The 103,942-nt window shown below is 69.2% G+C and carries 81 protein-coding genes and 2 pseudogenes; 40 read left to right on the plus strand and 43 right to left on the minus strand.

Annotation, left to right across the window (positions count from 1 at the left end; all coding sequences use genetic code 11):
* Positions 1-165: 165 nt before the first annotated feature.
* Positions 166-1,845, plus strand: a complete 1,680-nt coding sequence (locus D7Y13_RS00005; RefSeq protein ID WP_120581866.1) for a serine hydrolase domain-containing protein — start codon at positions 166-168, stop codon at positions 1,843-1,845.
* An 89-nt stretch (positions 1,846-1,934) separates the two neighbouring features.
* Here D7Y13_RS00005 and D7Y13_RS00010 read toward each other — a convergent pair whose 3' ends face one another.
* On the minus strand, positions 1,935-2,864 hold the full coding sequence (locus D7Y13_RS00010; protein WP_120581865.1) for a hypothetical protein: 930 nt from the start codon (positions 2,862-2,864) through the stop codon (positions 1,935-1,937).
* Between the two features lie 616 nt (positions 2,865-3,480).
* On the opposite strand from D7Y13_RS00010, the gene D7Y13_RS00015 reads away from it, so the two are divergent.
* From D7Y13_RS00015 to D7Y13_RS00025, 3 genes are all read left to right on the plus strand, one after another.
* Entirely contained in the window at positions 3,481-4,482 is a 1,002-nt protein-coding gene (locus D7Y13_RS00015; protein ID WP_233595213.1) for a hypothetical protein, read from the plus strand.
* A gap of 178 nt (positions 4,483-4,660) precedes the next feature.
* A complete protein-coding gene (locus tag D7Y13_RS00020) occupies positions 4,661-5,533 on the plus strand; it encodes a YihY/virulence factor BrkB family protein (protein ID WP_120537272.1) in 873 nt (290 codons plus the stop codon).
* 51 nt (positions 5,534-5,584) lie between these two features.
* Entirely contained in the window at positions 5,585-6,964 is a 1,380-nt protein-coding gene (locus D7Y13_RS00025; protein WP_120537274.1) for a pyridoxal phosphate-dependent decarboxylase family protein, read from the plus strand.
* A 42-nt stretch (positions 6,965-7,006) separates the two neighbouring features.
* Here D7Y13_RS00025 and D7Y13_RS00030 read toward each other — a convergent pair whose 3' ends face one another.
* Positions 7,007-7,753 carry an NADPH-dependent F420 reductase gene (locus D7Y13_RS00030; RefSeq protein WP_120581864.1) on the minus strand — a complete coding sequence of 249 codons (747 nt, stop codon included), beginning with the start codon at positions 7,751-7,753 and terminating at the stop codon, positions 7,007-7,009.
* Between the two features lie 28 nt (positions 7,754-7,781).
* Positions 7,782-8,213 carry a MarR family winged helix-turn-helix transcriptional regulator gene (locus tag D7Y13_RS47600; protein ID WP_120581863.1) on the minus strand — a complete coding sequence of 144 codons (432 nt, stop codon included), beginning with the start codon at positions 8,211-8,213 and terminating at the stop codon, positions 7,782-7,784.
* 330 nt (positions 8,214-8,543) lie between these two features.
* Here D7Y13_RS47600 and D7Y13_RS00040 point away from each other — a divergent pair, with 330 nt between their 5' ends.
* The 5 genes from D7Y13_RS00040 (at position 8,544) to D7Y13_RS00060 (ending at position 17,100) form a co-directional block, all read left to right on the plus strand.
* The gene (locus tag D7Y13_RS00040) at positions 8,544-10,646 is read left to right on the plus strand and encodes an Ig-like domain-containing domain (protein ID WP_120630609.1); all 2,103 of its coding nucleotides are present in this window, start codon (positions 8,544-8,546) and stop codon (positions 10,644-10,646) included.
* Between the two features lie 73 nt (positions 10,647-10,719).
* Complete coding sequence (locus D7Y13_RS00045; RefSeq protein WP_147444129.1) at positions 10,720-11,814, plus strand: hypothetical protein; 1,095 nt, start codon at positions 10,720-10,722, stop codon at positions 11,812-11,814.
* 114 nt (positions 11,815-11,928) lie between these two features.
* Positions 11,929-12,723 carry a hypothetical protein gene (locus tag D7Y13_RS00050; protein WP_120581860.1) on the plus strand — a complete coding sequence of 265 codons (795 nt, stop codon included), beginning with the start codon at positions 11,929-11,931 and terminating at the stop codon, positions 12,721-12,723.
* 167 nt (positions 12,724-12,890) lie between these two features.
* A complete protein-coding gene (xopAJ, locus tag D7Y13_RS00055; protein ID WP_120630610.1) occupies positions 12,891-16,718 on the plus strand; it encodes a XopAJ/AvrRxo1 family type III secretion system effector zeta toxin in 3,828 nt (1,275 codons plus the stop codon).
* A gap of 88 nt (positions 16,719-16,806) precedes the next feature.
* Complete coding sequence (locus tag D7Y13_RS00060; RefSeq protein WP_120530824.1) at positions 16,807-17,100, plus strand: hypothetical protein; 294 nt, start codon at positions 16,807-16,809, stop codon at positions 17,098-17,100.
* Positions 17,101-17,121: 21 nt separating this feature from the next.
* On the opposite strand, the gene D7Y13_RS00065 is transcribed toward D7Y13_RS00060, so the two are convergent.
* From D7Y13_RS00065 to D7Y13_RS00075, 3 genes are all read right to left on the minus strand, one after another.
* On the minus strand, positions 17,122-17,739 hold the full coding sequence (locus tag D7Y13_RS00065) for a glutathione S-transferase family protein (protein ID WP_120581858.1): 618 nt from the start codon (positions 17,737-17,739) through the stop codon (positions 17,122-17,124).
* Positions 17,739-18,692 (minus strand): RNA polymerase sigma factor, encoded by a 954-nt coding sequence (locus D7Y13_RS00070; protein ID WP_233595212.1) that lies wholly within the window; start codon positions 18,690-18,692, stop codon positions 17,739-17,741. The genes D7Y13_RS00065 and D7Y13_RS00070 overlap by 1 nt, the downstream gene beginning before the upstream one ends.
* A 157-nt stretch (positions 18,693-18,849) precedes the next feature.
* Positions 18,850-20,118 carry a cytochrome P450 gene (locus D7Y13_RS00075; RefSeq protein ID WP_147444127.1) on the minus strand — a complete coding sequence of 423 codons (1,269 nt, stop codon included), beginning with the start codon at positions 20,116-20,118 and terminating at the stop codon, positions 18,850-18,852.
* Positions 20,119-20,239: 121 nt separating this feature from the next.
* Between D7Y13_RS00075 and D7Y13_RS00080 the strand changes: the two genes are divergently transcribed.
* A complete protein-coding gene (locus D7Y13_RS00080; RefSeq protein WP_120581855.1) occupies positions 20,240-20,881 on the plus strand; it encodes an HAD hydrolase-like protein in 642 nt (213 codons plus the stop codon).
* A 29-nt stretch (positions 20,882-20,910) separates the two neighbouring features.
* Here the strand turns inward: D7Y13_RS00080 and D7Y13_RS00085 are convergent, their stop codons facing one another.
* Positions 20,911-22,362, minus strand: a complete 1,452-nt coding sequence (locus D7Y13_RS00085) for a M20 family peptidase (RefSeq protein WP_120581854.1) — start codon at positions 22,360-22,362, stop codon at positions 20,911-20,913.
* A 171-nt stretch (positions 22,363-22,533) separates the two neighbouring features.
* Here D7Y13_RS00085 and D7Y13_RS00090 point away from each other — a divergent pair, with 171 nt between their 5' ends.
* From D7Y13_RS00090 to D7Y13_RS00115, 6 genes are all read left to right on the plus strand, one after another.
* The gene (locus D7Y13_RS00090; protein ID WP_233595211.1) at positions 22,534-23,643 is read left to right on the plus strand and encodes a serine hydrolase domain-containing protein; all 1,110 of its coding nucleotides are present in this window, start codon (positions 22,534-22,536) and stop codon (positions 23,641-23,643) included.
* 193 nt (positions 23,644-23,836) lie between these two features.
* Positions 23,837-24,703, plus strand: coding sequence for a hypothetical protein (locus D7Y13_RS00095; RefSeq protein ID WP_120581853.1), 867 nt, complete (start codon positions 23,837-23,839; stop codon positions 24,701-24,703).
* 44 nt (positions 24,704-24,747) lie between these two features.
* On the plus strand, positions 24,748-25,647 hold the full coding sequence (locus D7Y13_RS00100; RefSeq protein ID WP_120581852.1) for a hypothetical protein: 900 nt from the start codon (positions 24,748-24,750) through the stop codon (positions 25,645-25,647).
* A gap of 154 nt (positions 25,648-25,801) precedes the next feature.
* Positions 25,802-26,704 carry a GNAT family N-acetyltransferase gene (locus tag D7Y13_RS00105; RefSeq protein WP_233595210.1) on the plus strand — a complete coding sequence of 301 codons (903 nt, stop codon included), beginning with the start codon at positions 25,802-25,804 and terminating at the stop codon, positions 26,702-26,704.
* A gap of 187 nt (positions 26,705-26,891) precedes the next feature.
* The gene (locus D7Y13_RS00110) at positions 26,892-27,941 is read left to right on the plus strand and encodes an acyltransferase family protein (RefSeq protein WP_120530834.1); all 1,050 of its coding nucleotides are present in this window, start codon (positions 26,892-26,894) and stop codon (positions 27,939-27,941) included.
* 116 nt (positions 27,942-28,057) lie between these two features.
* A complete protein-coding gene (locus D7Y13_RS00115) occupies positions 28,058-29,017 on the plus strand; it encodes a GNAT family N-acetyltransferase (RefSeq protein WP_233595209.1) in 960 nt (319 codons plus the stop codon).
* An 18-nt stretch (positions 29,018-29,035) separates the two neighbouring features.
* Here D7Y13_RS00115 and D7Y13_RS00120 read toward each other — a convergent pair whose 3' ends face one another.
* The gene (locus tag D7Y13_RS00120) at positions 29,036-29,395 is read right to left on the minus strand and encodes a VOC family protein (RefSeq protein WP_120581850.1); all 360 of its coding nucleotides are present in this window, start codon (positions 29,393-29,395) and stop codon (positions 29,036-29,038) included.
* A gap of 127 nt (positions 29,396-29,522) precedes the next feature.
* Between D7Y13_RS00120 and D7Y13_RS00125 the strand changes: the two genes are divergently transcribed.
* Positions 29,523-30,029, plus strand: coding sequence for an Lrp/AsnC family transcriptional regulator (locus D7Y13_RS00125; RefSeq protein WP_120530836.1), 507 nt, complete (start codon positions 29,523-29,525; stop codon positions 30,027-30,029).
* Positions 30,030-30,057: 28 nt separating this feature from the next.
* On the opposite strand, the gene D7Y13_RS00130 is transcribed toward D7Y13_RS00125, so the two are convergent.
* Complete coding sequence (locus D7Y13_RS00130) at positions 30,058-30,570, minus strand: Ig-like domain-containing protein (protein WP_147444126.1); 513 nt, start codon at positions 30,568-30,570, stop codon at positions 30,058-30,060.
* 58 nt (positions 30,571-30,628) lie between these two features.
* Here D7Y13_RS00130 and D7Y13_RS00135 point away from each other — a divergent pair, with 58 nt between their 5' ends.
* Entirely contained in the window at positions 30,629-31,144 is a 516-nt protein-coding gene (locus D7Y13_RS00135; protein ID WP_120530838.1) for an OmpA family protein, read from the plus strand.
* Between the two features lie 3 nt (positions 31,145-31,147).
* Here the strand turns inward: D7Y13_RS00135 and D7Y13_RS00140 are convergent, their stop codons facing one another.
* Entirely contained in the window at positions 31,148-32,452 is a 1,305-nt protein-coding gene (locus D7Y13_RS00140) for a glycosyltransferase (protein ID WP_120581848.1), read from the minus strand.
* 325 nt (positions 32,453-32,777) lie between these two features.
* Here D7Y13_RS00140 and D7Y13_RS00145 point away from each other — a divergent pair, with 325 nt between their 5' ends.
* Both D7Y13_RS00145 and D7Y13_RS00150 read left to right on the plus strand, forming a co-directional pair.
* On the plus strand, positions 32,778-33,041 hold the full coding sequence (locus tag D7Y13_RS00145; RefSeq protein ID WP_120530840.1) for a hypothetical protein: 264 nt from the start codon (positions 32,778-32,780) through the stop codon (positions 33,039-33,041).
* Between the two features lie 169 nt (positions 33,042-33,210).
* The gene (locus D7Y13_RS00150) at positions 33,211-33,648 is read left to right on the plus strand and encodes a hypothetical protein (RefSeq protein ID WP_120581847.1); all 438 of its coding nucleotides are present in this window, start codon (positions 33,211-33,213) and stop codon (positions 33,646-33,648) included.
* A 25-nt stretch (positions 33,649-33,673) separates the two neighbouring features.
* On the opposite strand, the gene D7Y13_RS00155 is transcribed toward D7Y13_RS00150, so the two are convergent.
* The 6 genes from D7Y13_RS00155 to phnD all read right to left on the minus strand — a co-directional run bounded on the left by D7Y13_RS00155 (position 33,674) and on the right by phnD (position 43,330).
* Entirely contained in the window at positions 33,674-34,759 is a 1,086-nt protein-coding gene (locus tag D7Y13_RS00155) for an esterase/lipase family protein (RefSeq protein ID WP_158620236.1), read from the minus strand.
* A 148-nt stretch (positions 34,760-34,907) separates the two neighbouring features.
* Positions 34,908-38,291: a peptidoglycan-binding protein gene (locus D7Y13_RS00160; RefSeq protein ID WP_233595208.1), complete on the minus strand. Its 3,384-nt coding sequence runs from the start codon at positions 38,289-38,291 to the stop codon at positions 34,908-34,910.
* A 376-nt stretch (positions 38,292-38,667) separates the two neighbouring features.
* Positions 38,668-39,075 (minus strand): hypothetical protein, encoded by a 408-nt coding sequence (locus D7Y13_RS00165; RefSeq protein ID WP_147444125.1) that lies wholly within the window; start codon positions 39,073-39,075, stop codon positions 38,668-38,670.
* 325 nt (positions 39,076-39,400) lie between these two features.
* Positions 39,401-41,023 carry a methyl-accepting chemotaxis protein gene (locus D7Y13_RS00170; RefSeq protein WP_120530845.1) on the minus strand — a complete coding sequence of 541 codons (1,623 nt, stop codon included), beginning with the start codon at positions 41,021-41,023 and terminating at the stop codon, positions 39,401-39,403.
* A complete protein-coding gene (locus D7Y13_RS00175) occupies positions 41,020-42,291 on the minus strand; it encodes an ABC transporter substrate-binding protein (protein ID WP_120530846.1) in 1,272 nt (423 codons plus the stop codon). The genes D7Y13_RS00170 and D7Y13_RS00175 overlap by 4 nt, the downstream gene beginning before the upstream one ends.
* A 46-nt stretch (positions 42,292-42,337) precedes the next feature.
* Positions 42,338-43,330 (minus strand): phosphate/phosphite/phosphonate ABC transporter substrate-binding protein, encoded by a 993-nt coding sequence (gene phnD / locus D7Y13_RS00180; protein ID WP_120530847.1) that lies wholly within the window; start codon positions 43,328-43,330, stop codon positions 42,338-42,340.
* Between the two features lie 476 nt (positions 43,331-43,806).
* Between phnD and mtgA the strand changes: the two genes are divergently transcribed.
* Positions 43,807-44,706, plus strand: a complete 900-nt coding sequence (mtgA, locus tag D7Y13_RS00185) for a monofunctional biosynthetic peptidoglycan transglycosylase (RefSeq protein WP_120530848.1) — start codon at positions 43,807-43,809, stop codon at positions 44,704-44,706.
* Between the two features lie 81 nt (positions 44,707-44,787).
* Here mtgA and D7Y13_RS00190 read toward each other — a convergent pair whose 3' ends face one another.
* Positions 44,788-46,341, minus strand: a complete 1,554-nt coding sequence (locus D7Y13_RS00190; RefSeq protein WP_120581844.1) for a hypothetical protein — start codon at positions 46,339-46,341, stop codon at positions 44,788-44,790.
* 279 nt (positions 46,342-46,620) lie between these two features.
* On the opposite strand from D7Y13_RS00190, the gene D7Y13_RS00195 reads away from it, so the two are divergent.
* Positions 46,621-48,972: a CBM96 family carbohydrate-binding protein gene (locus tag D7Y13_RS00195; RefSeq protein WP_120581843.1), complete on the plus strand. Its 2,352-nt coding sequence runs from the start codon at positions 46,621-46,623 to the stop codon at positions 48,970-48,972.
* 96 nt (positions 48,973-49,068) lie between these two features.
* A complete protein-coding gene (locus tag D7Y13_RS00200; protein ID WP_233595207.1) occupies positions 49,069-49,623 on the plus strand; it encodes a latent transforming growth factor beta-binding protein in 555 nt (184 codons plus the stop codon).
* Positions 49,624-49,667: 44 nt separating this feature from the next.
* Here the strand turns inward: D7Y13_RS00200 and D7Y13_RS00205 are convergent, their stop codons facing one another.
* A complete protein-coding gene (locus tag D7Y13_RS00205; protein ID WP_120530851.1) occupies positions 49,668-50,477 on the minus strand; it encodes a transglycosylase SLT domain-containing protein in 810 nt (269 codons plus the stop codon).
* A 578-nt stretch (positions 50,478-51,055) separates the two neighbouring features.
* Here D7Y13_RS00205 and D7Y13_RS00210 point away from each other — a divergent pair.
* The 5 genes from D7Y13_RS00210 to D7Y13_RS00230 all read left to right on the plus strand — a co-directional run bounded on the left by D7Y13_RS00210 (position 51,056) and on the right by D7Y13_RS00230 (position 59,562).
* Positions 51,056-53,128: a YncE family protein gene (locus tag D7Y13_RS00210; RefSeq protein ID WP_120581842.1), complete on the plus strand. Its 2,073-nt coding sequence runs from the start codon at positions 51,056-51,058 to the stop codon at positions 53,126-53,128.
* 240 nt (positions 53,129-53,368) lie between these two features.
* On the plus strand, positions 53,369-55,003 hold the full coding sequence (locus D7Y13_RS00215; protein ID WP_120581841.1) for an invertase recombinase-like protein: 1,635 nt from the start codon (positions 53,369-53,371) through the stop codon (positions 55,001-55,003).
* Positions 55,004-55,154: 151 nt separating this feature from the next.
* Entirely contained in the window at positions 55,155-55,784 is a 630-nt protein-coding gene (locus D7Y13_RS00220; protein WP_120581840.1) for a GNAT family N-acetyltransferase, read from the plus strand.
* An 81-nt stretch (positions 55,785-55,865) separates the two neighbouring features.
* On the plus strand, positions 55,866-58,637 hold the full coding sequence (locus D7Y13_RS00225) for a TonB-dependent receptor (RefSeq protein ID WP_233595206.1): 2,772 nt from the start codon (positions 55,866-55,868) through the stop codon (positions 58,635-58,637).
* A gap of 1 nt (position 58,638) precedes the next feature.
* On the plus strand, positions 58,639-59,562 hold the full coding sequence (locus tag D7Y13_RS00230) for a hypothetical protein (RefSeq protein ID WP_120581838.1): 924 nt from the start codon (positions 58,639-58,641) through the stop codon (positions 59,560-59,562).
* A 30-nt stretch (positions 59,563-59,592) separates the two neighbouring features.
* Here D7Y13_RS00230 and D7Y13_RS00235 read toward each other — a convergent pair whose 3' ends face one another.
* Positions 59,593-60,018, minus strand: coding sequence for an immunoglobulin-like domain-containing protein (locus D7Y13_RS00235; RefSeq protein WP_147444124.1), 426 nt, complete (start codon positions 60,016-60,018; stop codon positions 59,593-59,595).
* A gap of 308 nt (positions 60,019-60,326) precedes the next feature.
* On the opposite strand from D7Y13_RS00235, the gene D7Y13_RS00240 reads away from it, so the two are divergent.
* On the plus strand, positions 60,327-62,195 hold the full coding sequence (locus D7Y13_RS00240; protein WP_158620234.1) for a M23 family metallopeptidase: 1,869 nt from the start codon (positions 60,327-60,329) through the stop codon (positions 62,193-62,195).
* A gap of 80 nt (positions 62,196-62,275) precedes the next feature.
* On the opposite strand, the gene D7Y13_RS00245 is transcribed toward D7Y13_RS00240, so the two are convergent.
* The 6 genes from D7Y13_RS00245 to D7Y13_RS00270 form a co-directional block, all read right to left on the minus strand.
* Positions 62,276-64,420, minus strand: coding sequence for a DUF4082 domain-containing protein (locus tag D7Y13_RS00245; RefSeq protein WP_233595205.1), 2,145 nt, complete (start codon positions 64,418-64,420; stop codon positions 62,276-62,278).
* 142 nt (positions 64,421-64,562) lie between these two features.
* Positions 64,563-65,555 (minus strand): WD40 repeat domain-containing protein, encoded by a 993-nt coding sequence (locus tag D7Y13_RS00250; protein ID WP_120581835.1) that lies wholly within the window; start codon positions 65,553-65,555, stop codon positions 64,563-64,565.
* 10 nt (positions 65,556-65,565) lie between these two features.
* Entirely contained in the window at positions 65,566-66,405 is an 840-nt protein-coding gene (locus D7Y13_RS00255) for a hypothetical protein (RefSeq protein ID WP_120530862.1), read from the minus strand.
* Between the two features lie 90 nt (positions 66,406-66,495).
* On the minus strand, positions 66,496-68,868 hold the full coding sequence (locus tag D7Y13_RS00260) for a hypothetical protein (RefSeq protein ID WP_120581834.1): 2,373 nt from the start codon (positions 68,866-68,868) through the stop codon (positions 66,496-66,498).
* Between the two features lie 8 nt (positions 68,869-68,876).
* Positions 68,877-70,391, minus strand: coding sequence for a hypothetical protein (locus D7Y13_RS00265; protein WP_120581833.1), 1,515 nt, complete (start codon positions 70,389-70,391; stop codon positions 68,877-68,879).
* 32 nt (positions 70,392-70,423) lie between these two features.
* Positions 70,424-71,377, minus strand: a complete 954-nt coding sequence (locus D7Y13_RS00270; RefSeq protein WP_120581832.1) for a hypothetical protein — start codon at positions 71,375-71,377, stop codon at positions 70,424-70,426.
* Between the two features lie 246 nt (positions 71,378-71,623).
* Between D7Y13_RS00270 and D7Y13_RS00275 the strand changes: the two genes are divergently transcribed.
* The gene (locus D7Y13_RS00275) at positions 71,624-73,801 is read left to right on the plus strand and encodes a methyl-accepting chemotaxis protein (RefSeq protein ID WP_120581831.1); all 2,178 of its coding nucleotides are present in this window, start codon (positions 71,624-71,626) and stop codon (positions 73,799-73,801) included.
* A 61-nt stretch (positions 73,802-73,862) separates the two neighbouring features.
* Positions 73,863-74,903, plus strand: a complete 1,041-nt coding sequence (locus D7Y13_RS00280; RefSeq protein WP_120581830.1) for a hypothetical protein — start codon at positions 73,863-73,865, stop codon at positions 74,901-74,903.
* Between the two features lie 65 nt (positions 74,904-74,968).
* Here D7Y13_RS00280 and D7Y13_RS00285 read toward each other — a convergent pair whose 3' ends face one another.
* Positions 74,969-76,573, minus strand: a complete 1,605-nt coding sequence (locus D7Y13_RS00285; RefSeq protein ID WP_120581829.1) for a PKD domain-containing protein — start codon at positions 76,571-76,573, stop codon at positions 74,969-74,971.
* Between the two features lie 112 nt (positions 76,574-76,685).
* Complete coding sequence (locus tag D7Y13_RS00290; protein ID WP_244222302.1) at positions 76,686-78,386, minus strand: phosphatidylinositol-specific phospholipase C domain-containing protein; 1,701 nt, start codon at positions 78,384-78,386, stop codon at positions 76,686-76,688.
* A 101-nt stretch (positions 78,387-78,487) separates the two neighbouring features.
* Between D7Y13_RS00290 and catB the strand changes: the two genes are divergently transcribed.
* Both catB and D7Y13_RS00300 read left to right on the plus strand, forming a co-directional pair.
* Positions 78,488-79,126 carry a type B chloramphenicol O-acetyltransferase gene (gene catB, locus D7Y13_RS00295; RefSeq protein ID WP_120530870.1) on the plus strand — a complete coding sequence of 213 codons (639 nt, stop codon included), beginning with the start codon at positions 78,488-78,490 and terminating at the stop codon, positions 79,124-79,126.
* A 74-nt stretch (positions 79,127-79,200) separates the two neighbouring features.
* Positions 79,201-82,374 (plus strand): Kelch repeat-containing protein, encoded by a 3,174-nt coding sequence (locus tag D7Y13_RS00300; RefSeq protein WP_120581827.1) that lies wholly within the window; start codon positions 79,201-79,203, stop codon positions 82,372-82,374.
* An 82-nt stretch (positions 82,375-82,456) separates the two neighbouring features.
* Here D7Y13_RS00300 and D7Y13_RS00305 read toward each other — a convergent pair whose 3' ends face one another.
* Entirely contained in the window at positions 82,457-83,344 is an 888-nt protein-coding gene (locus tag D7Y13_RS00305) for a LysR family transcriptional regulator (protein WP_120581826.1), read from the minus strand.
* A gap of 120 nt (positions 83,345-83,464) precedes the next feature.
* Between D7Y13_RS00305 and D7Y13_RS00310 the strand changes: the two genes are divergently transcribed.
* Positions 83,465-84,277: an oxidoreductase gene (locus tag D7Y13_RS00310; protein WP_120530873.1), complete on the plus strand. Its 813-nt coding sequence runs from the start codon at positions 83,465-83,467 to the stop codon at positions 84,275-84,277.
* Between the two features lie 238 nt (positions 84,278-84,515).
* Here the strand turns inward: D7Y13_RS00310 and D7Y13_RS00315 are convergent, their stop codons facing one another.
* The 3 genes from D7Y13_RS00315 to D7Y13_RS00325 form a co-directional block, all read right to left on the minus strand.
* Positions 84,516-85,541, minus strand: a complete 1,026-nt coding sequence (locus D7Y13_RS00315; RefSeq protein WP_158620233.1) for an AlbA family DNA-binding domain-containing protein — start codon at positions 85,539-85,541, stop codon at positions 84,516-84,518.
* Positions 85,542-85,643: 102 nt separating this feature from the next.
* A complete protein-coding gene (locus tag D7Y13_RS00320; protein ID WP_120530875.1) occupies positions 85,644-86,579 on the minus strand; it encodes a bestrophin family protein in 936 nt (311 codons plus the stop codon).
* A gap of 160 nt (positions 86,580-86,739) precedes the next feature.
* Positions 86,740-87,747, minus strand: a complete 1,008-nt coding sequence (locus tag D7Y13_RS00325) for a GlxA family transcriptional regulator (protein WP_120581825.1) — start codon at positions 87,745-87,747, stop codon at positions 86,740-86,742.
* A 52-nt stretch (positions 87,748-87,799) separates the two neighbouring features.
* Between D7Y13_RS00325 and D7Y13_RS00330 the strand changes: the two genes are divergently transcribed.
* The gene (locus D7Y13_RS00330; RefSeq protein ID WP_120530877.1) at positions 87,800-88,549 is read left to right on the plus strand and encodes an SDR family oxidoreductase; all 750 of its coding nucleotides are present in this window, start codon (positions 87,800-87,802) and stop codon (positions 88,547-88,549) included.
* Positions 88,550-88,585: 36 nt separating this feature from the next.
* Here D7Y13_RS00330 and D7Y13_RS00335 read toward each other — a convergent pair whose 3' ends face one another.
* The 5 genes and pseudogenes from D7Y13_RS00335 to D7Y13_RS00365 all read right to left on the minus strand — a co-directional run.
* Complete coding sequence (locus D7Y13_RS00335) at positions 88,586-89,242, minus strand: hypothetical protein (protein ID WP_120530878.1); 657 nt, start codon at positions 89,240-89,242, stop codon at positions 88,586-88,588.
* Positions 89,243-89,522: 280 nt separating this feature from the next.
* Positions 89,523-90,065 carry a biotin transporter BioY gene (locus D7Y13_RS00340; protein ID WP_233595204.1) on the minus strand — a complete coding sequence of 181 codons (543 nt, stop codon included), beginning with the start codon at positions 90,063-90,065 and terminating at the stop codon, positions 89,523-89,525.
* A 205-nt stretch (positions 90,066-90,270) separates the two neighbouring features.
* Positions 90,271-90,489, minus strand: coding sequence for a hypothetical protein (locus tag D7Y13_RS00345; protein ID WP_120530880.1), 219 nt, complete (start codon positions 90,487-90,489; stop codon positions 90,271-90,273).
* Positions 90,490-90,703: 214 nt separating this feature from the next.
* The gene (locus tag D7Y13_RS47605; RefSeq protein ID WP_233595203.1) at positions 90,704-90,967 is read right to left on the minus strand and encodes a hypothetical protein; all 264 of its coding nucleotides are present in this window, start codon (positions 90,965-90,967) and stop codon (positions 90,704-90,706) included.
* 607 nt (positions 90,968-91,574) lie between these two features.
* Positions 91,575-92,072, minus strand: a pseudogene (locus tag D7Y13_RS00365) (efflux RND transporter permease subunit); the annotation flags it as partial.
* Here D7Y13_RS00365 and tnpB point away from each other — a divergent pair.
* From tnpB to D7Y13_RS00380, 3 genes are all read left to right on the plus strand, one after another.
* Positions 92,041-92,349, plus strand: a complete 309-nt coding sequence (gene tnpB, locus D7Y13_RS00370) for an IS66 family insertion sequence element accessory protein TnpB (protein ID WP_120530882.1) — start codon at positions 92,041-92,043, stop codon at positions 92,347-92,349. The pseudogene D7Y13_RS00365 and the gene tnpB overlap by 32 nt on opposite strands.
* Positions 92,350-92,367: 18 nt before the next feature.
* On the plus strand, positions 92,368-93,507 hold the full coding sequence (gene tnpC / locus D7Y13_RS00375) for an IS66 family transposase (RefSeq protein WP_120630613.1): 1,140 nt from the start codon (positions 92,368-92,370) through the stop codon (positions 93,505-93,507).
* 121 nt (positions 93,508-93,628) lie between these two features.
* A complete protein-coding gene (locus tag D7Y13_RS00380) occupies positions 93,629-94,618 on the plus strand; it encodes an alpha/beta fold hydrolase (protein WP_233595202.1) in 990 nt (329 codons plus the stop codon).
* A gap of 353 nt (positions 94,619-94,971) precedes the next feature.
* Here D7Y13_RS00380 and D7Y13_RS00385 read toward each other — a convergent pair.
* Both D7Y13_RS00385 and D7Y13_RS00390 read right to left on the minus strand, forming a co-directional pair.
* Positions 94,972-96,175, minus strand: a pseudogene (locus D7Y13_RS00385) (efflux RND transporter permease subunit); the annotation flags it as partial.
* Positions 96,176-96,191: 16 nt separating this feature from the next.
* Positions 96,192-97,235 (minus strand): NAD(P)-dependent alcohol dehydrogenase, encoded by a 1,044-nt coding sequence (locus D7Y13_RS00390; RefSeq protein ID WP_120581823.1) that lies wholly within the window; start codon positions 97,233-97,235, stop codon positions 96,192-96,194.
* Positions 97,236-97,437: 202 nt separating this feature from the next.
* On the opposite strand from D7Y13_RS00390, the gene D7Y13_RS00395 reads away from it, so the two are divergent.
* Positions 97,438-98,343: a LysR family transcriptional regulator gene (locus D7Y13_RS00395; protein ID WP_120581822.1), complete on the plus strand. Its 906-nt coding sequence runs from the start codon at positions 97,438-97,440 to the stop codon at positions 98,341-98,343.
* Positions 98,344-98,346: 3 nt separating this feature from the next.
* On the opposite strand, the gene D7Y13_RS00400 is transcribed toward D7Y13_RS00395, so the two are convergent.
* Positions 98,347-98,871, minus strand: a complete 525-nt coding sequence (locus D7Y13_RS00400; protein ID WP_120581821.1) for a (R)-mandelonitrile lyase — start codon at positions 98,869-98,871, stop codon at positions 98,347-98,349.
* Positions 98,872-99,217: 346 nt separating this feature from the next.
* Between D7Y13_RS00400 and D7Y13_RS00405 the strand changes: the two genes are divergently transcribed.
* On the plus strand, positions 99,218-100,030 hold the full coding sequence (locus D7Y13_RS00405) for a hypothetical protein (protein WP_120581820.1): 813 nt from the start codon (positions 99,218-99,220) through the stop codon (positions 100,028-100,030).
* An 88-nt stretch (positions 100,031-100,118) separates the two neighbouring features.
* Here the strand turns inward: D7Y13_RS00405 and D7Y13_RS00410 are convergent, their stop codons facing one another.
* The 4 genes from D7Y13_RS00410 to D7Y13_RS00430 all read right to left on the minus strand — a co-directional run bounded on the left by D7Y13_RS00410 (position 100,119) and on the right by D7Y13_RS00430 (position 103,846).
* Complete coding sequence (locus D7Y13_RS00410; RefSeq protein WP_120581819.1) at positions 100,119-100,298, minus strand: hypothetical protein; 180 nt, start codon at positions 100,296-100,298, stop codon at positions 100,119-100,121.
* 77 nt (positions 100,299-100,375) lie between these two features.
* The gene (locus D7Y13_RS45580; protein WP_158620231.1) at positions 100,376-101,938 is read right to left on the minus strand and encodes a Kelch repeat-containing protein; all 1,563 of its coding nucleotides are present in this window, start codon (positions 101,936-101,938) and stop codon (positions 100,376-100,378) included.
* Between the two features lie 80 nt (positions 101,939-102,018).
* Entirely contained in the window at positions 102,019-103,350 is a 1,332-nt protein-coding gene (locus D7Y13_RS47070) for a glycoside hydrolase family 16 protein (protein ID WP_199732632.1), read from the minus strand.
* Positions 103,351-103,420: 70 nt separating this feature from the next.
* Complete coding sequence (locus tag D7Y13_RS00430; RefSeq protein ID WP_120581818.1) at positions 103,421-103,846, minus strand: DUF4326 domain-containing protein; 426 nt, start codon at positions 103,844-103,846, stop codon at positions 103,421-103,423.
* Between the last annotated feature and the right edge of the window lie 96 nt (positions 103,847-103,942).

The raw sequence follows: 103,942 nt of genomic DNA on the forward strand, positions 1-103,942 counted from the left end.
GTGGGGCAGGGCAGGGGTTCAAGCCCCTGGGCTGGCGGGCGGCCCGTTCGCCGCACGGTGGGGCCCGTTCGCCGCATGCGCGTTCCCACCGGCTGAACACTCTCCCCGCGCGGTGCTCGCGCGGGCACCGTGCTTCCCGCAACCCCCTTGCTCCGAAGGCACTCCATGCTGCGCAAGACGTTCCTGTTCCTGGGTCTCCTGCTCGCTCCCGCCATCGCCGCCGCGGGCAAAGGCCCCGACCGCCACCGGCAGGTGGATGCCCTCTTCGCTCCATGGAGCGGCAAGACCACGCCTGGCTGCGCCGTGGGGATCTCTCGCGATGGCGTGCTGGATTACGCGCGGGGCTACGGCATGGCGAACCTGGAGCACGACGTTCCCATCACGCCGCGGTCGAGCTTCCTCATTGCCTCCATCTCCAAGCAGTTCACCGCCTTCTCGATCGGGCTGCTGGCGCAGGAGGGCAAGCTGTCGCTGGATGATGACATCCGCAAGCACCTGCCGGAGATGCCCGACCACGGCAAGACGATCACCGTCGCGCACCTGCTCCACCACACCAACGGTCTGCGTGAACAGGGCCAGCTGCTGAACCTGGCCGGCTGGCGGGGCGATGACGTGTACACCGAAGCAGACATCCTCTGGGCGCTGACCCGGCAACGCGGTGTGAACTTCGAACCGGGCGCGGAGGTCGTGTACGGCAATGCCGCGTACACGCTGCTGGGGGTCATCGTGCGGCGCGTGTCCGGCAGGTCGCTGCGAGCGTTCGCTGACGAGCGGATCTTCAAGCCGCTCGGTATGACGGACACCCGCTTCCGCGACGACCACACCGAGCTCGTGCCCCGGCGCGCATGGGCCTACAGCGCCCGCGAAGGCGGCGGCTGGCGGAGCAGCGTCCCCAATGTCGACCACTACGGAGCGACGGGCCTGTTCACCACGGTCGGTGACCTGCTGAAGTGGGAGCAGAACCTGATCGACGCGCGCGTCGGTGGGCAGGCGCTGAACGCGATGTTGCAGACCTCCGGCAGCCTGAATGACGGCACCGCCACGGGTTATGGCGGCGGCCTGCGGCTGGGGGATTATCGCGGCCTGCGCACGGTGGGTCACGACGGCATGGACGGTGGCTACCGCACGGAGGCCCTCCTCTTTCCGGACCAGCGGCTGGCGATCGTCGCGTTGTGCAACGGCTCCACGCTCGTGCCCGCCGACCTCACGCGGAAGGTGGCCGAGGTCTATCTGGGCGACCGCATGAAGACCGTGATGCCCCCCGCCGTGAAGCTGCCGGAGGCGGAGCTGTCAGTGCTGGCCGGCAACTACTGGAGTCCCTTGACGGATGAAGTGGTGCGGCTGGAGGTCAAGGACGGAGCGCTGCGCCAGGTCGGCGTGCCCACGGCCTTCGTGCCCATCGGCGATGGCGCGTTCCGCCCGGGCGAGTCGATGCACGTGTGGCGCTTCTCGGCGCCGACGGCCGGGTCCCCGCGCACGTTGAGCATCAAGGATGCCTGGCCGACGTTTCGGGACTTCACCCCCGTGACCGCGCCCCTGCCCGTGACCTCGGTGTTGGCCACGTTCGCTGGGCTGTACCGCAGCGACGAGGTCGACGCGACCTACACGGTGCGCGTCGCGGACGGCAAGCTGGCGATCCGCTGGCCACGCCGGGACGAGGTCGTGCTGGATGCCGTCGGCGGGGACCGCTTCGTCGGCTCGCTCGGCGCGGTGACCTTCACGCGGGCGGCGTCCGGGGGAATCGACGGGTTGACGATCAGCAGTCGTCGCCTGCGCCGTCTGCGCGCGGAGAGGCTCGGCGTCGCGGAGGCACCGAAAGCGACCGCGACCGTGGACCCGAGATGACGGGCGCCACCTTCAAAGGCACCCACCGCGAGCGCATCCAGCGTGCCCGGTTCTGACCGGGATGCACTGAAGCGCTCGGGCGCGGACGGTCAGGCGAGCAGGACCTGGAGCCCGCGAAGCAGGTGCAGCGCGGCGTCGCGCGAGGGCAGCCCGGCCTGTTCGACAAGCACGGCCTCGGGCTCCTCGCTCGCGACCCTGTGCTCCAGCTCTTGGAACGCGGCGAGACGCGCGTCCCGGACCCGCTGGCGCGCCTCGGGCGTGAGGCGCTCGGTCGCCCAGGCCTCCACGGCCCAGGACAGCTCGGCATGGCGCAGCTCATCCTCGGCGATCTGGCTCAGCGCCTCCCGCACCTGCTCATCGCGCGCCGTGCGTGCCTGCCACCCGGCCACCATCGCGCCATAGGTCTCCCCGACACAACCTTCCTGCGCGTTCTCCAACAGCAGGGCCTCCAGCGAGCGCGACGTGAACGGGGCGACCTCCACCGCGGGCACGGTGGCGCCGTGGCGTCGGGCCAGCGCCGCCGCGGCCCGCGTGTGGCGGACCTCCTCTCCGGCCGAGCGCCGGGCCGCGCGGATCAGCTCCCGGGGCGCTCCGTGGGCCTTCAGCTCCTCCGCGAGTCGGAGAAAGGCAGGCACGGAGGCCGCCTCCAACCAGGCCATCCGCGCGAAGTGGGTGCCCAGCGCGCACCGCGCTTCCGCACGCGTCGCCTGGAGTCCCTCGGGCCGACGTCCGTCGGAAGCGCATCCCGCGGCCACGGTGAAGTAGCACGCGGTGTGGGGCGGGTAGGGCTCACCGCCGTCCGGAGGCGCCGTGGGCGCGGGGGAGGCCACGCAGCGATGGGCGTCCAGCCTCTGGCACACCAACATGCAGTCCGCGCTCGTGGGGGCGCCCCCATCCGGCAGCTTTTCGCGGCTGTCATAGCGCTCCTCACGCGCGTCAAACGGGATGCATCTCCCTTCCTCTTCGCCTTCGCAGGCAATGACCGACAGGACGGGCGCCGCGAACAGCAGGCGGGCCACGGTCTGTCGAAGCAGCGGATGGGGGGCGAACGCGTTGCGCTTGTCGCTGGCCAGGGGATGTCTCCAGGTCGCAGGGGTGTGGGGACGGCGGCCGACCAGTATGACAGAGCGTTACAGCGGGTGGCGGAGAGGGTGCGACCCGGTCGGCCATGTGGGCGTCTTCATCTTCGCTTCGGACCCTGCGTCAAAAACCGGTGATGAACACTTCATCTGTCCAAAGCTCCACGGCACGGCGCGGGGGGCCGGCCACGGGGGGCACGCAGGAGTCCTGTCCTGGAAGCGCGTCTGTTCCCTGAGGGGCGTTGGGACGGTCCCGGGGCGCCCCTACCCTCCATGGGCACGTCGAACCGACCAAAGGCTGCCCCCGATGTCATACCCCCGACGCCCATGCCCCTCTCGTTTCGTCAGGCCCCCGCTCATCTTCCTCTCACTGCTGCTGTGCGGCGCCTGTGAGCCCGTAGGCAGGATCGAGGACCCCGAAGAGCGGGCCCTTCCCGGGGAGCCGTCTGCTCCGTCCGAGGAAGAGCTGCCTCCCGCGGTTCCGACCTCGTCTCCGCCTCCCCCCGCGCTCCCTCCGGCCCCCGCCGGGCTTCGCTCCGTCGCGGCCTGGGAGCGGATGTTCGTGGATGAGTGGGGCCGTGCGCACACCCGGGACTTCCTGCCCTGGAGCAACTCACGCAACAGCTGGAATTTCTACAACCTCGCCTACGGCCTCGACGCGAACACCGCGATGTTCCGGGCCACCGGGAAGAAGGCGTACCTCGACCGGGCCCTGCTCTACGTGAACAACCTGGTGGCCTCCGCCGCGCGCTCCTCGGCGCTCCCCCATAGCCAGTACAAGGACGGGTATTGGGGCTGGGCCTCAACGGTCTCAGCGCCAGCGGGGCAGGAGGTGCCGCTGTATGAGAGCTATTGCTGGCGCTATGTGACGCGGCTGTTGCGCGTCATCCGTGAGACGCCCGAACTCTACGCCGCCGACGTCTACCGCTCGCAGTACGAGCGCCTGCTGACGTTCTCGGAGAAGAACATCTTCGAGAAGTGGTTCGTGCGTGGGGCGAACGACAACCTCTATCGCAATCGCACGCACATGGCCGCTCACTGGGCCTTCATCGCCATGGACCTGTCGCGGATGACCACGGACCCGGAGCGGAAGGCCCGCTACCTGGAGGTCTTCGACAACATCAACCAGGGCCTGCCGAACTTCCCGTCGTCCCTTCGCGGGCAGATGGAGCCCAACCCCGACCACCCGACCGCCTACTTCTGGAATGACAGGTGGGGCCTGAACTCGCAGCCCGGTCAGGATGTGGCCCATGCGAACGGCGTGGTGGCCTTCATCGTCGAGGCCTACGAGGCGGACATGACGTGGACGGCGAATGACGTCCGCAGGCTCACCGTGACGCTGAACACCGTCATCTGGCCCGCGCCCCAGGCGTATGCGGAGTACGTGGATGGCACAGGGGAGGGGGATGGCTGGTTCAACGACGGGCTGATGAAGCTGGGCCGTTACGACATCAACCTCCAGCGCCGCCTGGAGGCGCATACCGTCGGGCGGAACAGCCAGTTCTTCGCCAACGGCGCGCTCAACGTGCGGCTGCTGTCCGAACAGGCCGTGCAGTAGGCCGCGCGGCGTGGTTCGGGGCACGCAGGACGAGGCCCCCCCTCCTTCGCGAATCGCGAAGGAGGGGGGGCCTTGGTGAACACCTGGCGGGGCGTGTCCCCACGCAAGGTACTTGCGGGACGCCGGTGCGGCCTAAGCTCTCCCTGCGCGCATGCCGCCGCGCAGGAGCGAGGGGTCGATGAGGCCGCACCACGTCTGGCCACTGCTGAAGCAGACCCTCACCGAGTGGATGGACGACAACGTGCCCGCGCAGGCGGCGGCGCTCGCCTACTACACGCTGTTCTCCGTGGCGCCGATGCTCATCATCGCCATCGCCGTGGCGGGTCTCGCGTTCGGGCAGGAGGCGGCGCATGGGGAGATCCGGAACCAGCTGCAGAGCCTCATCGGCGACGCGGGCGCGAAGGTCGTCGAGGATCTGGTGGCCAGCGCGAGCAAGCCCAGCTCGGGCATCGTCGCCACCCTGATTGGCGTCCTCGTGAGCGCCTTCGCCGCGACCGGTGTCTTCGTCCAGCTCCAGGACTCGCTCAACACCATCTGGAAGGTGAAGAAGAAGCCGATGAACGGGCTGCTCGCCTTCGTGCGCCAACGCCTGCTCTCCTTCGCGATGGTGCTGGGCATCGGCTTCCTGTTGCTCGTTTCGCTCGTGGTGAGCGCGGCGCTGGCGGCCGCCGGCACCTTCCTCAAGAACTTGATGCCCGGCTGGGAGGCGGTGATGCAGCTCGTGAACCTGGCCATCGCCTTCTCCGTGACCACGGTGCTCTTCGCGATGATCTACAAGGTCATGCCCGACACGCACGTCGCCTGGAGGGACGTGTGGCTCGGCGCGGCGGTGACAAGCTTCCTCTTCAGCCTCGGCAAGCTCGGGATTGGCATGTACCTGGGCAAGAGCAGCGTGTCCTCCTCGTACGGGGCCGCCGGCTCCTTCGCGGTGCTGCTGCTGTGGGTCTACTACTCCTCGCAGCTGCTCTTTCTTGGCGCGGAGTTCACCCAGGTCTACTCGCGCTGGCACGGCAGCCGGCGCGCGGAGCGCCCTGCAGCGCAGGTGACGTAGGATGCGCGGTCCCCGGTCCTCATTCTGGAGGGAGCGGGGACCCTGGTGACCATGAGCGACCTCCTCACCCGCGACCTCTCCCGGCTCCCGGACCTGCTCGAACAGGCCCGTGCGAGCGCCATCGAGTTCCTCACCGCCCTGCCCGAGCGCCCCGCGGGCATTCGCCCTGAACCGCCCGAGCCGCTCGGGCTGCCTGACGCGGGCCTCGGCGCGGAGGACGCGCTCGCGCTCTTCCGCCGCCGCTACGAGGCCGGGCTCTCCGGTTCCGCGGGGCCGCGCTACCTCGGCTTCGTCACCGGGGGCACCACGCCCGCGGCGCTCGTGGGCGACTGGCTTGTCTCCGCGTACGACCAGAACCTGAGCAACGGTGGCGACTCGCTGGCCACCAGCGTGGAGCGCGAGGCGCTGGGACTCTTGCGCTCCCTCTTCGGCCTCCCCGAGGCCTTCGAGGGCGCCTTCGTGAGTGGCGCGACGGCGGCGAACCTCGTCTCGCTGGCCACCGCGCGGCAGTGGGCGATGGAGCGGCTTGGCCACGACGTGAGTGAGGAGGGGCTGTGGGGGCTGCCGCGTGTCGCGGTGCTGGGCGGCGCGCCGCACGCGAGCGTGCTCAAGGCGCTCTCCATCCTCGGCATGGGACGACGCTCGGTGCAGGAGGTCCCCTGCCTCCCGGGCCGGCCCGTCATGGATCCGAAGGCGCTCGAGGCGCGGCTTGAGGCGCTCGGCGGCGCTCCGGCCATCGTGCTCGCGAGCGCGGGGGAGGTGAACACCGGGGACTTCGATGACCTCGAGGCGGTGGGGGCGCTGTGCCGCCGCCACGGAGCCTGGCTTCACGTGGATGGCGCCTTCGGCATCTTCGCCGCGTGCAGTCCCGCGCACGCGCACCTGCTGCGGGGGCTCGCCCACGCGGACTCGGTCGCGGCGGACGGTCACAAGTGGCTCAACGTGCCCTACGACTCCGGCATCGTCTTCACGCGCCACCTCGCGCAGCAGGAGCGTGTCTTCCGCGCGGTGGCCGCCTACCTCGGGATGGGGCCGGACCTGCTGCACCGCACGCCGGAGAACTCGCGCCGCTTCCGGGCGCTGCCCGCGTGGATGACGCTCATGGCCTACGGCCGTGAAGGGCACCGCGCCCTCGTCGAGCAGAGCTGCGCGCTCGCCCGCGGCCTGGCGGAGGGACTCGCAACGTCGCCGCACTACGCGCTGCTGGCTCCGGTGTCGCTGAACATCGTCTGCTTCGCGCTGAGAACAGGGGACGCCGCGCGACGCGACCGCCTCCTCGCGGCGCTGCAATCCGACGGGCGCGCGCACTTCACCCCCACGCAGTACGCCGGCCGCCCCGGCCTGCGCGCGGCCTTCTCCAACTGGCGCACGGGGGAGGCGGACCTCCCCATCATCCTCGCGGCGCTGGAGGCCGCAGCCTCCGAAGTCTAGGTCCCTGGACGTGGCCCGCCCAGGGGAAGCCGGGGCAATAACTCACATGCACAACGCACGATTCAGACGAACGGCCCAGTCCGCATCCGGGTTCGTCGTGCCGTCTCCGAACCGTTCCATGATGGCCGCAACCGCCAGGTCGCGCCGCTTGGGCAATCGCGCCGCATCGGCTGCCGCCAGCGCGGCCGGCATCTCCTCGCGGGTGAGGTCCGTGCAGTAGCTGGGCGCGCCAGGCTGCTGCCGCCAGGACTCCGCGAGTGTCCCCGCATCGAATGCGTCGAGCCCGGTGTCCTCGACGAGTGCCATTGCCACTTTGCGATCCGTCTCGCGATCGGCCGCAACGGGGATGGCGATGCGGTCCGGACTCCCCACGGGCTTTGCCTTCTTCGCGAAGGAGTCGGAGCCGATGGCGTTCCATGCCTTCACGACCGGCCGGCCCAACTGTTCGGCCACCCACAGGCTCTCGACCTGACCGGCTTCGAGGGTGTCGATCCTGCCGTCGCGCGCCGGATAGTAGTTCGAGGTGTCGATGACGACCGTATCGGCCGGCACCTTGGCGATCAGCGGCGCGATCTGGGGGAGACGGTTCAGGGGAATCGAGAGGATCACTGCGTCGACGTCCGCCACGGCGTCCGCCGCGGAGACCGCGCGCCCGCCGAAGGCCAGCACGTCGGCTCCGATCGTCTCCGGGCCACGGGAGTTGGCCACCTTCACGTCATGTCCGGCCGCGCTCAACCTTTGGACCAAGGTCTTCCCGATGTGTCCAACGCCCATGATGCCGATCTTCATTGGAGGTCTCCTGGTTGCACTGAAGGGGTTATTCGATCGCCGGGTGCGCCAGCGCTTCCAGCGTGCGACGAAGCTTGTCGAGGTCCTGGTCGGTGAGCTGGCAGGCCGACTTGATCTTGTCGGTGATGCCTCGGACCTCGGCTTCGAGGGAGCGGCTGCGGGGGGACAGGTCGACCAGCACGCGGCGTTCGTCGGCGGGATCGCGTTTTCGCGTGACCATGCCAGCAAGAGCTAGGCGTTTGACCAGGGGCGTAATTGTCCCCGTGTCCATGTCGAGGCGGGCACCGAGTGCGCCGACGGAAAGTGGCGCGCCATTCAACAGCTCCAGGATCACGAGATACTGCGGGAAGGTCAGGCCCAGCGGCTCAAGGAATGGCTTGTGCATTCGCGCCATCCGGTTCGCCGCGCCATAAAGCGCGAAGGAAAGCTGTGTGCCGACGCTTTGTCGTTTCGAAGCCATACTCTCCAGTTCGCAAGTATCTAGTGCTCTAGATAATGGGCTGTGCTGACTTGTCAAGGCTCAGCATCCAACTTGATGCCACGCAGGTGTCCATGCGCCTCGACGGCCTCGACGTGATGTACGTCCGGCGGTCGAGCAAGAGGGGGCCTGACGCGCGGCAAGCGGCAATGCGGACAAGCGGCGGCCTGGTTTTCAAGGAGGATGGATGTGCCTCGGCACCTGCCCGGATATTGCGCGGGAACGACCTGACTCAAGGGCTGCGGACAGATGCGCCCCTGGGGTATGTCGGGGGCCACTGGACGGGACGTGCCCAGGCTGGGGGGAGTGCGAATGCGTGGGTTGCTCGGCGTGCTGGTGGTCTTCTTGCTGGTGGGATGTTCACCCTCCGAGGGGCCCTCTTCAGAGGACGGCGGTGGGCCACTCCGGGACGCTGGGAGCACGGCGGACGCGAGCGTCGGTGAGCCGCCTCCCGACGCGGGCGCGCTGTTCGACGCGGGTGGCGATGCGGGCGAAACGCTCGACGCGGGCACCGAGCCCGATGCGGGCCTGGAGCCCGACGCCGGGGTCGAACCGGATGCGGGTACCGACCCGGATGCGGGCACCGAGCCCGACGCGGGCAGCGGCCCTGACGCTGGCACCGAGCCCGACGCGGGTGATCCTGTCGTCATGTCCGTCCGGCTCATCATGCCCGGGGACTCGCATCAGCAGGATCCGGTTGAAGTGACCTATGTGAACGCCCACCTGCGCCCCTATCTTGAGATTGGCGGTCCGCGACTGCCCGACCGCGTGGACCTGCTCCTGGACGGCGTGCTCCTCACCTCGCTGCCGGGGGGCGTCAACGCCTTCGACTGGGACACCCGGACCGTCGAGGAGGGCGAACACGCCCTGTCCGCGCGGGCGCACGTGGGGACCCGGTCCTTCCTGAGCAGCTCGCGGCGGGTGGTGGTGGACCGGACGCCGCCCCATCTCGCGCTGCGCACCCCCGAGACCGGCACGCGCGATGTCTCGGAGGACGCACCCATCCAGGCCGTCTTCTCCGAGCCCATCGTTCCCGAAACCCTCGAGTCGAGCCTGTGGATGACCCGCAACTACAAGCTCATCACGCCGGAGCGCACCCTGTCCCCGGACGGGACGGTGCTCACCCTGAAGCCGCTCCCCCAGCCCTCTCCCAGCTACGTCCGCACGATCCGCTACGCGGTCGACTTCCTCTCCTTCGCCCCCGTCACGGACCGGGCGGGCAACCCGCTCTCGTGGCGCAGCGGAGAGTGGAGCTGGGAGACCCTCCGGCTGATTCCGCTGGAGGCCCCCCTCGACGCGAACAGCGGGTACGCCAACTTCGATCCGTCGCTCCAACTGGACGCGAAGGGCCTGCCGACGGTGGCCTGGAGCGAGGGCTCCCAGTTCGGTGACTCCTCCATCTACGTCTGGCGCTTCACGGGGCAGTCGTGGGTTCCCGTGGGCCCCCCGCTGTGGGCCTCCCTGGACTGGACGCCCGCGCGAGACCCGTCGCTCCAGCTCGACGCCACGGATCATCCCGTCGTTGCGTGGAGCGAGCTGGTGGGCGAGGGCGGGCCGGTTTGCATCCACGTGCAGCGGTGGTCCGGCGAGACATGGACGAAGGTGCTGGCCCCGCTGTGTCCGACGAACGGAGCCGCCTACGGACCGTCGTTGCGACTCGATGCGGAGGGCCGGCCGGTGGTGGCCTGGGAAGAAGGCGTCGGCTCGCTCCCGCAGGGGATCCGGGTCGCGCGGTGGACGGAAGCCGGCTGGGCCTCCCTGGGCGAACCCCTCAGCGCTGAAGCCGGGGACACCGATGCCGTCTGGGCCTCGCTCCAGCTCGCGGCGGACGGCACCCCGTTCGTGGCCTGGACCGAGTCCACCGAAACCCCGGAGGGAACCCTCGGGCCGCGCCGGGTCCACGTGCGGCGCTGGTCCGACGACAGTTGGGAGCCCGTGGGCGGACCGCTCGACGCGCTCGACGGGGAGACGTCCGCGAGCAAGGCCTCGCTCGCGCTCGATGCGCAAGGAAACCCGGTGGTGGCGTGGGCGGAGTACCAGCCCGAGGGGGGGCTCGTGTCCCGGCTCTACGTCCGGCGCTGGACCGGGAGCACCTGGGAGCCATTGGGAGACGCGCTGGGCACCCAGGAGCCCGCGACCCACCTGCGCAACACGACGCTGCGGCTCGACACCTCCGGCAACCCGGTGGTGGCCTGGGACGAGGATGGCCCCGGCGATGTGGCCGACGTCTACCTCCAGCGGTGGACTGGCAGCACCTGGGGCGCGCCCGTCCGCGTGTCCTCCGCGACGCGGTCGGCCTTGCATCCCTCCTTCCAGCTCAACGCCCAGGGGCAGGTGACCATCGCCTGGGGCGAGTTCGCCGACCTCCCGACGGGCACCCCGCAGATCGTCAACTTCGTCCGTTTCCTTCCATAGGACACGACCCCGGTCCCCTGGGCGGCGCGCCGCATTGCCAGCTAAAGCAAGACTTTTCCCCAGGAGACCCCCAGTGCGTTTCAGCTCCAAGCTCCCCATATTGCCCCGGGCGCCCGCGCCCACCCGCGCCAACTCCACCCCCAATGCGGCGGACGCTCCCCGGACGCGCGCATCTCCAGACACGAAATCGCTCGTCCCCCGGGATGACCTCGCGGGGCTGACGAAGGCGTACACGAAATCGCTGCGCGACCAGCGCCCCGACGCGACCGGCACGCCCGCGGGCTTCAATGCCTTTCTCAAGGAGAAGGGCATGCGCCTCAACGTCAAGGACGAGGGGCAGGTGAAGATGCTGCTGGCCCGCGACAACAGGCCTGCCCAGTACCTGCAGGACGTCAAGACGCGGCGGCAGGACGCCTTCGATGCCCGGCGCAGGCCCGGCATCGACGCCCCCGCGCCGCAGACCCCGCCGCCCTCGGCCGGCAACCCGAACGCCATCAAGCAGATCTCCGAGGAGGAGATCCAGCAGCTCCCCAACCGCGTCCTCCAGGACTTCGCGCGGCTGGGCTACGGCAACTCCGCCCAGCTCCTGGCGAAGAGCCCCACGGCCCTGAAGCGCCTGGAGGAGACGTCCGACGCGGACGTCCGCGTCGCGGCGGGCAGCAGCAATGGTCGCTCGATGACCTCGCGCACCACGTCGGGCAACAAGGTCACCGTGTACATGGACGACGTGCTCAAGAGCGGGAACCACCAGGCGGCGGCGGGCACCTTCTTGTTCGAGATGAACAACGCGCACCGCTGGGACCGGTTCGAGACCCTGAACACCAGCGCCAAACAGAAGGTCGGCACCGCGCCCGAGTACGCGCAGAAGAAGATGGAGGTGGAGGTCGAAGGCATGCTGCACACCGGCAAATGCGCCAATGAGCTGCTGGTGGGCAAACACGCGAAGATGGAGGACATGATGACGGGCTGGTATCTGGGCGACTACATCTCCTACGACAAGAAGGTGAAGGACCTGCCCGAGAGCCTCACCAAGGATGAGCGGCGGGTGGCCATCAGCGACCTGCGCTCGGCCATCGCGCTGGAGCGGCTGGATGTGCGCCATGGCACCGGGCCCAGGTCCACGTCACACCGGGAGGTGTACGAGCGGCAGTTCAACACCGCGCGCTGAGCGGGGCCGCCCCAGCGGAGGCCCCGAAAGGGCTAACATCCCGCCCCCATGAAAGTCCTCGATCGAGGCAGTGCTCCCCATGCGCCGCTGCGACTCAGCCCTCTTGTCGGGAGCGTGCAACGCATCCGCGTCCGCACCGAGAGCCATGGCGCCATCAAGGACGCGGGCCAGAAATCGCCGCTCCCTCCCGTCCCGGGCGTCCAGATGGTGCTCGCCGCGGAGGTGCTCGGCGTGTCCACTTCGGGGGAGGTGCGCTTCCACTTCGCGCTCGAAAGCGCGGCGCTCCTCATCCAGCCCGGCACTCCGCCCCAGGCCGTGGAGAAGCTCCACGCGCAGCTGGAACCCCTGCCCGGACTGAAGGGCGAAGGCCGCGTGAGCGCGGACGGGCGCGCCCAGGGCTTCACGCTGAAGCTGCCCGCGGACATGGCCCCCCCGCTGCGCGAGCAGCTCCAGCAGGTGACGTCCACCCTCGGGGGCCTGGGGCGCATCCTCCCCACCGAAGCCGTGGGCCTGGGCGCCCGCTGGTCCCCTCCCTTGCCGGGCAAGGGGCCCCTCGCCGGTGCTCGCACCACCCTGGAGCTCAAGACGCGGGAGGCCACGGGCTTCGGCTTGAGGCTGGAGCTGGAGTCCACCTCGAAGCCCCAGCCCGCGCCGGAGAACCTCCGCACGACCCGGGGCGGCGAGTCCCTGCGAACCTATGTGCAGGGCCAGGGCGGCTGCACCTTCAGTCTGGACCGCTTGTGGCCCACGCGCTTCGAGCTGGAAGTCGAAACGCGTCTGGCATTGCGCGCGGAGGACAAGGACTCACCACGTCGCATGGACAGCTTCGCGACCCTCCAGATGCGCCTGCGTGAGCTGTCATTCAGCCCGCCCCAGGCCCGCGTCGCCAACAGCACCGCCCGGCGCTGATGGGGGAGGGGGTGGCGTCCAACCCCCTGGAATTCCAGGGCCCACGTCCGACCGCGGCAAGGGACGCAACCGCGAGGGTGCATTCTTTGATAATCGCTTGAGGGGTTCGGGTGGGCCCGACGTGAGCGGCCCTCCTCATTCTTGCTGCGCCGTACTGGGGGATGCGCATGGGTATCGACGGAACTGGCAACAATCGTCCTCGCGAGCCGCTGACGGCGCGTCGCCCCACGGTGGCTCCGCCGCCGGAGGCCCCGCCCGCGCCCGCGAATGTCGCGCCCAAGCCCGCGGCGAACGCTGTCCCGAGCAACGCGCAATCCACCTTCGACCGGACCACGCCCCGGGAAGGCCCCCAACTGGCCCCGCCGGCCAGCTCGCTGCTGACGGAGAATGCCCGGGACGCCCAGGCCAACTGCCTGGACAAGGCGGCGGACTGGGTGGACAAGGCGACCCCCGCGCTCAGGGCCCGCTCCGAACTGGTGTTCCTCAAGGACACGCGTCCCGGCCAGGAAGGGCAGTCCGGCCACGTCGTCGTCCGGCAGGGTGAGCGCGTCGTCGACCCCTCCAGCGGCAAGAGCTACGACAACCTCCAGGCCTTCCTGAAGGATCAGCCACAATACCGGCAGTCGGGGACGCTGTCCGCGAACTCGGCTCACAAGATCTTCTCCGCGGCCCCGGGCTCGGCGGAGCGTCAGAAGGCCATCACGGACGCGAAGGTCGCTCCGGAACTCCAGCGGATGATGGTCGCGGATTCGCCTCCGGGCACGACGACCGCCAGCGCCCCGCAGAAGCCCGCCACGCCCCCGTACACCGCCGAGCAGGCCAGCAAGGATGCCACCGCGCTCTACGAGGCCACGGACGGTGGCGTCTTCGGAGCCGGCACCGACGAGGACAAGATCTTCCAGACGCTCGAGGGAAAGACCCCCGAGCAGATCAACCTCATCCGCCAGTCCTACAAGGACCACTACAACAAGGACCTGGACGCCAAGCTCGAGGACGAGCTGGGCGGGGATGACTGGAAGCGCGCCCAGGCGCTGCTGAGCGCGGATGCTCCCAAGAACGACGCGGTCGTCATCCAGTCCGAACTGGACGGCGTGTTCGGCTCCTCGGAAGAGGTCCTCAAGACGCTGGAGAAGCGCTCGCCCGACGAGCGCAAGGCCATTGCCCAGAAGTTCGCGGAGCTGAACGGCGGCGCCCCCGCGGGTCAGTCCGCCGAGGACTTCATGCTGTCCAAGCTCGGCAAGGAGCTGGACACGGACGAGATGTCGCGCGCCCGGAGCCTGCTCGGCGCCAGCCAGGCCCAGACGCCCCAGCAGAAGCTGGAGCTGGAGACCCAGGCCCTCAAGGACGGCCTGAAGCGGGACATGGACGGCCTGGGCACCGACGAGGATCGCATCTTCGAGCGCCTGGAGAAGGCGACGCCCGAACAGCGCGCCCTGCTGGCCCAGGACCCCGCCGTCGCCAGCCGCCTCAAGGACGAGCTGGGCGGCGAGGACTATGACCGCGCCATGGGCCTGCTCCAGGGCAACCCCGGGCAGGCGGACGCGGCGCGCATCCGCGAGTCCATGAGCGGCTGGACGGGCGCGGACGAAAAAGGCGTGCGCAAGGTGCTGGAGGGCAAGACGCCGGATCAGCTCACCGCCATCAAGGCCGAGTACGAGAAGCAGACGGGCAAGTCGCTGGAGAGCGAGATCCGCGGCTGGGGCGGCGCGGACGCGGACGTGACGCTGCGGCTGCTCAACCCTCCCGCGCCGGGCGACAAGAAGGCCCAGGCGGAGGCCGCCGCGGAGAAGCTCCAGCTCGCCATGGATGGCGCGGGCACCGACGAGGAGGCCATCCGCCAGACGCTGGAGGGCAAGTCCAAGCCCGAGCTCGACGACATCGCCGCGGCCTACAAGCAGAAGTACGGCAAGGACCTGCGCGCGGAGCTGGACTCGGAGCTGGATGGCCGCGACCAGTTGGAGCTGCTGAACCAGAACTACGACCTGGGCGCGGTGGATCCCAATGATCCCAACGCGGCGCAGGAGCGCGTGCGCCGCCTGCGCGAACAGCAGGCGAACGAGTCGGGCTTTGGCACCTGGGTGCTCGATGGCGTCCAGCGGACCTTCAAGGGCGAGTCCGACAACGACCGCATCAACCGCGACCTGACACGGGCGGACACCGCCATCAAGAGCGGCGACACGCAGCGGGCCAACACGCTCACCGGCTATGCCGCGGACGACGTGAAGTCGCTCCAGACGAGCAAGGACTCGCTGGCGGATGGCGCCGCCAGCGCCGCCGTCGTCGTGGTCACCACCGCGGCCGTCATCGGCACGGGCGGCGCGGCCACACCGCTGGCCATCGCGGGCTATGCGGCCCTGGGCGCGGCGACGCGCGTGGGAACCTACGCGGCCCTCCAGGGTGACGCGGCCGGAGGCCAGGAGCTGCTGCGCCAGGCCGGCATTGGCGCGGTGGAGGGCGGAACGGCCGTGCTGCCCGTGGGCAAGGGCGCGGGTGCCGTGACGGCCGGTGCCCGCACGGGCGCCACCACGGCGGCGAAGGAGGTCGCCACCACCGCGGTGCGCGAAACGGTGGAGACGTCCGTCAAGGCCGCGGTCGTCCAGGGCGCGAAGGAAGGCGCCGTGGGCGGCGCCGCGGGTGGCGCCTTCGACGCGGCCACGCGCAGCGAGACGTGGGAGAACGGCGTCGGCGATGGCCTGGTCCAGGTGGGCAAGCGGGCTGTCATCGACGGCACCGTGGGGGCCGTGACGGGTGGCGTGGTGGGCGCGGGCACGGCCAAGGCCGGGCAGCTCTTCCGCGAGGTGCGGGGCAAGGGCGGGGCGCTCCAGACCGACGGCCCCAACATCCGCTTCACGACCTCCGAGGGTCGCGTCTTCGAAGGCACGGTGACGCCGGAGAACGCCAAGGACGTCCTCAAGATCGTCAAGGCCGCGGACCTGCGCACGGGGAAGACGACCGGCAGCTACGAGGTCCGTCAGGCCATCCTGGAGCGCTCGGGCGGCAAGGTGGGCACCTTCGAGGCCTTCACCGTCGGAGAGCCCCCCAAGGACGGCTCGCTGTGGAAGTGGCTGGAGGAGCCCAAGAACTGGGTCCCCGAACGGCGTGAGTTCCAGCAGAAGCTGCTCAACACCGAGCTGGACAAGGCGCAGACGCTGTCTGATCGCCTGGAGCCCAACACCGTCTACGCCCTGCGCGGCAACACCGCCGCAGGCAAGACGACGGCCGTGAAGAACGACCCGCACCTCAAGAGCAAGGTCCTGGACGACCAGGGCGAGCTGAGCGGCGCCCTCAACCCGGACCCCATCAAGGCGCAGATCGCCGAACAGCACGGCGGGAAGATCTCCACGTCCCAGGCGCACGTGGAGGGCTCCATCATCTCGCAGCGGGTGGAGACGGAGATGCTCTCCCGGCCGAACAGCTCGGTCGTCTACGACAAGCGCTTCGCTGGTGAGAGCGACATCCCGCGCATGTTGAAGGCCGTGGAAGGCCGCAACGTGAAGATCGTCGACCTGGAGGTCCCGCTGGAGACGTCCAGCGTCCGGGTGCTCATGCGCAACCCGGGCACCGCGGACCCGCTCGTGCCGTTCGACGCCGTGGAGGGCGGCTTCAAGGGCGTGCGCCAGAATCGCGCCGAGCTGCTCGCCGGGCGGCCCGGCGAGTTCAAGGGCGTCATCGAGAACGAGAAGATCACCGACTACAAGCTCCTGGTGACGGACAGCAGCGGCAAGCAGGTGCTGGTGGCGGAGAAGCGCGGCGGCACGTGGTTCGGGCCGGACACGCCGGAGAAGCAGGCCCTCTTCAACAAGGCCGTCACGGAGAACCCCGCCGCCGAGGCCGACCGCGTGAAGAACACCATCATCGACGACGCCTTCATCGACCGGCAGGTGGGCGGCATCACCAACCCCGACTTCGCGCAGAAGATGCGGGCCCGCCTCACCGAGTACAAGGGCAAGACGCTGGGAGAGGCGCTGGAACAGCACTCGAAGAAGACAGCGTGAGCGCAGCGGGTGCCCGCTTCATCCATGGGTTGAAGCGGGCCGCTCGCGGCCTTAGCCTGAATGAGTGTTGCACCCTCGAGGAACGCGCATGCCGACATCAGCCGAAGACACCCTGAAGCAACTCCGCGACGCGCTCCAGCAGCGCAAGGAGACCGAGCGGGAGCAGGTGACGAAGGCCCGGGCCACGTCCGGCAAGGAGCCCTTCGACATCGAGAAGTTCCGCGCCGTCTACAACGTCGCGTGGGACCGCGGAGACGCGCCGCTCACGCCCTCCGCCATCGAGGACTACGAGCGACGGTACTACCTGGAATCGCCCCAGGTGAAGACGCTCCAGCAGTTCGCGGAGCGCCTGGCCTGGCTGCGCGACAACGACGCGACCTGAAGCACTTCCCCGGGAGGGCACCTACTTCACGGGGAAGAGGTGCAGGTAGGGCTTCGCCTCCTCGAAGACGCGCGCGACCGAGGGCCTGGCGAGGAGCCGCTCGAAGTACGCGGTGAGGTGCGGGTGCTGGAGCGGCTCGACGCGGGCCGCGTAGAAGAGCGCGGGCGCCGCGGCGCAGTCTGCGAGGGTGAACGCATCGCCGACCGCCCAGGCCCTGCCTCGCAGGCGCGCGTCGAGGACGTCGTACGCGGTGCGCAGCGTGCCGCGCGCGCGTTCGACCCCGAGCCTGTCGTGCTCACCGTCGGGCCGCAGCAGGTCGGTGACGACCTTGCCCACCGGCTCGTTCACGTGCAGGTCGAACACCCGGTCGAGGAACCTGCACTCCAGGGCCGACTCCCGGTCGGAGGGGATGAGCCCCGGGTCCAGGTGCTCGATGATGATGCTCGACTCGGCGACGACGCGGCCGCCGTCCTCGAGCACCGGGAAGCGGCAGAACGGCCAGAGCCGCGCGAGCGCCTCTCTGTCGGTGGCCGCGCCGAGGTCCACGAAGCGCCGCTCGAACGGCAGCCCGAGTTCATAGAGCGCGATGAGCACCTTCTGGCAGAACGAGGAGAGCGGGTGGAAGTGGAGCGTGCGCATCAGCAGCAGCCCTCGATCCAGAAGTGGTGGCCGTTGGAGCGGAAGGGCACGCCGAGCTCCGTGCACACCTCCGCGAGAAGGTCCGGGCTGAAGAAGGCATTGGCCAGGTGCGCGACGCGGCCCTCCTCGAAGCGCACACGGGTGAGCGCGCGCACGGCGTCTCCGTCCACGTGCGAGTACCAGTGCAGGAGGATCCAACCGCCGCGGTGCTCGCGGGCCTCCACCCGTGGCGCGACGGCGCGCACGCCCTGGATGAAGCGCGGCTCGATGCCGCCGCGCCGCTCGGCGTCCACCATCCGCTCGACGCCGAAGAGCATGCCGTACAGCACGGTGCGCCGCGCCGCCTCCGGGCCGTACTGCGTCGTCGCCCCCACCACCTCGACGATGGCGCTGTCCAGCAGGAGCCCCGTGAGCGCGTCCAGGTCGCCCGCGTTGAAGGCGGCGCAGAAGGCATCGAGGGCGCCCGGGGCAGGCGCGCGCGCTGACGCCGCCTCGGGGTCCGAGAGCTTGCCACGCCCCCGGTGCAACGCCGCCTTCACCGCGCCGGTCGTCGTCGAGAGCGTCTCGGCGATGTCCTCGAGCGAGAGGTCGAAGACGTCCTTGAGCACCACCGCCGCGCGCTCCTGCGGCGCGAGCCGCACGAGCAGCGTCCCGGCCGCCTCACGGGTGGGGCGCGGGTCGGCTTGAACGGGCGCGGCCTCCGTGGGGGCCTCCTCCGGCCGTGCCCGGCGCGCGCGGTCGATCCACAGGTTCGAGGCGACGCGCAGAAGCCACGCGCGGGGGTTGGGCGGAGAGGCGCCCAGTTGGCCCAGCGTGACGAAGGCGCGCGCGAGGGCGTCCTGGGTCAGGTCCTCGGCATCCCACGGGCTGCGGGTGAGGTAGCGGCTGTAGCGGTAGAGCTCCGAGCGGTGCGGCTCGTAGACGTCGAGGAAGCGCTGCCACGAGCTGCGCAATGTCGTCGGGAGTGGGTCTGGCGGTGGGGTCATGCCGGGAGAACGGATGGGGACGCCGGAAGGATACGTCCCCCTCTCTTTTCCAACGGCGCGAGGAACCTCCCCACCTTGGCCTACGTGGTGTACCCCCTGGTCCGGGCCACATGGCGTCCCGGCTTCAGGCCGGGATGAGCTCCACGGGGAGCGTCCGGGGCCCGTGGATGGTGAGCCCCGGGAGCCACTCGATGTCCTGGGAGCGCAGCCGCAGGGCGCGGATGCGCGGGACGAGTGCCTCCAGCGCGAGCCGGGCCTCCAGCCGCGCGAGCTGCGCGCCCAGGCAGAAGTGGATGCCGTGGCCGAAAGAGAGGTGCTGGCTTGCCTTGTCCCGGCCGGGAAGAAAGGCGTCCGGCTGCTCGAAGACGCGCTCGTCGCGGTTGGCGCTTCCCACCAGCCCCATGACGAGGCTGCCCGCCGGAATGGGCGTCCCGGACAGCTCCACGTCCGACGTCGCGACGCGGAAGGCGAACTGCGCGGGGGGCTCGTAGCGGAGCACCTCCTCCAGGAAGCGGGGGATGTGCGCGCGGTCCGCCCGGGCCTGCTCCAGGTGCTCGGGGAAGCGGGCGAGGAGGATGGCCGCGTTGCCGATGAGCTGCGCCGTCGTCTCCATGCCCGCGGGCAGCAGCAGGAAGAGGAAGGAGAGGACCTCCGCGTCGGTGAGCCGCTGTCCCTCCACCTCGGCCCGGAGCAGGTCGCTCACCATGTCCTCCCCTGGCTGGCGGCGGCGCGCGGCGATGACGTCCCCCAGGTAGTCCTCCATCTCCTTCACGGTGTCGCGGATGTCCTGGTGCTGCGCGGGCAACGCGGAGGTGATGAGGCCCATGTTCACCGACCAGCGCTTGAACCCGGTGAAGGTGGACGGCTCCAACCCGAGCATCCGGCCAATGATGTTGCGTGGCAGCACGAAGGAGAAGGCATCCACCAGGTCCACCTCGCGCTGGTGGACGGCGGCCTCGGCCAGTGTCTGGGCCTCGTGGCGCACCTGGGCCTCCAGCCGCGCCATGCCGGTAGGGCCGAAGGCGCGGCTGAGCAGCGCGCGAAGCTGTGTGTGGCGCGGCGGATCCCGGGTGACGAGCGAGCGGGCCACCGGGTTCGGGCCCAGCCAGGGCGGCTCCGCCGTCGTCGCGAGCGCCTCGGAGGAGAAGCGCTGCGCGTCCTTCTGCAAGGTGCGCACATCGTCATAGCGGGCGGCGGCGTAGGCGCCGAAGGGGGCGATGCGGCAGAGCCCGGGCTCCGCACGCATGCGCGCATACCGGGCGTGGCGCTCGGCCTCGGTGGTGGGGGCGAACAGGTCGTACGTCTGCACCGGCATCTCCGTGGGGGTGGTCGCCGCGACGAGTCCTCTCGCGGCGGAGGTGCCCCGGTGGCCCGGAAGGGCAGGGGGCTCCACGAAGGGATACGGACGATGCCCTCGGGGCTGGCTGTGCGGGCGCGGAACCGCGATCCCCTGGCGCCGACTTATGCTTGCATGTCGCGCGCACCCGCGAAGGTCCGCGGCGCATAAGGCACCCATGGGATACAGGCTGGTCATCTTCGACTTCGACGGCACGCTCGCGGACAGCGCGGACTGGATGCGCGGCATCTTCAACGACGTGGCCCGGCGCTATGGCTTTCGCAGCGTCAGCGCGGAGGAACTCGAGGCGCTGCGGGGGCAGGACACCCGGGCCATCGTCGCGCACCTCGGCGTGCCCGCGTGGAAGATGCCCTTCATCGCCGCGCACATGCGCAAGCTCGTCACGCGCGACGCGCACCGCATCCCGCTCTTCCCGGGGGTGGAGGCGCTGCTTGAACAGCTCCAGGCGCGGGGCATTGCTCTCGCCGTGGTGAGCTCCAACTCAGAGCAGAACGTGCGCCTCGTGCTCGGGCCGGTGGCGTCCGCGCGCATCCGCCACTACGCCTGCGGTGCGGGCATCTTCGGCAAGCGCGTGAAGTTCCGGAAGGTGCTGAAGGCAGCGGGCGTGCGTCCCTCGGAGGCCCTCTCCGTGGGCGACGAGGTGCGAGACATCGAGGCCGCCGCGGCCGAGGGCATCGCCACTGCCGCGGTGACGTGGGGCTACGCGACGGAGGCGCTGCTGCGCTCGCGCGCGCCCACGCTCGTCCTCACGCACTTCGACGAGCTGTCGCAGGCCGTCGCGCCGTTCCCTGGCGCCTGAGGCGCGGCACCGCCGTTCGCGGACACGCCCTAGCGCGTGGTGTTGCGCAGGTACTGCGCGTAGAAGCGGATGGCGGCGGCGTGGCCCGCGACGGAGAGCCGCTCGTCGCGGCCGTGCATGCGCGCGAGGTCCTCGCGGGTCATGCGCACGGGCATGAAGCGGTACACGCTGTCGCTCAAGGGATGGAAGTGGCGGGAGTCGGTGGCCGCCACGGTGAGGAAGGGCGCCACCAGCACGTCCGGGAACACCTGGCGGATGCTGCGCTGCAACTGCCGCCAGCCCTCCGTGTCCAGTCGCGACACCGGCGAGGCCTCATCACCCTCCGCGAGCAGCTCCACGCGCGCGTCGTCCACCACGTCGCGCACGTGGGCGCGCACGTCCTCCAGGCTGTCACCCGGAAGCGGGCGGACGTTGAGCACCGCGCGCGCCTGTGAGGGCAGCACGTTGGGCTTGGGGCTGCCTTCGAGCATGGTGGCCGCGAAGGTGGTGCGGATGCTGGCGTTCGTGGAGGGCGCCTGGGCCATCTGCCGCTCGATGAGGGGCGCGAAGAGCCAGGTGTTCGCGAAGAGCAGGCGCTTGCCGAAGCCCATCTCCGGCCCCACGTGCTCGAACAGCGACAGGGTCCCGCCGCGCAGCCCGGGCTCGAAGGGGTGTTCCTCCAGGCGCACGACGGCGCGGGCGAGGATGCCCGCGGCCGTCTGCGGCGGCGGCATGGACGCGTGCCCGCCCGCGCTGCGCACCACCAGCTCCACGCGCGCCGAGCCCTTCTCCGCCACCCCCACCAGCGCCACCGGTGCGTCCACGCCGGGCACGAGCCCCACGCCGATGGGGCCTCCTTCGTCCAACACCGACTCGAGGCGCACGCCACGCTCGCGCAGCAGTTTGGCCACGAGGGCGGCGCCGTCGCGCCCGCCCACCTCCTCGTCCGCGCCGAAGGCAAGCAGCACCGTGCGGCGCGGGCGGTGGCCCTGGGCGAGCAGGCCCTCCACGGCCTCCAGGATGGCGAGCACGCTGCCCTTGTCGTCCAGCGCCCCGCGCCCGTAGACGTAGCCGTCCGCCACCACCGCGCCGCCGAAGGGCGGGTGGCTCCAGGTGGCCTCCGCCTCCGCGGGCACCACGTCCAGGTGGCCCATCAGCAGCACGGGCTGCAAGCCGGGCTCCGTGCCCTTCCACGTATAGAGGTGCGAGTGCGCGCCCACGGTCTCGTGCCCGAGCTGCGCGTGCACGAGGGGAAACTGCGCGACGAGCTGGGCGTGCAGGGCCTGGAAGGCGGCGTCCTCCGCGCCCGTGCCGTCGGAGGCGGCGACGGTGCGGTGGCGCAGCGCCTCGGCGAGGCGGCCCGCGGCTCCGGTGGCATCCACGGAGAAAGGCTCGGCGGGCTCGGCGGCCACCTGCCGCGAGCCGAAGCGCAGCGTGCGGACGACGAGTCCGCCCACGAGGAGCAGCAGGAGGGCCAGCAGGGCAAGAAGGACACGCTTCATCGGCTCTGAACTCCGGGGAGGGCGCGGCCGAGCGTAGCAGCAGGCGCGCCGTGTGCACCTGCTGCCTCCGCCTCAGGCCCCCCTCGATACGGGCCCTCTGCGTCGGGGTGACAGAAATGAGGTGCCCCGGTGCTTCGTACGCACACCGTGGATTCACCTGGAAGGCACTGGATGGTTACCCGTCAGTTCGGTCGATGCGTGCTTGGCGTAACGCTGTTGCTGTGGATTTCGGGTTGCGACAAGGACGAGGGCCCTGTCTGTGAGCGGCTCGCGCCCCGCTTGCAGCAAGCGCTGGAGGTGGCCGTCGCGGCCGAGGACCTCCCCGGGGCCACGGCCTCGCTGCGATTCGAGGACTGCACGTGGCGAGGCGCGGCGGGCGTTTCCAGGGTGGAGCCGGCCACCGGATTGAAGGCCGAGGACCGGCTGCGCGCGGGCAGCATCACCAAGAGCTTCGTCTCCGTGGTGGCGCTGCAACTCCAGGCCGAGGGGGCGTTGTCCCTAGATGCGCCACTGGCCACCTGGGTGCCGGACTTCCCCCGCGCGGACCGCATCACCGTGCGCCAGCTGCTCAACCACACGAGTGGCGCGTTCAACTACACCCACAGCCAGGCCTTCCTCACCCAGGTCGGGTCGAACCCCGGGAAGACCTGGAGCGCCGAGGAGCTCATCTCGCTGGGCGCCGCCGAATCCCCCACCTTCGAGCCGGGGGCGCGCTGGGAGTACTCCAACACCAACTACATCCTCCTCGGCCGCATCCTCGAAGCAGTGACAGGGAGGCCGCTGGCGCAGCAGCTTCGCTCGCGCATCCTCGATCCCCTGGACCTGGACAGCACGGGGCTGGAGGGCGCGGAGCCGCTGCCGCCGCTCACCGTGCGCGGCTTCACGCGGGACCCGGGCAATGGCGCGTGGATGGACCTCACCGACTTCGTCCATCCGTCCGCGGCCGGCGCGGCCGGTGCCTTGAGCTCCAGCGCTGACGACCTCAGCGCCTTCTACCAGGCCCTCTTCGAGCGCTCGCTGCTCGCCCCGGCGCAGCTCGCGGAGATGACCGACTGGGTGGAGACGCCCATCCCGGGCATGCCGGGGTATGGCCTGGGGCTGGTGCGCGCCGTCACCCCCGTGGGGCCGGGCCATGGCCATGACGGTGGCATCCCCGGCTTCTCCGCCCTGGCCTTCTACCTGCCCGAGCGCAAGGCCTCCCTCGCGGTGCTGATGAACCGCGAAGGGGCGGACGTGTCGCGTGTCACCGGGAGGCTGCTGGAGGTGCTCGCCAAGGAGTGAGGCCTCACGCCCGCGTGGGCCGGGGCGTGTACCTCACGGCATGCGCTCCGGAACTTTCTTGCGAGCATGGTGAGGAGGAATTCCTCCGGTCTCCGTTGAGGACCCGTGGCTGGAAGGACGCGCGGCGGACACCGCGCGCCTCCTGCCGCTGAAGGCCCTACACGCACACCCCAGGCGGGGGGAGACCAGGACCATGAGACTCCGGAAGCAAACGCGGCAGTGGACGCGGGCGGCGGTGGTGGGAGCGCTGTTCCTGCCGGCGGCGGGTGCGCTGGCGAACGAGACCCACGTCTATGGCATCGCCAGCTTCGGGGGCGCGGGCCAGTGCGATGCGGACTCGCACTCCGTGCACACGAAGACGGCGCAGGTGTTCGCGGACTACTTCACCGCGCTCAAGAGCGGCGGACAGTGGACGGACGTGCGCACCCTCAACAACGCCAGCGCGCGCACGGACCTGTGGACCGACGCGGCGAAGGGGACGGCGGAGAACGCGAAGGACACCCAGCTCAACGCCGGCGTGGACGACGCGAATGTCCTCTTCGTGCACACGCATGGCGGCCACAACGAGGCGTCCGCGCGGAGCTTCCTGGTGATGGGGACGGATGCGGATTCCTGTCTGGCCATGACGGACGCCCACATGCGTCTGGGAAACGGGAAGCTGAACATCGCCGTGGTGAAGGCCTGCCAGTCCGGCAACATCGAGGTCTGGGAGCAGGGGGGCTACCAGGAGATGCTGACCCACAGCAGCGGCTTCACCGTATGGAATGCCTTTCACGGTGACTCCTCGTGCGGCAACTTCGTGAAGCGCTACCTGGACGACTACGCGGCGAACTCGAAGAACGACGGCGTGGGCGAGAACTGGATCGACGAGGCCTACGATTGGGGCGCCTTCAAGGACGACTGCCCGGTGTCCATCGTCTTTGGCGAGACCAAGGCGCTGCGCAAGAGCATGTACGCGGCCGGTGGCTGGAAGGACCGCAAGAACACCGGAAGCAAGACCGGCTCCAGCTACTTCTACGTGGGGGGCTGCGACCCCGACAGCGGCCGCAGCCTGCCCTGAGTCCCATCCTCCTCACGCCCTCGAACCGAGAGATTGATATCGCCATGAAGACCTCATTCCTCCGACTCCTGACCGCGCTTCCGCTCACCGCCGTGCTCGGCTGCGACGCCGTACCGCCTCCCACCGCCGTGGACGTCCCCCAGCAACGGCAGCTCGTCGCGCCGGCGGTCAGCACCGGTTTCACCTTCGATTCCTCCGCGATCGCCACGCCTCCCACGGGGGGCCTGCCCTCCGTGCTGCTCACCCGCACCGCGTTCGAGGACGCGGCGGTGCATCGCGCACTGCTGGAAACCAGCGAGTCCTTCACCCTGACGGGTGGGCTCGCAAGCCGCCGCGACCACGAGTCCCCCACCTGGAAGCTGGAGCGCGACCCGTTCTCCGGGAGCCTGCTGGCGCTGCGCAAGACGGAGAGCGGCCCGGCCACCCCGCAGGAACCCGCGCTCTTGCAGCGAAGGGCCCTGGCGCGGCTGCAGGCCTGGGGCATCCCCTCGGCGGAGATGGGACCGGTGCGGCAGGTGCAGGCCCTCTTCCAGAACGAGGAGAACCGCGTCGTCGGGGCGCCCGAACTCCTCAGCCACAAGACCTTCGTGCTGCGCGCGCTCAATGGCATTCGCGTGGAGGGCCACCGCGCGGTGGTGACCCACGGCGTGGATGGCGCCTTCCAGCGCACGTTGATCAAGTGGCCTCCGCTCGCCCGCCAGGGCCACCTGCTGCGCACGCGGCTGACCCCGGCGGAGATCGAACAGCGCGCCAGCGAAGTGCTGCTGCGTGAGGGGGAGACGGCGGGGCCCGTGCGCCTCTTCTGGAGGTACGTGCCCACCGAGCTGAGCACGGGCGAGGTGACGCTCACGCTCCAGGTGAGCGCCGCGATGCCCTCGCTCACCGGCGCGAGCAGCACCGAGGAGCCGCGCGTGGTCGATGTGGACGTGAGCGCAGTGCCCTAATCCTTTCTGTCACGGCGTCGGGGCTTCGAAGACAGGATTCCAACATCCAGGTGTCCCGGGGGACGGCTCCAGCGGACGGGCCGGAAGGCTACGCTGGGCCGCAGACATGAGGATGACTCGAACAAGGGCAGTGCTCGTCCCGGACGAAGGGGCATTGGCGCTGTCGGAAGACTATTTCCGTTCCGCGCACCACCTGCGGGCCGAGCGGGTGACGCATACGCTGGTCCTCGAGGACGGGGAGGGCAGGGCGCTGCGGGTGCCGCTCATCGTGCGGCCCATCGAAGGGACGCCGTACCGGGATGCCATCTCTCCGTATGGCTTTCCCGGCGGCGCGCTGGAGGGGCTCAGTGAGCTGTCGAAGGACGCGGTGGACTGGGCCGGCACCGACCTCGTGAGCATCTTCGTGCGCGACCGCGTCTCCGGCCCCCGTTGCTTCGCGGGCGGCACGGAGCGCAACGAGGTGTTCTTCATCGACCCGCGCCGGCCGGTGGAGTTCCGGGAGATGCACCTGCGCCACATCCGGCGCAACCTCCGGATGGGCTTCGTGAGCACCGCGCGTGAGGCGCGCCAGACGCCGCGCGAGGAGCGGGAGGGCTTCCTGGCGGCCTACCGGCAGACCATGGTCCGCGAGCGGGCGAACCCCCGGTACTTCTTCTCCGACGCCTATTTCGAGGAGCTGTTTGCTTCGCCCAACGCGTGGCTGGTGACCACGCATGCGCCGGAGGGGGGCGTTGCCTCCGCGGCGCTGGGCGTCAGCAGCGACGGCATGCTGCACTACTACCTGGGGGGAACGACGGATGCGCACCTGGCCCGCTCACCGGCGAAGAATGTCTTCGGGACGCTGGTCGAACTCTGCACGCGGCTCGGGGTCCCGCTCCATCTGGGCGGAGGCGTCCGCCCGGGTGACGGCCTCGAGCAGTTCAAGCGGGGCCTCGCCAACGCCAGCTCCCGCCTCTCCACCCACGAGCTGATCTGCGACCCCACGGTGTACGCCCACCTGTCAGAAGGCCGCACCGGCGACGACTTCTTTCCGGCCTACCGCGCGCCAGGACGTTGAGCGGCAGGCAGGGGCGTTGCCCACCGGGGATGCGGCGCGTGCGTACCTCCGACGCGAGGGCACGACGGGTGCGGAGAACCTGACACCTGGCCGCGACCGTTGGGGCCATGGTGGGGGCACCGGGCGCTCATCACCTTCTGGCACACTCCGCGCGTTCGCCGGAGCAGTCCAGCAAGGATGAACCCGGATGAGAAGCATTGCCGCCGCCTCGGATGCGAACCACCCTCGTCTGGTGGAACTGGACGCCCTCCGAGGCCTCGCGGCGCTGGCGGTCGCGCTGTATCACTTCACGGCCGAGTACAGCGACCTCTACGGTCACTCCGTCCCCCTCTGGGGCGAGGTGCGCTTCGGGAAGTTCGGGGTCCAGCTCTTCTTCGCCATCAGCGGCTTCGTCATCCTGATGTCGCTGGAGCGCATCGAGCGGGCCCGGGAGTTCGTGTTGAGCCGCGCGGCCCGGCTGTACCCGGCCTACTGGACCGCTGTCGTGCTCACCTTCATGGTGGTGTCGCTGTTCGGGCTGCCGGATCGCGAGTTCAGCCTCCAGACGGCCCTGGTCAACCTGACCATGTTTCACGAGCTCCTTCGCGTCCCGCATGTGGACACCGTGTACTGGACGCTGACCATCGAGCTGTCCTTCTACCTGTTGATGTTCATGCTCGCGTACGCGCGGGCGCTGCCCAGAATCATCCCCATCTTCATCGTGCTCGTCGCGCTGCAGACCCTGGCCGAGCTGGCCTTCCAGGCGAAGGGAATGCCCTTCGTCGCGCGCCTCGCCAGCCGCCCGCACCTGCAGTTCTTCGCGCTGGGCGTGCTGGCCTTCAAGCAGAGCCGAGGCCAGGTCTCCGTCCCCTCCGCGCTGGCGCTGGTGGGGGTCTGCTTCGCGCATGAGGCGCTGGTGGGGAGCATCGCGCCCCTCCCGGTGTTCGGGGTCGTGCTCGTCCTCACCTATGCGCTCTCCCACGGCGCGCTGCGCTGGCTCACCTGGCGCCCGCTGCTCTTCATGGGGTTCATTTCCTACTCGTTCTACCTGGTCCACCAGAACATCGGTTACGTCATCATCCGGCGGCTCGAGGCCGCGGGGTGGCGTCCCGAGGCAGCCATCGCGGTCGCGTTCGCTGTCGGGTTCCTGCTGGCCACCCTCATCACCTACCGCGTCGAACAGCCCGCGTTGCGCGGCTACCGACAGTGGCGGCGGAAGGCCCAGGCTCGGGCCGCGGTCTCGCCACACGTCGCATGAGGGCCTCCTAGCGCTTGAAGCAGGAGGTTGGAACGGGTGCTCTGCGTCGCCCAGGGATGGGTCGCTCGTCGAAAGGTCGCGCTCGAATGATGAATCATTCCGAAGTCTCGCGGGGCATGGCTCCGCGCCTGAAGCAGTGCCGCGCCGTCCTGGTGCCCGACGAGGGAATGTCAGCCCTGTCGGAGGACTACTTCCGCTCCGTGCACCACCTGCGGGCCGAGGGCGCCTCGCACACGCTGGTCATCGAGGACGGCGAGGGCGGCACGCTGCGGGTGCCGCTCATCGTGCGGCCCATCGCGGGAACGCCGTACCACGATGCCATCTCTCCCTACGGCTACCCCGGTGGGCGGATGGATGGGTTGAGCGAGGTGCCGAAGGACGCCGTGGACTGGGCTGGCACCCAGCTCGTCAGCCTCTTCGTGCGCGACCGCGTCACCGGTCCCCGCTGCTTCGCGGGCGGCACGGAGCGCAACGAGGTGTTCTTCATCGATCCCCGCCGCCCCCTGGACTACCCGGCGGAGGCCCGTCGGCAGATGCGGCGCAACACCCGGTTGGGCTTCGTGAGCACCTGCAGTCCGGTGCGCGAGGCCTCGCACGAGGAGCGGGAGGGCTTCAAGGACGTCTACCGGCAGACCATGGTCCGCGATGGGGCCCAGTCCCGGTACTTCTTCTCCGACGCCTACTTCGAGGAGTTGTTCTCCTCCTCCGCCGCGTGGCTCGCGACCACCCGTGCGCCGGATGGCCACATCGCCTCCTCGGGGATAGGGGTCGCCAGCGACGGCGTGATGCACTACTACCTGGGCGGGACGGCGGATGCGGACCTGGGGCGCTCGCCAGCCAAGAACACCGTCTTCGGGGCGCTGGTGGAGCTCAGCATGGGGCTCGGGTTGTCGCTCCACCTGGGCGGCGGCGTCCGGCCGGGCGACGGCCTCGAGCAGTTCAAGCGGGGCTTCTCGAACGCAAGCTCCCACCTCTACACGCACGAGCTGATCTGCGATTCCCCCGTGTACGCCCGCCTCTCCGCGAGCAACAGCGACACGGACTACTTCCCGGCCTATCGCGCGCCGGGGGGCTGAGCCGTCCGCCGCCGGACGTCAGCCCTGGCAGACGAACTCGACGTTGTGGCCATCGGGGTCGCGGACGAAGGCGGCGTAGTAACTCGGGTGGATGTCCCCCCTCAGCTTGGGGGCGCCGTTGTCCGTGCCTCCTGCTTGCAGCGCGGCGCGGTACGACGCATCGACCAGGGTGCGCGTGGCGCAGAAGAAGGCGAAGTGCGGGCGAGGGGAGGAGGCTTCCCCGGGGCGCAGCCAGAAGTCGAGCCGGGCCGGCTCGGCGCCAAACCCATTCGCCTTGCCCTGGACATGCAGCGCGTATCCCAACGGTGCGAGCGCGCCCTGGTAGAACGCCGTCGCGGTGGCGAGGTCCGGGGTCGAAAGCTCCAGATGATCGATCATCGGTGAGGCTCCTGTGCGACCGCTCTCGCGGCTGGATTGATGCCCGCTAGGATAGGGTGCACGCGAAGGCGTCAAGCCGCGTTGTCGGCCCCCTTCGCGCGGAGATGCCGCAACCGGACCGGCCGCCATGCACAAGGACGACGCAACCCTCGACGACCTCGACCTGAGGATCCTCGAGCGCTACCAGCACGACACGCTGCTCCCGGCGCGCACCATCGGGGAGGAGGTGGGGCTGTCCACCGCGGCCGTCCAACGCCGGCTCAAGCGCCTGCGCGAGGTCGGCGTCATCCGGCGTGAGGTCGCCGAAATCGCGCCGAAGGCCGTGGGTCTGCCCATCACCTGCGTCGTCGCGGTGGACCTCGACCAGGAGCGCGCCGTCGACCTGGAGCGCTTCAAGCACCGGATGCAGGGGCTGCCCGAGGTGCAGCAGTGCTACTACGTCACCGGACAGGCGGACTTCATCCTCATCGTCCTCGTCGCGAGCATGGAAGCGTACGACGCCTTCACCCAGCGCGCCCTGCTCAGCGACACGAACGTCCGCAGCTTCACCACCAGCGTGACGTTGGAGCGCGTGAAGACCGGCGTGGCCGTCGCGCTTCCCACGACCCCGCCGGCACCCACCGGGCGGCGGTGAGTGCACGGCGGCCGCGGGTGTCTGGCGGTCAGGGCACGGTCACCGTCACCGGGGCGCTGCGCGCGAAGTCGCCGGCGCGGTCGTAGGCGGTGGCGACAATCGTGTGCGTGCCCGACAGGCCCGTGGAGTTCCACGTGCCCGTGTACGGCGCGGTGGTCGCGAAGGGAGTCAGCGTGTTGCCGTCCACCTGGAAGGCGATGGACACCCGCTCCATGTTGTCACTGCCGGTCGCGGAGAGCGTGACGACGCCGCTGACCTGCGCGCCATCGTAGGGGGCGGTGACGGCCAGATAGGCGGGCGGGGTGTTGTCCACGTCCAGGAAGCGCGTGTGGCGGCTGTCGCGCTGGGCAGGCATCTTGGAGGGCGTCGACGGTTGGTGCTTGTGGCCGGACTGGCGGTGGAACAACTCCACCGCGAAGCCGTCCACCCATGAAGCGCAGGCGCTGGCACTGGAAGACTCCATGGACAGCAGTTGCCGCGGCTTCCGCTCGCGCGCCTCCCTGCCCAGGGGCTTCTTCCATGCTGGACGCGGCGGGCGCACGTGGGCAGCCTTGCGCGCCGTTGCATCCCCCCACGTTTCAAACCCAGGAGTCCTGCCCATGAAGCTCAAGGCACTGTGCCTCTCCGTGTCACTGCTGGCCCTCCCTGGCGTGGCCTCCGCGCAGGGCGCGCTGGACGCCCTCAAGAAGACCGCGGGCGACGCCGGCAAGGGGGCCGTCGAGAAGCGCGTCAACACGAAGCTGATGGACGAGGGCCGCAAGAACCAGTGCAGCTTCAAGTCCGGCACCGCCGAGCTGGACCCCGGCTGCGACGCGAAGCTGAAGAAGCTGGCCGCGGCCCTCATCGACGCCAAGAAGCAGCTCGATGGGGCCGGGGTGAAGAGCTACAAGTTCGAGGTCTCCGGCCACACGGACTCGTCCGGTGACGCGGCGAAGAACAAGAAGCTCAGCGAGCAGCGCGCGGACACCCTCGTCAAGGAGCTGGTGACGCGCGGCGTGCCCCGCAACGAGATCATCGCCGTGGGCTTCGGCTCCGAGAAGCCCCTGGTGAAGCCGGACGACACGGCGGCCAAGAAGGCGAAGAACCGCCGCTACGAGCTGCAGGTCCGCCTGTAGCCGTCAGCGGGCCCCCGCGGCCCTGGCGCCATCGAGCGGCCCCGAGGCGAGGTGCCGCTCGATGACGTCCGCCCCTTCCTCGAGTTCGCGCGAGTCGCGGCAACCCTGCTTCATCGCCGCCATGGCCTGGGTGATGTCGTCGCGCGCGAGCAGCGCGTCCACCCGTTCGGTGATGACGCGGGCGTCCTTCGTGCGCAGGTCCCCCCGGAGCGCGAGCTGGTGGTGCACCAGCCGCGCCGTCAACCCGGGCTGGTCCGCGCCGTAGGGGAACAGGAGCATGGGGACGCCGAAGTACAGCGCCTCCCGCACGGAGCCGATGCCGCCGTGGTTCAGGAACAGTCGCGCCCGGGGGAGGACTTCCAGCTGCGGAACCGAAGCCTCCACGCGGATGGACGGTGGCATTGCCTGGCTCCGGAGCTGTTCGGCCAGGGCGCCGCAGCTCACGATGAGCTGCCAGCCCTCGCGCCGCCGGAAGGATTCAATGACGGCGGTGAGGAAGCGCAGCGCGGCCGGCTGATCATCGCCAAAGGTCCCCAGCGAGCAGTACGCGAGCGGCCTGGACGCGTCGTAGCCGCTCCAGTCGAAGGTGCCGTCGTGGCGTGAGGGCTCCACGCTCGTGCCCAGGTAGTGCCGGTGGGGGAGGGCGCGCAGCGGTTCGAAGTCCAGGGCCCTGGGGCCAATCACCAGCTCCTGCACGTCCGGCCGGTAGCCGAAGTCCCCCCAACGCACGCGGCGTCCCGCGCGCCTGACGCGCCGGAAGGCGTTGTGGCCCGCCCAGCCGATGGAGCGATCATACAGGCCCCGGTGCCAGGGGATTCGCGCCTGGAACGTCCACGCCACCAGGTTGCGCGCGCGTGCGCTCGCCCCACCGCGTGGGGGAATGGCCGACGAGTGCACGGACGGGTAGTCCAGCGAGAAGGGGGCGGAGTAGGTGGGGTTGAGGCTGAGGTACGGGAGCCCGCGCTCGTGCGCGCCCGCCGCCACGTTCCACACCACCGGATCCACCAGCACCCCGTCGAGCGCATCCGCGTCCACCCACGCGTCGAACGCGGCCGCGAGGTGCTCGTTGTAGCGCGCGCGCAGGTGCAGGAAGCGGACGCCGGGGATCCGCGTCGCCCAGCTTGAGGCGACGCGGAGCTTCTCGGAGTAGCGGGTGCTCTCGAAGCCCTGCCGCGTCACGTGCGCTTCGAAGGCGTCGGGCACGAAGTAGCGGACCCGGTGGCCCCGGCGCCCGAGCGTCCTGGCCAGCGCGAAGGTGGCGTTGAGGCCACCGTATTCGGGCAGCATGTAGATTCCGACCGTGGCCATCGGGCTTGCTCCAGGCGTGTGGCTCCGCGTTCCGGACGCGGTCTCCTTCGCGACGGGGAGCGGGGCTTCCGCCGCACCCGCCGCTCCGCCACGTCGAAGCTACCGGTTGTCGTGGCCGATGACGACCACGGCCCTGCCCGCCGCCTTCAGGCCCGCGTCAGTCGCCGGAGACCCTCACCGCCGTTGCTCAGGAATGGGTTGCCACGGACGATGCCCGTTGTCTTGGAAGGGGGCGCGCACCCTGACGTCACCGGGCAATGAATTGCTAGAGCATCCCCATTTCCGATATTCAGTCAGACGCAGTTCCCACCGAGAGGAGCTCCCGATGCTGATGCGTGTCGTGAAGAGTGCTTTCGCTGTGATGGGTCTGGCCATGGCCCTGGCCTGTGGTGGAGCGGAGACGGCGGACGTCGAGCTGACGGAAGGCGTCTCGACGGAGGCCCAGTCTCCCGCGGCGGAGGCCGTTTCGGCTGACACCTCAGCCCAGGTGCTCCCGGGCTGTGGTGGCTTCAAGCAGCGGTGCTGTGAGCTCAAGTACTGCAACACGGGCTACGAGTGCGACCCGTCGACGCTGAAGTGCCTCCACTGAGACCGTTCCGCTGAAGTCGTCCCGAGGCACCTCGTGGCTCCGCCCGAGGTGCCTCGTCGTTCCGCTGAAGCCCTCTTTTCCGTGTGACACGCCGTTCCCGGTGGACCGGAATCTTCTGCTAAGACACGGCCTGGGGACGGGTGATCCACCCCGTCACAATGAGGGTCGCATGAGAAGTATCGCCGGCTGGTTTCTCGTCGTCCTGGGTCTCACCGGCTTCGGTGTGGAGATCGACAACCTGCGCAGGGGCACGACGGACACAACCGTCATGGGGCTCATCCTGGCCACCGTCTTCGTCCTCGGAGGCCGGGCGCTCATCCGCGCCGCAAAGCGAGCGAAGCTGCCGGCCGGGCCGGCCGAGGCACTCGCCGTGGCGCAGCTCCCCGTCATGTCCCCTCGCGACATCGAGCGGGCCGTCCTCACCTGCGCGAAGCAGCATGGAGGCCGCGTCACGATCGCCGAGGTGGCCGCCGAGAGCAGCCTCAGCTTCACCGAGGCCAAGACGGTGCTCGAGGACCTCTCGCGCGCTGGCGCCTGCACCGTCGACGTCACCGATCAGGGCGCCTTCATCTACGAGTTCAGCGGCCTGATGCCCCGCGAACCCTGAGCGCGCGGAGCCGTTGAACCCGGCCTCAGGCGGGGGGCCGGCCCACCATGAAGTCGAGCACGCTCTCCCACAGTGCGTGGAACTGTTTCTGCTGGAAGTGGGAACCCGACTTCAGCCAGCTGATGAATTCCGGCGGCTGGTCGAAGTGGCCCATGACGTCCAGATGGTCGGCGGTCGCGACGTGGACCACCTGTCCCCAGACCTGGGAGCGGCTCGGGACGACGCCGTCGCTCCAGGACTCGAACTTGTTGCCGAAGGCCGCCTGGAGCGCCTGGGTCTGCGCCGCCGTGCGCTCGGGAATCCTCAACTCCGGGGACAGGGGCGCGCTCCTTCCATACAGGAAGGAGAAGATGCCGTAGAGGAGCGAGTCCGGGGGCAGCAGCATGCGGGGAGACAGGCGGCGGAGCAGGTTGGGCGGGGGTGCACCCGCGACGACGCTGCCGTAGCGCACACCCTCCCGGTCCACCGTGTTCGCGTTGAAGGCCTGCACGCTGACCGGCGTGAGGTCCTGGATCAGCGCCTGGTCCTTTCCTACCTGGCCGAAGAACCGGAGCAATTCCACGCGCTCGTTGTCGGAGAGGTCCACCGTCAGCCGGAGGATCTGATTGAGGAGGTTGGGTGGGAGCTTCACCTGCTCGCCCATCAGGACGAGCCGGTAGCACGCCTGGAGCAAGGCGGTCCTGAAGGGCATGGCCTTGCGGTGCAGGGTGAGGAAGGTGAAGAGCCACAGGTAGCGCAGCAGCGTCTTGCCCAGTTCGCCCTCGTGGAACCAGGTCGCCAGCGGTGTGCCGTGATGCGGGGTGGCGATCGTCACGACGGAGCGCACGCGCTTCACGAAGGCCGGGGCCTCCTGGGCCATGCGCAGTGAGACGACGCTCCGCGCATCCAGCCCGCCCGTGGAGTGCCCGATGAGGTGGAGCTCCGCGTCGTCCTCGTTCGCGGTCCGGGCCATCTCCCGGAACACGTCGCGTGCGCGCACCTCGATCCCGGAGGTGGGGGAGGAGGCCACGGAGTGCACCTGCGCGTCGATGCCGCGCTCCCTGAACCGCTGCTGCAGCAGCGCGGGGATGTGTTGGAAATAGGCGATGCGCTCCGTTTCCTTGTCACCCATGTGGGTGAAGCCAAAGAAACCGGGGACAAGATAGACGCGGTGCCTGGTGGCCATCAGGCAAGTCTAGCGTCTTGGCCAGACGTCAAGGCAGGGCGCGGGGCTTCAGCGTGAAGTCCCGAACCCTTGTTCCCAATCACCGCGGGCAGGCTCAGGGCGTCTTGTGTTGCTTCGCCCACGCAGCGACTTCCGGCGTGCGCGTCTCCACCCACTGACGGAACTCGTCGTTCGGGGACACCAGCCCCTGGCTTGGGCCTTCCGACGGAGGGTGGCCGAAGAACCGGTAGTGGACCTCGGCCGCGAGCGTGCCGACGTCCACGCCGTGGGCCTTCGCCAGCCGCTCCAGGAACACCGGGTAGTCCGCGCCCTTCATTCCCATCGCGTTGGCGCCCTGGCACAGGCTGTCGAATGCGAGGGGGGCCCGGCCGAGCTCCGGGTGGTCGGTGAGGAACTGCTGCACCTGCTCCAGCGACATGCGCGCTTCCTGCACCAGTCGCTTGTCGAGGAGGGCGGGGCCCAGGTCGATGAGGTTCTGCGCCAGATTCCCGTCCATGCCGCTTTCGGTGAGCAGGCGCACCTGGGCGCCGCGCGTGGCGTGCTGGTCCAGGTCCAGGTACTTCAGCGTGAGCCCGCCCAGGAACAGGGCGGCGCCGAGGAGCTGGGCGCCGGGGACCCATTCCACCAGCGCGCCTCCTGCCATGAGGATGGCGCCCAGCGACTGGGCGCCGGACGCGCTGGCCTTCCAGTACTTGCCCTCCTGCACGGCCTGGAAGGACTGGATGCCGTCACCCACCGCGCCCAGCAGCGCGCCCGCGGCGGACACCTTGCCGAGCACCTTGGACAGGACCGGCGCCGACTTGTTGAGCGCGTCGAGGATGAACGTCACGCCGTCCCCGCCGACGCTGAGCCCGTCGCCGACAATCTTGAGCTTCGCGGCGAAGTCCGCCTGGTTCCATCCCGCGGCGTCTCCGATGGCCGCCGACGTGGTGACGAGGAGGGCCAGCCCGCGCAGCGCCTGGCTCCGGGGGAGCTCCGGGTTGCCCGGCAGCCCCGTCTCCTGCTCCCCCAGGAGGCTCCGCATGGACTGCGTGATGCCCCGGACCTGCTCCGGCGTCGAGTCCGGGCCAATGCGGCGCAGCAGCTTCACGTACTGCTGCATGGAATCCGGAGCCATCCCGAACAGGTGCGCGTTGCGCGCGAGCCCGTTGAAGATGGCCTCGGCGCCTCCCTTCGACTTGAGGCCGGCCGCGATGATGGCGCCCGAGCCCGCGCTCTTCACGAGCGCGACGGCGAGCGTCTCGTCGAAGTCCTTGAGGTCCTTCAGCTTGCCGACGGTGTCGAGGAACGCGGGATGGTTCTCGCCCTGGGCGGTGAGCTGGGAGGCGAGGTACTCCGCGCCGGATTGCGTCGCCGCCATCCGTGGCAGCTCGCGGGCCAGCGCGGTGACCGCCGGATCATGCGCGCCCGTGGGCGGGCCATCCGGGGCGGCGCTGGCCAACAGCTTGCTGAGCCGCTCGAACTCCGCGAGGTCCTTCTTGCGCTCGGGGTCGTTCAGGAAGGCGGTGGTGAAGGCCTGCTGCTGCTCCGCGGTGAGGACCTTCGCCGGGCCGCTGAGCAGCTCCGTGAGCTGCTTCTGGGGCCGCTCCGCCTTGTCCGCGGCCGCGGAGAACTGGGTGCGAAGCCCGTCGATGGCGCTCCACAGCGTCCGGTGGATGGCCTGGACATCCTGGCTGTAGGTCGGCCCCTTGAAGCCTGGCGGACCGACCTCCATCTTCTCCAGCGAGCGCTCGATGTCGAACGCGAGCCGCGAGCCGATGCCGAAGTTGATGGCGGTCCGGATGGCGTGGGTCAGCGAGGTGTTGGCGAGGCCCGGCGCGGTGTCCCGGGTGAAGAACCTGCCCACGAGGCCGGCGGTCGGCTCTCCCAGCCGCTCCGTGGCGCGCGCCAGGCTCAGGTAGGTCTTCTGCTCGATGGCGGACTCCGCCTCCGCCAGCTTCTCGAGCAACGGCCGATCATTCTTGAGGTCGGGCTGGCGCAGCGGCGGACGGGGGTGGAGCACCCGGTCCGTCTCCGGTGACACGCCTGCGAAGAGCTGGCCCATCTTCGCGAGGGAGGGTTCCGCGGCGCGGACGAACGCCTCCTGATAGGCGGGGTCCGGGTTGCTGGCGATGAGCTGCTCGAACTGCCGGGCCCCCTGTTCCAGGCTGTTCTGGAGCGTGCCCGCCAGGGCCTTCGCGTCCTGCTGCGCGCGCGTCTTGACGTCCGTGCCGGCCGCGTTCGCCGTGGCGACGTTGGCGACCCCGACGCCCGTGGGGAGCGTGAAGGGCTCTGGCTTGATCGGAGGGAAGCGCGCGGCGGCCTGCTCCAGCAGTTGTGCGGCGGTGGTGCTCGCGCTGGCCCCGGCGCTTGCGCCCGCAGCCGCCGCGGCACCGGCGCCTCGCGAGGCCCCCTGCAGGGCGTTGAAGGACGGCTGACCTCCGGTGGGAGAGAAGAAGACGCTGAGCTGCTGGCGCGTCATCGCCACCGGGCCCCCGGTGTGCAGCGGGTCGGCGACGAGGTATTTCCCGTCCGGCGTCTTCGCGAGGATGGCGTTGAGGTGGCCGATGTCGCCGCTGCCCATGCGCTCGGGGAACTGCGAGCGCCAGGCCGCGTTCGTGGCGCCGTTGGCGATGACGGGGTTGCCCGCCGCGAGCTGCTGGTCCAGCGACTCCCAGCCCTGCCCGTAGCGCGACGTGAGGCCCGCGTTCTTGATGCCGTCGGACACCATGGTGCCGCCGGTGAGGTCATGGTCCCGGTCCAGCATCGGCACGCGCGTGCCGTCCGACGCATTCACGAAGGTGAACTCCGAAGCGCGGCGCGGGCTCATCAGCGCGCGCGCGTGGTCCACCTGCTGCTCCTTCGTGAGGCCCGGGGGCATGTGGCCCGTGTACGCCAGGGACATGGCGAGGCTGGCGGGGCCGCAGTTGGTGCTGCCGCGCGGGCCATTCGGGTTGTACTGGGAGGTGAACTGCGTGATGAACGCGGCCTCGGCGGACATGGCCCGGCCCTGCGTCTTCCCGCCTGTCTGCGCGGAGCGCGTGAGGGACTTCGACAGCGCCTCGCGGGTTGCTGCCTGGTAGTGACCGTCGGCGGGGACGCCGCTGTCCTTCTGGAACTTCTCCAGCGCGGCCTCCGTCTGCGGACCGAACTGGCCCGGTCCGGTGGCGACCTGCTCGCGCGTCAGATAGCCCAGCTCCACCAGCGAGTCCTGGAGCTGCTTCACGTCCTCGCCGGTGTCGCCGCGCTTCAGGTTCTTCTCCGGGACGGGCCAGGGTTCCGGAGGCGGCTCGGGAGGAGGTGGCGGCGGTGGAGGCAGCAGCCGCTCCCGGTGCGCCGCGGGCGCGTCCTCGAAGCGGGAGGTCGAATCAGGACCTTGCGCGCCGGGTGCCCCTTCTTCCCGGACGACGTTGGACTCGGAGACCTCGCGGGCTTCAGCCTTGCCCGTGTCTCCAGACGAAATTGTTTGAGTTGAATATGACGGACCGTCGACTCGCATGACGTACTTCCCCCCTCGATACATCCGAAGTACTTCTGTCCTGATTATCCGCTGTGATGACGGGAAGTTGCCCGCCACACCCTTCGTGAAATCAACCCGAAGGACGCTGCGAATACGCCATGGACGCGAATCGATTGCGACGCCATGTGGGGACCCGGCGTTCAGGGAGAGGGATGCGCCGTCCTCTCCTGCCGCCATCACGGCGTCTTCGATGCCCGCCCGCCGCACGAGCCCCTTCAGGAAGCGCCGGATGGCCGCCGGCATCGCGTCACGTCAGGGGCCTCCAACGACTCCTCGGGAGAAGAGCCGAACAACCATTCCGTGCTCCGCGATGGGCTGCGCCGCGGAAGCTGCGCCGCGGTGCTCCCCTCCGTCATCACCCCCCCGCGGTCTTCGCGCGCTTGCGTTCGATGAGCTCGCGCGCGGCCTGTTCGCTCGTGACGAAGTCGACGTCTCCCTTGAGTCTGCCCGTGAGATAGAGCGCGAACGCGACGGCCTTGGCGCTCGCGATCTGCAGGCGGTGCGAGCCGACGTAGACGACGCCTCGCAACCGCTCCGGGCTGGACTCCTTGCTGAAGTGCTCGCGAGCGGCCTTGTCGATGGTGGACCCGTCGATGTCCACGACGACGAACACCGGGCCCTGGAGCGCCACCTCCTGAACGATGGAGAGCAGGCGCTTCGCATCTTCCAGCCCCGTGGCGCCGTTGAAGTCGACGAACAGGACGTCGGGCTCCTCGAAGTGCACCCGATGCGTTCCAAACACCCATTCACGTCGCTCTGGCATGAGCCCCTCCGGGCACAAGCACGACCGGGCCGGAGTTTATCCTCTCGCTCCCAGGAGGCCAAAGGGCCTCCATTCGAGGAGGGCCGCGAAGCCGGAGGGCTTCACGATGGAAGCCGGGCCCATGGTGAAGCCCTCCGTGCAGGTCCCGGGCAACTTGATGAAACCGCGATTGCCTCGGGGGGCGCTGGCGGATCAGGAGACTCCAGACACCTGGGAGTTCTTGTGGACGTCACTGCGAGCGCCAGGCCGCGTTCGTGGCGCCGTTGGCGATGACGGCCGCGATCCAACCCCCATCCCGTGGCCCCTGCGCCCCCCGGCGTGGCGCTCAGGCGTTGTAGTGGCTCACCAGCTCCGACACGTTCACGGAGAGGTCCTTCAGGGCACTGGCGGCCTTCTGGGTGGAGGCGACCCGGGGTGTGGTCTCCACCATCATCGCGTCCAGGCTCTTGAGCGCGGTGAAGATCTCATCCACCCCCAGGCTCTGCTGGCTCACCGCGGCGGCAATCTGCCTCACGCCCGAGGTGCTCTCCGTGAGGATGCCGGACAGCTCCCGGAGCTTGTCGCCGGACACCGCCACCTGGGACAGCCCCACCTGCAGCCGCAACGCGCCGTTCTCCGAATTCTTCACGGCCTGGGCCACGGTGGCCCCCACCTCCGAGAGGATGGCGGTCACCCGGTGCGTCTCGCGCATGGACTGGTCCGCCAGCGCACGAATCTCCCGGGCGACGACGCCGAAGCTGCGGCCGGCCTCACCGGCCCGGGCCGCCTCGATGGCGGCGTTGATGGCCAGCATGTTGGACTGGGCGCCCAGCTGCCGCACGGTCTCCGCGATGTCGTGAATCTGCGCGGTCCGCTCCCCCAGCTGGGTGATGGTCTGCGCCATCTGTTGGACGACGCCCTGGATCTCGTTGAGCCCTCCCAGGGTCTGCTGGAGCGCGTCCTCGCCGGTGCGGACCACCTCGTCCGCGCGCTCCGCCACCTCGAGGATGGACTTCGCGCGGCCTGACGCCATCCGGGAGGTCTGGCTGATCTCCTCGATGGTGACACGCGTCTGCTGCAGGGCCGCGGCCTGACGGTTGATCATCGCGCTCTGCTCGGAGGTGTCCGCGTCGAGCCGGCTCGCCGAGTCCTTCAGCACGCCCACGGACCCACGGAGGCTGGATTGGAACTGCCGCAGCTTCTCCACCATCTTCGAGAACGAGCCCGCCAGTTGGCCCAGCTCATCCTGGGTGGTCACCGACACGACCTGCGCCAGGTCGTTGGACTCGACGATGCGGCCCGTGACGTGCGCCAGGTGCCGCAGGGGCCGCAGCAGCATGAGGGTGTAGGCGAAGTAGCTCAGCAGCACCCCGAGGAACAGGATGACGCCCGCCCAGAGGAGCAGCGCCCACCGCAGGGAGGCGACCTCCGCCGTGATGGCATCGAGGTCCATGCCGACGTGCACCGTGCCCAGCGCGCCGCCGGAGATGGGGGCCGCCACGTCGATGGCGCGGATGGCATCGCCGTAGGCCGTGAACTCCAGCTCGGGGTTCACCTTCACCCGCTTGCCGTCCGACAGCTCACCGAGGGCCACCGGGTTGAGTCGCTCGATGCCCACGGGAAAGGTGGGGACGAAGGTGTGCGCCACCACCGTCCCATCGGACTCCTCGATGTAGATGTAGCGGACGTTGGCGAGCGTCTGTCCGGAGTCGATGGCGCTCTGGAGCAGGGCGATGTTACCGCCCACGCTCTGCTCGGCGGCCGAGGCCAATGACAGCGCGAGCGCCTCTCCATTCACGGCGAACGCGTTCTGCATCGTCCTGGTCAGCCGGGAGGAGGCCTGGAGCATCAACGTCATGCAGACCAGGAGCGTCACGCCGGCACTGATGAACATGAGCTTGGCGGCAAGCCCGAACCGCAATGACAGCGGGTTCCACGGGAACACGCGCTCCTTCCCCGGGCCGCTCATCGGAGCACCGTGCCTGGCGCGGACGTCGTCCGCCAGCCTTCGGCCGTGAAGTGGGTGAACCAGACCTTGCTCAGGACCTGGTGCCGGGTGGGTGACAGCTCGCCAACGGCACGCAGCCCCAGGTCGAACTTCCCCATCGCCTCGGCCGCCTCATGGAAGCGCTGGCGCGTCAGCTCCGGGCCCACCTTGTCCAGGACGGCCAGGAACGCCCGGGCGCTGAGGTAGCCCTCCAGCGAGCCGAAGCTGTAGAGCGCGGGCGCGGTATAGCCTCCCCCCACTCCCGCGGGGGCCGTGGGGCGGTAGCGCTCCATCGCGGCCCGGTACTGCTGGACGGCCTCGAGGTCCGTGTCTTCGTAGGACGGGACGACCTGGGTGAAGATGAGGTTGTCCAGCAGCGGCTTTTGCACGCGCTGCTCCTCGGCGCGCAGGAGCGAGACGAGTGCATCGGCGCCAACCACGGAGGGGCTGTGGATGGGGATGTCCCAGCCGGACAGGCGCGCATCGCGGATCAGCGCGGCGCAGGCCTGGGAGGTCCCGATGGCGATGATGACGTCCGCGCCGCCGGCGCGCAGCACGTCGAGCTGTGGCCGGGTGCTGGTGGCGTACTCCTGCCCCTTGCGGTAGGTGGCATCCGCCACCGGCTTGATGCCGTAGTCCTGGAGGGCGCGGAGGATGGCGTCCCGGCCAATGGCGCCGAACGCGTCGTTCTGGACGAACAGTCCGATGCGGCGGCGGCCCAGGGCGATGAAGGCATCCACGATGGCGCGGATCTCCTGGCGGTAGGAGGCCCGGACGTTGAACACGGCCGGCTCCCAGGGCGGCTCGCGCTGGGGCTGAGCGCCCGATGCCGGGGCGAAGTAGAGGGCCTGCTCCCGCTGCGAGGCGCGCAGCAGCACGGGGAGGACCTTCATCAGCGTGGCATCCCCCACCCCACCAAAGAGCGCGAAGACCTGCTGTTCCTTGAGCAGCCGCAGGGCGGCCGGGGCCGCCTGCTCCGGGTTGAACGCGTCATCTGCGGCGACGATGCGGACCTTCCGGCCGTGGACGCCGCCTGCGTCGTTGGCCTCCGCGAAGGCCGCCGAGGCCCCACGCCACATCTCCACCCCGAGCCCCGCGGACGGGCCGCTGAACGCCGCAGGCTGACCGAGCACCACCTCCGTCGCGCTCACGCCCGGGTCCGCCAGCGCCGCCCCGGTGCACGTCAGGGCGCCCAGCAGCAGCCAGCGGGCCCAGGCCCCAAGGTGCTTCAATTCGCATCGTGAACTCATGCGTCGCTCCGTTTGAAGGGGGGCGGGTGAGGGCGCGGAATGCCCGTCACTTGATGGTGGTGAAGCCCGCCTTCACGGCTGCCTGGTACTGCTGACGGATGTCGTTGTAGTTGCTGTCGTCCACCTCGGCGAAGCGGTCGACGAGCGCGTCATCGAGGATGCGGCGCCCATCCGGGTCCTTGTTCATCGTGAGGAGGGCCTGCTTGATGCGCTGGCGGACCTCCGCAGGCACCTTGCCCGAGACGACCACCGGGGGAATGCCCGCGGGCCCGAGCGAGTCGATGACCTTCACCTCGCTGGCCCAGCCGTTGCCGGTCTCCCGGTCGAAGTCGAGGACCAGGCTGTCCACGTAGCTCGCATCCGCCTTGCCGGTGGCCACCAGGCGGATGGACTCCTCATGCGAGCCCGAGCGGATGACCTTGCCGAAGAAGCCCTGGGTCAGGCCCAGCTTCAACATCTTGTAGCGGGGCAGGTTGTAGCCTGAGTTCGAGGCCTCCTCGTTGAAGACGAAGGTCGCGCCGCGCAGGTCCTCCAGCTTCTTGAACTTGCTGTCCTTGCCGACGACGAGGTCCGAGAAATACTTGGGCTTGTTGCCGTAGCGCGCGGCCTTCATCACCGGCGCGGCGAGGAGGTGCACGGCCCCCTTGTTCGCGTCGTGCTTGAGGACGTAGGGCAGCCCGCAGACGAAGGCGACCTCCACGGCTCCCGCATCGAGCATCTTGTCCACCTCACCGTAGGACTGCCCGGTGATGAAGCTGACCTCCGAGCCCAGCTTCTTGCTGAGGTACGTGGCGATGCGGCCGTAGACCGGCATGCCGCTCTCCGACACGAACGCGGCCGTCATGGCCATGCGCACCTTCGTGGAGGAACCCGGCGCGCTCCTGGCCGCGGAAGCAGCCGGAGCGCTCTTGGGAGCGGGGGCCTGCGCCCAGGCCGGCAGGCTCGCCGCGGACACCCCGAGGGACACGAGCAGCGTGGCCATCCGGGCAAGGGGGTAGCGACGCTTCGAGAAGCGGAGGACAGCACGAGCGGGCGTCATGGAGGACTCAGGGGAAGCAAGCAAGGAAGCAGCCGCTATCCACCGGAAGGCGGATGGAGTGCGGCTGAGGAGACAGGGGCCGTTTTGTTACTCTGTCGTGTCACTTTTGTAACATGACTGAAACAACGCAAACCAGAGGCCGATGCCCATTTTGTGAGAATCCATTGGCTTGGGTCGTGTAGTGCGGGGTCACGAAGGACAGTTTGGTGGGTTTCGACCTGGGTGCGAAAAGCCCGGCCCTCGCGACGTCTTCCTGGCAGCCCTGCGCACCAGGCGGTTCGTGGCCAATCACAACCCATCGGGTGAGCCAGACACGTAAATCCATGGCTGGGACGCCCATCCGCATCTGTCGTTGGGAGAGATGAGGTGAGACGCGACAGGTAGTGCCCGATGACATCCGCACCCCCAGGCCGCTGGGTGCGCTCCGGCCGTCTTCTGGACAGAGGTGGCATATCGGGGCACACGTAGGCACACCGATGGCCTCCCGACCGCCCCCTGCGCGAGCCTCCTCCGTCCGGACGCAGAAGACGAAGCAGCTGACCTCTGGCGCCCGGCGCGTCGTGGGCAAGCGCTCCAGCCCGGGCTGGGGGCGCTGGGCGCTCGGTGGGTGGCTGATGCTCGTCCTCTGGCTCAGCGTGGAGTACGTGCGGCTGCCTGACGTGAGCACGCTGCGGACGCAGAACCCTCCCATCACCGCGCTCATGGCGCAGCGAGCCGAGGAGGCGCGCGAGGCGGGCAGGAAGCCCCGCGTGCGCCAGGCCTGGGTCTCCCTGGGCGCGGTGGCCCCTCACGTGACGGACGCCGTGCTGGTCTCCGAAGACGCGCGCTTCTACCGTCACGAGGGCGTGGACTGGACCGAGGTGGAGAATGCCCTGGAGCAGTCAGTGCGCGAGGCGCGCCTGGGGCGCGGTGCCTCCACCCTCACGCAGCAACTGGCGAAGAACCTCTACCTCTCCACGGACCGCAGCCTGCTGCGCAAGGGCAAGGAGCTGTTGCTCGCGCGCCGGCTGGAGGAGCACCTGTCCAAGCAGCGCATCCTCGCGCTGTACGTGAACGTCGTGGAGTGGGGCGAGGGTGTCTACGGCATCGAGGCGGCGGCGCGCGAACACTTCGGCACTTCGGCCCGGGCGCTCAGCGTGGCGCAGGGTGCGATGCTCGCGGCCATGCTGCCCGCCCCGCGCCGCTGGCTGCCGGCCCAGCGTCCCGAAGCCCTGCGCACCCGAGCCGGAGTCATCCTCGTGAGGCTGGAGCGCGAGGGGCGCATCAGCGCCGCGCAAGCCCGCGAGGCCCAGGCCGAACTCGCGCGCTTCTTCGGCGCAGTGCCCGCGCCCGGCCTGGTGGCGGAGGCTGGCGCCGGGTTGCCCGCGGGAAGCTGAGCCGCAAGCACCGAGTCAGGGCCGCATGAGTGTGCGGCCGGTCGATACAGCCCCGGCGGTAGACGCGACCGTGACGTCCTCTCAGCGCCGGACCGAAAAGAAGAAGGTCGCCGCGCAGGTCGGGCAGTACTCGATGGTGGCCGGGGCAGGATTCGCACAGCTCCAGCCTTCTGCCTGCCGGAGGAACTCGAGCGGCTGCTGGATGAAGAAGTCGCCCTCGTAGTGGCAGATGCCCTCGCGCTTCAGCAGCGCATAGACGGGGGCGATGTCCTGCAGGTGCTTGGAGGTCTCCTTCCGCCAGCCAATCCTGAAGTCCAGGGGAGGACGTGGCGGCGAGCCCAGGTTCCACCAGGCCACCGCCTGGGTGGCCGCCGCGAAGACGAGGGAGACGGCGAGCAGCCGCGTCCGGATCCGCGGGAGGTGGCTCGGGATGAGCACGGCTCCCGCGTAGAAGAGCGCCAGGGTCAGCAGCAGGTAATGGCGCGGAGACTCCCGGCTGGTGAAGAGCGGGAAGCAGGCCGCGTAGAGGGGCAGCACGAGGGCCCAGAACGCGCCGTGGGGGTCGGTGGCATCCTGACGGAAGGCCCTGACCGTGCGAAGGCACGCGACCACGACGGCGACGATCAACACGCCCACGAAGAGCAGCCCCGCGATGCGGAGCGCCAGCGGCGGCACATAGCCAAACAGCCGACGGTAGAGCACGTCGTTGCCGAGCACGCCCAGGAGCCCGATGGCGTGCATGATCAGGAACGGCACCAGCACCACCATGAGCCAGACATGGGGCTTGCGTACGCGCGAGCCCTCCAAGCGGGCGGAGCACCACGCCTGAAGGGAGGGTGTGTGGCGTTCGAGGACGGGCACCAGCGCCCGCCACAGCCCGGTGGCCAGCAGTGGCAGCGCCACGAGCGATGACAGGACGAGGGTGGGGTGGTGCCGGAAGGAATCATCGTCCAGCCGCCACTGGAGCACGCAGGCGATGAACACCGGGGCCAGGCCCACCGCGTTGAGCACGAAGAAGCGGGAGGTGGGGGCGCTCGCACGGCCACGCCACCAGAGCACCGCCGAGGCCAGCGCGAACGCCAGGCTCCAGGAGACGAAGACGAAGTGGTTCAGCACGCCCACGAGGCTCACCGCGAAGAACAGGAACGCGGTGAGTGCGCTGGTGCTCCCACGGACCAGGAACGCGTGCGCCACCGCGACGAGGCACGCCATGCCGAAGAGGTTCCAGGCCATCACCTCCCAGGCGATCCGGGCCTCCAACAGCAGGAGCAGCGACGTGCAGCACAGCGCCACGAACAGCCCCGCGGAGCGCGCCGACTGGCGGAGCAGCAACAGCAGGAGGATGCCCAGCCCCGCTACGTTCAGGATCAGGCCTGGGAGCCGGAGCGACTCGACCGAAGCGCCTCGCGCCTTGAAGACAAGCGAGAGCGCGTAGGGATAGAGGCTCCCCGCGTAGTACCTCATCCCATGGAGCGTGAAGAAGCCTCGCTCCAGGTGCTCCAGGGCCCGGAGCCCCGCCCACGCTTCATCCGCGTGCAGCCCGGGAAAGGAGGCGAAGTCATGCACCATCATCACGGCGGCGGAGAGCCCGAGCGCGAGGAGGACAGTGGTCTGGAGGACTGCTCGGGTACCCATCGCGCTTCCGCTGCCGGAGCGCGCGCAAGCTAGCGCACGCCTTCTCGAACTGTCGACCCCTCGCGCAAGCCACGACACCCGCGTCCGCTGGGAGCGCCCGCGCGCGTGCCAGTCCTGGCACGTTCCGGAGTGAAGTCCGCGACGGACCGGCCCCCTCCGTCGCGCAAGCGCTGGAGGTGACAGGGGATTCACCCCCGCGAAGGTCCTGGCCCCGGGGTTGCTCAGGGTGCTCGCGTCGCGTCGGAAGCAACCGGCGCGCGTGACCCCGAGTGCAATCGCATGCATCGAGCACCCCATTGGAAGCAGTCCCTGCGGTCCCTGCTCCTCGTCCCCCTCATGGCGGGACTCGTCCCGGGCTGTGACGCCGGCGAAGCGCCCCCCGAGCCAGCCGCGCCGCCACCTGCGACGCGGACCCGGGCCGTCGCGCTCGACACCGCGCCGACGCCCAAGCAGGTCATCCTGGAGCCGGAAGCGGACACGTATGTCTGGTCGAGCCTGTCAGGGACGAACTACGGCACGTCGACGAGCCTGTTTGTGGACCGGAACTCCGGTGAGGCCTACCTGCGCTTCAACCTCAGCGGCATCCCGGCAGGAGCCCACATCGCCTCGGTCATGCTGAAGGCGCTGGCCTACGACGGCTATGCCGATGGCGGCGACGGCAGCGTCTACGCGCACCTGGTGCCCGACGACACCTGGAGCGAGACCGGCATGACCTGGGCCAATCGGCCTCCGGTGAGCGGCAGCGATCTGGGCTCCTGGTGGCTCTGGTACGGCAGCACCAGACCCGCCCCCCTGCAGGTCGGCCTCAACTTCAGCCCGAAGCTGAAGGCACCGGTGCAGCAGGCCCTGGACTCGGATCAGCGCATCTCCCTGCGGCTGAAGTCCCCGGGCTACAAGACGGTGTACCGCTCGCGCGAGCACGCCGTCGCCAGCGAGCGGCCCCAGCTCATCGTCAACTACTTCGAGCCCGGGGACCCGCAGGTGACGTCGGACCTCCAGGTGGTGGCCCTCTACCCGATGGCGGACGCGCAGGTCCTGGCGGGCAGTCCCAACACCAACTCCGGCACATCCCCGGGCCTGACCGTCGATCGGACCGCGGCGGAGACCTTCCTGCGCTTCGGCCTGGGCAGCGTCCCGTCCAACGCGCAGGTGGTCGCCGTCTCCCTGGTGGCCACGTCGTATGACGGCACCGCCTACGATGGGGCGGACGGCAACGTCTACACGCGACTGGTCTCCGACAACACGTGGAGCGAGACCGGCATCACCTGGAACAACCGGCCCGCCGCCTCCAGTGAGGACTTCGGCTCGTGGCTGTTGTGGAACCGCAGTGGCCAGTACACGACCCAGGCGGGCGTCAACTCGAGCCCGAAGCTGGTGGCGCCCGTGCAGCAGGCGCTGGGCTCGGACGGGATGGTCTCCTTGCGGCTGGATTCTCCCGGGTACCGGACGCTGTACCACTCGCGTGAGTACACCAACACCGCGGTCCGCTGGCCGCACCTGCTCGTCTCCTACTTCGTGCCGCCCCCGTGCCCCACGCCCAAAGCCTCCACGCCCACGCAGGTCGTCCTGGAGCCCGAGGCGGACACGTATGTCTCGTCGCGCCTGCCGCAGGCGAACTTCGGCACGTCCGACCTGCTCCTCAGTCCGGACGAGGAGGCGTACCTGCGCTTCAACCTCAGCGGCATCCCGGCGGGGGCTCGCGTCGCCTCGGTCATGCTGAAGGCCCTGGCGTATGACGGCTACGCCAACGGCGGTGACGGCAGCGTCTACGCGCACCTGGTGCCCGACGACACCTGGCTCGAAACGGGCATGGTCTGGGCCAACCGGCCTCCGGTGAGCGGCAGCGACCTGGGCTCCTGGTGGCTCTGGTACAACGACGTCGACACGCTGCAGGTCGGCCTCAACTTCGACCCGAAGCTGAAGGCGCCGGTGCAGCAGGCCCTGGACTCGGATCAGCGCATCTCCCTGCGGCTGAAATCCCCCGGCTACAAGACGGTGTACCGCTCACGCGAATACGCCATCGCCAGCGAGCGGCCCCAGCTCATCGTCAACTACTTCGAGCCCGGGGATCCGCAAGTGACGTCGGACCTTCAGGCGGTGGCCCTCTCGCCGGTGGCGGATGCACAGGTCCTGATGAGCAACCCCAACGCGAACTTCGGCACGTCCACGGGCCTGACCGTCGACCGGGCGGACGCGGAGACCTTCCTGCGTTTCAATCTCGGCGCCATTCCCGCCACCGCGCAGGTGGCCTCCGTCGTCCTGGTGACCACGTCCCCTGGCAGCGACGCCACCGCCGGCATGGACGCCAATGTCTACACGCGGCTGGTCTCCAACGACACCTGGAGTGAGACGACCCTCAACTGGAACAACCGGCCCTCCAGCTCCGGCTGTGAGCTGGGCTCGTGGCAGTTCCCGACCCGCGCCGTGCCGTACACGACCCAGGCGGGCATCAACGCGAGCCCGAAGCTGGTGGCGCCCGTACAGCAGGCCCTGGAGTCGGACCGGATGATCTCCTTGCGGCTCGACTCCGCAGGGTCCCGCTCGCTGTACCACTCGCGTGAGTACACGAACACGCAGGTTCGCTGGCCTCGGCTGCTCGTCTATTACACGGAGCCCACCTTGACGCCTTGAGGTGGGGCCGGTCGGTGCGTCCCGTCCTGATGCTGGAGGGGCGCACCGGACGGCCGCCGTTTCGCCGTGGAGAAGGGGGCTGGGCGTTGGGGTAGCGTGCGCTCCGTTCCCATGCGCTTCTTCCTTCCGTGGCTCCTCCTGACGCTGACCCTGCTGACGGCCACGGGCTGTCCGCTCGACATCCAGGTCCGGGAGGAGGCTGACGGGGGCCGCACCGGGAGCGCGTGCACTCGCTCCTGCGCCAGCGACCGCGACTGTCCGGACGGACAGCGTTGCAATGAGCTGGATGATCAGTGCGAGCCCGGGCCCCGACTCACCGAGCCCTGCTCGGATTCCTTCTCCTGTTCCACGTTCGCGCGCTGCCTGGGCGGGCGCTGCTCCCAGGCCTGCGCCGGGAACTGTCCCGCCCAATACCAATGCGCTCCAGACGGGCCGTGCGTCGAGTCATGTGACGGCCTGCCTCCGCCCGCGACCCTGGGCGACTACTGCGCGTCCTCCCTGGAGTGCGGCCGCTGCGGCTTCTGCGTGGACCTGGGAGGAGGCAAGCAGTGCCATCAACCCTGCCGGGCGGATGACGACTGTCCGGGGGGCGCTTCGGGCGCGTGCGCGGCCATCAGCGGAAGCTCGCTGCGCGCGTGCCGGCGGCCTTGAGTTGGAGCCCGGTGGCCGGGCTCCACAACCGAGGCACGTCACTCCTAGTAGCCGACGTAGCCGCTGCCGCCGTTGAGGCCCTTGATGCCCGGGGTGTTGGACACCGAGCCGTAGCGGTCCACCGCGTAGCGCACGGCCGCGACGATGTTGTCCACCGGGTTGCGGATGTCGTCGTGGCCCGGGAGCTTGAACGCATCGAACGTGGGCTGGATGGTCTGCATCAGGCCGATGGAGGGGTGGCCGTCCTTGGCGTTCTGATCCGTCAGGTTGATGGCGCTGGGGTTGCCGCTGGACTCGTGCTCGACGATCTTCGCGATGTCCTGGGCGTTCATCTTGTCGGCCGGGATGCCCGCGGCGGCGAGCAGCTTCTGGGCCTGCTTGATCCAGTCACCCACCTGGCCCTGCGGAGCCTCACCGGAGGCGCCGGCCGCCTCGGTGGGCCCGGCCTGGTACGAGTCACCCGCGCTGGACGGGCCGCTCGCGCTGGACGCTCCCTCCGCGCCGGACGCGCCGCTCGCGCTGGACGCCCCTTCCGCGCCGGACACGCCCTCGGCTCCGTCCTCGCCGCCCAGGGAGGGCGCTTCACCGATGCCGCTGGCCTGGAGCATCTGGGTGAGCTGCTGCAGCCCCTTCACCACCTCGCTGAGGCCCTCCATGAACTGCTTGAACTCCGCGCCCTTCTGGGGGCCCGCGCTGAAGCCATCCTGCTGGAGCTGGGACGCCACGTTCGAGCCGGGCCTGGGGGAGAAGCACCCCTGAGCGCGGGGGCCAGACACGCCTTCAGGGCGGGAAGCCACATCCTGCGAGGGGGCGCGGAAGGCAACGGAGCGGTTGGACACGGGCGAGAGGGCCATGGGGTTTCCTCGGGGGGATTGAGTGGTGCTGAATGACGAACACCTACAGCAGGAGACATGCCAACCCCTTCGGGCGGCGCACTCGCGAAGCCAAGTGCTTGATCTCCTTGAGGCGAACCTCCATCAGTCCCCAGAGCGTGAGGCGCGGCGGGGCAAACCGGGCCCCTGTCCCTGGTGACTGGAGTCATCCCCTCAAGGACAGCAGTCACCACCCGCCACCACTCACTCGCAGCGCGGATTCTGTCCCCTTGTCAGAGCGCCTCGGGCCCGTTCGTGAGCGGATTCTCTGCATGGTTTTTCAATGAACGGGCTCCTCTCCGTCAATCACGGGGGTCCATCGCAAGAAGGGGTGTATGACAATGATTCTGGGGGAGAAGCGCAGGGCTCTGGCCCTGATGTTGGTGTCGGTTGTGCTGAGCGCTTGTGGTGGTGGGGGGAATGGGGGACGTCCCGATGCAGGACAGGCCAGCCCGAGCCTGTCTGTCTCGACCGGAAGCGTTCGCTTCGAGGCGGAAGAGGGGGGGGCGACTCCCGCGGCCGAGACCGTCACGGTCCGCATCAATGATCCTGGCGAAGCGATGCCGCATGTCCAGGTCGCGGCCTCCTCCCATGGCCTGAGTCAGGTGTCCTACGACACCTCCACCAACCCCTTCACCCTCCGCGTCACGCCCAGGGCGCCGGCGGAGGTGGAGGGGACCACCGTGACGGATCAGATCGTCATCAGCGCCTGCCTGGATGTCCCGTGCACGCGCCACATCCCGGGAAGCCCCTCGACGGTGGAGGTCACCTATGCGGTTCGCGGCCACCTCCAGGTCGCCCCACAGACGCTTGCCTTCAGCCATGTGCTGGGCAGCAGCCCCTCGCCGGGCGCCACGCAGCTCTCACTGCGGGGAAGGTCCGTTCACTGGAACGCCTCGGCGAGCCCGAGCTGGATTCAGCTCTCCGGCGCCTCCAGCGGCGTGACCCCCTCCGTCCTGAGCGTCGGGGTCGACCCCGCCAGCGTCTCCATGGGCACGCATGACGGTGGCATCACCCTGACCCAGACCGACACGGGAGAAGTCACCACGGTCCCCGTGGTGCTGCAGGTGGTCGCGCCCTCCCTGGCGGTGAGCCCGAGCACCCTGTCCTTCACGGGCTCGGGCTCCGGGTCCCCGTCGGAGGCCTCTTTGTCCCTCAGCCTCGACACGGGCACCGCCGCGCATGGCTGGACGGTGGCGCTCGACACCGGTGGTGGGGCGCCGTGGCTCAAGCTGAGCAGCACCTCCGGGACGGTGTCCGCGAGCGGCACGACGCTCTCGGTCAGCGTGGACTCCACGGGCCTGCAGCTCGGGACCCACTCGGCGAGCCTCGTCTTCACCGCCACGGTGGAGGGGCAGAGCGTGTCCAGGACCGTGCCCGTTTCGCTGAGCATCCACGGCCTCCCGTGGGTGGCGGACAACGGGGTGGGACTGGTCAGCACGCCGTCTGTTTCGAAGTTGAGCCACACGGTGACGGTGAAGGACACCCTGGGCCAGACGACCGGCACCTGGGTGGCCCGCTCCTCTCAAGGCTGGCTGTCCGTCACGGCGGGCGGCGCCAGCGGCGGCGAGCTGACCCTGACCGCCAATCCCGCGGGCCTGGCGGACAACGCCCTCCACCTCGCGGAGGTGTCCATCGCCGATGGCGCCAGCCCGGATCAGGTCAGCGAAGTCATCAAGGTCGGGCTGTGGGTGGGCTCCACCGTGATCAACAGTCAGGACACGCTCCCCATCGCCTTCAAGGTCGTCGAGACGGACCCCGTCCGTCCCTATGCGTACGTCCATGACGGCGCGGGCAGCCTGTCTGTGTACAACCTCTACACGGCGAAACTGGTCACCACCCTCACGGGCCTGGGCAGCAGCCTGGGCGCAATGACAGTCAGCAGCGATGGCTCCACGCTGTACGTGTTGGACGCCACCACCCTGCGCATCGTCCCGGTGGACCTGGGCACGCTCACCGCGGGCACGGCGTGGACGTTGAGCTCGGGCCTCCTGAGCTGGATCACGTACTCGCGGCCCGACGGGCACGGGCTCGTGCTGACCAATGACGGCCAGATCCTCGAACCCACCACGGGAGCGGTGGTCACCCTCGTGACGGGCAAGATGCCTTCCGGGATGGCGGCGCTCAGTGCCAGCCAGGATGGGTCCTTGTTCTGCGGCATCAACAGCGGCATCAGCCCCTACACGCTGTCTTGCCATGAGCTGCGGTACACGCGCAGCACCGGAGCTGTCGCCCTCACCTCGCGTGGCTCCGGGCCCTTCGGCGTGGGCAGCAACGGGCGGGACGTGGCCGTCAACCACGACGGGAGCCGGGTGTACGCGGCTTCGGGCGCGCCGTACTCGTTCGCCGTCTACGACGGCAAGACCCTGAAGGTGCTCACCCAGCTGCCCGCCGACGCCTATCCCAACGCCGTCGAGGTGGGGTCGGACAACCGGTTCTATGGCGCGGCGAGCGTCTGGTACGGAGACAAGGACGTGTGGGTCTATGACAACGCGGGCTGGGCCCTGGGCTCCTACGACATGGCCGGCTACGCCCGGAACATCCTGGACCGGCAGCTCAAGGTCTCGGGTGACGGCAAGCGGTTCGTCGCGCTCACCGATGACCCGCGCCTCGTGTTCGTCACCGCTCCGTAGCTGAAACGCAGGAGAGGGGAGGAGGGGCTTCGAAGTCGCCCCTCCACTCCTCGCATCAAGGGGGGCGTCCCGGTCCCTGCCGAGGACGGCCCCGCCCCGTCATCAACACCACCTGTCACGGTGGATTCATCCGGACCGTGAATCCGCTGTGGAGCTTGCCTCTTGTGGCTTCGGTGTCGCTCTCCACTGGGGGGGGAAGTGTGGTAGGAGTGGATATTTCCTGGAAAATGGAGGCTCGCTGTGACGTTGGTTCGAGTGTGTCTGGCTTCGCTGCTCTTGGTGGTTGCCTGCGGTGATTCGGATCCAGAGGTGACACCTGATGCCGGCAGGACGCCGGATGCAGGTGTCGTGACGCCGGACGCAGGGAGCGAGACGCCGGACGCGGGCACCGAGACGCCGGACGCGGGCACCGAGACGCCGGACGCAGGTAGCGAGACGCCGGATGCAGGCTCCGAGACGCCGGACGCGGGCGGTGGGACGGCGGACGCGGGCAGTGAGACGCCGGATGCAGGTAGCGAGACGCCGGACGCGGGCGAGCCTCCTGTGGGAAACGTCATCGACAACTGGGGCTTCGAGGCCTGGTCCGGTGAGCTTCCGGCGATGTGGTACGGCAGCACGTCGAACATCACCAGCGACGGGGTCCGGCGGGCGACGACGAATGCCTTCGAAGGCAAGAACGCGGCCCAGCTGATCAATGCCGTGACTGCGCACAAGCGCTTCAGCACCCTCGCGAAGTCGATGCGCGCCGGCCGCTACTCCTGCACCTACCAGGCGCGGGGCAACGGTGACGTGCGAAACGCCTTCTTCGACGACGACTACTCCTCCTACTCGGCCTACACCACGGTCAACAGCAAGGAGTGGAAGGCGCTGTCGTACAACTTCAACCTCGCCGCCGATGTCTTCGACACCTTCGAGCTCATCTTCAGCGTCCGGAACACCAGCGGGGAGCACCTGTTCATCGACGACGTGCGCTGCGTGCGCGCCGACGAGCCGTGTGATGCGGTCAGCTGCGAGGTCTGGGAACGTTGCGTGAATGCCACCGCGACCTGCGAGCCGCTCTCCGGTCGCTGCCAGGACGCCACCGACTGCAACGAGTGGCAGTCCTGTGATGCGACCCACACCTGTGTGGTCGCCGATGATCGCTGCACCCGTCACGCGGATTGCGCGGGCACCCCGGCGACGCCGGTCTGCGAACAGGCCACGCATCTGTGCGTGGCGGGCGACCCCTGCGCCGGCGTCACCTGCAGCCACGCGGCGACGAGCTGCAACCCCACGACCGGCGTGTGCGAGCTGGCCGAAGGCGCCTGCTTCACCACCTACGATTGTGTCGGTGCGCTGCCCGCATGCGATCCGGCAACCCGGCGCTGCGTCGCCGCCGCTCACCCCGCGAACATCATCCGCAATGGTGGGTTTGAATCCTGGAACACCTACTCCATCCCCTACTACGGGAACCACTACCTCCCCGACTACTGGTACGGCATGGACAACGGCATCTCCGACCCGGGCACGGAGATCAAGCCCTCGCGCCTCGTGCCGTACTCGACCGCGGTGCACGGTGGCTCGCTGGCGCTGCAGTTCGTGGTCCCGATTCAGGTGGCCGAGCGCTTCTCCCTGGAGAAGTTCAACGTCCCGAGCGGAAGCTACTCCTGCTCGTACCGGGTGCGAGGCCACGGCAGCATCCGCCATCGCAGCTATTCGAGCGGCGGCTGGAGCGTGCAGACCGACTTCCTCGCCGTCGACAGCGACGCGTGGCAGCCGGTGTTCTTCCGCTTCACCGGCAATGTGCGCGACTGGCGCCTGTTCCTCTATCCGAGCCGCAGCGAGGCCGACCGCGACCACCTCCAGGTCGACGACGTCGTCTGCACGAAGGACTGAACGGACGCTGACCCACCTCCGCGGACACCCACGGGCTCGCGTCTCCGCGAGCCCAATGGAGTAGGCTCGCAGGCCGACTCAATTGGCCTGCGCGCCCCGGGTGCCCCGGTGTCGGCACGGAGTCGCGCCATCGGCTGTCTTCAATCCTGCCATGACCACGACCTCCTCCCGTCCCGCGTACACCGTCCAGACCGAGCACGCCCTGCTGCGCTGCTGGTCACCCGCGGACGCCGCTCAGGCTCTCCGCGCCATCGAATCCAGCCTTGAGCACCTGCTCCCCTGGATGGAATGGGCGAAGCGCTATCCGATGAGCGTGATGCAGCAGGCCATGCAGCTGCGCCGCATGCGCGGTCTCTTCGATCTCGGGCAGGACTTCGCCTACGCCGTGTTCTCTCGCGACAACAGCGAGGTCCTTGGGGGGACCGGCCTTCATCCTCGCGTGGGCGAGGGAGGACTTGAGATTGGCTATTGGATCGCGGCCGGGCACACGGGCCGTGGCCTCGCGACCGAGGTCGCGGGGGCGCTCACCCGCGTCGCCTTCGAATTGGAAGGGGTGCGCAGGGTCGAGATCCATTGCGACCCGCGCAATGCCCGGAGTGCCAGCGTCGCCCGCAGGCTGGGTTTCACCCACGAAGGCACCCTGCGCCAGCGGCTCGTCGCGCCCGACGGCAGCCTCCGGGACACGATGATCTGGACCCTGCTCGCCGCCGAGTACCCGGGCAGCCATGCCGCCGCGATCCCCTTCGAGGCCTTCGACATGCTGGGGCAGAAGCTCCCCTGAGTCACGTCCCTGTGTCGGGACTTCAAGATAGGGCGACGGTGTCACTCACCCGACGCCGCATCCCGTATGCTCGCGCCCGCCATGTCCCCGAACCTGAAAGCCCGAAGCGCGCTCGCCGCGGCCTCGCTCCTGCTGGCGACCCCGGTGCTCGCGCAGGCCCCGCAGTCCGGCACGCCGCCCACGCAAGCCGCGCCACCGTCGCCGCCCGAGGGCGCTCCGCCCGCGCAGGCCCAGCCCACGATGACGAAGCCTCCGGAGCTGGTGCAGCAGGTGGCGGCCCCATATCCGCCTGAAGCGCTCGCGGAGGGGCTCACCGCTTCCGTGCGCCTCATCATCACCATCGCCGCGGACGGCACCGTGTCGGACGTGCTGCCCACGGAGCCGGCGGGCCATGGCTTCGACGAGGCGGCCCTCGCGGCGGTGCGCCAGTTCCGCTTCTCGCCCGCGGAGGTGGACGGCGTGCCCGCGCCGGTGCAGGTGGAGTACGTCTACCACTTCACCCTCGACGCTCCGCCCACGGAGGGCTCCGGACAGGAGCAGGTCCAGGCGGCACCGAAGGCCACGCTCACCGGCCAGCTCATCTCACGTGGCAGTCGTTCACGGGTGGCCGGTGCCACCGTGCGCTGTGGTGACGATCCGGAGGCGCCCGAGGCCATCTCCGACGCGGACGGCCGCTTCACGCTTGAGGTGCCCCCCGGCGAGTGCGCGGTGCGCGTGGTGGCGTCCGGCTTCCAGCTCTACCAGACGAAGGAGCAGCTCCAGGAGAACGTGACGACGGAGGTGAACTTCTTCCTCGCCCCCGCCGCCGGTGCGCTGGAGACGGTGGTGCGCTCCGAGCGGCCGAAGAAGGAGGTCGTGCGCCGGACCATCACGCGCGAGGAGGCGCAGCGGACGCCGGGCACGTTCGGAGACCCCATCCGCGTCATCCAGACCCTGCCGGGCGTGGCGCGTGCGCCCTTCATCTCCGGCGAGCTGCTGGTGCGCGGCTCCAACCCCGGCCAGACGGCGACGATGATGGACGGGGTCGGCATCCCCATCCTCTTCCACCTGCTCGGCGGCCCCTCGGTGGTGAACGCGGAGTTCATCGACCAGCTCGACTTCTATCCGGGTGGCTACGGCAGCCAGTACGGCCGCGCGGTGGGCGGCATCGTGGAGGTCGGCACGCGCAAGGGCGCCGCCGACACGTTCCACGGCTCGGTGAAGGTGGACGTGCTGGACGCGGGCTTCTTCCTGGAGGCGCCCGTAACGGATGGCATCAGCGTGGCCGCCGCCGCGCGGCGCTCGTACATCGACACGCTGCTGCCCGTCTTCCTCCCCAAGAGCGAGGGCAGCACGCTGTCTGTCGTTCCTCGCTACTGGGACTACCAGTTGCGCGTGGACTTCGGCGCGAAGCGGGGCGCCCGCTCGGAAGAGGAGGCCCAGGCCCAGGCGGGCGGCGCGCGCAGCACCGGCTACGTCATGGCCTTCGGCAGTGACGACCAGCTCCGGGTGGTGTCCTCGGGCCCGAAGACGGAACGAGACCTGTCAATCGACACGCAGACCCTCTTCCACCGCATCAAGGGTGACTGGACGTACCGCAAGGGCGCGCTCACCTCCGTCTTCACGCCGTACCTGGGCTACGACGCGAACAGCTTCGAGTTCGGTGCCGCGAAGCAGGACGGCGTGGGCTACACGGTGGGCGCGCGCGAGGTGCTGGGCCTGGAGCTGTCCTCCGCGCTCACCGTGCGCACCGGCCTGGACCTCGTGTACGAACACCAGTCGTACGACGTGCAGTTCCCCGCGCCGGAGAACTTCGAGTACGTGGCCTTCCCCGGCGCCGAGTCCGTGGGCGAGCTGCTGGTGGAGAAGATCGGCCTGGGCGCCTTCGACGGCGCGCTCTTCGTGGAGGCGGACCTGAAGGTGGGGAAGTTCACCTTCACCCCCGGCGTGCGCGGCAACCTCCAGAGTGCGGGCAACACCCGGAATCTGGCGTTGGATCCACGGCTGTGGGTGCGCTTCGCGGCCACCGAGCGCACCAACCTCAAGGGCTCGCTCGGCCTCTACAGCCAGCCGCCGGAGACGTTCCGCTTCATCGACCTGCCGTATGGCAATCCGGACCTCATCTACCAGCGTGCGTTCCAGAGCAGCCTCGGCGTGGACCACCGTCTGACGGACGTGCTCAACGTGGACGTGACGGGCTTCTTCAACCGCCGCTTCAACAACATCGTGGCGCCCGGGCAGCTCGTCACGCGCTCGGGTGGGGGCGTGGTCCAACTGCCGTACTCCAATGAGGGCATCGGCCGCGCGCTGGGCCTGGAGGTGATGGTGAAGAAGGACCGCGCGTCCGCGTCGGACAAGTGGTCCGGCTGGCTGTCGTACACCTTCAGCCGCTCGCTCGACGGGCGCGCGGGCCCCAAGCCCGATGGCGGCGGTGGCTTCGGCGGGGGCTTCGGTGGCGACGGAGATGAGACGTACGGCCTCAGTCCCTTCGACCAGACGCACATCCTCACGTTGGTGAGCAGCTACGTGCTGGGCAACGGCTGGGAGCTGGGCGGGCGCTTCCGCTACACCACCGGCCGTCCGACGACGCCGCTCAACCACACGTTCGACCTGTACCAGGCGGACCGCAACCGCTTCAACGGCACGTATGGCCCGTATGCCTCGGCGCGCACGGCCGGCTTCCACCAACTGGACGTGCGGCTGGACAAGAGCTGGCAATTCCAGAGCTGGACGCTGGGGGCGTACATCGACGTGCAGAACCTCTACAACGCGGAGAACGTCGAGTTCGTCTTCAACGACTACCGGCTGCGCCAGGAGTACGAGGTGCCCGGCATCCCCATCCTTCCCGTGGTGGGCGTGAAAGGAAGCTTCTGACATGAAGGCCCTGATCAACACCGGAGGCCTGCTCCTGCTGGCGATGACGGCCCTCGCCTGCGTCGATCCCGAAGATCAGCCCTCGCGCGTGCACGACTTCCGGGTGCTCGGCGTCTCCACGGAGCAGCCGGAGCTGATGGCCTCCACCTGCGAGCGCACGCCGGAGGCCCTGGACGCGCTCGCGGCGGAGGTGACGTACCGCGCGCTGCTGGTGGACCCCGCGGGCGAGGGGCGCTCCATCCAGTACACGCTGTGGGCGTGCGCGGATCCGGAGGACCGCACGTGCGCGAACGAGGCGGACCGCGCGCTGCTCGCGGAGGGCACCACGGGCGAGGGTGAGCTGACGCTCCCCATCCGTCCCGGCGCGGCCAGGGTGGGGGAGGACCGGCTGCTGCTGGAGCGCGTGCAGGAGGAGGACCCCTACCAGGGGCTGGGAGGCATCCGCATGCCGCTCGTCCTGCGGGCGGTGGCGGGCGATGAAGAGGTGTACGCGCAGAAGCTGATGGTCTTCTGGTGCCCGGTGGTGGAGGGCATGAAGGCCAACGAGCAGCCGGTGCTGCCGGGCCTGCTCGTGGACGACGTGGCCTGGCCGGACGGCGAGCCGCTGGCGCTGAGCGGCCCCGGTCCCTTCGTGGTGACGTCCGAGGACGTGTCGGCACGCGAGGAGACGTACGTGGTGCCGGGCCTGCGACTGCAGGCCGTCACGCTCAAGGAGGCGTGGGAGATCTCCTGGCACGCCACGCTGGGGGAGTTCAGTCCGCAGGAGACGGGCGGCGCGGACTTCGGTGGCCAGCAGGGACGACACCGCACGGAGTGGGAGCCGGCCGAAGGCGCGGCGGCGCAGGAGGTGACGTTCTGGGCCGTGGTGCGCGATGGGCGCGGCGGCAGTTCATGGCTGGTGCGCCGGGCGCGCTGGAGTCCCTGAGCACCACCGCCCCATCGAGCGCCGCCAGCCCTACGGTGTCCCTTCCTCGCCGACGTGGAAGGTATTGCTGGTCACCGGCTCCCGGTCGGTCTGCCCCTGGGAGTCGGTCCGCAACGTGTCCACATCGTGCACGATGCGGTACTCGCCGGTCGGCAACGCCGCGGGCAGCAGCAGCGTGCCCTGGGCCTGTGCGCCGCCTTTCAGCGTGTGCTGCATGAGCTGGCAGGCCTCGTTCTCGCCCAGGTGCGGCGTATAGACCCACCCGCTGTCCTCCTGGCGCTCCATCCGGACGGTGCAGAGGTTGTAGCCCACCTTGCGAGTGCCCTCGTTCTGGAGCACGAGCTGTACGGTGTCGCCGGGCTGATACTCCGTGGCGTCCGTGGTGAGGGAGACCGCGACCTCCCCACAGGCCACCAGCATCGTGGTGAGCGCCATCAACGAAAGTGCGTGTCGCATCTGCATCCTCCTGAGAATGAGCCCCTGCGCCAATGCAGCCGCCGGGCCATTCTCATCCCACTGTCTTCTCGAAGGTTTGCACAAGAGGCCCACTCAGAAATCCGGAGTCGTGCGTCAGGCATCACGGATCTCCGCGCCGCCCGGCAAACGCGGCCGGTGGTGGCCGACCTTGCCGGCACTTCCGGCCCGGAACACGGCAATGCTTGCCGTCCTGGAGGTCGCCTCTGGGGGAAGGAGTTCCTCGCGGGGATTGGCACCCGCGTTGCTCTGGGGATGGCCTGCTGCCAACCCCAAGGACTCCAGACGCCATGATGAAGCTTCGCACGCTGCTGCTGTTGTTGCCCTGTCTCCTGTGGGGTCCGCTCGCGCTCGCCCAGGCGCCGAACGTCACCACCTATTACGAGCCCATGGAGGGGGGCGCCATCCGCTACCACACCATGGCGTCCCCGTCCTCGACCGGGCCGGGTCCCAGCCACCAACTGTCGCTCGCGCTGGCATTGCGCAACAACCAGGCGACGTCCGTGACGTTGACCCAGGTGCTGATTGATTTCCCTGGCACGACGCTGTTGTCGGCCATGTCCACCAGCGTCGCCGTGCCCGCGAACGCGATCCGCAACTGGTCGTTCAGCACCGCCCAGAACATCATCCTGCCCAACCCCGCGCCGGCCACCATCCGCGTCTGGCTCTACTTCACGGGCTACCCGACCCCGGTGATCGAGACGTTCTCGCTCGCCGCCTACCAGGCGCCCACTCCGTCGGGCAGCAACCGCTTCTGGGGCCGGGTGGGCGACCTGCGCCCCCACGAGTACTGGCAGGGCATGGGCGCGGTGCACGGCGCGAGCGTCCAGGGCTGCCAGCTCTTCGCCCATGACGTGGGCGTCTATGGTTGGACGGGCTCCGGCTGGTCCGACCTGCTTCCGGGCACCGACGGTTCGCAGAACGAGCACTACCGGCAGTGGGGCAAGCCCATTTTCGCCGTCTCCGCGGGCACGGTGTCGGCCTTCGTCAACACCGACCCGACCAACTTCCCGGTGGGTTCGGTCAACCCGGCATCGCACGGAGGCGGCAACAGCTTCCTCGTCGACAACGGCACGTATGAAGTCGGGTATGCCCACATGCAGGCCGGCACGCTCAACCCTGCTCTGTTGTCCATTGGCGCGCAGGTCAACGTGGGCGACTACCTGGGCCTGCTGGGCAACTCGGGCAGCTCCTCGAAGCCGCACCTCCACATCGGAGCGATCGCCTCGGACGCGTCGGCGACGCTGTGGTCCCCCCAGTGCGGAGGCCCGCTGCGCCCGTTGCCGCTCGACGGTGCCTTCGCCATTGACCAGGCGGTGTTGACGGGCTGGTACGGGATGGAGCAGCTCGCGCCCTGGTCCGTGATGAACGGCGTGGGCATTCCCAGCGGAGCGGCACCCAATCACGTCAACTCGCTCCTCTGGCCCTCCGCAAGCCTGCCGGTCGTGCTGAACCACGCCGTGCTCAACGACTTCGCGCTGGCCCCCAACGGCCAGCTGTGGGCCGTGGGCAACACGAACGCGGTCCGCACCACCCAGGACCGCTTGAACGGCACCTTCCACACCGGCGTCTACCTGGATGTGAACCCGGGCGGCTCCGCGAAGGCCATCGCCGTCTCCGCCGCGGTTCCGTATGTGATTGGGATGAACGACTTCGTCTACCGGGGCACCAGCTCCGGGTGGGTCCAGACGGCGCAGACGGCCAAGCGCCTCACGGTGGATGAGTCCACCGGCAAGGCCTGGGTCATTGGCCTGGACGACAAGGTCTACTCCTTCAACCCCGCCACCCTCCTGTGGAGCGCCCACCTCCCGACCGCCTCGACGGGCAAGGACATCGCGGTCGCCCAGGGCATCCCCTACATCATCGGTATGGATGACCGCGTCTGGAAGTACAACGGCTCCTCCTTCGTGCAGCTGCCCGCCACCACGACGCTCAAGCGGCTGGCGGTGGACGGCACCTCCGGCAAGCTGTGGGGCATCGGGGCCAATGACGGCGTCTGGTCCTCCACGGGCGGCAGCACCTGGGCCGAGCACCCCGGCGGCGCCCGCGCCTATGACATCACCGTGTTCCAGGGGCTTCCGCACGTGCGCGGCCTGGACGGCGGCGTCTGGAAGATCGCGGGCTTCGGCTTCTCCCGCATCAACGTCGTCCAGCCCTGAGCGTCGCTGGGGTCGTGCAAGGTCTCCGCACCTCGCACGACCCTCCCTGGCGGGGGCCACGCCGGCCCCCGCCCGGGGACTCACCTCACGATGCGGTAGATGTGGTGCGTGTATTCCGCGGCGAACGTGTCCGTGAACGTGCTGCCGGAGTAGGGGAGGGTGCGGCCCTCGCCAACCACCTCGACGGTGCCGCTGGCGGGCAGTTCGAGCGGGAGCGTGAAGGTGTAGCTCCCGCTGGCGTACTGCCGCTTCTGCATCGCGAAGACATACGCCGCGCCGTCACGGAACTTGAGCATCGTGCTCAGCTTCGGGTTGAACTGCCATACGTAGGACTGGGTGTTGAGCACCCGGGCCAGCGACTGCACCCGCGCGTTGACGGCCTTCACGCGGTCCCGGGTGGCCTGATACGCGGGCCGGGTGTCATTGAGCACGTCCGTGGAGGATGGGTTCGCCGTCGTGTCGGAGAAGACGTGGGAGAAGTACGCCACCACGCGCGCCTCGTGGATGAGCGTGGACCAGACGGCGCCTTCCACCTGATTGGCATTGAGGGTGCTACCCGTGGCCTGCCCTCCCAGCTCGACGACGACGCCGAGCGCGGCGCGGGGGTTGCCATTGTTGCCCGCGCTGGAGGCGGTCCGCAGGTTCGTCATCAGGACCTCACCGTAGTTGGAGGCCCGCCGCACCTCGCTCGCGGGGATCCCGAACCAGGTGACGGCCTCCGCCCCGATGTTGCCGTCCGTGTAGAAGTAGATGTCGCCGGTGACCATGCCCAGCCGCCAGTTCGCCCGGCTGTCAGGACCGGCCGCGCCGTTGAGGGCGATCTCCCGGTCGCGGTCCCCCCACCACATCAGGGCGCCCTTGCCGACGTTCGCGTAGATGAAGGCGGCCGGGTTGTTCAGCCGCTGGTATTCGGTGTTGTAGAGCGTGAAGCCGCAGCGGCGCGGATCATCCGGGATGCAGACGTCATAGCCGCCGTAGTTGCCCGTCCACGGATCCCAACCCGGTCCGCCCCACATGTCCGTCTCATCGGGGAACGTGGCGCCCACGGCCTCCCCGCCCGCGCCGGAGCCGGCGAGGTTCCAGATGCCGTGCTTGCGCATCCAGCCCGCGGACGAGGCATTGCCCGCGTAGGTCTCCAGGAACGCGTTGATGCCATGGGCCTTGTCCGTGATGATCCGCGACTCCGTGTCCGTGTACGCGCCCCAGTAGGCGATGGGGAAGAAGTCCTCCGTGAGCCACGGCGTGCCCGCCATGGCCGGGTAGGCGGCGTAGAACGGCGGCCCTCCCTCCCAGGGCACGCGGGGCAGGCTCAGCCCGCCGCCCGCCGGGGGCGGCTGCGTGGTGGCCGAGGCCGCGTTGGAGGCGGCGCCCACGTTGCCCGCCGCGTCGTGCGCCTTCACCGTGTACGTGTAGAGCGTGGACGGCGCGAGCCCGGTGTCCAGGTAGCCGAGCGTGCCGCCGGAGAGCGACGCGACCTGCGTGCTCCCGCGAAAGACGCGGTAGCCCGTCACGCCCGCGTTGTCGGTGGCCGCGCTCCAGGTGAGCTGGATGGCGCCCGGTGAAGGCGCCGTGGCGACGAGGGCCCCCGGCGCGGTGGGAGCGCTCGTATCGGGGCTGTACGTGAAGAGCACGTCCACGAAGTAGTTGCTGTGGTTGTAGCTCTGCGTGGGGAAGCCGCCGCTGCCATAGACATACACGCCGTTCTGGCCATCCACGCCCGAGGCCAGCGCCGTCAGGGGGCCGTTCGCCGCGCCCTGTCCATTGAAGAAGCCGCCGGTGGAGGCATAGCGCCCCGCTGGCGCCAGGTACGAGGCGACGTAGGTGGTATTGGCCGTGATGCTCACGGGGGTGGTGAAGCGCACCGTCTGCCAGCCGGTGGCCGTCTCGTTGGTGAACGTGGCGGTCGCCAGCCGTTGCCCGGTGCGGCTCCAGAGGCTCCCCACATGCGGCCCCGTGTTGGCGGCGCTGCCCTTGTAGAAGCGGATGCCGGAGACGACGCCCGGGACGTTGGCGCGGAACTTCACGCCCAGCTCCACGGACGCGATGTCCGGGTCCGCGCTCGTCGTGGGGAGGACGCCCGCGCCGAAGATGCTGACCTCGCTGTCGACACTCCGGGAAAGCTCGCCCGTTTCGGTGGGCACCGGGGTTTCGTCAGCGCAGGCCGAGAGGCAACCCAGCGCAAGGAGCCAGAGCAGGCCGTGGGGCCGGTATCGGGATGAATGCACGTCACATCTCCTGGGAACAGCGGCAGGGGGAGACCGCTGTATCCAGGATGTCATGTTTTGAAGCTAAAGCGGGTTTCGGTCGCCTCGCTTCTTCCTGCCCCGAGCGACCTCGGTGGCCAGGGCCCTGTCGGCGTGACGGGACTCAGCGCGGGTCCACGCCCCACAGCCCGACGGTGCCGTCTCCCTGTCCCCAGGCCAGGAGGCGCCCGTCGGGCGAGAAGAGGACGTCGCTCGTCTGGATGTCGTTGTCGTCGCCCGTGCGGAACAGCTCCGCGCCCGTGTCGAAGCGGTGGACGCTGAAGCCACGGCTGTCATGCGAGGCCGCGAGCAACGTTCCCTCCGGGTTGAAGTCCAGGTTGCAGGCATAGCCGCGGAACCCCGCCAGCGTCCGCACGAGCCGGCGCTCGCCCACGTGCACCACGACCACGTCTTCCGTGAGCCCGCCCACGGCGAGCAGCGGCTCCGTGGGGTGGAAGGCGACGCTCCAGGCCGGGGACGCATCGATGGACAGTCGCCAGGGCCTTGCCCCCGGGGTCGTCTCCCAGAGCCAGAGATTGCCCTGCTGCCCGTCATGGGGAATCGCGGTCACCGCCGCGAAGCGGCCGTCTGGAGAGAGCGCGCACGCCGTCACGGAGGCCTCGATGTCCAGGCCCCCCAGCTCACATGCCAGCCGCCAGGACTTCACGTCCCAGATGAACGGCGCTCCTCCGTCTGGCACGACCAGCAGGTGCTCACCGCCCCGGGACCTGGCGAGCGTGGTCACCGCATGCTGCACGTGTTCCTCGCCCAGCAGTGCGCCGTCCCTCGCGGAGAGGGCCAGCAGCCGCGGCCGCCAGAGCCCCGCGGGCGACAGGTTCGCCGGCCCCACGCAGACGACCCGGTCGCCGCCAGTGAGGACCGCTGGGGCCGCGGAGGGTGGGGCCTCGAAGGTGCCAAGGGGCGCGTCCGAGGGGCTCCCCACGTCCCACCACCGCAACGGCGCCTCCCCCCGGCCCTTCGCGAGCAGCAGCGTGCCGCCCGGGTCGAAGCCGAGCTGGTGACCCGAGGAGAAGGGGATTCGCCGGGGCCCCAGCTCCCGCACGCGCTTCAGGTGGGGGGCCTGGGCCGGAGTGATGACGGGACGTGAGGCGTTCATGCGCGTTCCCCTAGAAGCAGGTGCCGGTGCTCTGGTCCACGATGCACTCGGGGAGGATGAGGCGCCCCTCCATGATGTCCAGCTCCAGGTGGTAGTTCTTGTAGTACTCGAAGTCATTCGTCGACACGGGCGCCGGAACGGAGCCGGCGCGCAGCTCCAGCCGCACCATCGAGAAGGGCAGGACCATGGCCTCGGCCTCGTACACGTAATACGTCGTGGTGTGCAGGGGATCGTCGTAGACGACCTGGGTCGCGATATCGACCCACTGGTTGAGCGCGTTGAGCTGCTGGAGCGCGAGGATGGCCGTCATGGGCCGGTACGGCAGGTTCCAGGGCTCCCACGGGCGCAGCGAGTAGGCGCGCAGCTTCACCTGGGCCCGGACCTTCTTCGCCGTCTGGTGGGCGAAGAACGCCGGGACCTGCATGAAGACATGGCCGCTGCGGCTGGTCATCAAGGGCAGCGTGTAGATGCCCGTCCCCCACTCCGCGGGGTTCGTGGGGCAGCGGATCTCATTGGAGCGGAAGCCGCTGAGCATGCGCTCGTCGCTCCACTTCCAGCGCTGTCGCGGGCAGCCGTTGTACGGGTCCAGGGGGCACGGCTCGCTGGCCGTCAGGTTGAACGTCGGGTGCGTCGTGGGCGGCGGCTGCGACGGCGCGCCGCACGCGATGGCGTTGCTCCCCGACGCGTCCACCAGGACACAGGTGCTGGTGATGGGCCGGTCCGCCCAACCGCACATGTCGATGGACACCTCCCTCACGTACTGGAAGTTGAAGGCATTGGCCGGAGAGGACGACGAGAGGATTCCCAGGGCGACGAGCGCCGGTGCGAAGGTCTGGAGGAGGGTCTTCATGGAGGGCTCACGGGTTGCCGGGCGCGCGCGTCGGCAGCGACGCCACGCGCCCGGCGGGGTTGAGGGTGTGGGAGGCAAGGGACTGCTGCGTCAGGGGCCCAGGTCCACGTGGGACGCATCCGCCCAGATCTGCTCCAGCATCGCCATCTCGCTGGCGTTCAGGTCACGTTCGGTCAGGCCCTTCGACTTGGCCAGCATGGCCTCGCGGAACCACTTGGTGAATCCGGTACGGGCTTCCTTCTGGCCTTGGGGGACGAGCACGTTGGAGTCCGTCACCTTGGCGGCGATGTCCGCAGGCGCATACTCGCCGGGCGTGTGCGAGACCTCCTTCTTGAGGTGGGGCCGGGGACGACCGGCCGTCCCGTTGGGCGCGATGCGGATGATGGAGCCGTCCGCGTGCGCCCAGACCTCCTGGACGCTGTCGGAGGCCTTCAGGACGAAGCCCTTCTGCGGCAGTAGCGCCTGGACCTCCTCCAGGATCATGCCCTTCATCGAGGGCAGGCTTCGCGCCGACCCGCCCATGTTCTTCTTGATGAGTGTGTCACGCACCCTGGGGTTCCAGATGGTGAGGAAGATGTCCAAGCCGACGACCTTGTTCATCGCGCCGCCGCCCACCGTGGAGGCGAAGTCGGTGACGAACTTGTCGCCGTAGGTGTCCGCCAGGTGTTTGATCTGCTTCCCGGTGAGTTCCTCCAGGTGGGACATGGCGTTGTCCCCGATGCGCGAGCGCAGGAACCGGGCCTCGGTGGCCCCCAGGTCCAGCACCAGGTTGTCGAGGATCTTGCCCACGCGCCCGGCGGCGGGGGCTATCGCCATGACGCCGTGCCAGAAGGCACCGCTGCCGATGACGACCCCCAGGCCGGAGGCGATGCGCTCCTCCGTGGACAGCTCCTCCCCGTTTGGCAGGCAGAACTTCCTGCCCGTGACGGCCTCGCACAGGTCCAGCACGTCTCCCACCGGGGTGAAGCCCACGGCGAACCGCCCGACCTCCACGGCGGCGGTGGCCACGGACTGGGTCAGCCGGGTGAGCTCCGACAGCGCGCTCGTGTCCACGCTGAAGATGGCGGCGCCCGCGCCGTGCAGCAGGCCATTGATGGTCTCCAGCAGCAGCCGCTCCTCGGGGGTCATGTTCGGGTCCCAGCCGGCCAGCGCGTCCTTGAGCGCCGTGGCCGCCTGGGGCGTCCGCGCCATCAACGTCGTGTCCAGCCGGTGGCGGATGTCCTGGGGGATGGGGCTGTCCACGAACCAGCCGGACTCGTCCATGAAGGTGCGCACGTAGGACGCCACGCCCTGGCGCGCGTTGAGGAACGCCGCCCACTCGTCGTTCGACACGGCGGCCCGGGACTCCAGCGAGCGGCGCATCGCGTCCACGTTGGCGCGCCAGCCGCGCACCGTCGTCAGGAAACCCACCCGGTCCTGCGCGGAGCCGGTGCCCATCTGCTGCTCCAGCCGGGCAATCACCTGCTGCGCGAAGGCCGCATACGGATCATGCGCGGGGTCGAAGTCGTCGTTGGGGACGACCTCGGGCACCGTCACGTCCGGCACCTCGTCCAGCCCGCTGCCGGTTTCGAAGCTGTCCGGCGAGCCCAGGTCATGCCCCGCCTGCGCCACCGAAGCCTCGATGAGCGACACGGCCTCGTCCACGTGCAGGCCCAGCTCCGTGGTGATGCGGGCAATCTCCGCCCGCAGCTGCGTCACGTTCTTCTTGAGGTCCGCCACCAGGTTGACCAGGGCCCGGCGCGTGCTGGACGGCACGTCCGGGTAGCGGCGCAGGAGCGCGTCCAGCTCCGCCGCGGTCAGCTCGTCGAAGCCCTTCTGCAAGAGCGTCGTCAGCTCCGCCTCCAGGCTGTCGAGCCGCGCCTGCTGCGCCGAGAGGTCGGCGATGCGATTCGCGTTGCCCAGCAGCTTGTTGCGGTCCTCGGAGAGGGCCCGCTCCAGCTCCGCGATGCGGTCCGCCAGCCCCGGGTTGATCTCCCGCAGCGTGAAGTTGACGTTCGTCCGTCCGGTGAACTCCGTGCCCTGACGGTTGACGTAGAACAGGGGCATCAGGCCCTGCCCGGGTCGGCTCAGCTTGACGAGCTCCGTCGTGAAGGTGTTCGCGTTGCCACCCAGGGTGGTGACGCTGAAGTCGAAGGAGTTGTTTCCGGGCCGCAGCAGGACGGAGTCGAACGGCGCGCTGAACGCGTTGTAGAGGTCCCGGTTCTGGGCCACTCGGTAGGCCCTCGGGATGGTGTACGTGGGCAGGGGGATGCTGTTGACTTTGAAGAAGGGATCGCCCTCCTGCACGATGGTGGCGCTGCTGTTGCTGCCCTTGGAGCCGACGTACGAGACGGTCTCCCAGAGGATTTCGTAGGGGTCGGCCCGCGCGGGGCTCGCGGACAGCAGCGCGAACAGCAGGGCCAGGGGGGCGCGTCGCATCCGGGAGGCCCCGGTGCGCGGGGGGATGGCAGGTCGGTTGTTCATGTCGGGCCTCACAGTCCGTCGGACACCCGCAGCGCGGCGTCATGCACCATCGCGGCAGTCTTGAGCTGACCTGTGGCCAGCTTCGCTTCCACGTCCGTCAGCAGCGCCGCGGGCACGGTTCCCGCCTGACGCATCATCGCCACGTTGATCCGCAGCGTGCCGGGCAGGGTGGACGTCATCCACGAGCGCACGCGGGAGAAGTCCCGGCGCATGGCCACGCACCCCGCCTCCCGCCAGGAGCGCTGCCCCGCCTGGGGCGGCGCGCACGCGGGCTCGAACTGGAGGTACGCGTCCATCTGGTCGAACTTCTCCGCCAGCAAGGACAGCTTCAGCACGGTGCTCCTGGGCGCCACCTGCCACAGCTTCGTGCTGCGGGAGGTGACGTCGTCCAGGAAGCGCTGCGAGGCGGTGAGGAAGGCGGCATCCGCCAGCGCCTGACGCGTCGCCGCGTTCGCCTCCAGGCCGATGAGCGCGTCCCGCCGCTGCTTCATGCCCTCCAGCAGCGTGTCCACCCCGGTGAGCACCTTGCGCAGCCGCGACCCGGCATAGCCCTCGATGCCGCCGAGCATCTCCAGCTCCCCGTCGACCAGGTCGCCCATCCGCAGGCCGCGCCGCGCGATGAAGTCCTTGTGGGGCGCGAGCTGCTCCACGTAGTCCTCCTGGAGCTCCGCCAGCAGCACGCGCAGCCGCACCGCCTCCATCGCGATCGCGCTCGACTCGGCGCTCTCCTGATGCGCCAGGTCCACCGCGTCGAGCTGCACCGTCACCAGCCCCTGGAGGTCGGCGGCGGAGCCCTGGCTGGCCAGCGCATGGAGCTTCGCGGTGGTGGCGGCCTCGGTGGCCTTGTAAGCGCTGAAGCGGTTCGCGAGCGTCACCACCTGGGGCGCCAGCGTGTCCAGCGTCGCCCGTGCCCGGGCCACCGTCTCCTCCAGGTGCTCCATGCCGGCCTTCACGTCCGCTTCCTCGAGCACCACCGGATCTCCGTACGCGCTGGCCTCCTGCTTCACCTTCGCCTCCGCGGCGCCGAGCATCGTCTTCACGCGTTCCGTCACGGCGGCGAGGATGCGCCCCTGGTCCTTGACGTAGTTCCGGGACTCTCCCGCGTGGATCTTCAGGCTCTCCAGCAGCGCGTCCGCGCTCTTGTTGTTGTTCTTCAGGAAGTTCGTCACCTGCTGCTGCGAGTCCATCCACGCCGTCAGGTCCCCGGCGGAGCTGTCTTCCCCCGGTCCCACGGACCACAACTTGATGACCTGGTAGCGGCACGCGAGGTCCGAGCCACAGGTGTTCGCCAGCCGGTTGGCGACGCGGTCGTAGACCACCTGCGGGCTGGCGGGGCTCGGCGCACACTCCGCGAGGGCGCCAGGGCTGTAGGCGCAGAACATGGGGACGTAGGTGGAGTTGTGCTGCCGCTGCGTGGCCAGCGGGGCCTGCGCGGGTGGGGACGGGGGCGGCTGCCCGCAGCCCGTGGCCAGCAGCGCCGCCAGCGCGGTGCCCGGACCCATGCGGAGTCGGAAGGGATTCATGCTCGTGCTTTCGGGTGGAGGGGGACGGCCGCCTACGGCAGCCACGGGTCCAGTTGGGTCAGGGCGAGGAGCTTCTTGTTCTGGAGCCGGATGACCTCGGTCTTCGCGTCCTCGTAGAGCTGCGCGTAGTCGGGCGGGTTCTGCGTCTGCCGGGCGAGGATGGCGTTGAGCCGCGCGAGGATTTCCGCCGCGCCCGTGCCCAGGTGGTCCTCCAGCGTCATGACGGTGCCATCCGGCCGCTGCCAGTCCTCCGGCTTGCCCAGCACCCAGAGCTCGGCGTGCAGCCGCAGCAGGGCCAGACGCTCCTCGATGGAGAGGTCGCCGCAACTGAGGACCATCGACTCCAGCGCGGGCGTGGACTCGAGGGCCGCCGCGCGCAGCTCCTGCATCGTCGGGTTCGACAGCTCCACGCGGAAGCGGTCGGCCAGGCTGTGCATGAACGCGTAGGCCCGCTGGTAGAGCATCAGCTCCTCCATCCGGTCCGAGTGGTTTTGCGCGGTGGCGATCTGCGCGTCGAGGGCGGTGATGAGGGCCTGGGCCTCCGCCGTCGAGACCACGTCCACCTCGTTCCAGCGGACCTCCAGCGAGATGCGGCAGCTTCCGTCCAGCACCGCCGATGGCGTCCAGGTGGAGTTGTCGCTCAGGGTGAGGTTGCCCACCGGCGCCCCGCCCGGCCCGCGCAGCAGGACCTCCGTGCCGCGCAGATAGGGAATGAGGGCGGGTGATGCTCCCGCTGCCTCCGCCCTGGCCTCCAGCGGGTACTGGGTGGAGCAGTTGCCGGAGACCACGGAGCGCAGCGCGGTCTTCAGCGGCACCGCCGTCTCCGCCGTGGGCGTCGACAGCTGCTGGGGATTGATGTGGCAGTTCACCAGCCGGTTGAAGCGCAGCTCGCAGCGCGCCGGAGAGATGAGGTCGACAACGTCCGCCGCATAGGCCGCGGGCGCCATCAGCAGGGCACACGCCGCCCCCGCGATTCGCGTGTTCATGACTTTTCCTGTGGATGGGGTTCTGGAGCGCCCAGAGGAGTACCGGGATGGGGGGACACGGGACATCGCCGTGCCGCCAGCGGACCCAGGCGTGGGACGAAGCGGCCCATGGCGTCCGTGAGCTGGCCAGCGCGACCGCTGGCTCCCCTGCATGCTCACGCGACGCTCTCCGGGCCAGCAGGCATCCGGGGGGTGTCTCAGACCCTGTTTACAATTGTATCACTGGCGCCGGAGCATCCCTTCCACATGGGTCTCTCCCGCGTCTTCTTCTTCGTGCCCAAGGTGTTCGTCGTTTCCTCCAGGTCCTCCGTGAGCCCGCGTCCGGGCAGGAGCTCATGCCTCGCGGGACTGGGCACCGCGCTGCTCCTTGTCTTGATGTCGGCTTCCCTGGCGCATGCGGCGCCGGTGCGGGCCAGCGTGCCCGCGTTGGACGGATGGCGCTTTCGCTGGGGTGACTCGCCGCTGGGGCCCGAGGGCATCCCCACCTGGGCGAATGCGACGGGCACGGAGGAGGGCTGGCAGCCGGTGGAGGCGCTGAAGGTGCCTCCGGGCCGTGGCACGAACACGCTGCTCTGGCTGAGCATCCCCGTCCCCGAGGGGAAGTGGGTGGAGCCGGCGCTCTATCTGGGAAACGTCGCCAACGCCTTCGAGGCGTACTCCGGCGGCCAGCGCATCTACGCGAGCGGGAAGGTGAACCCCTCTGGCCGCGAGAGCATGGACAGCATGGCCTGGCACCTGGTGCCCCTGCCGCCCGACCTGAAGGACCCGCGCATCCTGCTGCGCATCCAGGGGACCGGGTTCGCCATCGGCGTGACGCTCGACGCGAGGGTGGGCTCGCACCGTGAACTGCTCGCCGCGGCGACGCGCACGGGGCTGGCGCCGTTTGTCATCGGAATGATGTTGCTCGCCATCGCCGGGGTGAGCGCTGGCGCCGCCGTGCTGCGCCGCCAGCGGCGCATGCTGGTGGCACTGACCGTCTTCTCCGGGGGCTCGGGCGTGCTGCTGCTCGGCTTGAGCGGCCTGTTCGCCGCGCTCTGGGACCTGCGCGTCGCCAGCACCCAGCTCACGCTGCTGGGCGCGTACTGCATCCTCCCGGGCCTCGCGTGGTTCCTCTCGGACACGATTGGCGAGGGGCGGATGCGCTGGTTCCGCATCGGCGCGGCGGTGGTCTCCGTCCCGGCCGCGCTCCAGGGCGCCCTCGTCCTCGTGAACCTGAGCCAGGCCCAGGGGCTCCTGCCGTTCATGATCCTCTATTCGCTTCCCGGGATCATGGTCTGCGTCGGCGTCGTGGCCGTGGAGTCCTGGCGCGGCAACTCCGACGCCCGCATCTTCGTCGTCGGCCTGGGCATCCTCTTCTTCTTCTGCGTCCTCAGCACGCTCCCCATGCTCGGCCTGGCGGATGCGGCGGACCTCCAACTGCACTGGGGTTTCTTCGCGCTCACGCTGTCGTTCGTGGGCATCGTGGCAAGCCGCTCGTCGCGGGTGATGCGCTCCCTGGCGCAGCACACGCGCAGGTTGGAGGAGCGGCGCAAGGAGGTGCGTCAGCTCGCTGACAGCATGGGGAGCGGCGCCGGAGAGCTGGCCGCGGTGGTGCAGCAGCTGCGCGCCACGAGCGAGGAGCAGACTTCCGGCATCAGCCGTCAGGCGACGGCGCTCCACCAACTGGAGCAGACGGTGGAGGAGATCCGCCAGAGCTCGCACGTGACGGCCGACAAGGCCCGCCTGATGGCCGCCTCCGCGGAGACGGCCGAGCAGGTGGGGCTGGACGGCGGCGTGGCCCTGGAGCGCACGCTGACGGACCTCTCCGCCATCCGCGCCGAGGTGTCGGAGATGGCCAGCCACATCCTCACGCTCGATGCGCGCACGCGTGAGATCGCCGGCATCGTGGACGTGGTGAAGGCGCTGGCGGACCAATCCAACATGCTGGCCCTCAACGCGGCCATCGAGGCGGTGCGCAGCGGCGACACCGGCAAGGGCTTTGGTGTGGTGGCACGGCAGATGCGCAGCCTCGCGGACCAGTCCATCCACGCCACCCAGCGCATCCGCGAGGTGCTCGAAGGGGTGGGCGCGAGCATGCGCGAGGCCGCGAAGGCGAGCGAGCAGGGCGAGCAGCGGGTGATCGGCAGCCTCGAAGCGGTGCGCACCTCCGGCGTGCAGCTCCAGAAGCTGGCCTCCATCATCCGCGACACCAGCTCCAGCGTGCGCCAGATCACCGCCGCCGTGGCCCAGCAGGACACGGGCACGCACCAGATTGCCCAGGCCATCCAGGAGCTGTCCGCCCAGATGCAGCGCACGCTGAGGGTGGTGGACGAGACGCAGAACGTCACCCACTCCGTGCAGTCGCTGGCCCAGCGCCTGTCGGGCGTCGCCGACCACGCCCTCCGCTCCGGCACCCTGGACGCGCAGGAGACGCCGGCCCCATAGTTTCCCCGCAACTTCCGGATGCCTCCCGGGTTCACAGGGCATTTCCCGGAGGAATCACCGCATGAAGCAACACGGAAGGACGACCTTCATCTCGGCGTGCGCGCTGTTGGCCCTGGACCTCATCGGCTGTGGAACCGCCGGGGACGCCGCCCTTGAACCCATCGAGGAGTCGTCCCTGGGCACGTCCCAGGCGGCCCTCACGGTGTATGAACAAGCCGCGCTGGACACGGCCAACACCTCGGCGAGCTGCGCGCCGCTCGGGAACTTCTACTGGGAGCTTGGCAATGCAGCGGGGGCGCTCTACGCAATCCCGCGAGGCAGCGGCGTGTCCGCGACGACGGTGATGCCCATCGCGTCCGCGAGCAAGTGGCTGTACGCGGGGGCCTACGTGCAGGCGAAGGGGTACGCGAACCTCACCGCGGACGAGAAGAAGCGGCTCAACTTCACCAGCGGCTACATCGACGAGAGCACCACCTTGTGTGGGGACGCTGGGACGACGGTCTCGGATTGCTATGGCCCCGCCTACAAGGACGTCTCCTACCGCTCGCTCCAGAACGGCCGTTTCTTCTACAACGGCGGCCACATGCAGAAGCTGGCCCTGGACGATATCGGCGCGAGAAAGGGCACCGGTGTGGCCAGCGTCATGGACTGGATCAACGCCCGGCTGGGCACCACCCTGCCGGAGTCCGACAGCGACGTCGCCCCGGCCGGGGGTTTCTCCGCCAGCGCGGCGTACTACCGCGTCTTCCTGATGAAGCTGATCAACAACCAGTACGAGCTGTCCTCCAAGCTGAACGTGGACTCCGTTCCGGCCTGGGAGGGGGGCACCAACGTCTCCTACACGCCGTGGACGGCAGCAGGTCAGGCGTACTACGGGCTGGGGCACTGGATTGAAGGAGAGACCGTCAGTGGCGTGTGGACCGTGACGGGCCACTCCTCGGCGGGAGCCTTTGGTTTCTACCCCTGGGTGAACGCCGCCAGGACCCGGTACATGCTCCTGGCCCGCAGTCGCCAGCTCGGGGCGGATGCGGAGGGCGAGAAGTCACGTGCCTGTGCCCAGGCCATCCGCAAGGCCTACGAGCTGGGCGTGCCGCAGCCGTAGCCGCCACGCGGCTTCGCGCGTCCGTGTCCGCGACGCGCGAGCCGCTCCCGGGCGGTGGGGAAGGGTCAGCGCACCTCGAGTTCGTAGATGCGCGTCGCCGGGTCGCCGTTCTGGGACGGGGTGGTCACGTTGAGCTTGATGTAGCGCGCCGAGGTGGCGCTGATCGCGTGGGTCGACGTGTTGGCGGTGTTGTTGGTCACCGTCACCGGGGTGCTCCAGGTCGTGCCGTTGGTGGAGGTCTGGAGGGTGAAGGCCCGGGTGTTCCAGGTGCTCGATTCGCCGCCCGCGCCGGCATGCTTGACGACGAAGCTGCTGACCGTCTGCGCCGAGCCGAGGTCCACCTGAAGCCACGCAGGAGCGGCCAACGAGCAGAACTTGTCGGTGGTGCCGCCGGAGACGCTTCCGTTGACCGCCTTGGCCGCCGTTTCGCTGGTGTTGCAGGCGCTGGAGCCGGTCGTCGGCTTGTTGAGCGCCAGGTTGACGTTGCCGGCGCCGACCGAGACGGTCTGGGTCTTGGTGTTGCTGGCGCCGCCATTGTCGGTCACGGTCAGGGTGACGTTGTAGTTGCCGGTGCTGGCATAGACACGGCTGGGATTGGTCGCGGTCGAGCCGCTGCCGTCGCCAAAGTTCCAACTGCGGGAGGTGATGCTGCCGTCGCTGTCGCTGGAGGCGTCGCTGAAGGTCGCCGTGAGTCCGCTCACGGTGACGCCGAAGTTGGCCACCGGCGGGGTGTTGCCGCTGACCGCGGTGTTGATCGCCGCCGCGTACTGCGCGGCCGTGCCCTGCGCCCCGCACGCCTGGATGTCGTCGTAGAGCCACATGAAGCCGCCGTTGATGCCAGCGGTGCTCTTCCAGTTGCTCATCTTGCTCTGCACCGTGGCCGGACTGTCGCCGCTGCCGCAGCCAGAGCCGTGGCGCGACCACAGGCCCGGGTCGACGGTCATGCCCATCGCGGTGTTCCAGCTCGCCGGGTTGTTGCCGGCGCCGCCGTCGTAGACCTGGAGGTAGATGCCGTCCACCGCGCTGCCGAGGTTGTCCTTGAGGCTCCGCCAGAAGGTCTGCTGGGTGTAGGGCGCGAAGGTGATCTTGTAGCCCTGGCCAATCAGCATCTGCCCGAACTGGGTGGTCGGGGCGAGGTCGTAGGCGCTCTCATCGTCGAAGTTGACCGCGTTGGCGCCCGTGGCGGTCTTCAGCGCCTGGAAGTTGCGGTACAGGATGCTGTTGCTGCCGGTGCCGCAGACGAGGGTGCTGCCGCAGCCCGTGGCGGTGCCGTTGACCAGCCGGGCCATGCGCTCGAAGTCGGGAACGCTCCAGGCGCCAATCGACACTTCGATGCGATTGACGGACGTGGGCGCGGTCTTGAGCGTGGCCAGCCGCGTGGGCCAGGCCGGGTCACCGATGTAGGCGCCGTTCCTGACCACCGGGATGTCGTTGTAGACGAGGTCGCCGTTGTCCTCGATGTGGAAGCTCCACAGGATCACGGTGGTGAAGCCCGAGCCGCGCAGGTCATCCATCACCGCGGTGCCGCCGGAATAGAAGGGGCCGCCGCCGTAGATCGCCGAATCAGCCTGGGCCGCTGGCGTGAATGCAAACAGGGTGAGGGCAGCGAGCGCCGACCCGAAGCGGTGGACGGGAAGGAGGCAGGACGCGAGTGGCTTCGACTTCAGCATGGTGCGATCTCCTGTCGCCGGCTTCGGCGACAGGCAGACATTGCGAGCGCCGAAGCCGGAATGTCCATGTTATTCGGACATTCCGGAATAGGGCGAATCTCTTTGCCTGGGCTCAGCGGAGGCCGACGAAGTCGATACCGGCGGAGGAGATCTGGTCGTTCCAGGGGCCTCCCGCAGCGGCGTTGATGTCGCTCAGGCTCTGGGTCGTGCTGAAGCACCTGCCCGTTCGCGAAGGGTGTTCGCAGAGGGTCGCGCGATAGGGGCCGAGGATCCTGACGGAGGACAGGATGTCATCGAAGCCCAGGTCGCCCAGATAGTCGACGCCGGAGGTGAGCCGCAGCACGTTGCCTTCGAACTGGCCGTGCTCGTAGAGGTACACCCCGTCCGAGGCGGAGTAGGCCTGGACGGCATACGTGTAGTCGCCCAGGGAGGCCTTGTAGCCCGTCCCGTAATCCGAATACGCCCAGTTGCTGAGTCCGCCGGGCGCCTTCTTCACGACCACGCTCCAGAGCTGGAAGGGGAAGCGGGAGCTCACCCGACCATGAAGCTGGAGGGCCCGGTCGCTCGTGCTTCCTGACAGCGCGCCGAGCTGGGCGTTCACGAAGCCGCCCAGGAAGCCATTGCTCACCGCGCTCGTCACCGTGCGCGAGGTGAAGGCCAGGTGCGTGTAGTCATCCATGGTGTCGGATTGGACGTAGCTTCCATCCGTGTGCATCCAACCGGCCCAACTGCCCTTGAGCGCCAGGGCATGCCAGTACCGTCCCGGGGCGGCGTTCTGGAGGAACGCGTTGAGGCCATACCAGCGGGCCTGGGCGTCACCGCCAAGCGTGTAGGAGATGTTCCTGAACGCAGTGCCGAAATCGCCTGGGAGGATGCTGGCGGAAGGCAGCAACCGGTAGTTGAGGGCCAGGATGGCGTCGATCAGCCCCGCTCCCGGGAAGTCCATCATCATGACCCCCGCGCGCTGGACGTTGCCTCCCACCAGATGGTCGATGGCGAAGTCATTGACGCCCCGGATGGAGAGGCCGTCGCCTCCGGCCACCACGTTGGGAAAGGCGGCCACGGAGGAGCCACTGAGGAAGTTCACATACAGCGTGGGAGGGGCCCCCGCGTTCGTCCTCCCCAGGTGGTCCCGGACCTTGTCCCACTTGTTGTCGATGTCGAAGATGGTGGACACGGTCCAGTCATCCTGGAGGGCCAGCGAACCCCAGCTCACGCCGTAGGCGCCACCGCTGAAGTTGTCCAGGACGACGATCTTGCCGCGCACCTCCCCGAGCGTGGGGACGTGGGTGCCTCGCCAGACATAGGGGCTGTAGGCGGGCTGGTTGCGATACCACTCGAACGTCTGCTGGAAGCCGCGGCTGTTGCCCTCCGGGGTGTGCTCCTCCTTCACCCGCATGAGGATCGTTTCGCCGGGATGGTCGCGCAGGAACTGGGTGGTGGTCGTCAGCACGTCATCGAAGTTGGCGTTCAGGTAGACGACGCCATGGTGGATGGCGAACCGGTCGCCAATGTGGCGACACCGGATGTCCAGGGCACGCAGGCCCGCGTCCAGCTGGGCCCTCAGGCTCAGGGATTGCGTCTGGGTGAGGTCGCCGCCCGTCGAGGTGAACGCCATGGAGTCATGGGTGCCCGGCAGCGAAAGGGAGGCGAGGCTCGCGGAGCCCGGCATCCAGCTCAACCAGTCCGGATGACTCGTTTCGATGCTGCCGGAGTGGTTGTAATAGCGCCCCCGTGCGGCAGCGGGGGTGGTCGCGAGCAGCGCGAGGAAGAGCACCGCCGCCGCGTCGCGCAGGCAGGGAGCATGGAGCATCCGGTGGGACATGGGGCCTCGGGGGAGGAGGGCGATGCGTGGGTGAACGACACCGCACTCTATGCTGTCAGGTTTCCAGCCAGAGATCGTCGGGCGGCCGCATGGCCAATTTCTTCGAGAGTCCCTTCAAGGGCATCACGCTGGACCGGCAGGTCACCCATCCCAACATCGTCGTCGGGCGCCACAGCTACTACTCCGGCTACTACCACGGTCACAGCTTTGATGACTGTGCGCGCTTCCTGCTGCCCCATGAGGGCGCGGACCGGCTGATCGTGGGCAGCTTCTGCTCCATCGGCTCGGGTGCGGCCTTCATCATGGCTGGGAATCAAGGCCATCGGAACGAATGGGTCAGCACCTTTCCGTTCTTCTACATGTCAGAGGTGCCGCACTTCGCCGGCGCACGCGACGGGTACCTGGCGGCGGGAGACACGGTCATCGGCAACGATGTCTGGATTGGCTCGGAAGCCATCATCATGCCTGGCATCCACGTCGGTCACGGCGCCGTCATCGGCACCCGGGCGCTGGTGACCAGGGATGTCGAGCCCTACAGCATCGTCGGGGGCAATCCGGCCCGGCCCATCCGCAAGCGTTTCTCCGAGGAGCAGATCGCCATGCTGCTGGAGATGAGCTGGTGGGATTGGCCCGACGCGCGATTGCACGAAGCCATGCCTCTTCTGTGCGATGGCGATGTCGCGTCCCTGCATCGCTGGTGGCAGGCCCACCTCCGCGGTACTCCATGAATCATCCCGGATGACCTAACGTGACCGCGCCGGTGAAGCCCACCCCGGCGCGTCCATCTCGAAAGCGTCAGCCCATGCCCCACTTCGAATCACCCGAAGCTTCCTCTCGTGCCGCCCCGCTCATCGTGGCGCTCATGCTCGCGCTCACCGCATGCGGGCCCGACCTGGTGCAGGAGGGGACATGGGGTCAGGGCGCCGCGACGGCGCTCACCGCCACGGCGAACCTGTCCTCGGTGCGAGAGGACCACACGGCGACGTTGCTGCCGGATGGCCGGGTGCTCGTGGTGGGAGGACTTGTCTCCGGTAACATCGGCCTCGCCAGCGCGGAGCTTTATGATCCGGCCACCGGCACCTGGTCCGTCACCGGCTCGCTCGCGGAAGGCCGCTTCAACCATGCGGCGACGCTGCTTCCCGACGGCCGGGTGCTCGTGACGGGAGGCCGGGGGGGCGGTGAGCTCGGTCCCCGCTCCAGCGCGGAGCTGTATGACCCAGCCACGGGGACGTGGTCCACCACGGGCGCGCTCTCGGTGGCTCGCTACTTCCACTCAGCGACCCTGCTGAGCAACGGCAAGGTGTTGGTGGCGGGGGGCCTTGGTGTCGGCGTCACCGGGTCCAACATCCTCGCCAGCGCGGAGCTTTATGATCCGGCCACCGGCACCTGGGCGACCACTGGCGCAATGCCGAACATCCGCTACAGGCATCAGGTGACGGCGCTGCTCACTGGCAAGGCGCTCCTCGTGGGCGGACACGCCGCGTCCGGCGCCTACTACTCCTCGTGCCTGCTCTACAATCCGGCGACCGGCACCTGGGCCGCGACTGGCGCGCTCCCCGCGTACCGCGCCTATGCCGGACAGACGCTGCTGTCCGATGGCAGGGTGCTTGTCACGGGAGGAAGCAATGCGAACGTCAGCCTCGCGACGGCCGTGGCGTACAACCCGGCCACGGGCACCTGGGCCGCTACTGCCTCGATGTCGGAGGGTCGTTCCTTCCACACCGCGACGCTGCTGTCCCAGGGCAGGGTCCTCCTCGCGGGCGGAAGCAAGACCGCACAGGTGTATGATCCGGCGACCGGTTCCTCCACGGTGGGGGCTCTCTCGCAGGTCCGCTCCAGCCCCACGGCGACGACGCTGCTCGATGGCCGGGTGCTCGTGGTGGGCGGGCGCGGCCTCAGCGGCGCGCTCGCGACCTCCGAGGTGTTCGACCCGACCACGGGCTCGTGGGCGCCGACTCCGACCCTGGCCGAGGCCCGTCAGCTCCACACGGCGACGACGCTGGACGACGGCCGGGTGCTCGTCGTGGGCGGGCTGGGCGCCACCGGTCCCCTCGCCAGCGCCGAACTGGCGGACCCCGCCACGGGCACCGTGTCCGTCACCGGCGCGCTGGCCCAGGCCCGCGACAGCCACACGGCCACGCGGCTGACGGATGGCAGGGTGCTCGTCACCGGCGGAAAGGACGCCAGCGGCGCGCTCGCCACCTGCGAACTGCTGGATCCGGCCACCGGCACCTGGACGACGACGGGCTCGCTCGCGCAGGCCCGCCGCGTCCACACGGCGACGCTGCTGTCCGATGGCCGGGTGCTCGTCACCGGCGGGCTGGGCGCCAGCAGCCCCCTCGCGACCAGCGAGGTGTTCGACCCGGCCACCGGCACCTGGACGACGACGGGCTCCCTGGCGGCGGCGCGCTCGCTCCACACCGCGACGCTGCTGCCCACCGGCAAGGTGCTCGTCGCGGGCGGCAGGAGCGCCACCGCGGCACTGGCCACCGCCCAGCTCTATGACCCGGCCACCGGCGCTTGGACCGCGACGGGCGCGCTGACGGCGCGTTCGGCTCACACGGCGACGCTGCTGGACAACGGCAAGGTGCTCGTGGCCGGTGGAGATGGCGCCACCGAGGCATTGGCCACGGCCCAACTGTATGACCCGGCCACCGGCGCGTGGACCGCAGCGGGTTCGATGGCGGTGGGGCGCTCCAGCCACACCGCGACGCTGCTGCCGGATGGCCAGGTGCTGATGGCGGGCGGCAAGGTCACCACCGGCTTCATCTCCAGCACCGAGCTCTTCGAGCCGACGCTGGGCGCCTGGCACACCTCCGCTCCGCTCACGACGAGCCGCGCTTGGCACACCGCGACCGCGCTGCCCGACGGGAAGGTGCTCGTCATGGCGGGGCTCGGCCCCAGCGGCACCCTGCGCGGCTTCGAGCTGCATGACCCGGCCGTCGAAACCTGGAAGGCGACCGGTCCGCTCGCGCAGGCCCGCCGCTACCACACGGCGACGCTGCTGCCGGACGGCCGGGTGCTCGTGGTGGGAGGGCAGGGGGCCGCTGGCGCGCTGGCGAGCGCGGAGCTGTATGACCCGGCCACCGGCACCTGGGCGACCACGGGCGCGCTCACCGGGGCCCGCTACGGCCACACCGCGACGCTGCTGCCGGATGGCAGGGTGCTCGTGGTGGGAGGCATCGGCACGGCGGCCCTCGCCACGGCGCAGCTGTATGATCCGGCGACGGGCGTCTGGACCTCCACGGGCTCGCTGACCCAGGCCCGGTACTTCCACACCGCGACGCTGCTGCCCACCGGCAAGGTGCTCGTGGTGGGAGGCTATGGCACGGCGGCCCTCGCCACGGCGCAGTTGTATGATCCGGCGACGGGCGTCTGGACCGCCACGGGTTCGCTGCCCACGGTCCGCTACAGCCACACGGCGACGCTGCTGCCCGCGCAGTTCCAGATGACGCCGGGGCAGGTCCTGGTGGTGGGCGGCCAGAGCACCACCGCCGTCACCTCGGCCCTCGCCACGGCCGCGCAATACAACCCGACGACCGGCACCTGGAGCGCGGTGAGCGCGCTGACCCTCGCCCAGGCCCGTGCCTTCCACACCGCGACACTGCTGAATGACGGCAACCTGCTCGTGACGGGTGGGACGGGTACCAGCGCCTCCCTCGCCACGACCGAGCTGCTCAATCCGTTCTTCAAGGCCCCCTCCGTGACCGCCAAGGGGGCGCTCATTCAAGCCCGCGCGCGCTTCACGGCGACGGCGCTGCAGGATGGCCGGGTGCTCGTGGCGGGCGGGACGGGCGCCACCGCCATCCTCGGCAGCGTGGAGGTGTATGCCTCCGGCACGTGGTCGAACACCGCCACGCTCATCCAGGCCCGCCGGGCGCACACGGCGACACGGCTCTCCAACGGCCAGGTGCTCGTGGTGGGCGGAGAGAACGGCACGAGCCTCCCGTACCTCGCGACCGCCGAGCTGTACTGAGCCGCGGGCCGCGCAGGGGCGTCGCATCGCAGGTCATGCGACGCCCCGCGACAGATGCGGAGGCGCGCCCCCGCCCGCTGCTTCAGGTCCTCGCCCGCACGAAGTCGACGAAGGCCTTGAGCACGGGCGGCAGGTGCCTGCGGCTCGGGTAGTAGAGGAAGAACCCGGGGTAGGGCGGGCACCAGGCCTCCAGGACGCGGACCAGCCGCCGCTGCTGCACCAGGGACTCGACCTGGGACTCAAAGACATACCCCAGCCCCAGGCCCGCGAGCGCGGCCTCCAGGATCTCCACCTGATCGCTCAGGGCCAGGGAGCCCCGCGTCTCCACCTCCAGCTCCTGGCCATTGCGCTCCAGCTCCCAGGCGTAGCGTGAGCCATTGCTGAACCGCAGTTGGATGCAGTCCTGTGTGGCGAGGTCCTTCGGGGTCTTCGGAAGAGGGTGCTTCACGAAGTACTCCGGCGAGCCGACGATGGCCGAGCGCAGCGGAGGCCCGAGCGGAATCGCCACCATGTCCGCGGCCACGCGCTCGCGGAAGCGCACGCCCGCGTCGAAGCCCTCCTTGACGATGTCCACGAACGCGGGGTTGTCGACGATGTCCACCTCGATGCCCGGGTAGGCCGCCATGAAGGGGCCGAGCACCGGCATCAATCCCAGCCGCGTCGCCACCCGGGCCGCGGTGATGCGCAGCCGGCCCACGGGTGCCTCGCGGAAGGCGTTCAGGTCATCGAGAGCATCGTCGATGTCCCGGAACGCGGGGCGGAGCCGCTCGGCGAGCCGCTCTCCGGCCGCTGTGAGTCCGACGCTCCGGGTGGTGCGGTGCACCAGCCGCAGGCCCAGCTTCTCCTCCAGCCCCCTCAGGCTGTGGCTCAGCGCCGAGGGCGTCACCCCCAGCGCCCCCGCCGCGCGACGGAAGTTCAGGTGCCTGGCGATCTCCAGGAACACCGTCAGCTCACGGACGTCGGCCTGCATGGATGCTCCCTCTCCACTGTTGAGCGGGGCTCAACGGTCTTGTGCATGCTGTATCCATTCCCTCATGGATGGCCAGCGCCTATCTCTATGCGTGTGGAACCCCTCCCAAGGAGCACGCACATGAAGACCTGGCTCATCACTGGAGCATCCCGTGGATTTGGACTTCGCATCGCGCAGGCGGCGCTCGACGCGGGTGACCGAGTCATCGCCACCGCGCGCAACCCCCAGAGCATTCCCCTTCAGGCGCACCCCCGGCTGGTCGTCGCGAAGCTGGACGTGACCGACGAGGCCGAGGCCCGGCGCGTCGTGGCGGACGCGGGGCGCATCGACGTGCTCGTGAACAACGCGGGCTTCGGGCTGCTCGGGGGCGTCGAGGAGTCGAGCGCCGAGGAGATCGAGAAGCTCTACCGGACCAACGTCTTCGGCCTGCTGGCCGTCACCCGCGCCGTGCTGCCCGTCATGCGCCAGCAGCGCTCCGGGCATGTCATCAACCTCTCGTCCGTCGGCGGGTACCGCGCGGGGGCGGGGTTCGGCGTGTACTGCTCCACGAAGTTCGCCGTGGAAGGGCTGAGCGAGGCGCTGCATGAGGAGCTCGCCCCGTTGGGCATCCACGTCACGGTCGTTGAGCCCGGCTACTTCCGCACCGACTTCCTGGATGAGATGTCGCTCACCCGGGCGGCGAAGATCATCCCCGACTACGCGGAGACGTCCGGCGCGACGCGCGCTCGCGCCACCCAGATCAACCACCAGCAGCCGGGAGACCCGGCGAAGCTCGCCACCGCGCTGATGGAGTTGGTGAAGCTGGAGCGGCCCCCGCTGCGCCTCGCCCTGGGCAGCGACACGGTGAAGGGCATCGAGGACAAGAACGCCTTCGTCGCTCGGGAGCTGGCCGCCCACCGCGCGCTCTCCCTCTCCACGGACTTCACTTCGTAAGTCCGGTTTCAGGAACGACGGGTGGAGGCTTGGGGGCGGAGCGTAGGACGCAAATGACCGACTGGTCGTAATCCGGAAGATCGAAGTCACTCAACCCCGGTGCGACCGTCGTCACGAGTGCTTGTCGGGCGGCCATATACCAGTCGGGTGGCTCGATGCAGTAGGTGGAGGATCCACCCGGCATCGCTCAGCGATCCCTGGCGGGCATCGTCCGCCAGTTGCTGCTCAGTCGGGGCACTCACTTCCATTCTGTTGTTATCAATTGATTCTTGGACCAGCGTACGCCGGGCAACTCGAAGGCCTGTTCCTCGGACAGGTCTTCATCCGTGAATCCAAACTCCGTGGTCGTTCCTTTGTGGAAGAGGTTGTAGGCCGTCCACGCATCCTTGGGGCTGGTGCGCGGCGCGCTGACCTTCCACTTCACGAGGTATCGACCGTCGAGCAGTTGCTTGTGGGAGATCACGATGGGGCGCTCCGCTACCTCGACGGGGCACGCATCGAACGCTGGGAGCCCTCCCTTCGACGACCAGAAAAGGCGGCAGGCCGCGCCCTGAATCGTTCCCTTCTCGCTGGTGATGAGCTCGTGATGAGCGACGTGCAAAGGGCCCCGGTCGTGAAGCCGGAAGTTCCCGTCGAACAGCAGGTCGATGACCGCCTCGTGGCAGGGAACAGAAGACTTGTTCTCAAGAATGATGTGCCATGGGTGGATGTCCCGATTCGGGGTGCTGTGTCCGGACAGGGACAGATGAAAGGTGACTCGGAGGTCCGGCACTTCTTGCCGTCGGGACACGTCCCGTATTTCGTATTCCTCCATGGGCTTCGATTGATACTCGAAGCGCTTGTAGAAGAGCTTGTCTCGGGCCTGATGGGGGGCTCGGACGCTCTGGGGCACATGGACCACATAGGCGACGCGCCCCGGGCTCGATTTCGTCAGTGGAATCTGTTGGATCCGAACGCCATCGATGCGCCGCTGGATGCCCGAGTTGATGACCTGATCCAGCCACTCGCGTGTCACCACCGCGGGGTCGACACCTTCGTCGATTCGCTCCGCCATCCGAGTCTGCTTGTTCTCGGGAATCCCGTAGACAAGCGTTCCGCCCGCTGAATTCGCGAGGGCTGAAACATCTTTTGTGATTTCGTCCTTCACCTTCTCGGTGCGGTCAAGTGCCTTGGATGCTTTGTAGTCCAGGGTCAGCGACTCCTGGACCTGGCTGTTGATGAGTTCAAGGAGGTCCTCTTCTGCCCACTCCCAGGGTTTCTTCACGTGACTCCTCTGGCTGGCGCGATGACTGCTTACCCCGTGAGTGTCCGACATCCCTTCGAGGAAGGCACATGGACTCGGGAATGTTTGTCCGCGCGGCGACCGCTATCCGAGGATGAAGTCCTTGGGGCGCAGCGGCTCGGGCTGGGGCTCGCCCAGCGCCTCCAGCATGTTGATCTCCGCCGTGCGGGACATCGCGAGCAGGGGCAGGTCGTTGGGTGTGTTCCCGAACGGCTCCTCCAGCTCTTCGCTCAGGAGGTCCAGGCCGAAGAAGGTGTAGGCAATCATCGCCGACAGCACCGGGGTGAACCAGCCCATCGACTCGGCGAGCCCGAAGGGAAGCAGGAGACAGAAGAGGTAGGCGGTGCGGTGCAGGAGCACCGTGTAGGCGAAGGGCAGGGGCGTGAGGCGGATGCGCTCGCAGGCGGTGAACACGCTCATCATGACGTGGACCCGTTCGTTCAAGGCAGCCCAGGTGATGTCGGTGAGCCGACCCTCCCGCAGCAGGCGGGCCAGCTCCACCTGGTGCTCGCGCAGGAGGGCGTTCGGGCGGTTCCCGCTGGCCAGGACGCGCGAGCGCTCGGGCTCCGAGACATAGAGTCCGATGTCCTCCGTGGCATCCTGCCCCCGCAGGTGCGCGGCGAGTGCGTACGGGAAGGCGATGGTGCGGTGCACCAGTCTCCGGGCCGCCTGCCGCCCCGCGACGGGCAGCTCGGCAGTCCCGTCGTCCAGCAGCGCGATGGCCGCGTGGGTAAAGGCCCTCACCTCGATGATGAGCGCGCCCCACTGCTTCCGGCCCTCCCACCACCGGTCGTAACAGGCGTTGTTGCGGAACCCGAGGAAGATGGAGAGCGCGATGCCGAGCAGTGACAGCGGCGCGGGCGACGTGACGGGGAGCCGCAGGTATCCCTGCTTGAGCGTCAGGACGACGAGCGAGGCGAGTGCCGCGACGCCGAGGACGTGGGGCAGGACGCGCGGCAGGATGGTGCCGCGCACGACGAACAGGAGCTTGAAGAAGCCAGGACGGGGACGGACGATCACGAGGCGTGTCTCGTGCCTCAAATCCCCGTGTATCGCAAGCGTGCCGCCCTGGACTGCCTGCCCCCAGGAGGCTGAATGCACCCGAAAGGACTTCACCGGTTCCCCTCGCCCACGCTTGCGGCGCTCCGTGCAGCTCTTCCCCAGGTGCTCCCGGCTCTGTCTACGTCGCGAACCGCTTCCGGTAGTCCCTCGGCGAAATGGAGAGGTTGCGCTGGAAGGTCACCCGCATCCGTTCCTCGCTTCCGAAGCCGCACATCCGGGCGACCTGGTCGACGTTGCGCTTGGAATCCTCCAGCATCCGCCGGGCCGCCTCCAGCCGCATGACCTCCACCGCCTTCGCCGGGGTGCGGCCCGTCTTCTGTTTGTAGACGCGCGCGAAGTTGCGCGGGCTCATGCGGGCTCGGTCCGCCAGCGTTTCGACGGTGAGATCGTCACTGCCCAGGTGGTCCGTGATCCACAGGTGCAGCTCATCGAAGTCGGCGCTGTCCTGGGTCTGTGATTGCAACAGCTCGCTGAACTGGGATTGACCGCCCGGACGCTTCAGGAAGACGACCAGCTCCCGGGCCACCTTCATGGAGATGTCACGTCCATGGTCCGCCTCCACCAGGGCGAGGGCCAGGTCGATGCCCGCGGTGACTCCGGCGGAGGTCCACACCCGGCCTTCCCGGACGAAGAGCGCGTCCCGGTCGAGCTGGATGGACGGGAAGCGCTCGCGCAGCAGATCGCACAGGGCCCAATGCGTGGCCGCGCGCTTGTCGTGAAGCAGCCCGGCTTGGGCCAGCAGGAAGGTGCCGCTGCAGACCGAGGCGGTACGGCGCGTCGCTTCCGCCTTGCGCCGAAGCCATTCAATCAGGGGCTCGGAGCGGGCCAGCACCTGTTCGATGGACGGTGAGCCAGGAACGACGACCGTGTCCACGGGGACGTCCGTGAAGCCGGCGAGCGGCACGGTGTGCAACGCGACGCCTTCGGCCGTCTGCACCAGCCCGCCGTCCAGGCTCACGGTGTGGCGGACGTACCCGGGCTCTCCGCGCTCGGCCAGCGCCTTCGTCGCGGCCCAGAACACCGTCTGTGGCCCTGTCAGGTCCAGGAGCCCCATGTCCGGAAAGGCGACGAAGAGCACGGTGCGCGGCCCGTAGGGGTTTGGCAGAAAACCAGGGTTGGTTGGCATGGCTGCCAGAGCCTTTCATCCGTACGTTTCCACCGTCAACTGAAAGGCAAACATGAAAATCGTGGTCATCGGCGGCACGGGCCTCATTGGAACGAAGCTGGCGAAGCGGCTTCGCGAGCAGGGCCATGAGGTGGTGGCGGCGGCCCCCAGCACGGGCGTCAACACCCTGACGGGCGAGGGGCTGGCGGAGGCGCTCGCGGGCGCGCAGGTGGTGGTGGACGTGGCCAACTCACCGTCGTTCGAGGACAGGGCCGTGATGGAGTTCTTCGAGACGTCGGGGCGCAATCTCCTGGCGGCGGAAGAGAAGGCCGGCGTGAAGCACCACGTCGCGTTGTCCGTGGTCGGCACCGAGCGGCTTCTGGGCAGCGGCTACTTCCGCGGCAAGATGGCCCAGGAGAACCTCATCAAGGCCGGCAGGACCCCGTACACCCTCGTGCGCGCGACGCAGTTCTTCGAGTTCATGGGCGGCATCGCGCAGGCGGGGACGCAAGGGGAGACGGTGCGCCTGTCCACGGCGCTGATGCAGCCCATCGCGTCGGACGACGTGGCGGACGCGGTGGCGGATGCGGCGCTGGGCGCGCCCGTGCAGGGAATCGTCGAAGTGGCCGGGCCGGAGCGCGTTCGGCTGGTCGACGTCGTCCAGCGTTACCTGCGCGCGAAGCGGGACGGTCGCCAGGTCATCGCCGACGCGCGTGCTCACTACTTCGGCGTGGAACTGGACGACACGGCGCTCACGCCGAGCGGCAAACCGCGCCTCGGGACGACGCGGTTCGACGCGTGGCTCCGCGCTTCCGTGTCGTAGCCGCGCCTCGTTGGAAGTTCGGGCCCGCGCTCCGGATCAGGACGCGCGACCGGACGTCGTTGCTGTGAAGCGGGCCTTGTCGGTCCGCCACAGCTTCTCGAGGGCGGCGTCGTAGCCCACCACGACGTGCGGCCAGCGCTCGCGCACGCTGTCGAGGAACACGTTGCGCGCCGGCGGGTCACGGAAGGCGACCGAGAGCGAGGGCTGGTCCGTGAAGCGCAGCTTGACGAGGTGGTTCGTCTGGATGAGCACCCCGTTGTGGCGAACCTCCTCCTCGGCGCCGTGCACCCATGCCAGCGACTGCAGCCGCCGGGCCTGAAAGGTCAGCGGCAGCAGGGTGAAGGCGAAGTTCGGCGCCATGATGAGGCCCCAGGCACGCGCCGCGGGCATGGCGGCGGCCAGCTCCCGCTCGGCCTCGTCGAGAGTCCCGGGGCCGCCCCGATGCAGCCAGCGCAGGTTCGGGTGCAGTTCGGGCTTGAGGCGCCAGACGAGCCCGAGCGCGAGCCCCACGAGTCCGAAGGCCCCCACGGAGCCCGTCATCCCGAACAGGAGGACTCCACCTCTCAGGGCGCCGCCGAGCACACTCGAGACCCGCCAGAGCAGCAGCGCTCCGATGAGCACGAAGGCCCCACCCAGGACGATGAAGCGGTTGCCGACGCGGCGGATGTGGGAGCGCAGGTGCGGGGTCGACACGGGGTTCCTCTTCGCAAGGTGCCGCCGCAGCCTACCAGCACACGGCGCATCTCCCGCCGGCCCTCCGGGACGTCGCTGAGCCGCCGCCCAGGCCGCTGCCCCTCTCGGGCGCTGCCGCGTAGAGGAAGGACGGGAGCCCTGATGGAATGCTCGACCGCGACAAGGCGCTGGATCATGCGAAGCAGGGAGGCAGCCCGTTCCTCCCCGATGTCGAACGAGCGCTTCGAGCGAAGGAGGGAGTCTGACCCCGGTGGGCGGGAGTTGGAGCCCGCGCTCCGCATCACGACGCGCGAGCCCGTACGAACCGCCAGGCGAGGAACATGAGCAGTCCGGCGATGGCGGCCTTGAGCAATCCGCCTGGAATGAAGGGAACAAAGCCCTTCTGGAGGGCCGTGGCGAAGTCGAGGGAGGCCGCCACGCAAAGCCAGGACACGCCGACGGCCAGGATGACGAGCTGGCCCGCGATGAAGAGGGGCACCGCCGTCCACGGTCGCCTGTCGTAGCCGTGGCGCGCCGCGAGGCCCACGAGGAAGGCCGCGGGGAGGAAGCCCACCAGGTAGCCGCCGGTCGGTCCGACAAGCTGTCCCCAGCCGCTGGCCGCCTTGGCGAAGAACGGCAGTCCCACGGCCCCCAGCAGGAGATACGCGAGCTGCCCGGCCATGCCGCGCCTGGGTCCGAGCGCGGCGGCCGTGAGGACCACCGCGAGCGTCTGTCCCGTGATGGGCACCGGTGAACCTGGCACCGTGAGGGCGACCTGCGCGAGCAACGCGGTGCAGAGCGCCGCGCCGAGGACGAGCGCAACCTCCTGCGCGCGCGTGAGCACGAAGACATCGGCCAGGACGCGATGAAGTGGAGGACTGGCGCCCGGGCTCAATGCGAACCCACCAGCGAGGCGTGCGAGCGGAGTGACGACGGGGAGGGGCGTGGAGACACGGCTCGATGCTCGGTGAGGACGGGCGCCGGTGCAAGGATGCCGGCGCCCGGGACGTGTCATCGCCGTGAAGCGCCGGAGGCCCGTGCTCGTGGCTTCAGGGCGCGCCGCACGCCGCCGCGCCGAGCGCGGTGACGAGATCGGTCCGGGCGAAGTAGGCGAACCCCGCGATGCGCAGGCCGTTGCGGGAGGGCCGGTCGTCGGCGCGGAAGGCGTCGAGCACGGTCGTCTCCGCGAGTTCGAGCGCGTCGGAGGCGCGGTTCTCGGAGAACCACTTCCCGGAGTAGTCGCACTCGGCGGAGAGGATGGGCCACACCTGGACGGGGCGGCTCCACTCCCGCGAGAGGGATTGGAGTCGCGGACGTCACCCGTTCCGCTGCCTTCTTTGACGCGGCCCTGGGGGCGCTGGGCCTCCACCGGTCCGCGCAGCTTCCCGAGGATCAAGGGACGGATGCCATCGGTTACGGACGCGACTACCCGATCTTCCGGATCGATCGCTTCCACCCGCACAGCGTGAAGCAACACACGGCTCAACTCTCGGATGGGGCGCTGCTCAGCCAGAAGAAGTCGTCTTCGCTGGCCAAAGCCTTCTCCAAGAACTCTCCAAAGGACCGCGCAATGACCCGGGAGTGGACGGGATCCGGGAACGTTCCGTGGTAGCCGTCGCGCAGTGTGTAGCGGGCGTTCTCCTGTTGCCCCACGTCAACCAGGACGAAGTCCGTGTCCTGGAGGTCGACGAGCGCGTACCAGGACGCCGGGCCGTTCGCGTCCTGATCGCGTCCCTGGATGGCCACGCGTGCGCGGCGAATCTCAGCCAGCGGGAGGATCCAGAAGTTGGTATCCGGCCAGGGCCGAAAGAGGGCTGCGCCGTCGCAGGTGGATTCGGGAAGTGGTGTTGGGTGATTTCCGCAAGCAGCCGGGGCATGTGCGTAGTCATCGCGCCGTCCTCAGTCCGAGTACGGGCGAGAAGGGCCCGGAGTCAGCCACTTCCCACCGGGCGCAGCAGGAAGCGTCCCTGCCAGTCGCCCTTGAAATCGGCCAGCCAGATGCAGCCCATGAGCGCATGCCCTTGCGCTGCGCACCTTGCCTCGCACCGGGACATGAAGGCGGCGCTGCAGTGCCATGGCCCGTAATAGATGGTCGTCCGCAACTGACCACCCTCCGGACGGGGGAAGGGCGGGCTCACCCACTTCGCGGTGGCGAGATTGCCAACGGCTCCGACGGTGGCTGAGCCGCACCCGACGAGGGTGAGCGCAAGGGTTGTGCTTACGGCGCGCTGGAGATGGCGGACGGCTGGCATGTCGGAACATGCCAACATGGGCAAGAGAGAAAGTTAAGTCGCGGCAGCGAGTTTTCCTGGTGGTGGAGCGCGGCCCGTCGGTGATGGGGAGGCGGCTCACCTCACCCACTCGAAGGGTGCACCACGGGCAGGTCCTCCTGTTCCTCCTCCTCATCGCGCGAGCGCTTCGACTCGCCCCGCAGCTTCTGCATGAGCACGTAGAGGCTGGGGATGAAGACGAGGTTGACGACGGTGGACACCAACATGCCTCCGAAGACCGCCGTGCCCAGGCTGTTGCGCGCGGCGGCTCCGGCGCCCTTGGCCAGCATGAGCGGCACCACGCCCAGCAGGAAGGCGATGGAGGTCATCAGGATGGGGCGCAAGCGCACCTCGGAGGCCTCGATGGCGGCGTCCATGGCGCTGCGTCCCTGCTCGCGCAGCTGTTCAGCGAACTCCACGATGAGGATGGCGTTCTTGCTCGCCAGCCCCACCAGCATGACGAGCCCCACCTGACAGAAGACGTCGTTGGGCAGCCCTCGCAGCATCTGCAACCCCAACGCTCCCAGCACCGCCAGGGGCACCGAGAGGATGACCACCAGGGGCAGGGTGAAGCTCTCGTGCGGACAGCTTCTCAAGGGCGACGTCTTCCTCTTCGTCGGGCGGTGCCGTCGCCGCGCCAAGGTGCTGTACTTCGACGGCACGGGGCTTTTGCTGCTCACCAAACGCCTCTTCAAGGGACGCTTCGCCAGGCCCTGGGTACAGGCGGGTGCGCTGAGCGTGGAGCTGACGGTGGCCGAGTTGTCGCTGTTTCTGGAGGGCTGCGAGCTGGCCGGGCGCTGGAAGCTATCGCCTCCCGCCTTCGAGGAGAAGGAGCTTGCGGTGGCGCCCGCCGTGTAGCGCTATCGCGGAAGTGTGGTGCGCATCGAGCATGTGACAGACCTGGAAACGGCGAAGCAGATGGCCGCGCTGCTCGAGGCGGAGCATGCGCGCCTGCACCAGCGGCTGGAATTGCTGGTGCAGGAGAATGCCAGGCTCAAGGGTGAGGATGCCCAGGCGCGACTGCAACTGGAGCTCACCCAGCTTGCGGAGCAACTGGCGCTCATGCAGCAGCGCCTCTTCGGCGCCTCCAGCGAGAAGCGAAAGCCAGCAGTGGAAGCGACACCGCCGGCGAGCGCACGCAAGCAGCGCGGGCACGGGCCGCGTGCCCAGCCGCAGCTGCCCGTGCAGGAGGTGGTGCTGCCCCTGGACGAGGCCGACAAGGTGTGCGGCCTGTGCGGCGGTGCGTTGAAGGAGTGCGCGGGACAGACGGAGGACAGCCAGGAGGTGAGCGTGGTGGAGCGCCACTTCGTCCTCAAGCACTACCGTCGGCAGAAGTATCGCTGCCCCTGCGGGTGTGCGCCCGTCACCGCGCCGGCCCCGCCGCGCCTCATTGAGGGGGGCCGCTACTCGGTGGACTTCGCCGTCCACGTCGCCCTGCGGAAGTATGGCTTCCACCTGCCACTGGCGCGCCAGGAGCGCATGTTTCAGCGAGAGGGCCTGGTGGTGGACAGCCAGACGCTCTGGGACCAGCTCAACGCGCTGGCCCACCACCTGCAGCCCAGCTACGAGGCGCTGCCCGCGGTTGTCTTCTCCTCCCCGCTCATCCACGCGGACGAGACGCACTGGTACATGCTGAAGAAGGGACCGGGGAAGAAGTGGTACGCGTGGACGGTGGCCTGTGCGGACGCGGTGTACCACCGGATTCTGCCCAGTCGCTCCGGGGCCACCGCGAAGCTGGTACTCGGTGACTACGCGGGCGTCGTCATGGTGGATGGCTACGCCGCCTACCAGACGGTGACGAAGCCTGGAGCGGATGGGCCAGCCTCCTGCTCCCTGGTGTCTTGCTGGGCCCACGTGCGACGCAAATTCGTGGAGGCCGAGAGAGTGGCCCCCGTGTGCGCCGAGGTGCTGTCGCTCATTGGCCAGCTGTATGCCATTGAGGCCGACCTGCTGCACGCTGCGCTCGCCGCCATCGAGACTCCCGGCACCGTCACGCTCCCGTCCAGCTCCGACTGACACCACCGCGCCCATCGAAGCCGGGCGGGGGCTCATCCACGCCCCGTCCAGATGGGGCGCGGCGAGCTGTTACCCATGGGCTTCCCTGGTGGTCTCCGCATTCCTGTAGTTGAGTCAGTCCATGCGAAAACTCCTCCTCCTCTGCTTGCCGCTGTTCGCCTGTGTGACGACGAAGTCCGTCCCGGTCCCGGCTTCTGCCGACTCCAGCGCGTTGCATCAGGTGAAGCGGGTGAAGGTGGCCGAGGGGGTCGAGCTCGAGCTGCTCGACTTCGGAGGCCAGGGACCCGCGCTCGTCTTCCTGTCGGGCCTGGGCAACACGGGCCACGTGTTCGACACCTTCGCGCCGGAGTTCACCGCGGCCCATCACGTCTACGCCGTCACCCGCCGGGGGGTTGGCTCGTCGAGCTGGCCCGAGCAGGGCTACGACACCGCCACCCTGGGCGAGGACGTCGTCCGGGTGCTGGAGGGGCTGGGAATCGCGAAGGCGTCATTCGTGGGCCACTCCGCCGCCGGGCCAGAGCTCACCTGGGTGGCAACCCATCACCCGGAGCGCGTGGAGAAGGTGGTCTACCTGGACGTGAGGACCAACGGTGACCTGCTGGCGGAGCTCCTTACGGTCCTGCCCATGCCTCCTCCGAGCGAGCCCGCTCCCGAGGACGTGGCCTCACGCGCCGCGCTCGCCGCCGCGCTCGCGAGTGACGTCGGAGGAGCGTTCCCCGCGCACGAGATCGACGAGGCGAACGAGTTCGATCCGAAGACCGGGCACTACCTGCGCGCCCGCAGGTGGCCGCACGCGGAGGAGCGGGTGATGAAGGGTTTCTCGAAGGTGGACTTCGCGGCCGTGACGGCGGCCGTGCTCTTCCTCTACGTGGATCAGCCTCGGTTCGGGCGGCCGGAGGACCTCCCAGGCTTCTCCCAAATGGACCTTCCCGTGCAGGAGAAGTTGAGGAACCTGGGCGCCAGGGCGCTCCAGCGGGACGCCGAAATGCTGAGCGTGATGAGCATGCCGAACTGGAAGGGCATCAAGCTCGAGCACGCGCGGCACTACGTCTGGCTCACCAACCATGACGAGGTGCTGCGCGAGATGAAGACCTTCCTCGAGACATTTTGAAAGGGCGGCGAAGGCGCGCTGGATGAGCGCATCTCTTGTTTCCACACTTCGAGCAAGCGAGCACGTCCAGCGCTTTCCGTCCTGCGTAGCAGCCTGGCGAGAGTCCAATCGTGGTGTGCGCTCCTTCTTCGGCTCCTCCCTCGTCGCGGCAAAGGACGGGCTCTCTTCCTCCGGCTCCGGCCTCGCCCCTGCTTGGGGGAAATGGCTCGCCTGCGCGGTGAAGACCCGGGATGCTACCTGCTGCGCGCCGCCCTTGCCGCCATCGAGAATCCCGGTACCGTCACGCTCCCGGCCAGCTCCGACTGACGCCACCGCGCCGTGCTTCAATGCCCGGCGGGCTCATCCTCGCCCCGTCCAGACGGGGCGCGGCGAGCTGTTACGATGAAGTAGCCCTGGTCCTCATCCGGGATGAAGCCGGTGGGCACCACGCGGAAGAGCGCCACCGTGGCCCCGAGGAAGGCGACGAAGACGGGCAGCACCAGGACAGGATGCCGGAGCAGCCGGCGCAGCATCCCGCCATAGAGCCGCTTCGTCCCGTCGAGCACCTGATCCACCTTGCGGAAGAAGATCCATTTCTCCCCGTGGTGGCGCTTGAGCAGCAGGGCGGAGAGGGCAGGGGTGAGCGTGAGTTCACACGCCGTGGACAGGGCCACCGGGACGAACACCGCCACCAGCAGTTGATTGACGCCAAGGCCCAGGGCAGGGCGGCCGTTGAAGCGCAGGAACTGGCTGTAGTTCTCGGCGCCCATCTCCGCGTGGCCCACGTCCTTCACGCGGACCAGCTGGCCGTCGGCGCCGCGCAAGACGACGATTTCGTCGAACTCCTCGGGCTCGATGAGACGTCCGCTCGCACGCACCGCCAACTGGTAGTCCTGGTCCGCGCGGCTGGGAGGCTGGCCCACCTGGCCCGCGGCCACCTGCAGGTTCTGCTCCTGGAGCGCGCGCCACGTCCTGGGGCGTGAGCTTGCGGCGGGCCAGCTCCGTGGGATCCAACCACAGGCGCATGCTGAACCGGCGCTCGCCGAACAAGCGCACGTCGCTGACGCCCCGCACGCGCTTCAAGGCGTCCTTCAGGTTGATGTCGGCGTCGTTGCTGATGAACTCGGCGTCGAAGCGCTCATCCGGGCTGTACAGGCCGAAGGAGATGAGCAGCTGGTTGGCGCCCTTGTTGACGACGATGCCCGTCTGGTTCACCTGCGAAGGCAGGCGCGCGGCGGCGCGGCCCACGCGGTTCTGCACGTCCACCGTGGCCACCTCGATGTCGCGGATGGGCTCGAAGGTGATGGTGATGGCGCTGGTGCCGTCATTGCTCGACGTGGAGGAGATGTAGCGCATGCCCTCCACGCCGTTGAGCTCCTGTTCCAGCGGGATGGTGACGGCGCTCTCCACCACCTCCGCGCTGGCGCCCACGTAGGTGGCCGTCACCGTCACCTGGGGCGGGGCCAGATCCGGATACTGCGCGATGGGCAGGTTGGGGATGGCGATGCCCCCCACCAGGGTGAGCAGGATCGAGATGACGGCCGCGAACACGGGCCGTCGGATGAAGAAGTTCACCATGGTGGGGAGGCCCGGGCTACTTCAGGGTCGCGATGTCGATCACGAACCGGTACCGGACGTCGGAGGCGAGCACACGCTCGTAGGCGTCGTTGATCTTGTCGGCCGGGATGACTTCGATGTCGGCGCCCAGGCGGTGCCGGGCGCAGAAATCCAGCATCTCCTGGGTCTGGCGGATGCCGCCAATGAGCGACCCCGCGAACGAGCGGCGGGTCATGATGAGGGAGAACACCTGGAGCGAGAGCGGCTCCGCGGGGGCGCCCACGTTGACGAGCGCGCCGTCCAGGGCCAGCAGGGACAGGTAGGCGTCGAGGTCGATCTTCGCGCTCACCGTGTTCACGATGAGGTCGAACGTTCCGGCGAGCTTCTTGAACGTCTCCGGATCCTTCGTGGCGTAATAGTGGTCCGCGCCCAGGCGCAGGCCGTCCTCCTTCTTGCTCAGCGACTGCGACAGGACGGTGACCTCGGCCCCCATCGCGTGCGCGATCTTCACCGCCATGTGCCCAAGCCCGCCAAGCCCCACGACGGCCACCTTCCTGCCGGGGCCAGCACCCCAGTGGCGCAGCGGCGCGTACGTCGTGATGCCGGCGCACAGCAGGGGCGCGGCGGCGTCGAGCGCGAGGCCCGCGGGGATCTTGAGGACGAAGTCCTCGGCCACGACGATGTGCGTGGAATAGCCGCCCTGGGTGGTCCTGCCATCCTTCCCGACGGCGCCGTAGGTGCCGGTGAACCCGTTGAGGCAGTGCTGCTCCTCGCCCTTGCGGCAGTTCGCGCACTCGCGGCACGCATCGACCATGCAGCCGACGCCGACGCGGTCGCCCACGGCATGCCGGGTGACCTCGGAGCCGACCCTGGTGACGATGCCGGCGATCTCATGGCCCGGGACGAGGGGGTAGGTCGCTGAACCCCACTCATTGCGAGCGCTGTGGATGTCGGAGTGGCAGATGCCGCAGAACTTGATCTCGATGAGGACGTCGCGCGGGCCTGGCTCACGACGCTCGAGGGTCGTCGGACCGAGGGGCGAGGTCGCGGAGCTGGCGGCGTAGGCGTTGACGGTGGGCATGGGTCTTCGGATCTCCGTGGGGGGACTGTTGAGCCCTGTTCACGAAGAGGAGTACGCCCCGGGGGCGGGGATGACTACGCGCGGGGGAGCCAATAGGCTCTTAAGCAAGGCTTAACAGTGGGGCGGAAGCGCTCCGGTAGCGTGGCCGCGTGCAGGCGGTGGAGCGGTCCCTCCCAGCAGCCCTCGAAGGCGGTTCTCGCGAATGAATACGGCTCCCTTCCCCCAGCTCCAGGTGTTCCTCGCCGTGGCCCGCCTGCGCAGCTTCAGCGGCGCGGCGCGCGAGCTCGGCGTCTCCACGGCGGCGGTGAGCCAGTCCGTGCGCCAGCTCGAGGGGCAGCTGCGCGTGGTGCTGCTCACGCGCACGACGCGCAGCGTGTCGCTGACGGACGCGGGCCGGCGGCTCGTGGAGGGGGCGGGCCCGGCCATGGGGCAAGCGCTCACTGCGCTCGCCGAGGTCTCCGCGCAGCCCGGAGAGGCCGTGGGCCGGGTCCGGCTGTCGGTGCCTCGGGCGGCGGTGCCCTACCTCATCACCCCGGTGGTCCCCGCCTTCCGCGAGCGCCATCCCCGGGTCGAGGTGGAGGTCGTCGTCGAGGAGCGCTTCGTGGACATCGTGGCGGAGGGCTACGACGCGGGCGTGCGGCTGAGCGAGGCCATCGAGCGGGACATGGTGCAGGTGCGGCTCACCGACGCGTTCCGCTTCGTGGTGGTGGGCTCGCCTGACTACCTCGCGCGTCGCGGGACGCCCCAGCGCCCCGAGGACCTCTTGAACCACGAGTGCATCACCTTCCGCATGCGGACCACTGGAGCGCTCTACGCCTGGGAGCTGGAGCGGGGCCGCAGGAACTGGCGCGTGCCGGTGCGCGGGGGCGTGGTCACCAATGACAGTCATCTGACGGTGCCCCTGGTGGAGCAGGGCCTGGGGCTGGCGTATGTCTTCGAGCCCATGGTGACCGAGCAGCTGCGCACCGGCCGGTTGCTGCGGGTGCTCGAAGCGTACGCACCCACCGTCCCCGGCTTCTTCCTGTACTACCCCAGCCGGGCACAGCGCTCGACGCCGCTGCGCCTCTTCGTGGAGGTCGCCCGGGAGCTGGCCGCGAAGGCGATCTAGGGCTCAGGGTTGTTTCTTCGGCAGCGGCGCCTTGGCGTCGTACTGCGCGTCGCTGACCTTCTCCAGCCATTCAACGACCTTGCCGTCGAGCTGCTCCTGGATGGCGAGATGGGTCATCGCGGTGGTGGGTGAGGCGCCATGCCAGTGTTTCTGACCGGGCGGGATCCAGATCCTGTCCCCTGGCCGGATCTCCTCGACCGGGTCGCCCCACCGCTGGACCCTGCCGACCCCCGCGGTCACGATCAGCGTCTGCCCGAGCGGATGGGTGTGCCATGCGGAGCGGGCACCGGGCTCGAACGTGACGTAGGCGCCAGCGGTGCGCGAGGGAGCATTCGCCTGGAAGAGAGGATCGACGCGGACGGACCCCGTGAAGTTGTCAGCGGGTCCTTGAGTGGACGCCTGTGATCCATTCCGCGCGATGTTCAGCTTCTGCGGGTCACCGCCCTTGGCGCCACCTGGAGGCACGGTCTGCGCGAGCGCGGGAGCGAGCAGCGAGAGCGACAGGATTGTTGTGGTGAACAGTTTCATCTCCACTCCTTTCGAAGAGAGATACGCCCGGGTCCTCCAGGGGATTAGGCCCCAGGGAGCCAATAGGCTTTTAAGCGCTGCTTGACAGTCCGACGCATGGCGTGTCGCCGGGGCCATCACCCTGCGACGGTGAGTCAAGTCGATGTGACGCTGCTTGTTACAGCTCGCGCGACTCTGTGACAGGCCGCGCTACTCGGCACGGGCCTGTCACCTGATACACGGCGACACTCCCGAGGACATGCCGCGGTGCGGTGGCCCTGGCTCGGAGGGTGCATGGACCCCGTGCCGGGTCGTCGTCGGACCCGGCATGCAGTCCCCCTCATCCCCCCAACGAGAGGTCCCATCCATGAACATCCAACTGACGTGCCGCCTGATGGCGGCGGCGCTCTTGAGCCTGACCGCCGCGGGTTGCCAGGGCGACGAGGCGCAGTCATCCGCCGGTGACGCGCTTGCGACGCAGGAGGCGGAGGCCACGCAGCAGTGCGTCGAGGGCTTCTCTGGCATCAAGAACTGCGCGACGGGCCGCGCGAAGGTCGCGAAGAGCAGCAAGGGCATCGCGGTCTCCGGGCTTGTGGACGTGAAGACGGACGGCTTCACCAGCGTGTTCCCCCGGGCCACGATCTGGGAGCTGACGCCTGACATCGTCGGGCTTGGAGCGACGGGACAGGGCCTGGAACTGACGGCGCGCGATGGCGACCAGGTGGTCAGCTCGCTCCGCATCGGCCTGACGGGCAACGGGGATCAGGTGGTCCTCCAGCCCACGTTCACGGGCACGCCGGGCGGCTCGGCGTACCGCGTGAACCTGTATCAGAACAACCGCTTCCTGGGGTTCCAGCACTACGAGTTCGACTACGGCGTGAACTCCACCTGGTACGACATCCACATCCGCTTCCACCCCATCAACATCGGCTTCCGGAATCACTCCGCCACGAGCTTCTTCGACTCCATCAGCACGGGCGCCTGCGTCTGGAGCTTCCGCGGCGCGCCGGGTGATTTCTCGCTGGATGTGGATGGCAAGCAGCTCAAGGGCGACTACCTGGAGATCGTCGAGGAGGTGAAGGAAGGTCACTACCCCTACACCGGCTTCTCCGGCATCGACGTGAAGGCCTCCGCCAAGGACTTCACCATCCTGGGTGAGTCCTTCGTCGCCGGGAAGTAGTCGGCTCCGTTGAGCAGGTTCCACGCCGGGCGGGAGTGTCTCCCCGTCCGGCGTGTCGTTTTTGCGGTCTGCCCGCGCGGAGTGGCCGTCACGAAGCGGCAGGGCGCCGCAGTGCCTCGGACAGGGTGACGAGTGCCCGTTCCTGCGCGGGGGACAGCCGCACCGCGGGCCGCACGCGCTGCACCTTCGCGAGCGCCGTCCGCCCATCCGGTGCATCCTCCCGCACGACGAGGAGCGCGGCGGTGGCGAACACGAAGGTGTATTTCATTCGCCGCGCAGCCTAACCCCGGCCGGCCTCCGCCGGGACGGACCTCTCTTCCGCCCCGGGGGGCTTCCTGCTCCTGACTACATCGGGGTCACGCAGCCCGGCTGCGCGATGGCGCAATACTGGCTGGCTTCACTGACGCAGAGGCTGTCCCAGGCGGTGTTGCAGCAATACGGATCCTGGGAGCACACGGTGTTGACGCAGCCACTGCACGTCCTGCTCAGCGCGGCGCCCGAGGTGCACACGTTGTGCGCGCAGGAGGGGGCGCTCGGAGCGCAGACGTTGTTGCTACCGCAGGCCTGCCCCGAACCACAGGTGCCACAGTTCAGCGTGCCGCCACAGCCATTGGAGATGGAGCCGCAATTCTTGCCCTGCGCGGCGCACGTCGTCGGGGTGCAGGCGCAGACGTTGTTGCTGCCGCAGGTCTGTCCGGTGCTACAGGTGCCACAGTTCAGCGTGGCGCCACAGCCATCGGAGATGGAGCCGCAATTCTTGCCCTGCGCGACGCAGGTCGTGGGCGCGCAGGTGGCGGTCGGATCGAAGACCTCCACGCTGGAGATCGCCTGCATGTTGCCCTGGGCGTTGTAGGAGGTGCCTGCGATGAACAGGACGCGCCCGTCCGCCAGCGCGATGGTGGGGTGCTGCGTGCGGCCCTGGGTGATCGCCCCCACCGTGATCCAGCCGGCGGTGGCGGGCGTGTACAGCTCAACACCGTAGGTGTTGAAGGAGCCCCCCGCCATCAGGATGCTCCCGTCAGGTCGCACCACCGACGGCGCCGACGAGTGCGTGACGGCCGTGCTGCCTGTGTTCGTCCAGGTGTTGGTGGCCGGGTCGTACAGCTCCGCAGCCAGGGTGTAGCCCGTCACGAGCGCCTTCCCATTGGCCAGCAGGTGCAGCGTGTGGCCGTTGCGGCCCGCGTTCATCGAGGCCACCGTGGTCCATGCCCCCGTGGCGGGGTCCCAGATCTCCGCGTGGTTGCTGGCGGACGTGGTGCTGTTGCCTCCGCCCGCGACGAGCACCCGCCCGTCCGCGAGTCGCACCGCGGCCTGCCCCATCATCCCGGCGTTGAGCGAACCCGTGGACGTCCAGGTGTTCGTGGACGGCGCGTAGAGATAGGCATTGGTGACGTAGCTCACGCCGCCCACCACCAGCACCCGCCCGTCCGCGAGCAGCGTGGCACTGTGCCCGTAGCTGGAGCGCGGCAGGGCCGCGGCGGCGGACCAGGTGTTGGTGCTCGGCTGATAGCGCTCGGAGGAGGCGATCACGCTCCCCCCGCCGATGCCGGCCACGACGAGCACGCTGCCGTCCTGCAGCTGCGTGGCGGTGTGGTAGCGGCGCGCGGTGGCCATGGACGGGCCGCTGCTCGACGTCAGGGTGGCCGGGTCATACAGCTCCGTGGTGGCCATTTCGCCGGAGGGCGTTCCGCCACCCGCCACCAGCACCTTGCCATTGCCGAGCAACGTGGCCGTGTGCTGATAGCGTGCCGACAGCAGGGATCCTCCGCTGACGACGACCGCCGATGACTGGGAGGCTTCGACGCCGTCCTCCGGCATCTCCAGCTCGGTGGGTGTGATTGCGGGCCCGCACGCGAAACAACACAACAGGGGAACGACGACCAATGACTTCCAATACGACAGGGACATGAGGTGCTCCTGGGGGGTGAGACCAGGAGCATCGCATGCGGAGTCTCAGTGTAACGCGTGAAACATGAAATCCGGGGGTGTCACTTCGGAACCCAGACGGCGACCCAGTCGATCTGCACGTTGCCGGCCGCGCTGGAGGAGGGTGCGGTGCCACTCAGGTCCGTCTCCGTCTGGAGGACCCAGTGCATCGGCGTGGTGGGCACGCGGCTGGTCTTGTCCAGGATGACCGTCCCATCGAGGATGAAACGGCACCGGCCCGGGGTCCACTCGATGATGGCGGTGTGCCACGACGTGAAGCGCGCGCTGGTGGAGACCGGGTCCTGGTCCCCGCCGGACGTACCGTTCTGCCGGTGCATGAACCCGCCGATGGTGCTGTCGAGGTCGCCTTCCGGGAAGTCGATCTCCCCGTCGCGAGGCCACACCTCGCTGTCCGGCCAGAGCAGCCACGCCGTCTTGTAGCCGGGCACCGCGTCCGCCTTGAACCGCACCGCGAAGCGACCCGCGGGCAGTCCGCCGCTCGCCGTCGCGCCCGGAATCTTCGGGAGCACCGCGGCGACCCGGTGCACGCCGTTCACGGTGTGCAGGTACTTGTTGAGCACGCCGTTCTGGATGCTGACGACCGTGGAGGGGGAATAGGTGCCGTTCTTGCTCGTGTCCTTCCAGCCGTCCAGGTAGGCGCCCCACTTCGACGACACCGCCGCCGGGAACTGGCCCACGGGCACCGGGGTGGTGAAGTCATCGGTGAACACCTGCCGCCAGTTCGTGAGGTCGCCCACCGGCATCGGTTCGCCCGAAGGGCCCGAGCCGCCGCCGGCCACCAGCGTCACGGCATCCACGAGGATGGCATTGCCCGACGTCGCCTGGTTCTGGAGGACATACACATCCACCGTGTCGCCCACGCGCTCCACGGTCCCCGTGATGGTGAGCCGCTGGAAGGCGGTGGTCAGCGTCGCGTCCGTCGTGAAGAGCTTGTAGGTGCTACCGGCGGCGCTCTTCTCCCGGAGGATGAGGCTCACGGGCTTGCCCACCGTGCCGGTGTTGCCCGCGGCGACATACGCCGTCGCCGTATACGCCTGGCCCTGCGGCGCATTGGTGATGGCACTCTGCGCGCCGTCCAGCGAGTACATGGAGGCCGCGCCGCTGACGGTGACGCGGGCGATGTACTGGCCGTCCGGTGCTCCCGTCCGGGCCTCCCGCGTCAGCGTTCCCTGCCACGACGACCAGCCGCTCGTGTTGGTTTCAAAGGATGTGTTGGTGATCGCGGACATGAGCGGCGCCGGGGCCTGCATCGCTTCGGCTTCTGTTTCAGGAGCCTCCGGAGCCGGGCTGCACGCGGAGGCCAGCGGAAGCGCCAGCACCAGGGCCCAGGCGCGACGGAAACGTGACCCACGGCGGATACGGATTTCACTCATCGTGTTCTCCTTGAAAGGCGTGAAATACCCGCCTACTTATAAATCAAGGAAACCATCTGGCCAGTGGGTTTTAATCCTTCGGGGCGTCCAGCCATGCGGCCAGCACGTCCGCGTGACATGGGCCCGGCTTGCACCAGCAGCCCAGCCGCTTGCCGCGCAGGGCTCGCACGTCGCGCAGGTAGTCCGCGTCGTGACGGGTGCGCAGCTCCAGGTACCAGCGGAAGGACTCGAAGGCGTCCGGCTCCGGGCCCATGCGGCGCAGTGCCTCCTCGCGGATCCGCGCGGCCTCGTCGGCGGGCAGGGTGGACAGCCAGGGTTCGAAGTAGGTGCGCAGCATCGCCTTCTGCGTCTTCACGCCCCCGGGCTTGAACGGATTGCCGAAGCGGCCGGGGACGGGGTTGAGGGGACCGGGCTTCGCCCAGACGCGGAAGGCTCGGCCCACGTACACGTCACAGGCCTCGTGGACGTGCACGGCGGTGGTGCGGGATCCAGACATGGCCTCGACCGTTACCAGACGGGCACCGCCCGGGCGATCCGGTTGGCAATGCCCTCTGGAAGGGGCAACGTAGGACGCCCGCCTCCTCCCACCCCC

The organism is Corallococcus praedator (assembly GCF_003612125.1).
Lineage (GTDB): Bacteria > Myxococcota > Myxococcia > Myxococcales > Myxococcaceae > Corallococcus > Corallococcus praedator.

Coding starts and splice junctions, on each gene's coding strand:
- D7Y13_RS00110 (WP_120530834.1), top strand. CDS start 26,892: ATGAGAAGCATTGCCGCCGCCTCGGATGCGAACCACCCTCGTCTGGTG.
- D7Y13_RS00235 (WP_147444124.1), bottom strand. CDS start 60,018: ATGCGACACGCACTTTCGTTGATGGCGCTCACCACGATGCTGGTGGCC.
- D7Y13_RS00395 (WP_120581822.1), top strand. CDS start 97,438: ATGAATACGGCTCCCTTCCCCCAGCTCCAGGTGTTCCTCGCCGTGGCC.
- D7Y13_RS00210 (WP_120581842.1), top strand. CDS start 51,056: ATGCCGCATGTCCAGGTCGCGGCCTCCTCCCATGGCCTGAGTCAGGTG.
- mtgA (WP_120530848.1), top strand. CDS start 43,807: ATGGCCTCCCGACCGCCCCCTGCGCGAGCCTCCTCCGTCCGGACGCAG.
- D7Y13_RS00255 (WP_120530862.1), bottom strand. CDS start 66,405: ATGAAGACCCTCCTCCAGACCTTCGCACCGGCGCTCGTCGCCCTGGGA.
- D7Y13_RS00405 (WP_120581820.1), top strand. CDS start 99,218: ATGAACATCCAACTGACGTGCCGCCTGATGGCGGCGGCGCTCTTGAGC.
- D7Y13_RS00195 (WP_120581843.1), top strand. CDS start 46,621: ATGCATCGAGCACCCCATTGGAAGCAGTCCCTGCGGTCCCTGCTCCTC.
- D7Y13_RS00275 (WP_120581831.1), top strand. CDS start 71,624: ATGGGTCTCTCCCGCGTCTTCTTCTTCGTGCCCAAGGTGTTCGTCGTT.
- D7Y13_RS00150 (WP_120581847.1), top strand. CDS start 33,211: ATGAGAAGTATCGCCGGCTGGTTTCTCGTCGTCCTGGGTCTCACCGGC.
- D7Y13_RS00085 (WP_120581854.1), bottom strand. CDS start 22,362: ATGAAGCGTGTCCTTCTTGCCCTGCTGGCCCTCCTGCTGCTCCTCGTG.
- D7Y13_RS00220 (WP_120581840.1), top strand. CDS start 55,155: ATGACCACGACCTCCTCCCGTCCCGCGTACACCGTCCAGACCGAGCAC.
- D7Y13_RS47070 (WP_199732632.1), bottom strand. CDS start 103,350: ATGAGTGAAATCCGTATCCGCCGTGGGTCACGTTTCCGTCGCGCCTGG.
- D7Y13_RS00305 (WP_120581826.1), bottom strand. CDS start 83,344: ATGCAGGCCGACGTCCGTGAGCTGACGGTGTTCCTGGAGATCGCCAGG.
- D7Y13_RS00190 (WP_120581844.1), bottom strand. CDS start 46,341: ATGGGTACCCGAGCAGTCCTCCAGACCACTGTCCTCCTCGCGCTCGGG.
- D7Y13_RS00135 (WP_120530838.1), top strand. CDS start 30,629: ATGAAGCTCAAGGCACTGTGCCTCTCCGTGTCACTGCTGGCCCTCCCT.
- D7Y13_RS00390 (WP_120581823.1), bottom strand. CDS start 97,235: ATGCCCACCGTCAACGCCTACGCCGCCAGCTCCGCGACCTCGCCCCTC.
- D7Y13_RS00030 (WP_120581864.1), bottom strand. CDS start 7,753: ATGAAGATCGGCATCATGGGCGTTGGACACATCGGGAAGACCTTGGTC.
- D7Y13_RS00285 (WP_120581829.1), bottom strand. CDS start 76,573: ATGCTGAAGTCGAAGCCACTCGCGTCCTGCCTCCTTCCCGTCCACCGC.
- D7Y13_RS00020 (WP_120537272.1), top strand. CDS start 4,661: ATGAGGCCGCACCACGTCTGGCCACTGCTGAAGCAGACCCTCACCGAG.
- D7Y13_RS00225 (WP_233595206.1), top strand. CDS start 55,866: ATGTCCCCGAACCTGAAAGCCCGAAGCGCGCTCGCCGCGGCCTCGCTC.
- D7Y13_RS00160 (WP_233595208.1), bottom strand. CDS start 38,291: ATGCGAGTCGACGGTCCGTCATATTCAACTCAAACAATTTCGTCTGGA.
- D7Y13_RS00310 (WP_120530873.1), top strand. CDS start 83,465: ATGAAGACCTGGCTCATCACTGGAGCATCCCGTGGATTTGGACTTCGC.
- catB (WP_120530870.1), top strand. CDS start 78,488: ATGGCCAATTTCTTCGAGAGTCCCTTCAAGGGCATCACGCTGGACCGG.
- D7Y13_RS00025 (WP_120537274.1), top strand. CDS start 5,585: ATGAGCGACCTCCTCACCCGCGACCTCTCCCGGCTCCCGGACCTGCTC.
- D7Y13_RS00270 (WP_120581832.1), bottom strand. CDS start 71,377: ATGAACACGCGAATCGCGGGGGCGGCGTGTGCCCTGCTGATGGCGCCC.
- D7Y13_RS00005 (WP_120581866.1), top strand. CDS start 166: ATGCTGCGCAAGACGTTCCTGTTCCTGGGTCTCCTGCTCGCTCCCGCC.
- D7Y13_RS00125 (WP_120530836.1), top strand. CDS start 29,523: ATGCACAAGGACGACGCAACCCTCGACGACCTCGACCTGAGGATCCTC.
- D7Y13_RS00155 (WP_158620236.1), bottom strand. CDS start 34,759: ATGGGTGACAAGGAAACGGAGCGCATCGCCTATTTCCAACACATCCCC.
- phnD (WP_120530847.1), bottom strand. CDS start 43,330: ATGACGCCCGCTCGTGCTGTCCTCCGCTTCTCGAAGCGTCGCTACCCC.
- D7Y13_RS00115 (WP_233595209.1), top strand. CDS start 28,058: ATGGCTCCGCGCCTGAAGCAGTGCCGCGCCGTCCTGGTGCCCGACGAG.
- D7Y13_RS00095 (WP_120581853.1), top strand. CDS start 23,837: ATGAGACTCCGGAAGCAAACGCGGCAGTGGACGCGGGCGGCGGTGGTG.
- D7Y13_RS00065 (WP_120581858.1), bottom strand. CDS start 17,739: ATGCGCACGCTCCACTTCCACCCGCTCTCCTCGTTCTGCCAGAAGGTG.
- D7Y13_RS00165 (WP_147444125.1), bottom strand. CDS start 39,075: ATGCCAGAGCGACGTGAATGGGTGTTTGGAACGCATCGGGTGCACTTC.
- D7Y13_RS00100 (WP_120581852.1), top strand. CDS start 24,748: ATGAAGACCTCATTCCTCCGACTCCTGACCGCGCTTCCGCTCACCGCC.
- D7Y13_RS45580 (WP_158620231.1), bottom strand. CDS start 101,938: ATGTCCCTGTCGTATTGGAAGTCATTGGTCGTCGTTCCCCTGTTGTGT.
- D7Y13_RS00300 (WP_120581827.1), top strand. CDS start 79,201: ATGCCCCACTTCGAATCACCCGAAGCTTCCTCTCGTGCCGCCCCGCTC.
- xopAJ (WP_120630610.1), top strand. CDS start 12,891: ATGGGTATCGACGGAACTGGCAACAATCGTCCTCGCGAGCCGCTGACG.
- D7Y13_RS00290 (WP_244222302.1), bottom strand. CDS start 78,386: ATGCTCCATGCTCCCTGCCTGCGCGACGCGGCGGCGGTGCTCTTCCTC.
- D7Y13_RS00330 (WP_120530877.1), top strand. CDS start 87,800: ATGAAAATCGTGGTCATCGGCGGCACGGGCCTCATTGGAACGAAGCTG.
- D7Y13_RS00205 (WP_120530851.1), bottom strand. CDS start 50,477: ATGGCCCTCTCGCCCGTGTCCAACCGCTCCGTTGCCTTCCGCGCCCCC.
- D7Y13_RS00170 (WP_120530845.1), bottom strand. CDS start 41,023: ATGAGCGGCCCGGGGAAGGAGCGCGTGTTCCCGTGGAACCCGCTGTCA.
- D7Y13_RS00175 (WP_120530846.1), bottom strand. CDS start 42,291: ATGAGTTCACGATGCGAATTGAAGCACCTTGGGGCCTGGGCCCGCTGG.
- D7Y13_RS00410 (WP_120581819.1), bottom strand. CDS start 100,298: ATGAAATACACCTTCGTGTTCGCCACCGCCGCGCTCCTCGTCGTGCGG.
- tnpB (WP_120530882.1), top strand. CDS start 92,041: ATGACCACCAGGGGCAGGGTGAAGCTCTCGTGCGGACAGCTTCTCAAG.
- D7Y13_RS00145 (WP_120530840.1), top strand. CDS start 32,778: ATGCTGATGCGTGTCGTGAAGAGTGCTTTCGCTGTGATGGGTCTGGCC.
- D7Y13_RS00430 (WP_120581818.1), bottom strand. CDS start 103,846: ATGTCTGGATCCCGCACCACCGCCGTGCACGTCCACGAGGCCTGTGAC.
- D7Y13_RS00325 (WP_120581825.1), bottom strand. CDS start 87,747: ATGCCAACCAACCCTGGTTTTCTGCCAAACCCCTACGGGCCGCGCACC.
- D7Y13_RS00040 (WP_120630609.1), top strand. CDS start 8,544: ATGCGTGGGTTGCTCGGCGTGCTGGTGGTCTTCTTGCTGGTGGGATGT.
- D7Y13_RS00015 (WP_233595213.1), top strand. CDS start 3,481: ATGTTCGTGGATGAGTGGGGCCGTGCGCACACCCGGGACTTCCTGCCC.
- D7Y13_RS00400 (WP_120581821.1), bottom strand. CDS start 98,871: ATGAAACTGTTCACCACAACAATCCTGTCGCTCTCGCTGCTCGCTCCC.
- D7Y13_RS00380 (WP_233595202.1), top strand. CDS start 93,629: ATGCGAAAACTCCTCCTCCTCTGCTTGCCGCTGTTCGCCTGTGTGACG.
- D7Y13_RS00240 (WP_158620234.1), top strand. CDS start 60,327: ATGATGAAGCTTCGCACGCTGCTGCTGTTGTTGCCCTGTCTCCTGTGG.
- D7Y13_RS00280 (WP_120581830.1), top strand. CDS start 73,863: ATGAAGCAACACGGAAGGACGACCTTCATCTCGGCGTGCGCGCTGTTG.
- D7Y13_RS00265 (WP_120581833.1), bottom strand. CDS start 70,391: ATGAATCCCTTCCGACTCCGCATGGGTCCGGGCACCGCGCTGGCGGCG.
- D7Y13_RS00080 (WP_120581855.1), top strand. CDS start 20,240: ATGGGATACAGGCTGGTCATCTTCGACTTCGACGGCACGCTCGCGGAC.
- D7Y13_RS00120 (WP_120581850.1), bottom strand. CDS start 29,395: ATGATCGATCATCTGGAGCTTTCGACCCCGGACCTCGCCACCGCGACG.
- D7Y13_RS00260 (WP_120581834.1), bottom strand. CDS start 68,868: ATGAACAACCGACCTGCCATCCCCCCGCGCACCGGGGCCTCCCGGATG.
- D7Y13_RS00090 (WP_233595211.1), top strand. CDS start 22,534: ATGGTTACCCGTCAGTTCGGTCGATGCGTGCTTGGCGTAACGCTGTTG.
- D7Y13_RS47600 (WP_120581863.1), bottom strand. CDS start 8,213: ATGGCTTCGAAACGACAAAGCGTCGGCACACAGCTTTCCTTCGCGCTT.
- D7Y13_RS00230 (WP_120581838.1), top strand. CDS start 58,639: ATGAAGGCCCTGATCAACACCGGAGGCCTGCTCCTGCTGGCGATGACG.
- D7Y13_RS00250 (WP_120581835.1), bottom strand. CDS start 65,555: ATGAACGCCTCACGTCCCGTCATCACTCCGGCCCAGGCCCCCCACCTG.
- D7Y13_RS00140 (WP_120581848.1), bottom strand. CDS start 32,452: ATGGCCACGGTCGGAATCTACATGCTGCCCGAATACGGTGGCCTCAAC.
- D7Y13_RS00060 (WP_120530824.1), top strand. CDS start 16,807: ATGCCGACATCAGCCGAAGACACCCTGAAGCAACTCCGCGACGCGCTC.